We start from the raw sequence: 112,469 nt of genomic DNA on the forward strand, positions 1-112,469 counted from the left end.
GCTTAAAAAAAGGAGAATGAGCTCCCTTTTGTGTAAATTTCACCTTTCTTTCCACCCGGTTCTTCCTGTCCGAAGGGAAGAGAAAAAATATACACGTATCAAAACCATTACAACTCTACCGCCACTTCTTTATACAACAAAAAACCGGACATCGACGTCCGGTTCAGTGGTTGCTATTCAGTTTTTCACAGCTTTACTCGAAGGACTGGAACACATAGGAGTCCTGCACCGGGTACACCTCTTTACCAAGCAGCTGGTTGACGATCACTTTACTGCGGAAGACGGCGAGACCGAGGTTGGTGGACCCGACGCCGTGAGTATGGGCAATACAGCTGTTGGCAAAAATATTATAAGCATTTTCTCCTTTGTTCACCAGTCTGTAGTCCTTCGTTACTTTGTAACGGCCGTAATCATCAAATTCAATTACGTCCGAAAGCTCTTTTATAAAAGAAGGGACGTTAGGCTGGTATCCTGTCGCGACGATCACTTTATCAGTCCGGTGTGAATAACCTTCTTCTTTCTGATAATGATGGCAGCTCAGTTCATACCGGCCTTCCTTCCGCTCTATACCTGTCACCTTCGTCAAAGGCAGCAGGGAAACATCGATCTTTTCCCTGCCTACTGTATATTCATACATAAGGTTATATATATCCGTAATAGTATGTTCGCTGATCCCTTTGTAGTACAGTCCCTGCGAGGCAAAAATCTCATCTTTCTTCTCCTGCGGAAGGGGATAGAAATAGTCAATATAGTCGGGCGAAAAGTGCTCAAGATTCAGCTTCGATTCTTCCATAGAGGCAAAACCCGGAGAACGGGTGATCCAGTCCAGGCGGAAACCGCACGTCCTCTGTTCTTTCAGCAGCTCCCGGAAAGCCTCCGCGGCGCTTTGTCCCGATCCGACGACCGTCACACTTTCCGCTTCCCGGCACGTCTGCCGCTGCATTTCGAAGTCGGCTGTATGGAATACATCCTCCCGTGGCATGTTCTGGAACGCCTCCGGGAGAGCGGGCGTACTTCCGGTTCCGAGCACTACGTGTTTCGTATAAAAAGTTTCAACTTCCCCGGTGCTTTCATCCTGCACATCCACCTGGTGGCGCCCGTCCTGCAGACGATGGACAGCCGTAACCTGTTTCCCGAACCGGCAACTTCCAATCCGTTCGGAGGCCCATTTACAATAATCGTTATATTCTCTCCGCGGAATATCAAGACGCTGTAAAATATAGAACTGATACATCCGTCCCTGCTGGCTGATATAATTCAAAAAACTGTGCGGGTTCGTCGGATCCGCCATCGTTACAAGGTCCGCAAGAAAAGGAACCTGAAGTTTCGTCCCTTCGATCAGCATACCCGGATGCCAGGCAAACTCAGGTTTTTGCTCAAAAAACAGCGCCTTCGTCTCCTGTGTATCAAGGAGAGCGGCTAGACTTAAATTGAAAGGACCGATTCCGACCCCTATGACGTCATAAACTTCCCTATTTTGTTTCAATTAACTTCGACCCCTTTTTTCAGAAAAGACAAGTATTTCTGAAGTTTTCCTTTGTTAATGGTATCACATCGCAAGGAGAACAGGACGAAAATTCCGAAAACTATTCAGGAAGTGGCCTGTTTAGTTACAAGATCCGCATACTTCCCGCCGAAAGATACCAGTTCATCGTGACTGCCTCGTTCAGCAATACGTCCTTCTTCCATAACGAGAATAAGATCGGCATTACGGATCGTATTGAGCCTGTGAGCGATTACGAAACTGGTGCGCCCTTCCATGAGCGTCTGCAATGCTTCGTTTATTTTCGTTTCCGTCACCGTATCGACACTGCTCGTGGCTTCATCAAGAATAAACAGGGAAGGATTTTTCAGTATAGCGCGGGCAATCGATAACAACTGGCGCTGCCCCTGGCTCACCCCTTTCCCTTCGGAATCGAGCATCGTCTCGTATCCGTCCGGGAAATTGCGGATGAAACCGTCGGCTCTGGCTGCTTTTGCAGCTTCTTCCACTTCCTCGTCCGTCGCTTCCAGTCGCCCGTAACGGATGTTTTCACGGATGGTCGTGTGAAACAGAATCGCATCCTGCAGCACGAGACCCATATGTTCCCTGAGCGTCTCCCTCTTCAGGGAGCGCATGTCCTCTCCGTCCACGAGTACGCGGCCTTCCGTCGCATCATAAAACCTTGACAATAATGAGACTACCGTCGTTTTGCCGGCTCCTGTCGGTCCCACTAATGCTACGGTATCACCCGGTTTCACGTGAAACGATACATCATCCAGTGCTTTTTCATCTTCATCATAATAAAAATGAACGCGTTCAAACTCCACTTCTCCGTTTATGGAATCCACCGTCTTCGCACTCTCTTCATCGACCCTTTCCTCGTCCTCATCGATGATGCTGAACACTCTTTCAGCCCCTGCAACGGCAGAAAGGATCATATTGAACTGGTTGGCGAGGTCGTTCAGAGGCCGGGTGAACTGTCTGGAATACGTCGTAAACGTAACAATCAGACCGACCGTCACGAATCCGTTCAAAGCGAGTACCGCTCCCCCGCCGACAATGATGGCGAAGCTCAGGTTGTTAAGCATATTCATCAGTTTCGGAATAAAACCTGTGTACACCTGAGCCCAGTAGCCCGATTCATAAAGGGCACGGTTCCTTCCGGCAAAATCCTCCTCCACGTCCGCCTCTTTGGAAAACAGAGCAATGACCGGCTGACCGGAAAACATCTCCTCTGCGTAACCGTTGACGTCGCCGAGGTCTCTCTGCTGGGCTTTGAAATACGGGCCTGTACGTTTCGTAATCCACTTCATACCGTAGTACATAAGAGGGACGACTGTCAGTGTCAGCAGCGTGAGCCAGGGGCTGAGCACGAACATAATGATCAGCGTCCCCGAAATAGTGAGAGCACTCGTCACAAGCTGGATGACAGCCGAGTTCAGTGTACGACTCACGTTTTCCATATCATTGGTAAGACGGCTCATCAGCTCTCCCTGCTGATATTTTTGAAAAAAGGAGACAGGCAGATGCTGAAGATGGTTGAATAAGTGTTCCCGCATGCGATAAACCGTATTCTGGGAAAGCTGGATCATTGAGTAGCTCTGTATCCACATGAATACGGACTGAAAAATATAAATGGTGCCGAGCAGCAGCAGAAGCGTAAATACTCTTCCTTTGTCGGAAGCCCCGATTATAGTATCAATGACCACTCCAAGCAGATAAGGCCCGGCAAGAGACAGGGCGGAACTGATGAGAATAGCAAAGAGGACGAAGTAGAACCTTCTTTTTTCCTTCATCATATACGACCAGACCCGCCCGATCGTCGTTTTCATATCATCCACTTTCGGTCGTGCCGAAAAAGAAGCACTATGTGGATGTTTCCTTTCAGCCATCAGCTCCCCTCCTCTCTCTGCGACTCATAGACGCTCCTGTAATAATCGTTATCTTTCAGCAGTCGTTCGTGACTCCCTTCCCCGATCAGCCGTCCTTCCTGCATAACGAAAATACGATCCGCCCGTTTAAGCGAACTGATTTTCTGGGCGGTCATAAGTACCGTACGCTTTTCCGACTGCAGCGTGTCGAGGAGTTCTTCTTCCGTGTTCGCGTCCAGCGCACTTGTACTATCATCCAGAATAAGAATCGCAGGATTCCGGACGAGTGCCCGGGCGATAGAGAGCCGCTGTTTCTGTCCTCCGGAAAAATTCACGCCTTTCTGACCGATTTTCGTATCATACTCATCAGGAAGCGTTTTAATGAATTCATCGATCCGGGCTTTCCGTGCCGCTTTCTCAATTTCCTCTTCCGCAGCCTCCGGTTTCCCGAAGCGGATATTCTCCCCGATCGTTCCGGAGAAGAGGTGGGCCTCCTGCGGTACCATGCTGACTCGGTGTCTGAGATGGTGGATATCGATGTTTTCCACTTCTTCATTTTCAAAAAGAATGGTTCCTTCCTCTTTTTCAAGCAGCCGGGGTATCAGCTGCAAAAGCGTCGATTTTCCCGACCCCGTTTCCCCGAGAATCCCTATTATTTCCCCGGCATCGATATGAAAGGATATGTTATGGAGCACCGGATCTCCGGCGCGCCGGACGGAAACGTTACGGAAGTCTATGTTTCCTTCGAGTTCCGTTTTGAAATTCGCCGTTTCCTCCAGGTAAGCGGGCGTCCCCTCTGAGAGAACCCGGGCTATACGGCCGGAAGACGCCTGACTTCTCGAGAAAACCATGATCAGAAACGTGAACATAGAGAAGTTCACTAGCATTCTGGTAGCATAATTGACGATAGCGACCAGTTCTCCCGGTTCCGCAGTACCGGCTAAGATGGCCTCGCCCCCGAACCACAATACGATAAGTATGACTATGTTCATCATAAGCATAAGGGCCGGCATCGCGAACTCCATCAGCCACAGCGCCTGTTTATTCGTGTGCCGGAGTGACGTGTTGATATCGTGGAAACGGCTTTCTTCATAGGAGGTGCGGTTGAACCCTTTGATCAGCCGGATCGCCGTCAGGTTCTCCCTGATAATTCTGTTCACCCCGTCCAGCTTGTTCTGAACGAAGCGAAACAACTTCACCCCTTTCAGACTGATGATCACCATAAACACAACGAGCACCGGAGCAGCGAACAGAAGAATGAGAGCCATCCCTCTATGTACCGTAAAAGCCATCACTAATGAAAAAATGATGAATAATGGAGCTCTTAACCCGATTCTCGTAAACAGAAAAAGAAAATTCTGTATCTGTACGACGTCCGTCGTGATTCTCGTCACAAGATCGGGAGTCGAATACCGATCGAAGTTCTTTCCGGTGAATTTCTGGACCTTGTTGAAAATATCTCTGCGAAGATCATACCCCGTCCCCTGACTCGCTTTTCCGGCAAAAAAGGAGTTGATGATCCCTGCCGAGAAAGCCAGGAGAGAAAGAACGATCAGTACCGTCCCCCAAACAAGTACGGTCCGATAATCTTCCTGCAAAATCCCTTCATCTATAATCTTACCCATGATCAACGGCTGAAACAGCTCGACTGTCAATTCTACGAACATAAGGGCAATCGCAATCAGAGCCGCCCGTTTATAGACAGATACATACTGCAGTAATAATCTCATATATCCCTCTCATTTCTGTCACGCATCAGCCGGGAATACGACTCCTATCTGTTTTCTCACCTCTTCCATCAGGCGTGCCGTTTCCAGGGAGTGCGCCGGCGCAGCTGCGGAAAATTCAGACGATTTCCCTTTCCGGACCATATTCGTAAAAGCTTTCAGTTCTCCATACATTGAAGGTTCCGATAAAGCACCCGGCAGTTCTTCAACGGATCCGTCTCTGTACCTGATCGTCATCCCCTCGGGTGTGGAAATGTCGGGTATCACTATAGAACCTTCCTCCCCCTGAATCTCCGAGGGGGCGTAAGAATTGTGGATTTTAGAGAAAGAGACGACCCCTTCCATATCATCGTATTGAAAAAGTGCCGTGCCTTCACCGTCTACGCCTGTCTCGAGAAGCACGCCTGTCGCCCTGGCGGAAGAAGGTGTTCCGAATAGCGTAATCATTGGATAAATTCCATATACACCAAGGTCCATCAGCGCTCCGTTTGATAATTCTCTCTTGAAAGCATTCAGTACCTCCCCGTTTCTGTAGGCTTCATAACGGGAGGAGAATTTGCAGTAATTCCCAACATAACGTCGTACTTTCCCGATTTTATGAAGATTTTCCCTGATTTCTTCAAATCCCGGCATGAACAGCGATTTTATCGCCTCCAGAAGAACAACACCTTCTTCCTCGGCTATACGGAACATTTCTGCAGCTTCCCGGTAATTGGAAGCCAGAGGCTTCTCGCACAATACGTGTTTCCCGTGTCTCATACAAAGGACCGCCTGGCTGTAATGCAGGGCATTGGGGCTCGCTATGTATACAGCATCAATTTCGTCACTCGCAGCAAAAGCTTCCAGATCAGTATATGTAAGGGAAATTCCGTGTTTCCCGGCAAATTCATCCGCTTTCTCCTTCGTACGTGAATATACGGCCGCCGGCTGCACTTCCTCCAGATGTGCCGCTGCCTCCAGCAGTTGATCAGTTATAAAATTCGTTCCGATGATTCCCAGTCGCATAACAAGAACCTCCTTCATTGATTTCCCCTCATTATAACAAAAAGAAGAGCAGGAGGTGCTCTCCCCGCTCTTCAGGTGGAATGTATAAAGTGATTTTCATGACCTGTCTTTGGTCTGTAATGAAACGGTCTCTCTCTTACTTGAAGTCGTCTGCATATTCTTCATACTCTGTTCCAGGCAGCTCATCGGCCGGTATGAACTTCATAGCCGCCGAATTCATGCAGTATCTGAGGCCGTGTGGCTCAGGACCGTCCTGGAAGACGTGGCCCAGATGGGAATCCGCCTGTTTACTGCGGACTTCCACATTTGTACCGAAAACCCCTGTGTCTTCTTCATAGGTGATATTCGCGAGTTCCAGAGGCTTCGTGAAACTCGGCCATCCTGTTCCGGAATCGTACTGGTCCCTGGAACTGAACAGCGGCTCTCCCGAAACGATGTCCACGTATATACCGTCTCTCTCATTGTCATGATATTTGTTGTCATACGCAGGCTCCGTCCCGTCTTCCTGAGTCACTTCATATTGCACACTGCTAAGTTCGGAAACAGCTGATGCTTTATCTTCCACCGCAAACGGCGAGGTTTTATTTATTTCGTATTTACGGTCTTCTCCCCACGTTTGCTTCAGGTAGTCATCACGCCCTGAGTTATCTCTGTAATGCTCATAACGGCCCGGATTCTTCTTGTAGTAATCCTGATGGTACTCCTCCGCTTTATAAAACGTGTCATATTCTTCGACGGAAGTCACAATCTCACCGTCGAACCTTCCGGAGTCTTCCATTTCCATCAGGGAAGACTCAGCAGCCTGGCGCTGTGCTTCATCGTGATAAAAAATCGCCGATAAATAAGGCTCTCCCCTATCCACGAACTGCCCACCATCATCTGTCGGGTTTATTTGACGCCAGAAAATCTGCAGGAGATCTTCATAACTGATCTGTTCCGGATCGTACGTTATCTGAACGGCTTCCTGATGCCCTGTTTCTTTACCCGAAACTTCTTCATAAGTAGGGTTTTCCGTTTCTCCCCCCGTGTACCCCGACACCGCACGGATCACTCCAGGTCTTGATTCGAAGGGAGGCTCCATGCACCAGAAACAGCCGCCGGCAAACGTCGCCTGCTCCATTCCTTCAAGGTCTCCCTGCAGTTCCGACTGTTCCGTCGCAAGCACTTCTTCATATTCATTAGCTGTGAACGTCTGGTATAAAAACCATCCGCCCGCCAGCAGGGTTAACGTTACTATACTGAGTATCCAGCGTCTTTTATTCATAATCCGCCTCTTTTCCGTCTCTTTTTCTCAATTATAAGGAAAAAGAAGGAAAACAAAAAACATTATGCCTATTCTGACTAGAAAATCTGGTGCAGAAAGAATAATTTCCCCGCACCAGGTTCTGTAGCATCGACTTATTTCGTTTTGACAGCTTCTTCCCGTAATTTGAATTTCTGAAGTTTTCCACTGGCATTTCTCGGCAGCTCTTCAACAAACTCGTACCGTTTCGGCCGCTTGTACCGGGAAAGCCTATTCCACGACAAAAGAAATTCATCGATTTCCTGAGCGGAAACCTCCTCTTTTTTCACGATAAAAGCTACGACCTTTTCTCCCCATTTCGCATCCGGCTCCCCTACTACGGCAGCATCTTCGACAGCCGGGTGTTCGCTCAGAGCATCTTCCACTTCCCGGGAGTAGATATTCTCTCCCCCGGAAATGATCATATCTTTCACCCGGTCCCGGACCCAGAGGTATCCTTCCTCGTCCATCATCCCTACATCTCCGGAGTAATACCATCCGTCCCGTATCGACTGCTCTGTCGCTTCCGGTCGTTTATAATATCCTTTCATCATACTCGGCCCACGCACGATGATTTCACCAAGCTCGCCCGGGGCGCATATATCTTCGGGGGTCCCGCTCTCCTCATCTTCCGATCTGATGATACGGACTTCCTGATTCACCAGGGGTTTACCGGCCGAACCGGCTTTCTTTATCTGTTCATCCTCCATCTGTACCGTAATGGCAGGACCCATTTCCGTCATCCCGTAAGCCTGTACGAGACCGATACCGAGCACGTCATACAACTCCCTCGTAAGGGACGGGGGCATGGGTGCGCCGCCGTAGAGGCCCTGACGCAGCGTAGTTATATCCTCTTTCGTAAATTCCTCCTGAATCATCATGTGCCACATAGTCGGAGCCCCGAACATCGTGGTGATTCCTTCTTCCCTCACCAGCCTTATCGTTTCTTTCGGGTCGTAGTGATGCAGAATCGCATTCCCGGCACCTACAAGAATTCTCGGGAAAATCGCACAGTGAAGTTCGGCACAGTGAAACATAGGACCGATGGACAGGCCTTTATCGGCTGCAGTGAGACGCATGGTCAAAGCCATAGCCATCGCCTGATCCACCATATCCCTGTGCGTATGAAGTACGCCTTTCGGTTTCCCTGTCGTGCCCGATGTGTACATGATTGCATACGTGTCGTCTTCGTCGAGCTCCGTTTCCACATTCGTCACGTCGGAAGAGAGTTTGCTGTAGAGATACTCCCCTTTCCCGTCTTTCTCATCAATGGACCAGAATTGAACATCTGTCATATCTGCCTGAACGGGATCAACCTGAGGACTCGTCGCCCGTTCATACAGAACCACTTTCGGTTCTGCATCCGCCAGAATAAATGCGATCTCCTTTTCTGTCAGTCTGAAGTTAATCGGATTAAACACCGCGCCCAGCCTGGCACAGGCAAATAACACAGTCATAAACTCCGACGTGTTAAAAAGAACAGTGGATACTACATCCCCTTTTGATATACCGTTATCCTGCAGTGTATGGGCAAATCTGTTCACTTCTTCCTTCCATTCTCCATACGTCCACCTTACATTGATACGTTCATCCACCAGTCCTTCTCTTTCGGGAAATTTAGCTGCTGTCTGATCGAACATCGACTTTAGTGTCGGTCCCATCTCTCCACCCCTTATCTAAAAATTCAGATTTCTTTCATATAGTATCTATTCGACAGGTAAGGTACATTTTCCTTCAAAAAAAGCAGGAGTATTAAACTCCCGCTTTTGCATCTACCACACGGTTTATAACGCTGGCCACTCCGTGCTCCACGTTCGTGCCCGTAACCAGATCCGCTTCCTGTTTCACTTCTTCCTGAGCGTTCCCCATCGCTACACCGATCCCCGCTTCTTTAATCATGGCAAGGTCATTCAGACTGTCTCCCACTGCCATCACTTCGTTCAGGGAGAAACCGAGTAATCCGCTGATTTTATGAAGAGCAGCCGCCTTACTCACTCCGGCCGGGTTGATTTCTATATTTACAGGACTCGAATTCGTCACTTCAAGCGCAGGGTTGGCCGTCACTTCTTTAAGAATGACGTTCCGGACGTCTTCATCCGGCACTTCCAGACCGATTTTCAGCCATTCATACTCTTCGATCGGTTTCTCAAATTTATAATCGGAGTCAAAAGCTCCTTCCACCGTGGACGTCCAGAGACGCACGCCATATTCTTTCTGTATTTCCCACAGCCGCTTCACTTCTTCCATGCCGAGTACTTCACGTGTCACCAGATTAAAATCTCCGTCGTATATTTCCCCGCCGTTGACAGTAACGATGTACTCGGAATCCCCGAGCGAACGGACCAGGCTGCGACAGTGACCTATCGGACGCCCGGTACTCACGATAACGTGAATCCCTGCGTCTTTCGCCCGTTCTATAGCTCTTTTATTTTCCTCGGATATTTCGAACTCATTTTTCAAAAGCGTTCCATCCATATCCAGAGCAATCAATCTTATATTATCTTCCATTGTTATTCACGTCCTCTCTACGACTATATTCTAATACATACACACCCCTTCGTCCACCGGAACGGAGTTTCTCCCCGGCGACCCAAAAAAAAGCCCCCGGGCCGGGGACTTTTGGCAGTATTATGCTTCAATCAGTTTATTGACCTGTTTCTTCCATAGACCGAAACCGCCATCCATATTACGGATATCGGTGATGCCGTTCGCCTGGAGAACACTTGCAGCAATAGCCGAGCGCACGCCGGAGCCGCACTGAACAACGAGCGGGCGATCTGCCGGCACTTCGTCGATCTTATCCGGTAATTCTCCGAGATAAATGTGAGCGGCACCTTCAATGTGCGCTTCTTCATATTCTTCCTCGGAACGGACGTCGAGCACTTTCGCTTCTCCGTTCTCGATCATCGATACCGACTCTTCCGGAGTTACGTTGTGGTAGTGCTCCGTACGGTCACTCATAGTGACCGCCTGAGTGGCATCCATATAGTGGGTAACATTGTCGATTCCGATCGAGCGGAGAGCTGTCAGAACTTCGTGGTGATCCTTCTCATCGGTAAGGATATAAAGATCCCGGTCGTAATCCACGAGCCATCCGGCCCAGTTAGCGAAGGATTTGTTGATCGGGATATTAAATGTCCCTTTCACGTGATTCTTCGCAAAACGGGCGGAGTCACGGGTATCGAGAACCTGGACACCGTTATCGATCGCTTCTTCAAGCTCTTTCGGATTATCGATACGTTTCGGATCGTTAAGGTCGCGTACGATTTCCGCTCCGGATTTGTTCACCTTTTTCATTTCGGCGAAATAAACCGGAGGCGCCGGCTGTCCATCCGTCAGTTCTTTAACGAACTCATCGGCGTCCGTATGACTGAACACCCAGTTTTCTTTCTTTTCATAACCGAGGGTGGACTGTGGCACGGCACCGAGAGACTTACCGCAGGCACTGCCTGCTCCGTGACCGGGCCAGATTTGCAGATAATCCGGAAGTTCACTGAACTTCTGAAGAGATTCAAACATCTGCTGTCCGCCTTTTTCTGCAGTACCTTCAGCCCCTGCAGCTTTATCCAGAAGATCCGGACGGCCGACGTCGCCGACAAAGAGGAAATCACCGGTGAAGACGCCCATGGCATTATCCGTTCCTCCGTCTTTCAGAGTGAACGACAGACTCTCCGGTGTGTGGCCCGGAGTATGAAGAACGCCTATCGTGACGTTTCCCACTTTCACTTCGTCTCCGTCTTTCAGAAGCTGATGGGGAAGGTGGTCGATATTTTCGTACTTCCAGTCGTCATCTCCTTCATCGGAGACGTACAGTACAGCTCCGAGACGCTCTGCCATTTCACGGCCTCCGGAAACGAAATCCGCGTGGATGTGAGTTTCAAGGGCACCGTTGATGGTCAAACCGTTTTCGTTCGCTTCTTTGATATAAGGTTCAATCTCGCGTGCAGGGTCGATGACTACTGCCTCACCGGTTGCCTGACAACCGACGAGATAAGACGCCTGCGCCAGATTATCATCATAAAAATGTTTCAGTAACATAGAAATTGACCTCCTATTGTTATTTTTAACTACCGTACGGGGTATATTAGAGGTATATCCGTTCCGGAAAATCATTAAACCTATTTCATTTCTTCGAGCCTCTGTTCCATCAAATCTTTGTTCATACCTCCGAGAATCACAGACTGGACTTTCCCTTCCTTATCTATAAACACGGAAGTCGGTACAGGCCCTACTTCGTATTTAGCCATCACGTCCGAATTGCGATCAAGTAATACAGGAAATGAAAGGTCGAACTCTCCCGCAAACTGGCTTACATCATTTCTTGTCGCTTCTGTTTCCGTAAGGTTCACCGCAAGTATTTCAAAATCATCCCTGGAGCTGTACACTTCTTCCATATCCGGCATTTCTGCACGACACGGCGGGCACCACGTGCCCCAGAAGTTCACAATTACCGGGGTTCCCCGATAGTCGGAGAGACTCACCTCTTTTCCACTTAATGTCGGAAGCGTAAAGTCAGGAGCCGGTTCCCCTTTTTCAAAACTTGAAGAATCGTTCTGGCCATCCGGTCCTTCGGCTGTCATCACTGTATCTCCACTTTCCTGTGTCGCCGTCTCTTCCGGTTCATATAGAAGGTCGTAAAGAGCCCATCCGAACAATACTACAACGACTGCAATTACAATCCATTTCTTCACTACAATATCCCCCTGAATATAATTGTACCCAGGTTAGAAAGCCAGGTGTCCTGCACCATACGGAGAAGCATATTGGATATTCTCGTGAGCTGACCCGTATATAGCATTATCCCCATCACAACCATGAGGCTGCCTCCCACTTTCATGAATATCTGGCTGTAGCGCACTACCGCTCTTGCAGAACCAACGAAGAATGAGAAAATCAGAAACGGCAAAGCGAAACCGAGTACGTAAAATACGCTGTAAACCATCCCCTGCGTGGGGTTACTGGCTGCAAGTACGAGAATCGAACCGAAAATCGGGCCGATACACGGCGTCCATCCGGCTGCAAATCCGAGACCTGTAAAAACAGAACCGGTATACCCCAGGGTTCTCTTAGGCTTTACAGAGAACCGTTTTTCCCGCATCAGCCAGGAGAAATTGATCCATCCTGCTACAAACAGCCCCATCACGATAATGAAAACGCCGGCGATCCGCTGCAGGAAAACTCCGGAATCCCCGGTCAGCACTCCCTGCATCCATTGTCCGGCAAGTGATGCCCCGAACCCGAGGCTCAGGAAAACCGTTGCCACCCCGATCAGGAAGAAAACCGAATGCAGAAGGACTTTTTTTCTTATTTGAGGATTGTTCTGATCCTGTATATCTTTCACACTCATACCTGTAATATATGATAAATAGGCCGGAAAAATCGGCAGCGTGCACGGCGAAAGAAAAGATAAAACGCCTGCCCCGAAAGCCAGCCAAAACGTTACGTCCGCTTCCATTTAAATACCCCCCTGCCCATAATGAACACGCCGGCAGCGATTACAAAATAATACCCGGCGTCCACCGGCACTCCCATAACGTCAAGTACCGGGACGATCAGACTGACAGCACCCGCAGCAAGCATCACACTTCCAAACAGGGCTGACCAGTAATTCTTCCATAAAAGACTTCCCGCATAGATAATAAACCATATAACGAGTTCATGTAATACGTTATCTTCCATAATTATTATACTTCCAATATAGTAGAAGAAAAACGAACCCGAAAGAAGAACAGTCATTCCGTACAGTTCGTCCTTGCTCAACTTCAGCCGGAAAGCATGAATAGCCGCGGCGACCGACGCTATGTAGAACTCAAGCGTACCGCTCGGATAACTCAATACCGTCACCGGGTAATCAAGTACCATAGGAAAGGTGGTAACCAGTTTACTGCTGAAAAACACGAGGAAAAACGTAGTCAGCAGGGTCGTTCCCTTTGAAAAGACCTCTTTTTTTCCCTCCATACCTGTCCGTGCAAACCGGAACACACCTGCGCTTACCAGTAAAGCAGTCAATCTTATAATTAAATATGGAGGCACAAACATAATCTCCCTCCCTCTCCTTTATACCATAATACTCTTTTCCTTTTGTGAATAATGAATGAACTTCACGTGTTTATTTATATACCTGCGAGGGTACACTTATTTGAGAAATACTACAAAAAGGAGTGAAACGACATGTTCCACTATACAGTAGAAACGGATAAAAACCTCGAAGAAGCAGTAGAAAGTCTTCAGGCAAGCCTTCAGGAAGCGCAGTTCGGCGTACTATGGAACTTCGATGTGAAAGAGACGCTTCAGGGAAAAGGTCTCGACTTCGATACGGATTACCGGATACTTGAAGTATGTAACCCGAAAGAAGCCAAACACATCCTCGAAAAAGATCTCCTCGCAGGCTACTTTCTCCCATGTAAAATGGTCGTATACAACGATCAGGGGCAGATTAAAATCGGTATGCCGAAACCTACGTCCCTTATGGAAATGATCGATGATAAAGAAATTAAAGATGTAGCGGCCGATATTGAAGAACGTCTGAAAGTCTGCATCGATAACGCAGCTTAAAACCTCCTTCTGAAGGGGGTTTTTCTTTTTCTCCGGAGATCTCAAATAAAATAAGCATATCTTGTTGACAAAATACCTGTAGGGGTATAAGATGCACTTAGTTGATTAAAAGAAATCACCTCACATTAAACAGCAAATTTTTTTCGTTGACAATATACCCCCATAGGTATATAGTAAGCATCAGTCTCGCTAAGGGAGGGAAGACAGATGGAATACAGCAACAAAGAAATAAACAGAATAAAACGTCTGGAAGGTCAGCTTCGGGGTGTACTGAAGATGATGGAAGAAGGAAAAGATTGCAAGGACGTTATCACCCAGCTCTCAGCCTCCCGCAGTGCTATCGACCGTTCCATCGGCGTACTCGTAAGTTCCAATCTTGTAGCGTGCGTCAGAGAGGAAGAAAACGAGGAAGATCAGGAAGTTGCAATCAACGAAGCAGTGCAGCTTCTGGTGAAAAGCAGATAATTTTTTTCAATAAAATAATACCCCTGTAGGTATAAGGAGGAAATAATCATGTCATCCGAAAACAAAAAAACCAACATTATTCTATTCAGTGGAGATTACGATAAGGCAATGGCTGCCTACATCATCGCAAACGGTGCTGCAGCCTACGATCACGATGTAACCATTTTCCACACGTTCTGGGGACTGAACGCCCTCCGTAAGGACGACAAGATGCTCATTGAGAACAAATCAAGACTTGAAAAAATGTTCGGTCGTATGATGCCGCGCGGCGCCAAACGAATGGGCATCTCCAAAATGAACTTCGGCGGTTTCGGTCAGAAAATGATCAAGGACGTTATGAAGAAGCACAATGCCATGCCCGTCGAAGACTTGATAGAAATGGCTCAGGAACAGGATATCAATTTGATTGCCTGCACCATGACGATGGATCTTTTAGGTCTCAGAAAAGAAGAACTTCTCGACGACATCGAGTACGGCGGCGTTGCTGCTTATATCGGTGAAGGTGAAGACGGAGCTATCAACCTGTTTATCTAAACAATTAAGAGGTATTGTTATGAAAACAATCCAGGCACATGAAGTAGAAACGCAGTATAGCGATTTAAATGTTATAGATGTCCGGGAAGCGGACGAAGTAGCCGAAGGAAAAATACCCGGAGCTATTCACATCCCTCTCGGGGTATTGGAATACCGGATGAATGAACTGAATAAAAAAGAAGCTTACGTTACCGTATGCCGTTCCGGAGGGAGAAGTTCCCAGGCCGCGCGTTTCCTTGAAAACCAGGGGTACGACGTCACCAATATGGAAGGCGGCATGATGAATTACGACGGTAAGACTGAATAAAAACAGGAGGTCATCATTATGAGTATTACAACTGATATGCAATTAGACGCTAAAGGGCTTGCGTGCCCTATGCCGATCGTCAAAACGAAAAAAACGATGAAAGATCTCGAGGCAGGTCAGGTGCTTGAAGTACAGGCTACAGATCAGGGATCTACAACCGACCTTAAAGCCTGGGCAAATAAGTCGGGACACCAGTACCTCGGCACCAACGAAACGGACGGTGTACTTTACCACTACGTCCGCAAAGCGGATGAGGAGAAACCGGAAAAAACCCATCCGAATACAGTAGGAAACGAAGAACTTGAAAATCGTAACGACGATGCAGTGGTTGTGGATGTGAGAGAATCAGCAGAATATGCTTTCGGCCACATCCCGGGAGCTGTCTCCATTCCTCTCGGGGAGCTTGACGAGCGTATGAACGAGATCGATTCCTCTAAAGAAATATATGTCGTGTGCCGTACAGGTAACCGCAGTGATATGGCGGCGCAGAAGCTCACGGAAAACGGCTATGACAAAGTATACAACGTAGTTCCGGGTATGAGTGAATGGTCAAAAGAGACGGAAAAATCCTGAAGATATAATACAGAAATAAACCACAGGGGGTTATGTAATTGTCACTACAACCAATGAAACCATCTGAACTGGCAAGGAAAGCAGTAAATAAAGAAGAATTGTTTATTCTGGACGTACGGAACGAAGATGCGTTCGAAGACTGGAAAGTAGAAGGGGTAAACTTCGAATATATGAACGTTCCCTACTTCGACCTGATCGACGGGGTTGAGGAAATCATGGACGATCTCCCAAAAGATAAGAACATCCTTGTCGTGTGTGCCAAAGAGGGGTCTTCGGTTATGGTAGGAGAAATGCTTGCTGATGAAGGTCTGGAAGTGTCCTATCTTGAAGGCGGTATGAAAGCATGGAGTGAACACCTGGCACCCGTGAAAATAAGCGACCTGGCGAATGGCGGTGAACTGTATCAGTTCGTTCGTCTCGGTAAAGGATGCCTTTCCTATATGGTTCTTTCAGGAGAAGAAGCTGCGGTGATCGATGCCAACCGCATGACTGATATTTATACGGATTTCGCCAAAGAAAAAGGAGTTACCATCAACCATACGATGGACACCCACCTGCACGCTGATCACATTTCCGGAGGTCGTGCTCTTGCCGAAGAGTCAGGCGGTACGTACTGGCTGCCTCCGAAAGACGCAGAAGGTGTAACGTTCGATTATAAACCTCTGGAAGACGGGAAGACCATCAGGGTAGGAGAAACAGACATTGATATCCAGGCGCTATATTCCCCGGGGCACACCATAGGCTCCACTTCTTTCGTCATCGACGGGCAGTATTTACTGACAGGGGATATCCTGTTCATTGCCTCTATCGGACGTCCGGATCTTGCCGGGAAAGCGGAAGACTGGGTACAGGATCTCCGTACCACCCTTTACGAAAGATACAGGGAACTCTCTGACAACCTCATCGTTCTTCCGGCCCACTACACGGCTACAGATGAATTGAACGACGATGGTTCTGTTCAGGAAAAACTCTCGGTTCTTTACAAAGAGAACCACGGGTTGAACATTGAAGATGAAGCCGAGTTCAGAAAGACTGTCACGGAAAATCTGCCACCGCAACCGAATGCCTATCAGGAAATCCGCGAAACGAATATGGGACAGGTTGCACCGGACAGTGAAAGAAAACGCGAAATGGAAATCGGTCCAAACCGCTGCGCCGTCCGTTAAAAGCGGACAGCAGCAGAAGCAAGAACAAACTTTCATTATATTATTCAAGGAGGATGTTTAACATGAACGTAACAAAAACACTCGATGCAACAGGACTGGCCTGCCCAATGCCGATCGTAAAAACGAAAAAAGCCATCAAGGATATCGAAACTGGAGAAATACTTGAGGTACATGCTACGGACCAGGGAGCCAAAAGCGACCTGAGTGCATGGACTAAATCCTCTGGCCACGAGCTTCTGGAAACGGACGAAAGCTCCGAAGTCCTCAAGTTCTGGATTAAAAAAGGGGAGTAACTCTCCTCTGCATCACCTGATTGGGAGGGGGCCTTTATTCAAAGGTCCCCTTCTCCATTTGTAAAGGAGGAAACTTATATGGAAATCGGTTTGATCATTACAATATTCCTGATCGGGTTCGCGGGCTCTTATATTTCCGGCATGCTCGGAATCGGCGGATCGATCATCAAATACCCTATGCTTTTATACATCCCTACCCTTGTAGGATTTACCGCTTTTACCGCTCACGAAGTCTCGGGTATCAGTGCCGTCCAGGTCTTCTTTGCCACTATCGGCGGTGTATGGGCCTACCGGAAAGGGAATTACCTGCACAAAGAGTTGATCCTCTACATGGGAGTTTCCGTACTGATTGGAAGTCTGATCGGAGGTTTCGGCTCCCGCCTTCTTCCGGAAGAAGGCATCAATTTCGTATACGGTATCCTTGCTCTCATTGCAGCCGTAATGATGTTCATTCCGAAAAAAGGTCTGGACGACCAGGATTTCAGTACAGTTACATTTAACAAACCGCTCGCCTCCGTACTCGCTCTTGTCGTCGGAATCGGTGCAGGTATTGTCGGAGCCGCAGGAGCTTTCCTGCTTGTGCCTATCATGCTTACCGTCATGAAGATACCGACAAAAATGACGATCGCTTCGTCGCTCGCGATCACTCTCATATCTTCCATCGGTTCCACTATCGGAAAAATTTCGACGGGTCAGGTGGACTATCTCGCTGCCGGTATTATGATTGTTGCCAGTCTTATTGCTGCTCCACTCGGAGCCAAAGCAGGCAAGAAGATGAACACCACTATCCTCCAGGGAATGCTTGCTGTTCTCATACTTGGCACGGCTATCAAAATATGGCTGGATATTTTCGGAATCTGACAGCTATACGAAAAACCCCCTGCAGCTGGCTGCTGCAGGGGGTTTAACGTTTATTCCGAAGACTGGCCGTTTTCTTCCACCAGTCGACTTTCGTCGAGATAGCGAAGCAAGTCTCCATAAATGACGGAATCCGACATGCTCAGTTCTTCCTGTGCTCTGTCAAAACCTTCTTCACATGCCTGTTCGGCCGTTACTTTCTCGCCGGTCTCCCGGTCGTAACAGACACCTTCAATGCCTACATATTCCTCGTTCGCGAAGTTGCCATCACGGTCTGCCACGAATTCTTTACGATTTTCATTCAACAGATCCGTACCGAACTGGATCGGATTATCTTCTTCCTCTTCCATTCCAAGGAGATTCATAATCGTCGGTCTCATATCAATCTGACCTCCTACTGTTTCCTTGTTCATGGCCGGAATGTCCTTCCCGTAGATCAGGAACGGAACGCGCTGAAGCTGGAATTGTTCGAATGGTCCTATATCTTTATCAAGATACTGACCCATTGCCTTCTGGTGGTTTTCGGAAATACCGAAGTGGTCTCCGTAAATCATCAGTACCGTATTGTCGTAAAGATCCGACTGCTTAAATTCTTCCACGAACTGTTTAAGTGCCTCATCCTGATAACGCATCGTCTGGAAGTAGTTGTTCAATGTTTTGCTGGAAGTGTCTCCCGCTTCAATATACTTAAGTTCTTCAGGAAGCGTAAACGGATAGTGGTTCGTAAGAGTAATCATTTTCGTATAGAATGGTTTGTCCATATCTTTCATCTTATCGAGCGAATCCTGGAAGAAATACTCATCAAGATAACCCCATCCGTGTGATTTCTCTTCCGTTACATTATAGTCTTCCTTCGAATAGTATTTGTCGTATCCAAGAGAGTCATACATCACATTACGGTTCCAGAACGTTTTATCGTTAGCGTGCATCGTCGACGTCGCGTATCCATTTTCACTTAAAATTTCCGGAGTCGCTTCATATTCGTTACCGGAATGAGTGAAGAACACCGCTCCCCTGTTCAACGGATAAAGAGAGTTATCGAGTAAAAACTCGGAGTCCGACGTACGTCCCTGTTTCACCTGATGGTAGAAGTTATTGAAGTAAATCCCCTCTTCTTTCATCTGGTTGAAGTAAGGAGTTATTTCCTGGCCGTTGACAGTATTATCAATAGCAAACGTCTGCGTACTCTCAAGAGAAATTAAAATGACGTTTTTCCCTTCGGCCACCCCTTCAAGCTTATCACTGTCTTCCACGTTCTGTTCGTTCAGATAGTTGATCACAGGAACCAGTTCGTTGCTGTCCGCGAAAGTCCGCTTCATTTCCGTACGCCCCTGCAGCGTTATATCATAAGCATGATAGTTCAGCAGGCCGATGTACTGCACAAGCATGTTCCTGTCAAAAGTACGTTCCAGAAGATCCGTACGCTCTGTTTCTGCCCACGCTAAATTAATCATAAATACAGGAATAGCTACTACTGCAAAAGCGAACCCTTCCCAGCGTTTCGGCATAAAAGAGACGAAACGATCTTTTCTTAGATAGAAAAGAAGGAACGCGGCGATTAATACATCTACAAAGAGGAAAATATCCCCGAAAGAAAGAATTTCCTGAATGCTTCCTCCCATGCCGGCAAGGTTGGCTACCTGCTCAATCATCGGTAGAGTGATAAAATCGTTATATTCTCTGTAAAACAGTACGTTAATGTACAAAAGCGCAGAACCGAGGATGTACGAAATCAGCATCCCTTTTCTTCCTGCAATAAGCAATCCGATCCCAAAGATAAGAAGAATACTGCTCAGCGGGTTAAAGGCGAGAATAAAAGCTTCATTCGTATTCTCCACCGGAAGATTGAACACGAACCGCTGGATCACATACATCTTCAGCCAGAACAGTGCAATCACTGCAGCATACGTGCCGAATTTCGTTTTGTTATTAATAAAAGCATTTTTAATTTTAGTAATCATTGTAAAACCTCCGTTAAGTTTCGCACAACATTATTTTACATCATTTCCTCCCTAAAGTGTATCGAAACATGCTATTTTAAGGAAATCGTCACAATTGAAGGCGCTTTAATATTGAATAAAAGGTTTACACGATAAGAGAAACAGGAAGAATCTCTATGAAAATGACTATAGGAGGAATTACAGTGAGTAACAGAAAAGAAGATTTTCTTGCTACGTTTCGTGCCCATCGTAAGGTGACGAACGATCTGATAGCTTTGATAGACGAGAAGAAACTGGATTTCGCGCCTACGGATACATCCATGCCGGTGGGTAAACTCGCAAACCACATTCTGGAGGCGACTTACACGTTCGCCCGTCTCGCTAACAATCAGTCTCCTGCCAAGCTTTTCGACGACGATGATAATACGGAACTTAAATCGAAAGCTTCCACTTACACACAGGAAACAGAAAAACTGATTGCTTCCATGAGCGAGGAAGATTTTGACAAGACTATTGATGTCAGCGATATGCTGGGAGAGAAACTTCCGGCCGAAAAGGTACTGGAAACCGGCATGCACCATGAAATTCATCACAAAGGGCAGTTATTCGTCTATGTAAGAGCAATGGGACACGATGATCTCCCATATTACGTTTCCTTATAAGCCATAAATGAAGGAACGTGAATAAAACAGGTAATAGATAACATTAAGAGACACAGCAGATCGAACTCTAACCTTCCGATCTGCTGTGTCTCTTCAATTTTATTGCGGTTCCCTTACTGATTTATTTACGACGACTTACAGAAACTGTGCAAAATGTGTCGTCTTACTCTTCCGCCAATTCCACTACTATGCCAAGTACTATCGTCAGCATGATAACCATCGATATCGTAAAAGCAAATGCAAAAGACATATTTTTTCTCCTTTCCTACCAGGTCCTGAAGCCGTCGGAACCAGGGGGTGCATGCTGAATCATATCTGCAACGGGAATAGTATAAGCTACAGCAATCAGAACAAGAGCTACACCTATCCACACTGTCCAGTTCTCAAGGATCCCCGGTGTCTCCCTCGCATCACTTTCTGCTATAGGAAATGTCTCCTGCGTGGCACTTTCAGCCATGGGAGCGAACCAGGCCAGCTGAACAACTATAAAAATGAGCAGGGAGGCTGAAAGAAAGAGGATGGACCCCCCTACCGCCATCGTCACGTGATTGGAAATGATTCCTTCAAACCAGGCAAGTGCATCCTCATGCTGATACCCCGTATAAGCTGTACGACGGGGAGCACCAAACAACCCGAGCACATGCTGAGCCGTACTCATCAAAACCATGCCGATCGACCAGGTAATGATCTGAATCAGCGCAAGACGCTGAAGAGCCTTTGTAAACACGCGTTTCGTCAGAAAAGGAATGAGCCAGAACGTTATTCCGAAAAATGTCATGGCTACAGGGGTACCGACCGTAATGTGGAAATGGCCGACCACCCAGAGAGTATTGTGAATCACTTCATTCATCTGAAAACTTGCGTTAATAATTCCTCCGGCTCCTCCGGGGATAAAAAACAGCATTGCAATAAAAATGGATGTGAATCTTACATCTTTCCACGGGAGTTTACGGAACCATCCGAATAACCCCTTCCCTCCGAGTTCACGCCCTCTCGTTTCAAATACTGCAAACATGGAGAAGGCCGTCATAAGAGAAGGCACTATTACCATGAACGTGAGTACCGTCTGCAGAAACTTCCAAAAGCTGGCGATTCCCGGTTCCGTCAACTGGTGGTGAAATCCTACCGGTATAGAAAACAGTATGAATAAGATAAACGATAGTCTGGCCAGAGAATCACTGAAGACTTTTCCACCAATGATTTTCGGCACAATGACATACCATCCGATGTAAGCCGGAAGAAGCCAGAAATAAACGAGCGGATGGCCAAAATACCAGAATAATGAGCGGCTCAACTCTACGTTAATACCTTCTTTCCAGCCGAACGCCCATGGGATAAACTGGAACAGGACAGTAGCGACTACTCCGAGACAGGCAATGATCCACAGGATAATGGTAGCGACTGTCATATAAGCAAAAAGCGGACTTTTTTCTCCCTTATTCGCTTTGCGCCACACTAAGTAGTGACCCGCTAAAGCAAAGCTTTGCACCCAGGTACCGACGACGAACAGCGCCAGTCCTACATAGAAAAAGCCATTAGCCATCATCGGGGCATAAAAAGTATAAAGAACAGAGGCCTCTCCGCTTACAATCATTACTGTAGCCATCACTGTACCCGTTGTGGTAATAATCAGACCGACCCAGTTCCAAAACACAACTTTCGGCCCGAAAGCCCCTAAGGTTCTGCTCATGCCGGACTGGAAAAAACCAAAGATAAAAAATGTAGTAAATATGAGAGCCAGAAGCACACCATGAGCCGTTAAAATCTGATAGTAATCCAGCCAGGCAGGTAACTGCAGGGCGTCGTTCCGTATGAATACCTGCATCAAACCACACAGGGTACCAATAATAAAAGCTGTATAGGCTATACCTAAATTCGTAAGGGCTAATTTTCTTTCCGGATTCGGAATGGATACTGCTGTCACTGGTCCACCACCTCAATTTCCATGCTCATAAAATGATGGCCTGAGCCACAATACTCGTTACACACAATCAAATATTTGCCCGGGTCACGGAACACGTGAGTCTTCTCATTCACCTGACCGGGTACTACCATCATATTTACATTGGTATCTACAATGGAAAAACTGTGAGTTACGTCTTTACTCGTCACTTTGAACGTCACTTTTTCTCCGGCAGGCACCTGAATTTCTCCAGGAGTGTACCCGAAAGCCTCAGCGACTACTGCTACCTCATAACTTCCGTCTTCCTTTTCATGCACACCGGGCTTATCAAAAGGAGGAGTAGATTCCAGGTTATCCGGATCCACTTTTTGAAGACCACCTGCCGGAGTGTGACCCTGATGAAACGCACTGACCCCCACAACCGAAAGGAAAATGATGAGTGCTGCAAAACCGAATGTAAGCCAAATTTTTTCATACTTATGTAAATGCATAAACACCCTCCTTTATAAACGACCGATATACAGGGTATATACCCCTATCCACATAGCAACGATAATGAATCCGACCACGAACACGCTAACCAGCGTTCCTTTCAGAGGCGGTTCTTTTTTCATGCCTGTCTTCCCCCTTTCTTTTCAATTATAAAAAGAAAGGGTTCGAATAGTTATCGGGGAATCCCCTCATCTTTATGAAGGTAATCCCCTATAAATTAAAAAAACCCGGAGGACAGGGTGTGAATAGTTGTTTCAGCAAAGTTCACCCCCTGCATCCAGGTATAAAAAGCGTTCTGATTCTGAAATTTTTACATATTTTTAGGGAACGTAGCTTTAACAGTCGTGCCCTCTCCCGGTCTGGAGTAAACAGTGAGTTCACCACCTGCCGATCGGGCCCTTTCCTGCATGCTGAAGGTCCCTACCCCTCTTTCTGTCCGGCGTTTATCGAAGCCTTCCCCCTCGTCGCGGATGACCAGGGAAATATAGTCCAGGTTTTCCTCAATTTCAACCTTCACTTCTTCTACTCCTGCATACTTACGTGCATTCGTCATAGACTCCTGCACAATACGGTAAATCGCGGTTTCCGTCTCCGGGTCCAGACGCGTTGTCAGTGTAGTTCTGAAATTCGCTTCCATTCCGTATGCTTCCCGGTGCCTGTTCACAAACGATCGTATCGCCGGAATCAGACCGAGCTCGTCGAGCGTTGAAGGCCTAAGTTCCCAGGAGATATCACGCACCTTTTGAATGATACTGCTCACTTCTTCTTCCATGCTGTCAACGAGAGGGGTTGTACCTTCCTGTTGTAACCGCTGCAGGCCGATGAGAAGACTGTACAGATTCTGGCCGATCCCGTCATGTAATTCCCGGGACAGGCGTCGCTTCTCTTCTTCCTGTACAGAAAGAATCCTCGTCGCCATTTCTTTCAGTTCCTGTTCGAACTGTTTTCTTGCCGTTATTTCATTCCTGATAGCCAAATACTGATACGGCTTTCCATCCTCTTTCAGAAAAGGTACAATAGTTGTTTCCACCCAGTAGAAGCCCCCGTCCTTCGTCCTGTTGCAAATTTCGCCGCGCCATACGTTACCGGTACCGATCGTCTTCCAGAGTTGTTTAAAAAACTCTTTCGAATGGGTACCTGAGTTTAAGACACGGTGATCTTTCCCAATCAGTTCTCCCGGTTCATATTTAGACACTTCACAAAACTTCCGGTTAACGTATTTAATGCGCCCGCGCTGGTCCGTCACTGCCACAATAGAAGATTCGTCAAGAGCGTATTTAATGTCAAGAAGCTCTTTTAGCGGCTGATAAAAATCCGGGGCAATGCGGCTCCGCTCCCGTATGTTGCTAAGCGTTACGATGTACATATCGTCTTTTTCGTATACGACCACCAGCACGGGAATCGTTTGCCCGTCGGCAAGCAGGAGATGTTTATCAAGCAGTACGTTCTTTTCACACTTTTCAAGCTCTTCCTGCGAAAAATCAAGAAACACATCTTCTATATCCGTAACCGAAGAACGAGCCATCTGCCAGGCCTGTTCGTTAGCAAATAACACTTCTCCTGTTTTATCAAATAAAAAAAGACCTTCCTGGATAGATGCGAACGATGTTATCGGACTTTTCATAACGGTTCTCCCCCTTTCAACTTCTCTGTTAACAGGTTTCGCCAAAGAGCCCACTGCTTCTCTCCGGGCAGGTCAACCGGTGTTCGATACCCGACCATCATTACGCTCGGAAGACTGGCGCCTGAAGCGAGAGGAACGAGGAAAAATGATTTCAGGGACTCCGAATATACGAGAGGGTCCTCGTGAGCTTCTGCATCTGAATAGTAGTACATAGGCGTGCCGGACTGCATCACTTTGCCGACGATACCCAGACCGTAAAGGATACGAACGTGCAGATGTTTATTAGTATTCATGCCGATTGTGTGACTCCATTGGATAGAGGCCTCTTTCTTCTTCCATTCTGCTATCGCCACAACGTCGGCCTGAAGGTTCTTTTTAATTTCCCGGAGTAGTACTTCCACACTCATCGCTCCTTATATCGAATAGCCAAACAGCCCTTTTTTCCACGCATACTCTACCAGCTCCGGTCTCGTCTTCAACTGGAGTTTTTCCATCACGTTCGCTTTGTGCGCTTCCACCGTTTTCACACTGATGATCAGTTTTTCCCCGGTTTCTTTATTGGAATAACCTTTAGCCACCAGAGCAAGAACTTCTTTTTCCCGATCCGAAAGTAAAGAAAAACGATCTCCTTCTTTCCCTTTTTCCACCTTCGTCATATACTCTTCCATCAGCCGTTTCGTTGCGGAAGGGTAGAGATAGGCATCCCCTTTTGAAACCTGATGTATCGCTTTGATCAGCTCATCGTGAGGAGCATTTTTCAATATGCATCCGGAAGCACCCAGCTGAATCGCCCTGAACAAATACTCCTCATCGTCGTGCATAGTCAGAACAAGGACGTTCGTTTCAGGAAATTTATTTTTAATCTCGGACGTTGCGGAAAGTCCATCCTTCCCATGAGGCATCGACAAGTCCATAAGTACAAGGTCCGGACGTTGTTCCTCTGTCATGGCGTAGGCTTCGTTACCTTCCGAGGCTTCACCTGCCACTTCCAGATTCTCCTGTGCCTCCAGCAGCATACGCAGCCCTGAACGCACTACAGCATGATCATCCACAATTAGTATTGAAATCATGAGGCCCCTCCTCTCTCTTCACTACCCAGGCGACAGTGCTCTCCTTTTCCTGAACGGAAACCTCGACGCCCGCAAAGACAGCGAATTTTTTTAAAAAATCTTCTTTCATGCTTCTATACAATTCTTTTTCATATAATAATAGCAAACTATTACCCTCAACAAAAACTCTTATTTCTTCCGTGCCGCCTTCGCTGACGACGATCTGTATCAGTTTCTGAAGAAAACGGAATATTATAGGATTGTCTTCATTCCATACATGACAAGCAGTTTCCTCGAATAATATACGGATACCATGCCGTTTCCCAAGTTGGTTTGCGTAAGTCCTCCACGCGCGGTACACCCCCAGCTTCCTGAGAGATACAGGGGAATAATACGAAGACCGCTCACGCATATCTTCAATGATATAGGATATAAGCAAAGCATCTTCTTCGTCCATTTTCCACTTGAGGCCAGTCAGCAATTGACTGTAACGCTCATGTAAATCAAAGGATGCTTCTTCGAGAAGCTGTTCGTAAAAATTATGAATGGATACATCAGGCATCTGCTTCCCCTCCTTCTTCTATTCTATATTTACGTGTAAGTTTCGGGAATCGGGGAAAACCCCTAAATATAGAATACAGAAACCCCTGTAACAGGTGGAAATCATTCAATTATTGAAGAAAGGGGATTGTCCATGTCTGTTGTACTGCAAAGAATTTATGAAGAAGACTCGAAACTCGGCGGCTACCGTGTACTCATTGACGGAATATGGCCGCGTGGAATCTCCAAAGAAGATGCCGGGCTGGATGAGTGGGCAAAAACATTGGCTCCCTCCTCTTCCCTGCGGAAATGGTTCAATCACGATAAGGAAAAATTTGAAGAGTTCCGCTCTTCTTATAAACAGGAACTTCAAAACGGAGATCATCAGGAAGATCTCCAACGACTGAAAGAAAAAAGTGACGGGGGAAGAGTTGTACTTTTATATGGCACAAAGGAAAAAGAATATAATCACGCTGTCGTGATGAAAGAAATCCTTGAAAGTAAAAAATGAAGGCTGCCGGAGATCCGGCAGCCTTCATTTTATTTATCTTTTCCATCAAGAAACTCTTTTATAGTGAAATCTTTTGTAGACGTAATATTCGCCTGCAGGGAACGCTTTATAATTCTTAACGCATTATCGTTATCTTCTTTGTATTCAGAAGCAGAAGCATTTTCCGGCACCCATAAATGATAGCCGCGCATATAGGCGTCGTTTGCGGTGAACAGCGTACAAATATCTCCGGCGATACCGCTGATAATGAGCTGCTCGATTCCAAGCTGCTGAAGCAGAATATCAAGCTGTGTCCCATAAAATCCGGAATGTTTGGGTTTCAGTATGAAGTACTCGTCTCTTGCCGGCTCCAGTTCTTCTATAACAGGGCGTCCGATCCCTTTTTTCACGTCTTTAATCAGGTCCTCCACGTGATCCTGCCACAGGCCGAAGTTATCATTGACATAGATGACCGGCACATCGTTGTCCTTAGCCTCCTGTTTCAACGTCTTCACATCCGGCACGATTTCTTTCGTATTTTGAAGAAGATTCTCTCCCCCATCGAAATCCATGCTGTTGATAAAATCGATCAATAATAAAGCTGTTTTATTGCTCATTTCGTTTACTCTCCTTTTGGAACCTCAGGCGGGACAGCAGGCATGTGACGCTTATGTTTACTTTTCTCGTGAAGCCCCTCGATAATTTGTTCGTCTTTCTCATCAATCGTTTCTCCGCGCAGATAAGCATCTATCGTTTCGTACGTAACTCCGAGTTCATCCTCATCCGTCTGACCTTCCCAGAGCTCAGCACTCGGCGGTCTTTCAATGACGGACTCAGGTACTTCAAGGTATCTTGCCATTTCCCTTACCTGCTGCTTGGTGAGATGAGAGAGAGGTTCAATATCCGCCGCACCGTCCCCGAATTTCGTAAAGTATCCGGTATACGTCTCGGGGGCGTTTCCGGTACCGATCACTAAATAGTTGTAGTTGGCAGCTACAGCGTACAATGTGCTCATTCTTAAACGGGCTTTAAGATTGGCACCGCCCAGCTGTTCATTGTCTTCCACCCACTCCCCGTGACTCTCGATGTTTCCTTTAATATCTTTGAAAAGTTTTTCGTACGACTCGGTCAGGTTTATACCGAGGTAAAAAAGATTCGCTTTCTTAACGGTTTCCACCGCTTCCTTCTGATCTTCCACTTCCTGTCCGACCGGCATAATCACTCCGAGGGAGTTGTCAGGAAAAGCCCGCTTAATGAGGTTCACGACTACAGCCGAATCAAGACCGCCGCTCACTCCCACTGCAGCACCTTTAGCGTTGGCGTCTTTGATTTTACTCTGCAGCCACTCTGTTAAATAATCCACGTACTCCTTCATTAAAAATTCCACCTTCCTCTGTAATATTCTGTTAGAAAGATACCCATTCCAGGGCAGATTGAAACAATCCCTTTTCACTTCCAGCCTTATCAGTAGGTCTCTATATAATAAAACAAAACCCTTCCCGTTAAAAATATCGGAAAGGGCTTATTTATGGGAAGTTCGGTTTAAGGTAACTGTTTCCGGTTCTTCTTCATATTTTTCGGGAGGGGGGTTTACCGGGAACCCGTCTCAAAAACCGGCTGCTGAAGAGGTTCCTGAGAAAGACGATTTCTATCCGCACGGTTCTTCATGCGGGTCATGAACTCATTACCGGCTGCCAGTACTACGAACGTCGAAAATACAGTGAACAAAATTATGAAAAGAGATGTAACCATCGTCTCTTCCTCCTTTACAAACATAATTATTTATCATATCCATGTATATAATATCAAATTACCCCCTGAAGTAAAGTTAAAAAGCTCCATTCTTAAAAAAACTTGTATTTTCTTATATATCCTGTCACATACTCGTGATATTTTCACGGGATAAAGTATTACCTGCATACATTTTCTGCATATAAAAAGACCGGGGGTACCCGGTCTTCTCATCCATGTTTCGACTGTCTGTGTCTGCTTGTGATAACGTTGATCTCCGCACCGACCATAAGAATGATGCCTGTAAGGAAGAACCAAAGCATCAGTATAATTATACCTCCGAGGCTTCCGTACGTAGCAGAGTAGTTTCCGAAGTTACTGATGTAAAAAGAGAAAAGAAGGGAAATGACCTGCCACAGTACTGCAGTAGTCAGCGCTCCCGGTATAATGCTCTTGAACGGAATTTTTTCATTGGGAGCGATGTGGTACAGGGCCATGAGTACTCCAGCCATGACAATAATAGAGACAGCCCATCTGAGTATCTGAAATAAAATAACGGTAGAGTCCGGGAGCCGGAGAAGATCTGTCACAAAAGTGATGATTACATCACCGAAGACAGGGAGCATAATCGCGACAACGATTGCTAAAATCATGCCGAGCGTAAGACCTATGGAAATCAACCTTACTTTAATGAAAGATCTCGTCTCTTCCACATTGTAGGCTATGTTCGCTGCTTTAATGAATGCGTTGACCCCATTCGATGCCGACCAGAGCGTACCGAGAATACCAATTGTGAGCAGGCCCCCACTCGGTTTATCCACCACACTCACGATATTCTCCCTAAGCATTTCCGCCGTGCCCCCCGGTACGTTACTTGAGATAAAGCCCATAATCCGCTCACTGTCTATGGAGAAGTAAGGTAATAAAGACAAAATAAGAATGAGCATAGGAAATATGGCCAGCAGATAATAATAAGCCTGGGAAGAGGCAAGTACGGGAACATCATCTTTCTGAAATTCTTCGACAAGCTCTTTGCCGAACTTTTTTATTTTATCGAACAATGGGAATGCCTCCTTCATAATAGTTTACTGTTTACTTGTTCCCCATTCCCCGTACCGTCGTTCGATTAACCAAATTTTTTAAGAAAAACTTCCCTTTAAATGAGTTTCAAAAGCGATTTTTAGTGGTATCATGGGAAGAGAAGTTGAAGGAGGTGGGACCATTGTCATTTGTTTCCATAAGTTTATTAATTATTGCACTATCTTTTGCGCTGATTGTGATTTTCCTGGTCAAAACCATGAAAGCAGCAACTGACATTCTAAACAATGTTTCCAGTACGCTGGATACGGTGGAGAAACAGGTGGAGGGTATGACTGCCCAAACCGAAGATCTCGTAAGAAAAACGAACGGTCTGGTAGACGATGTTCAGCACAAAAGTGAATCGATCGACCCGGTCTTCGAATCTCTACATAGCGTCAGTTCTTCTGTAGGGAACGTGAATGACTCGATAGAGAATCTGACCCGTCACGTATCACACGCATCTGACCGCAGTTCGGAACAGGTTGCCCAGGCGATGAAATGGGGAGATGCTATTCTCGAGTTGTACTCTAAGTATCGCCGCGTTCGTCCGAAACAAAACACGAAATAAGAAAGGGGTAAACTATGGATTATTTAGGAATTGGTGTATTAATTATAGGAATAGCTTTTGCGATCATAGCTATATTTTTAGTAAGAACTTTGAATAATCTGGCCAGCGTACTGAAAGGGGTGGACCGCACAGTCGATGAACTGCCTTCCCAGTTGGATACAGTAATGAATGAAACGACCGACATACTGAAAAACAGTAACAATGCCCTTGCAGATGTCAACGAGAAACTGCGTGCACTGAGTCCACTGTTTTATATAGTCGGCGATGTGGGAGAATCCTCCCGTAAGCTTACGTCGTCTCTTGTGGACGTCACGTATGCTCTGAAGAAGAATACTTCCGAAGGCGAAGAGAAAGTCGGAGAACAGGGATGGAACGGGCTCTACGGTGCGATGGCTCTTTCTTATTATCTCGTGCAGAAGAGAAAAGCATTGAAAGACAATCTTCCGGAGCAGACAAATGGCGCAGGACAATAACCTCGAAACAGGGCTCACCGGTCTCGGTTTTGCTCTTGGCGCCGTGGGCGGGTTCTTCCTTTACCGGGATACCCGCTTTCAAAAGCAGCAGTCGCACCGCCGCCTGAAAAAAGAACGGAAAAGTATAGAGCGGTATTCGAAAGGTTCAGACGTTCACCACTCCATCGAAGCCGATAAACTTCAGTTGAGACAGGAAGCCGCACGTGCTGCCCGTTACGAAAATAATCTGACACAGAAAGAGGGATAAATAATGGGACAAAATTATGAGGACAGCCAGAATAATAAAAGAAGAGGTAACAAACTTCCTTTCGCTATGGTTTCCGGAGCATTGGTAGGCGCAGTTGTAGTTCTCGCTTCAGATTCCGAAGAGCGTAAACGTGTCAAATCCGGATCTTCCAACGCGAAGAACAAAATCTCAGGCTACGCTAACCGCGTAAAAGAAGACCCACAGGGCGTCAAAGACGACTGGCTCGGCCGTATTCAGCGTGCTGCCTCCATCACGAAAGAAGCTGTGCAAAAGATTCAGGAGATCCTGGATGAACAGGGCAATCAGCTTAAAGAGAGTGCGCAGGACATCCAGAACGAATCCAAAGAAATGATAGAGACAGCCAAAGATGCAGGAGATGAGCTTCAATCTGTCGGGGAAAAAGCCAGCGAAGCAAAAGAAGAACTTTCAAGCAGCGAGAGTTCCGATAATACCAGCACTTCCGGCAGTACGGATGATAACGTAACTGACATCAACGATAAAAAACAATAATGGATGAAGGTACGACCAATGGACGGGTAGCAGGAATCAGAATTCTGATTCCTGCTACCCTTTTTTAGACTTATTCGTCAATCACCGGATCAGGTACAGTATTAGATCGGCCGTCTCCGGAAACTGAAGTTTTTTCCCTCTGTGAGAACAGGGAGAAACAAGCCGGCACCCGGGCGGAAGGCTTGACCCACTGCCTCCCGGTCGCTTATATTTTAATATCCAATCGTTATAAAGGGGGGACGGGAGTGCTTTTATACAAATATCTACTTATTTTCCTTGGTGCTGCTACTCCCTGGCTGGAAGTGCTTGTCGTAGTACCACTCGGCATTATATGGGGGCTCTCTCCCACACTCGTGATGGTCGTCGGCTTTATGGGAAATATGCTTACCGTTATACCGGTAATCCTTTTGTTTGATAAATTAAAGGCATGGTATGTACGACGACGGGAAGAGAAAGGTCGCTCTTCAAGCAGGAGTGTGCGGGCCGTACGCCTATTTCAAAAATACGGGGTGATCGGTTTCGCTCTCCTCGGTCCAATTCTTATCGGCACCCACATTGCAGCCTTTATCGGGATGGCTATGGGAGCTACTAAAAGGCGGATGCTCACCTGGATGGGGATTAGTATCGCTCTCTGGGTACTGATTGTCGGTCTCCTGACCGCGTTCGGATTCGACTTCTTTGTTCAGGATACTAAAGCAGCTCACTATTAATTTCAAGTACCTATTAAAGAGAGGCATGACTTCCTGGCGGATTCATGCCTCTTTTTGTCAGCAGATTCGATTGTGACTTCTTCAGTAGTCCCCGAACATGTACGTACGATGATGAAAAGTGACGGCAAAAGCGAAGCCCATAGCCATCAGAGTCGCCAGCAGAGAACTCCCGCCGTAACTGATGAATGGCAGAGGGATCCCTGTAATTGGCAAGAGCTGAATAGACATGCCGATATTCTGAAAAACGTGGAAAGTGATCATCACTATAATCCCGACAAGTACGTAAGAACTGAAGTTGGAATTCGCACGCTGGGCAATAAAGGTAAGTCTGTAAATAAGCAGAAAGAACAGAAGCAGCACGACACATGAGCCAAGAAAACCGTACTCCTCCCCTATAATACTGAAAATGAAATCCGTCTGACTCTCCGGCATATACACTTCCCGTTCCCCCGTGCCTTTTCCGTACAGCTGTCCTGAGCCGATGGCACGCATTGCTTTAACCAGCTGATAGCCGGAGGAGTCTTCATATTTAAGTGGTTGAAGCCAGGAATAGATACGTCCGAAATGATATTCCTTAACTCCAAGATACTTCTCCAGAAACTGCGGAGCCTGAAGAGCCAGCAAAATAATAGTAGTTCCAAGTACAGCGATGCCCGAGTAAATCGGTACAATCACTCTCCACCGTATTCCCGAAATAAGAATCATACCTGCCATTATTGCGATGAACACGAGAGAAGTCCCGAGATCGGGCTGCTGCATAATCAAAAGAAGAGGCAGCGCGGTGACACCGATGATTTTTAAAAGCAATACGACATCCGAAGTAAAAGCTTTTCCCTGAAAACGGACGTTGTGCCTGGATATAACGTTCGCAAGCATCATTATCGTGAAGATCTTCATGAATTCCGAAGGTTGTATAGACAGTCCCGGCAGGGCAAACCAGCTTTTCTGTCCCTTGATGACCGGCGCAATGGAAGAAGGTGCCAGAATAAGCGCAATAAGCAGAAGCAGGCCGAAAATGTATAAATAAACACTCGCTTTCTGGTAAAGTTCAGGATCGAAATTCATCATTACAGCGATGACGATAAAACCAAGCCCGTAGAACACCAGTTGTCTCGTGACGAAAGGATCGTTATACTGTTCACTCTGCTGGGCACTATATAAAGCGATACAACTGACAACTACAAATGCCAGAATTGAAAAAAACAGCTGCCAGTCAAATCGTTCTTCCCATCTCACACGCTAACTTCCTCTCTGAAACCGTATTTCTTTAATTAATATTATAACGTTAATCCAAAAGTTAGGAAAGCGGAACCTCGAAAACGTGTTTTCCTATCTCATAAAAAAAGTCACAGTGTCCGGCACTGTGACTTTTCATCATACTTATTTAAATTCTCTCGTCGCTTTAACGGCTTTCTTCCAGCCGTTGTAAAGCTCTTCTCTTTCTTCACTTTCCATATCAGGTTCAAAAGTTTCTTCCACGTTCCATTGTTTTCTTATATCATCCTTACTATCCCAGAAACCTACCGCAAGACCCGCGAGGTAAGCGGCACCCAGGGCTGTCGTTTCCTGAACGACCGGACGCTCCACCGGTGCATCGAGTATGTCACTTTGGAACTGCATAAGAAAGTCGTTCTTCACAGCCCCTCCATCCACACGAAGACTTTTCACATCGATGCCGGAATCCGTAACCATTGCGTTAAGGACATCCTTCGTCTGATAAGCAAGAGACTCCAGTGTGGCGCGGATGACGTGATCTTTCTTCGTGCCGCGTGTCAGGCCGAACATCGCCCCTCTGGCTTCACTGTCCCAGTAAGGAGTACCAAGTCCTACAAACGCCGGTACCATATAAACTCCTTCGGTCGAATCTACGTTTTTTGCATATTGTTCACTGGCTGGGCTGTCTTCGATGAGCTTCAGCCCGTCGCGGAGCCACTGGATAGCTGAACCGGCTACGAAGATACTTCCTTCCAGGGCATACTCGACTTTACCGTCCAGCCCCCAGGCGAGAGTAGTCAACAACCCGTTTTCCGACTGTACGCCTTTGTCACCGGTATTCATAAGCATGAAACAGCCGGTACCGTACGTGTTCTTCGCCATTCCTTCGTCGAAACAGGCCTGGCCGAACAGGGCAGCCTGCTGGTCTCCGGCCATACCGGCAATCGGCACCTCTTCCCCGAAGAAGTGATAATCAACCGTGTTCGCATAAACTTCGGAAGAGTCTTTCACTTCCGGCAGCATGCTTTTCGGAACACCCAGAATATCAAGAAGTTCCTCATCCCACTTCAGCTCGTGGATGTTGAACATGAGGGTACGGGATGCGTTGGAGTAATCAGTAACGTGGGCTTTCCCGCCTGAAAGCTTATGAACGAGCCATGTATCCATAGTTCCGAAGAGCAGCTCGCCGTTATCCGCTTTTTCTCTTGCACCTTCCACATTATCAAGAATCCATTTTACTTTCGTACCTGAGAAATAAGGGTCGAGCAGCAGCCCGGTCTTGTCACGGAACGTCTCATTGTACCCCTGTTCCCGGAGATCATTACAGATCTGCTGGGTCTGGCGCGACTGCCATACTACTGCCCGGTAGATAGGTTTACCGGTGTTCTTATCCCAGATGACTGTCGTCTCCCGCTGGTTGGTAATCCCTATTCCGGCAATCTTATTAGGTTCAATATCGGATTTTCTCAGAACCTCGGATATACAAGAAAGAACGGAAGTCCATATTTCATTAGCATCGTGCTCCACCCACCCGGGTTTCTGGAAGAACTGTTCGAATTCTTTCTGGCCGGTTTCGACAATCTCCCCCTTTTGATTAAAAAGAATGGCTCTTGAACTTGTAGTACCCTGATCCAGGGATAGAATATACTTCTCTGACATAATAATTCCCCTTTCTTATAATATATTGATTATAGAAAATAAGTTTGCAAAGCTCTAGCTGAGTTTCTCTTCCAGATTATCTACCTTTGTCGGTTTTTCTTTCAGTTCTGATCGTGCTGCAAGGATAAGAATCGCCAGAATGATGACGGAACTGATCCAGAAAGCTACGGAATATTCACTGAGGAAAATCGCTTTGTAAAAAATCGCTCCATAGATTCCTCCGAGCACCGGTCCGAGAATAGGGACCCAGGAATAGCTCCAATCCGAACCGCCTTTATTCGGAATAGGAAGTAAAGCATGGGCGATACGCGGCCCGAGGTCACGAGCCGGGTTGATTGCATACCCTGTCGTTCCTCCGAGACTCATTCCGATAGCTACGATCAGAAGACCGACAATCGCCGGGTTGAGTCCCTGGGTAAAGTCGTTAGCTCCAATGAACAGTAGCCCCATTACGAGTACAAAAGTACCAAGAATCTCACTGACCAGGTTTGAAAAAGGACTGCGGATTGCCGGATCCGTCGAGAAAACGGCAAGTTTTGCTCCTTTATCTTCCGTGGCACGCCAGTGGGGAAGGTAATTCAGGAAGACGATCACACCGCCGATGAATGCTCCGATGATCTGGGCAGATATGTACATCGGCACCTTGGCCCACGGAAATTCTCCTATTGCAGCAAAACCAAGCGTAACGGCCGGGTTGATGTGTCCCCCGGAGACGTTACCGGAAGCATATACTCCCATCGTAACACCAAGACCCCAGGCGATCGTAATCAGTACCCAGCCTGTCCCTTCGGCTTTCGAACCTTTCAATACCACCCCTGCTACAACACCGCCACCGAATATGATGAGAATCATCGTCCCGATTATTTCAGCTAAAAATTCAGTCATTGTCACCTCTCCTTTTCGTCTGTTTAACGGTCGGGGACAAAAAAAGATTCACATGAGTAAGCACACCACTCCCGATGCGCCTGCTCATGTGAATCTCCGAATCTCCACCACACGTTTTAACTTGTACATACACTATAGCGGATAGTGTAAGCGGTGTCAATAAGTTCCGGAATTTTGCACACGGGCCCTGCGCATCTGTATCATTTTTCCTCATTCCCCGGGATTGTAAACCCTTATTACCATACTATCTATAAATTTTCTGAATTTTAAAACACTCTGCTCCCTTTTCCGATCGTGGAAAGAAAACAGAGTGCTTATTCAGCACTCTCACAGAACAAAACCCTCACGAACAGGGATGGCTGCCTGCTTCAAAAAAAACGATCAATCTTCCTGAAAAGATTTATAGTACGCTTTCACTGTCTGTATTCCCCTTTTGAAATTGGACAGATGAAAGTGTTCATCGGGTGCGTGCATATTTTCGGACTGAAGGCCGAATCCCATCAGTACGGGCTCCGCTCCGAGTTCATTTCGGAACACCTCGACGATCGGTATGGAGCCTCCCTCTTTTGGATAGAGAGTTCTGTTTTTATAAAACTGTTCATAAGCCTTTCCGGCTTTTTGGATGTACTCATTACCGGCATCGACCGTCACTGCTTTCGCTTCTATCTGTTTATCAAGAGTAACCGAAGCGCCTGCAGGAGCTGTCGCTTCCACGTGCTCTCTGATTTTTTCGAACACATGAGAAGGGTCCTGTTCACCCGTCAGGCGGCAGCTTACTTTTGCCGTGGCCACTTTGGGTATTACGGTTTTCACACCCGCACCCTGATAACCGGAAGTAATTCCGTTGAATTCCAGTGTCGGACGGAGACCGATCTGCTCAAGCGGAGTGTACCCCTCTTCCCCGTACAACGAAGTGAGCCCGAGTTCTCCTTTCAAAGCTTCTTCATGGAAAGGAATGCGCGCCATCTCTTCCCGCAGTTCATCCGTTACTTCAGGCACCCCTTCATAAAACCCTTCGACATTCACTCTTCCGCTCTCATCATGGAAAGAGTCCAGCACTTTGACAAGATGATGCGCAGCGTTCGGTACCGCACCTCCATACGCTCCGGAATGGAGATCGGTAGCGGCAGTAGCAACTTCCATTTCAAAAGCCAAAGCGCCCCGGAGACCGGTTACAATCGCAGGAGTCTCTTCGTCTATCATCGGAGTATCGGAAATAAGCACGGCGTCACAGGCAAGCTTATCTTTATGCTCCTTAACGAAAGGGACGAGGCTGGGGCTGGCTATTTCCTCCTCGCCTTCTACACAGAGCTTGATATTGACAGGCAGTTCCCCGTCCTCTTCCATTAATGACGCAATCGCTTTAACGTGGATGAGTACCTGGCCTTTATCATCCGTGGCTCCACGGGCAAAGAGCTTACCGTCCCTGATTTCCGGGTGGAAAGGAGCGGACGTCCACAGTTCCACGGGATCAGCCGGCTGTACGTCATAATGGCCATACACGAGGAAAACAGGTTTGTCAGGCTGATGCAGCCAATCCGCATACACTACCGGATGACCATCCGTTTCCATAATCTCCACATTTTCCATCCCGCTGTTCCTGAGGTCGGAAGCGAGCCATTCTGCCCCTTTCCTCACCTCGGCTTCATAGGCTGCGTCCGTGGAAATGGAAGGAATACTCAAAAAGTCGATTAAATCATTGATATATGTTTCTTCTTTACTCAAAACAGATCCTCCTGACATAAATCATATTTTCCCTCCATTGAACGAGGGAGACGTGCTAAAAGTTTTCCAAAAATAATCGAATGACATCCGCTCCGCCGATGAATGTCCCAAGAGAACTTCCGATATTTGTCAGTGCAATGACGAGCAGCACGCGCGTCGCTTTGTTGTTCCAGAAACCTTTGACGGAAGTCACGTCGTCGGAAAGGGATTCGAAGTCCCCCACATTCGGCCGCTTAATGTAAGCCTGGACGAACCCTGCGAACCAGCCGGCCGCAATAAGCGGATTCAATGAGGTGACAGGAGCCGCTACGAAAGCAGTCAGAATAGCGAGAGGATGCGCAAAGGCCGCAGCCGCTCCGACAGCTGAAACGATGCCGTTCCAGAGGACCCAGCTGAGCGTCTGCTGCATACCGGCTTCCGCATTCATCGTAAAGGTATAGGCGATGAGCGCTATAATGAAAACAGGGATGGCCCAGCCGATGATTTTCGGCCATGGAGATTTTTTCGGACGTTCTCTCAACGCTTCGAGGTCGTGCTCCCTGTGCACTTCCTTCGTAATCCCGGGAACGTGGGCAGCTCCAAGAACGGCTACCACTTTCTTTCCGGGAGCCGTACGGATCTTCTCGGCGAGATACTGATCCCTTTCGTCGATAAGCGGCTGCTTCAGTCTCGGAAAGTTATCGCTGAAGTCTTCAAGCATCGCATCCAGCATATCCTGCTCCTTCATCTTTTCCAGATCTTCCTCCGATATCGATTCTTTGGAGAAAATACCTGCAAACAGGGAAAGCATGAGTTTCGCTTTCCCTTTGAAACCAAGGTTCCCCCATATACGGGCAAACGTCAGCTGAATGTTCCGGTCGGCAAGGACGAGTTCGGCACCCGATGCTTCGGCTGATTCAATCCCCTGGATCATTTCCTGACCTGCTTTAATCCCGAACTGTTCCGCCATTCGTTTCTGGAAAGACGAAATCGCCAGGTTCATGAGCAGCAGCGTCGCTTTCTTCTCCTTAATGATCTGGAAAATGTCCATATTTCTCCACTGGTTTCCCTCGACGACGGAATGATACCGCTGTTCGTCAAGCTCCACACAGACGCTGTCCGGTTCTTCCTGCTCCACTACTTCCTTCACCTGCAGAGCACTCGCCCTGGAGACGTGAGCGGTACCGATGAGCACTATTTCTTTATCCTCAATCTGAATCCGTGTTATATAATCCTCATGTTCTTTCATAATTGAACCTACCTTTTTAACAAGCTACTTATCATTTTATACTAAATGAGTAACTCTGAATACATATAAACATCCGTGACATTTATCACGAATAAATACTGACATTTGTGCCTTATACCTGCTCCTAATTTAAGTTACGATATAGAAACAACGGAACACGGGAGGCTCAACTATGGAAAAAGAAAAACAGAAACAGCTTAAAAAAGACGTTTCGGAATTCGCAAAGCCCGATACTAAAGCCGGAATAATCCAGCTGCTCAATACTATGGTACCTTTTGTCACACTTTGGATCCTGGCCTATCTCTCCCTGGAGATATCTGCATGGCTTGCCGTACCGGTAGCCATCCTTGCCGGGGCTTTCGTCGTAAGGATTTTCATCATCTTTCACGACTGTACGCACTCTTCTTTTCTGCCAAGCCAGAAAGCCAATCGTACCATCGGCATTATCAGCGGTATTTTGACTCTTTTCCCTTTCGATAAATGGAAACGGAGCCACTCTATCCACCATGCGACAAGCGGGAACCTGGATAAGCGCGGTACCGGTGATATATGGGTGATGACGGTGGAAGAATATCTTCAGGCTTCAAAACGCGAACGTTTCATTTACCGTATGTACCGGAATCCTATCGTCATGTTCGGATTCGGTCCCATTTATCTTTTCCTTATCTCCAACCGTTTCAACCGTAAAGGTGCGAAGAAAAAGGAACGCGTGAATACCTACGTAACTAATATATCTGCCGTACTCATTTACGGAACGATCATTGCAACACTCGGATGGGAAGCTTTCCTTCTCGTGCAGCTGCCGATCCTTTACGTGTCCGGCATGCTCGGAATATGGCTTTTTTACGTTCAGCATCAGTTCGAAGATTCTTACTTCGAGGACGAATCGGAGTGGGATTTCGTTAAAGCGGCTGTCGACGGAAGTTCCTACTACCGTCTCCCGAAAGTCTTCCAGTGGATTTCCGGAAATATCGGCTTCCACCACGTGCACCATCTGAGTCCAAGAGTACCCAACTATAAACTTGAGGAAGCTCACGAATCTACGCCTCCTCTCCAGTACGCGACGACTATTACGTTGCTTACCAGTCTGGAATCGGTCCGGTTCCGGCTTTATGATACCGCCAACAAAACTTTCGTTTCTTTCAAGGAAGTGAAGCCCCTGTTAAAAAGCAATGCAGGGACTTCCGGTTAAAAACCGTTATTCATCATAAAAGTGAGACCGCCCCGTGTTTGCCGGGACGGTCTCTTTCGTGTGTGATATGCTAAAAGAAAAGGAGTAACTTCTATGCAGCAATGGTACCATATACTTCCAAAACATACGGGGCTCGGCGCATATATATGGATCGTTTTCTGCGTCCTTCCCTTTTTCTTCATATTCAGATCATCTTCCGTGCTGGAAATTGTGTTCGGTATTCTGATGACCTTCATTTTCTTCCTCTGTTATCGGTGGTCCTTTTCGTCAAATAGTCGTATGATTTACCTCTTCGTCAGTATAGAAATAGCTATAAGCCTCCTTATGACTTTCCTTTTCGGATACGTCTATTTCGCCTTGTTTCTTGCCTACTTTATCGGAAGCATCCGTCACCGCGGAGGGTTTATAGCTCTGTATACGGTCCATTTGATGACTACCTTTATAGCGACGGTGATGACTTTCATTATGCAGATGGATTCTCTGTTTCCCTACCTTCCCTTCGTAACGATTGCTCTTATAGGGGTAGTGCTTCTCCCTTTTACCGTCCGGTACCGGAGAAATCAGGAAATTCTCGAAGACGCCCTTGAAGATGCTAATGAACGTATTTCCCAGCTTGTAGTGACAGAAGAAAGAGAAAGAATAGCAAGAGACCTTCATGATACACTTGGTCAGAAACTGTCTATGATCGGTCTGAAAAGCGAACTGGCCGGAAAGCTCATAGAACAGAAACCGGCCCAGGCGAAAGATGAAATGAGGGACATACACGACACCGCCCGCACAGCATTGAAAGAAGTAAGGGAAATGGTTTCTGACATGAGAGCAGCATCTCTTGAAGATGAATGGATACGTGCCCGGCAAATGATAGAGACAGCCGGAATGACTTTCGAAGAGTCCGGAGCTCCGGGTTCGGTACACCTGCCTCCCCTGATTGAGCACGTACTCAGCATGTGCCTGAAAGAAGCGGTGACGAATGTAACAAGACACAGCAACGCTTCCGTATGTCAAATCGCTATCGACCAGGGAGAAGAAGATACTCTGCTTACCGTTACAGATGACGGAGACGGCTTCAGCAAAGACGAGTATAGTGATGGGAGCGGTCTGAAAGGAATGAAGGAGCGGCTGGAATTTGTCAACGGAACGCTTAAGATTGAACAGAACGCAAAAACTGCCCTGAACTTTTACGTACCGACCATCATTAAGCAGAAGGAGGAACTTTCATGATTCGTATGGTAATCGCAGAGGATCAGCAGATGCTGCTCGGGGCGCTCGCCACGCTTCTTGATCTCGAAGAAGGGATAGAAGTCGTCGGCAAGGCGGGAGACGGGGAAGAACTGCTTCGCCTTGCGCGGGAGCTGAAACCGGATATATGTATGCTCGATATCGAAATGCCGAAAAAGGACGGACTGGACGCTGCCGGAGAATTGAAGGACTTTCCGTGCAGGGTTATTATCCTTACTACGTATGCACGCTCCGGATACTTTCAAAGAGCCAAAAATGCAGGGGTACACGGCTATTTGCTGAAAGACAGTCCAAGTGACGATCTTGCCGCTTCCATCCGCAAAATCCATGAAGGAGCTAAAATTTACGACCCGGAACTGGTCGATCTCGCCTTCACGGATCCGAGCCCCCTCACCGAAAGGGAAAAACAGGTGGTCGCACTTATGTCCGAAGGCAAGAATACGAAAGCTATCGCCGAGTCGCTGTTTATAGCTCCGGCAACCGTAAGGAACTATGTGTCCATCATTCTGGACAAACTGGGCGTAACTAACCGTATCGAAGCTATACAGTACTGCCAGGAGAAAGGATGGATATAAGTCAGTTTCAGTTCCCCCGGAAAGGGAAAGGTAGAGAAAAAGGAGTGAGAAACGATGAGTAAAAGACCAGTCGTCGCCCTGACCGGGGCCAGTGGATACATCGGCCAGAATCTGCTGAAAAAAATCGAGGATAAAGCTGATATTATAGCTCTTTCCCGGAATGGAGATAACTACGAGGACAGTGAGCACATCCAGTGGAGATCCTGTGATCTGTATTCAATGAATGACGCCGAGAAAGCCCTGAAGGGGGCTGATGTAGCCGTTTACCTGGTACACTCCATGATGCCATCGGCAAAGCTTAACCAGGGGTCTTTTGAAGACATGGACGTCATTTTAGCCGATAACTTCGCTCAGGCTGCCAAAAAGAACAATGTAAAAAGAATCGTCTATCTGACCGGTATTGTGCCGAGAGACGGGGAGCCTCTTTCCAGACACTTGCGCAGCCGTCTGGAAGTCGAAAATATACTTCGTGCCTACGGTACTCCCGTCACTGCAATCAGAGCCGGGCTGATTGTAGGTCCGAAAGGCTCTTCTTTTCCGATTCTCGCAAAGCTTGTGAAGCGCCTTCCGATCATGGTGCTGCCAAAATGGACGCGTATGGATACCCAGCCTATTGCACTGCCGGATGTTCTTAACGCCCTCGATGAAGGATTGGAGAACGAAGAGATTTCCAACCGGTCCATCGATGTCGGCGGTCCGGAGGTAATGACTTACTGGGATATGATGTTGAAAACTGCAGCCATAATGGGACGAAAGCCGAAGGCCATACCGGTACCGTTCATCACCGTGAAACTGTCCAGACTGTGGGTAAGTATGGTGACCGGAGCATCGAAAGAAATCGTCTATCCGCTTATCGAAAGCCTTAAACATCCGATGGTCGTACAGAAAGAGAACTATGTGGAGGGTATCAGCGACGGCGAAATTACTTTTGAAGAATCCGCAAAACACGCTCTGGAAAGCGAACGTCAGGAAGGAATACGGCTGAAACTCCCCCAACTCCCATCTTTCAAGCAGGATGTCCGTTCCGTACAGAGAATCATTCTGCCGGAAGGAGAAACGGCGGACAGTACTGCCCTTTACTACGTGGAATGGCTGGAATCGTTATTGAACCCCTGGATCCGCACCACCGTGGACGAAGAACATTGCTGTAAAGTAGGTACCTCATTCAGTTCAAAATCGCTGCTGGAACTTTCCTACTCCAGAGAACGAAGCACGGCGGATCGTGCCCTTTACTATATTACCGGGGGGCTGCTTACAGATTCCGAAAAGAATTCCCGCGGAAGACTCGAATTCAGGAAGATTCCCGAAAAAAATGAGCTTATAGTCGCTATTCATGAATATATGCCTTCGCTTCCGTGGTTCGCCTATAAGTACACCCAGGCTTTTTCGCATCTTATCGTTATGCGTCTGTTCAGCAACCACATGAAAAAGAAAAGCACCGAAACGGTATACAGCGAAAGTACCGACCCTGCAAATGGATAAAAAAAGAACGTGAGAGGTCCTACAGTTGACCTTTCACGTTCTTTCATTTGTGCTCTTTTTCCAGCCATGCGGCCACTTCCTGCAGCCACTCTCTGTCTGTTCGCATCCTTTGCTGAAAATGCTTATGAATATAGTACCCCGCTCCCCTCTCCTGACGGGTCTCCCCCTCCTTCATTTCAATCGATTCTATCCATTTCCTTACAGCTTCTGCCACTGAATTCCGGTCGGAATATCGGACGAATAAAAGAGCCGGGTATACGGTGGTTATCTCCATCTTCTGATCAAGGAACGCATACAGAATCCGATTGGAAAGCTCTTCTTTTCCCTGGTCCGTAATTTCATATACGGTACGGCTCGGGCGTTTCTCCACCTGCTCCTGTTTTATAGCCTTTATATGTCCTCTTTCCGCCGCCCTTTTTATGTTGTGATAAAGATTACCTTCGGTTACGGGGAAGAGTTGATTCCAGTGCTGTTGTTTCATGATCATCTTCATTTCATAAGGGTGCCTCGGGGTCTCCCTCAACAGTCCCAGTATCAGTATCTGCATCGACATATCGGGATTCGCCTCTCTTTGCATTTATCGTTATCAAAAAATAAGCTGCCCTGATTAAGGGCAGCCTGCACTATTACTGTGCTGAAAATCCTCCATCAATAACGAGCTCGGCACCTGTTATATAGTCGGCATCGTCAGAAGCCAGAAACAGGACGGCTCTCGCTATATCTTCCGGTTTTCCGAGTCGTCCGAGCGGAGTAGCCTTCTCAAGCTGTTCGAGCATACCCCCGGATTCTTTCAGATTTTTCGTCATAGGCGTTTCTATAACACCCGGGAATACCGCGTTCACGCGAACCCCCTGTTTCCCATACGTAGTACTGGCAGATTTGGAAATGGCCCGGACCGCTCCTTTAGAAGCGGAATAGCTGTTGAAGCCGAGTCCAATCTGAGCCGTGAAACTTGATATGTTCACAATCGAACCTTTTCCGTTCTCTGCCATGTAAGGAGCCACATGCTTGATCCCTGCGAACGGACCGTAGCTGTTGATACGCATCATCAGTTCCCAATCCTCGACCGTTGTATCATCTGCGGACTTCTCTGTAGTGATACCAGCGTTGTTTACGAGGATATCTATTTTTCCATGCTGGTCTTTGATTTTCTGAACAGCATTCTTCCAGTCCTCATCGGAAGATATATCAAGCTTGACTCCTTCGACGTTCGTTTCCTGACCGACGGCTTTCAAACCTTCCTCATTCACGTCGGCAGCAATGACGAAAGCCCCTTCGTTTTTAAACAAATCCACCATTTCTTTACCCATACCGGATGCTCCCCCGGTAATAATCGCAACTTTACCATCTAATTTACCCATGTTCATTCCTCCTTTATCTATTCTCAATTATAACTCATTTATATACTTTGCGCAGACTATTTGGATTTTCCATGCATATCAATTAACTTCCAGACTCCTGTCTGCTATAATTGTTAACTTATTCGACTCATTATTAAATAGGAAGAAAGAAGGAATTGATATGGCTGACGGTCAAGGACGCCCCGATGTAAACAAAGTCCCGCTGATGATTGTTCTGATTTCAGGAGCGTTCGTAGCGATTCTGAATCAGACACTTTTATCTACTGCTATCCCCCCGATCATGAATGACCTCGGAGTAAGTGCCAACACGGCTCAATGGTTACAGTCGGTTTTCATGCTTGTGAACGGAATTATGATTCCCATCACCGCATTTCTCATTGAACGGTTCACTACCCGCGGTCTGTTTCTTACAGCTGTCGGCACATTCGCGCTCGGAACTCTGGTATGTGCGTTAGCTCCGAACTTTTCGTTTCTGATGGCCGGCCGTGTACTTCAGGCCGGCGGTGCAGGTATTATTATGCCGCTGATGCAGACGATTCTTTTTCTCGTTTTTCCGATTGAAAAACGGGGGACGGCCATGGGGCTGTTCGGTCTCGTCATAGCTTTCGCTCCGGCTATAGGACCTACGCTTTCCGGATACCTCGTGGGGCAGTTCCCGTGGAGAAGCGTATTTTACGTTGTCCTTCCTATCGCAATTATTGATATAATTGTCGCTTACTTTATCCTGAAAAACGTCACAACGCGGACATTCCCTAAAATTGATGCTCTCTCCATCGCCCTGTCCACACTCGGGTTCGGGGGACTTCTCTACGGTTTCAGTACAGCAGGAAACGTCGGTGGCTGGCTCGTTCCGCAGGTATATATTCCAATCATTGTCGGTGCCATCACCCTTACATTGTTCATTCAACGTCAGATGAAACTCGAACAGCCGATTTTGGAGTTCAGGATTTTCAAATATGGGGTCTTCACTCTTACAACCGCTCTCGGCATGGTAGTATTCATGTCCATGATAGGCGGGGCCGTCATTTTGCCTATTCTGATGCAGAATATGCTTGGATTCTCCCCGCTCGAGTCCGGGCTAATGCTGCTTCCCGGCGCGGTTCTGATGGGGATAATGAACCCGGTGACCGGACGCCTTTTCGACAAGTTCGGGGCCAGATGGCTTGCGATCATCGGGCTCGGGATTTTAACCGTCACGAATTTTCTTTTCACTTCGCTTACAACTGAAACGACATTCGCCTATTTGGCAATCGTCAACTCAGCCCGTATGTTCGGTATTGCTATGGTAATGATGCCCGTAACGACTGCCGGACTTAACCAGCTCCCCGATAAACTGATGCCACACGGTACAGCCATGAATAATACGATGCGGCAGATCTCCGGAGCTGTCGGTACGGGGCTGCTGGTGTCCGTCATGTCCAGTGGTGCGATTCCCCGGGAAGGCGCTGCCGGCATGGTGAACGGGGTCAATAGTGCCTTCATCGTTGCAGGAGCACTTTCCTTATTCGGTTTCATTCTCGCTTTCTTTATCAGGAGCAGAAAAAGAACTGCAGCTGCAGCCTGAGTAATTTAAAAAGAATAACTAGCAAAAAGCCCCTTGGGACCCGGTCACTTCCGGTTTTCAAGGGGCTTTTCATGCCGGAATAAGCACAAAAGAATCCAGTCAGTTTTCCAGTTTGCGGGATAACGGATATACCCCGAGACTCTGAATAATCAGTGATAGTACTACAACCGAGAAACTGATGGATAACAGCATCTCGCTCCCGTCCGGGCTTTTCGCATGGAGACTCAAAATCAGAAATACGGACATCGTCCCCCTGATTCCTGCCCAGGACACGAGAAAAGCCTGTCTGTTTTTATCAAGCGACCGATGATTATGGAATATCGCCAGCACACTCGTCACTATTAAGTAACGGATGACGATAGAGGCGAGAAAAATGATGATTGCCATAGCCCAGTTTGCGGAAGTGAGATACGGCGTCGCCGTAATTCCGATGAGCAGAAAAACGAGAGCAAGCAGGGACGGTTCCACGACATTCCAGAAACCGGACAGTGCTTCTCTATAATGTTCCTCCCGGTTCATATGCTCGAATTCATAACTCAGCATAATACCGGCAGCCACTGTTCCGAGTACTCCGGAGAATCCGATATGTTCAGCCGTCTGGAATGACCCATAAGCGATAATGATGCTGAGCATCACCTGATAATCGTGATGATGGGTTATATGTACGGCTTTTGAACAGAGCCACCCGAATGCTATTCCCACGGCCACTCCACCGAGCGATACGTATAAAAATTCTCCGATAAAACCGGTGAGCTGAAAGGAATTTTCACCCAGGTACATACCGCTCAAAACTGTGAACAGCACGATGCTCGTTCCATCGTTGATCATCGATTCCCCGTCCACCACTTCGGCAATCTGCTCGTCGGCCGCTTCTTCCAGAACGGAGACAGCGGAAACAGGATCAGTCGGGGTCAGAATCGAAGCGATAACCATGGCGCCGAGAAAAGAAATGCTGCCGAACCATCCTCCGATCATGTACGTCAGCAGACCCAGCAGAAGCGCCGTGGCCATCAGGCCGAGGGTACTTAGCGTAGCCAGCACAGCTCCATGCCTTTTTATAGCTTTGGCTGAATATTTATAGGCGGAAACGAACAGTATCCCCGGAAGGAAGATTTCATAAATCATCTTCTCCGTAACTTCCACCGTAGAAAAATATGGCACAAATGATAGTCCTATGCCAACTACGAGAAGCACTACCGGGATCGGCAGACTCTTTTTTTTCTTATCGATGGTAAAAACGACATATCCTATTAACAAAAGAAGCACTACTTGAGTAACGCTCATCTTCCCTCCCCCTTTCATCTACAATAGTGAATACCTCTTTTTCCTTTTCAAAAAACAAAATCGTCTGTTTTGACACAAAAACTTTTTTCCGCTATTGTAATGCAGAGTAAATAAATCAGAATTAAGTTGAAGGAGGAACAGCGTGAAAAAACTCTGGAATTTATATATACATGCTTCGCTCATTAAAAAAATCACGGTGGCTCTGGTAATCGGCATCATTCTGGGACTGCTTCTCGGTGATAAAGCAAGTGCCCTCGCCCCTTTCGGCGACCTTATGCTGCGTCTGTTGCAATTCATCATTATCCCCCTTATTCTTTTCACACTGATCGTAGGGGTGAATCAGACGAATATCGGAAACCTCGGCCGCATGGGCGGGAAAGTGTTTCTATACTATCTCGGGACTTCGGCTCTCGCCATCATCATCGGGACTTCTGTCGCCAGTCTTTTCGACCCCGGCACAGGTCTTTCTTTAAGCGGAAACGAGTCCTTTGAAGTGCCTGAGGATCCGGGGGTCACGGAGGTAATCCTCAGTATTGTGCCGGATAATATAGTGAAAGCATTCGTCGAAATGAACCTGCTCGGCATCATTTTCACTGCTTTCGCTTTCGGAATTGCCATAACTTATATGCGAAGCACAGAAAAATTCGGCGAGAAAGCCGAAAAACTGTATGATCTTATCGATACGTTGAACGAACTGACTTTGACAGTGATGAAAGGGATCCTTCAGTATATCCCGGTCGGTATTGCAGCTATAATCGCAGGGATCGTTGGAGAACAGGGCGCTGATACCCTTCAGGAACTCGGTGGTTTCATCGGAGTCCTTTACATCGCCCTGCTCGTCCAGCTCGTTATTTATGTCGGTATTCTCCTGCTCACTAAAACGAAACTCGGCCACTTCTTCGGGGAGGCGAGGACGCCCATGGTTACCGCTTTCGTCACTCAGAGTTCTTCCGGAACACTGCCGGTTACCCTTCATGCTGCGAACCGGCTGAAGCTGAACAAAAGCCTTTACGGTTTCAGCCTTCCGCTCGGCGCGACCATCAACATGGACGGGGCGGCTATACGGATAGCCGTTTCGGCAGTATTTGCAGCAAACGTCATCGGTGATCCGCTTAGCTTTGTCAGCGTGCTGCAAGTAGTGATCGTCGGCACGCTCGCTTCGGTGGGGACTGCCGGGGTGCCCGGTGCCGGTATCATCATGATCGCTACCGTCTTCTCCCAGGTGGGACTTCCGATGGAAGCTGTAGCTCTTCTTACTGCAGTAGACGTCTTCGTAGGCATGGGAGCTACTGCCCTTAACGTGACAGGAGACCTCGTCGGTACAAACGTCATCAGCAAAACAGAGAAACGGGCCTCCTGAATGTGTTAAAATGAACGCGGGAAAACTAATCCCCTTTTTAATACAGACATAAAGGAGGGTTTGCATGGCTTTTGTCATTACTGCCCCGTGTGAACAGGAGAAATCCGGAGAATGCGTAGACGTATGTCCGGTGGATTGTATAGAAGAAGGTAAAGACATGTTTTATATCGATCCGGAGATTTGTATCGACTGCGGCGCCTGCGAAGCAGTCTGCCCGGTAGAGGCGATTTATTACGAAGAGGACCTTATCGACGAAGACATGCCTTATGTGGAAAAAGCGAAAGAATTCTTCAATCAGAAATAGAAAAGCGGACCGCAAATCAAAACTTAGTTTGCGGTCCGCTTTTTTTATTATTCATCCAGCTGTCTGTCTTTCCTGAAAAAAATGAGATACATTATTTCCACGAGACCGACAGTGTTCACAATCAGCAAGCTGAGAAACCATGGCAGCTGTCTGTTACGGGCTGCGTGCCAGAGTGCTATTCCCTTCCAGATAATCGACCACACGATTACGAAGAACAGCAGCGGGCTTTTAAAATTGAAACTGCCATTTTCCTTTTCCATTCTTCCTCCTCCTTTTTCCACGCACTTCAAACCTTTGGAAGATTGTTTATGAAAAGCAGTTCCATCGAAATAAATCAGGACGGAACTGCTCTTCTCACTGATGTTATTGTAACCCATCGATCACTTCGTCACGGGAATTCTTCCAAAGTTCCCCGTGCTCTTCTTTCAGGTAGTCGACGAGGATCCGCTTCGACTTTTCATCCATGTGTTCGACCAGAACTTTCCCTTTCAGCGACTTATCCAGGTTATTGACGTGCTCCGGCATCGACTTATACCCGGGCTTGATCCGTCTTTCCTCCGTCGATACCTGCACTTCGCAGGCACCGATGCCGTAAATATAAGGGCCTTCCTGCGCTACCTGGGTCGCTACCCAGACGATCCAGTACAGATTCGGTTCCACAAGCGGTTCCTTATCCGGTTTAAAACGGACCTTTTTCTCTATTTTACTCCGGGCATGCAGGGCATCCATATCAATGTACGCTTCTTCTTTCTGAGGGTCGACAATAACCGGAGAAATGTTATCGAGGTTGATTGTTCCCACCCCGTAACTGCCATCTCCACCTGTAGAATCACCGCTCAGTATATTAAACTGGTTTTTTTTCTCATCAGCCATAATATAACCTCCCTCATCTCGCTATGTTTCTTCCATTATATCGCAGACAGAGAGGGAACAAAAGGGAAGCTGTCTTCTGGAAAAGAAAAACAGGCGGACCCTTCGGGGAAAGGGCCGCCTGTTTTTTTATTAGTTAAAAGGAGAGGGGGGGATGATGGTCTGTCTTTATGAGTATGATTATATCTCCTCTTCCGCTTTCCTGCAAAAGCTCCTGCAACGCTTATACAACTGTATGCCCGGAGTACACTCCCCGCACCCCTTTTTTTATACGTAAGCACATAAAATTATGAATATATGCATAATTTTATTTTATTATTCCCGTCGCCCGGTAATTCTCTATCTCACTTTCGATGAATTTAAGCAGGTTTTTCTTCTGCTGGAGTTCTATAATCGTTCTCGTTTTTTCCCAGTAACGCAAGCCTTCTTCTTCGTTCCCGAGCAACAATAGATTACGGCCGAGCTGATAGTGGAATTCTGCAAACAGAAACATATCCTCCTCGGATAAGCAGAGAGCCAGTCCTTTCTCGCAATAACCTGCCGAAAGTTTGTATTCCCCGAGATCCGAGTGAACTTTGGAGAGGTTGTAATACACTTTCCTTACAATCCTCTCTTTTTTCAGTGAAGCCATCCGCTTAAGGATACGCAGGGCTTTCTCCAGGTAATAGACGGCTTCCTTAAGCTCCCCTTCATTTCTTTTTATGATACCGATACTATTCAGGACGTTCATATCAAGTTCAGTAATCAATAAATCGAGGTCTCCATTCGACAGACAATCCATGAAGAGAGACACTGCCCCTGCAGCGTCTTTGTGAAGATGGTAAACAGTCATCGCTTTATGCCATTTCAGGTATTTGTGGCGGTGCCCTTTCTGGAGGAGCGGGTTTTTCGATTCCTGGTCCACGATCTCCTCAATAAGACTGTAGTCGCGGTCACGTCTCGCTTCCTCCAGCAATTCTTTTACTTCCTGAAAATAATCTTCTCTTTCCTTCGAATGTTCATCAAGAAAATAATTGATATCTACGTCAAACTTTTTAGAAATCGCCCACAGCATCTGGTAGGAAGGCTCATTCAATCCCCGTTCTATTCTACTTATTTCCGATTGGGAACAGACTTTATTAGCCAGAAAAGCCTGGGACATTCCGGTCTGTTTTCTCAGTTCACGTATCTTTTCTCCTGTATTTTCATACATACTGCCACCCCTCCTTTCTTATGCAAAAATGCATAATTTCATTAAAAAAATAAGATTGTTCCTCTAAGTACATTTATTCACGGCAGAAGACCCCATTTTTCCCTTCGGAACGAGTTTTATATTATCTACTATACCGTATTATAATTACTTTCAAAAGAGGTGGTGAATACGTGTCCAGGAAGCTTTCAGTTTTCATCGTGACGATGCTGCTGGTTTTAGGTTCTGCAAGTGCAGTGACTGCTAAAGAGACTACGTATGAAATATCAGCCAAACCTGTAATACAAGCTGATTTCCCCGATCAGCATTAACATTGATTCACCAGTAGATTTCAGCCGCTGGCTTCTCCCCGGAAGCCGGCGGTTTTTTTGCCTTCTTTCGGATATAACACTCAAAAGAACCGATTATTTCCCGGGTAATACCAGGGAACTTATTTTCACAAACAAAAAACCGCCTGAAAATCAGACGGATTCTTTTACTGCAATCAATTGTATAACATGGCCAAGACCCGTATGCCTTGCACCTTCTACGCGATTCGCTTCCCCATAATAAAAATGAAGGATTTTATCGTCGCGGAACCATTCGAGCATATCTTCAGGCCGGTACATCGCTTCTCTCGTCGGCGGCCCTCCGGTTTTGTAGTTTATTTGTTCTTCCGAGTACACTTCAATGAGGATAGCGCCACCGGTTTTTACCGAGTCACGGACGTTTGCCATCAGGAAAGACTGATCTTCTTTCGGCACGTGACCGAATACCATAACGGCTCCGTCGTAAATATTTTCACCTGTCTTTTCCTGCGTAAGGTCTTTATGGAGACCCTCCACGTAGACTTCCCGTTCGTCAGCGAGGCGCTTCATCTTCTCAATACCGACTTCGGAATTATCGTAAGCCGTTACCGGATGTCCCTCTTCGGCTAAGAACACGGCATTCCTGCCTTCTCCCTCTGCAAAACAGCCGATGTGACCGCCTTCTTCGATATAATCATAGTGGTTTTTAATGAATTCATTCACCTCTGTACCGTAAATAAACTCACTTTCATTAAAACGTTGATCCCAATCTGTCATTTTTCATCCCTCCTGGTCCACCGTACCACTTCTCAAAACGGGAAAACGAACAATTTGATCGTCAGACTGCATTTTCCATTTTTTCGTGAAGATCCGGACGTTTATGAAACAGTTGAAAAACAGCTGCCCAGAGGATCGTCAGTACGAGGGACAGGATGCCCAGTATGAAAAGTATTTCCCCCGGAGCAACGCTTCCCGTAAAATCGAACATCGCTTCTCTCATCCCTTTGATACTGTACGTCATCGGTGAAAATTCATGAAGTTTCTGGAATATAGCGGACGAAACTTTGATCGGGAAAGTGCCTGCGCTCGTACCGATCTGAAATACGAGGAATAACACCGCAAGGAACCGGCCTATATTTCCGAGTGAAGAAACGAGAAGAGTAATTCCCATCATGAACGTAAGAGAAGTGAGAACTGTCATATTATAAAACAGAAGTCTATCCCCTATTTCTACATGCATAAAGAAGTCAAGGACCAGCGCGGCGATCAGCGCCTGCATGATAGCCTGCATCGTTACTACACTCAGTTTCCCGGTCCATCCTCTCATACCTTCACGAAGTGTATCATTCATGCTGTAAAATACGTGAAAGGCGATAGCGCCGATGAAAAGACTGATACTCAAAATATAAGGAGTAAATCCTGAACCGTAGTTCTCCACTTCCGTCATCGATTCTTCGTTAATAGAGATCGGGTTTAAGAACTGAGAGGTGTTTCCCTCTTTCAGGTTCAGTGATCCTGCCTCCTCGAGTGCCGAACTTTGCGCTTCTTTCAGTTGACCTATCCCTTTTTCCAGTTCAGCGATGGCTTTATTCAGCTCCCCCGCCTGCGCACCGGCAGCCGGTGCCTGAGCCTGCAGATTATCGGCGAGTCCGGCACTTGCTTCTTTTAGCTGAGCCAGCTTCTCCTCCATCGCTGCGAGTTTCTCCTCATTTTGTGAATAACCCTCTTTCATATCATTGATAGCCGTCGTCCAGGCCTCCGTGTAGGAAGACTGCAGCTGACCGGATACTTCTTCTGTCACTTTTTCACTGCCGCGCCCGGCGATGATTTCACCGGTCATGCTGTAGCCCGGATTCGTTTCGTACGTAATTTCCGGTTTCTCGGGTTTCTCATCGAAAACTGTGACCGCCTTCTGTGAAAAGGATTCGGGTATCGTTACCACGAGAAAATAGTCTCCGTTCTTCAATCCCTCGGCCGCTTCTTTTTGCGATGGAAAATGCCAGTCGAACTTCTCGTTGTCACGTAAGTTTTCAACTGTATCCGCACCTACTGCTACTTCTTCCCCTTCAAAATCGGCCGCCTCGTCCTCATTCACTACAGCAACCGGCAGTTGTTCCGTATTACCGTAAGGGTCCCACATAGAACCTACGAATACGGAAGTATAAATGATGGGTATACACTGGATAATGAAAAGTACCACCAGTATCTTTGGACTCGCTAAAATTTTCTTCCATTCTTTCTTCATTTTTCATCCTCTTCTTTCTTAAAACGTTTACTGATACGGAATAGTTTCCCGTAAAGGTCTTCCAATTCTTCCTCGGTAAATTCACCCGCAAAGAGGGTTCTCCACCGGGTTACGTTAATAGCTTCAATCCGTTCTACAATTTCGTGGCCCTTTTCTGTCACAGCCACGTATTTACTTTTATGATCCGGCCCCTTTCTGTATTCGAGATACCCCCCTTCCACCAGCTTTTTCACTTTGTTCGATACCCCGGTTTTATGCACGCCCAGGATTTCTGCTATCTCTTTCATCGTAGTTTCCGGATAGCTGTCGATCACTTTGATAAGCTGCGTCTGTTCCCTCGAGAAATGTTTCAATTCTTCGTCTTCTTTCAGGGAGTGGGTCACCTGCTCCGAACCGTGCAAATAAATATCATAGATAGATTCGTATACCTGTCTGATAAGTTCTTCTCTCATACTTTCACCTCAATAGTATATGGGCTAAACCAATAGTCAGTTTACCCCTTAAACTATGATAAGTCAAGAAAGAAAAGCGGAAACTTCCGGGTAGAAGCGCTGGCGTAAGCAGGAGGCTTACTTTTCGGGCGTCTTTACCCGAAAATAAGGGTACTGCTTAGGACACGAGCTTCTGGAAGTTGCAGCTAGACAAGAAAAGCGGACCCATTCGTCCAGAAGTTCTAAGATAAGCAGGCGCTCCGGACTTCGGGTGCCTTATCCCGAAACAGGAGGGACAGCTTATCTTACGGACTTCTGAATGGCGGAGCTGGATAAGAAAAGTGAAAGCGTCCGATTAGAAATGAGGGCACAAGCAGACCGGTCATGTGAAAGGTGACCTTTGCTTTCACTGATCCGAGTTGCTTGTGACGTGAATTTCTGGACGCTGCAGCTGGACAAAGAAAAGCGGAGCCGCCCGGGTAGAAGTTCCGGGATAAGCAAGAGTTTCGCTTTTCAGGGGCTTTATCCTGAAAAAGAAGCCATTGCTTAGACCGCGGACTTCTGGGTGGTGGAGCTGGACAAGAAAAGCGGAAGCGTCCGATTTAGAAGTAACAAAAAAATGCAAAAAAACAACGACGACCGAACTTCAAATGGTTCGATCGCCGTCGTCTTTACTACCAATAGATAAATCACTCGATTCCTTCAATTTCCCTTATATCTTCTTCAGGCTTTTGCGATACGTCTTCCCCTCCGAAGAATTCTTTGGAAAGTTCGGTCAGCGTTCCGTCTTTCCTCATTTCATCCAGCGCACCATCGATTTTATCCCGGAAAGTATGTGCGCCTTCCTCGATAACCGCGCGCTGATTGTTCGTGTGGAATTTCAAATCCGGGTGCATGGTCACATCCAGTTGTGGCAAAGATTCTAGTGCCAGCCGTTGTAAATAATAGTCATTGATGATCACATCCGTCCGCCCTACGTCCACATCCCGCAAATAAACATCATTCGTCACGTTTCCATACGTTTTCAGTTCAGCACCGAATTTTTCAGCAATGTCACTGTAGACGGTAGTAGCTGCTCCTCCGGCCACTTTCCCTTCAAGGTCCTCCAGGGAGTCATAGGACTCCACATCTTCCTCCCGGACAATCATAGTTGCATAGGAATATTTATAAGGCTCACTATAGGAGTACTTATCTTTGATTTCTTCCCTCATACCGGCAGGCGCCACGTCCACTCTTCCTGAGGTAAGAGAGGCGAACATACTGTCGAAATCCATCTCTTCAAATACAATTTCAAGATCAAGCCGTTTTCCGATCTCCCTCATCACTTCGACGTCGTAACCGGTAAGTTTATCCGAATCCTCCGGATAATAAGAAGCCGGATACAGTGTTCCGGGGGTAGCTACTACGATTTCCCCCTCTTCCTGGATCTCTCTCCACGTCTCTCCTTTTTCTTCCGACTTCGTTTCGGAAGACCCGCACGCTGCGAGAACTGTCGCAGTGATTGCCGCAATCAAGCCTGCTTTTACCTTTTTCACTATGTACCCTCTCCCGTCCCGGATCTCTTTTCATCCGTTTCTCTCGAATAGTACAATAAAGTAAGTTGACTTATTTGTCAAAATGAGTAAAATATTCCTTATATTTTAAATGATCCAGTACAAAAAAAGCCGCAGATACCTGCGGCCTTCCTCTTCCTATTTATTACGATGATGCTCAAACTCGTCCATGAAGCGAACGAGAGCCTGAACTCCTTCCTGCGGCATAGCGTTGTAGATGCTCGCCCGCATTCCGCCGACAGACCGATGTCCTTTTAACGTTTCAAGGCCACGTTCTTGCGCTTCCTCCAGAAATTCAGCATCCGTTTGTGCAGAAGGACTGACAAAAGGGATATTCATGAGAGAACGACTGTCCTTCTTAACGGGAGAGGTGAAAAGATCGGAGTTTTCTATCGTTTCATATAGAAGCTCCGCTTTCTCCCGGTTTATCTTTTCCATAGTTTTCAACCCGCCGAGATTTTCAATATACTCAAACACAAGTTTCGCCATGTAGATGGCAAACGTCGGGGGCGTATTATAAAGCGACCCGGCATCGCTGTGCGTTTTATAATCGAGCATCGCCGGTACGTTCGCGTCTGCATGACCGATCAGATCGTCACGGATAATGACTACAGTAAGACCCGCCGGTCCTATATTTTTCTGGGCACCGGCATAGATAAGCCCGAATTTTGATACGTCCACCTCTTCAGACAGAATGTTCGAAGACATATCGGCAACGAGCGGTACGTCCCCCGTGTCAGGGATGTTCCGGAAAGCCGTTCCTTCAATCGTGTTGTTCGTAGTAATATGAACATAGGAGGCTTCTTCATCAATCATATTTTTCGTTACTTCCGGAATGTACGTAAAGTTTCCATCTTCACTGGAGGCGATCACATTTACTTCCGCAAATTTCTCCGCTTCCTTCATCGCTTTTTTCGACCACGACCCAGTGTGTACATAATCCACTTTTTCCGAAGGACCGAGCAGGTTCATCGGCACCATGGAAAACTGCTGACTCGCGCCTCCCTGAAGAAAAAGCACACGATAATTATCCGGGATCTTCATCAGATTACGCAGTCCCTGTTCCGCCCCTTCAATGATTTCCTTGAACCAGCCGGAACGGTGGCTCAGCTCCATGACGGACATTCCTGAGTTTTTGTAGTTCGTAAGTTCTTTCTGCGCCTGTTCGAGAACAGGAAGCGGAAGCATGGAAGGCCCCGCCGAAAAGTTGTAAATTCTCTCCATAACTTTCTACCTTCTCTCTAAAAAGTCTGACGATAATTGGTATGAATGCATTATAAGGGATACACTTATTCATAGCAACACAAATTGACCAGGGAGGCGTTTGGCATGAGCAGAACGGAAGAAATCAAAAAAAGGTACGATCGTGTGTCCGGCGTTTTCGACATGATGGACCATATGATCAAAGATAAATGGAGAAAAGATTTACTGAAAGACCTGGACGGCTCCGTCCTCGAAATAGGAGTCGGGACCGGTGCAAACCTGCCTTTTTATCCGGAAACGGCAGAAGTGACAGGGGTAGACTTCAGCAGGAAAATGCTTAAAAAAGCAGAAGAGAAAGCCATTTCCCTTCCCGGTTCTATCACGCTCCGGGAGATGGATGCGGAACATCTGGACTTTCCTGATGATTCCTTCGACTACGTCGTTTCCACCTGCGTCTTCTGTTCCGTCCCTGATCCCGTCCGCGGTCTCCGGGAGATCAACCGTGTCGTGAAACCGGAGGGTAAAGTACTGATGCTTGAGCACATGCGGAGCGATACCGAATGGGTAGGAAAAATGATGGACGTGCTGAATCCGGTCGGCCTCCATATCGTCGGAGCTAATATAAACAGGGAAACGATGGTTAATATCCAAAAAGCCGGACTGCGTGTGGAGGAACAGGAACTCCTTTTTTCTACCATAATGAGAAAACTCGTCCTTACATCCGGGGACGGAGAGTCATAACTACAAAAACCTCCCCGGCGCTTCATACGACTGACGGATGTTCTTCCTGCATGGTAAAATACAAGTAAGAAATCAGAAGGAGCAATGCTATGTCACTCAACCGAGAAATCGATCAGATTCCGAATTCCCCTGAAGGCCTGGCAGACTATGTTGCCGGAAAACTCGGCTGTCCGGTCACAATTGAAGATGCCAATCACCGTATCATCTCCTACAGCAGCCATGAAACGAACGTAGATGATGCAAGAAGTGCAACGATTATGCAGAGAAAAGTGCCGGAGCACGTAGTGAACGGCCTGTGGCAGGCAGGGGTCATGGGAAACCTGTTCGAAAGCGCGACCCCGGTCTTCGTCTCCCCTCTCCCGTCCATCGGTCTCGGTGACCGCATTGCCATATCCGTTTGGAAAAACAAAGAAGTCCTCGGCTTCATCTGGGCTCAGACGGAACAGGCAAAGATGGGCGACGACGAGATAAGGCAATTAAAGGAAGCAGCCTCACTTGCTTCGAGACACCTTCAGAAACAGCGTGACAGAAAACGGGAAAAAGAAGAAAATATCCGAAGCTTTATGCACCATCTCTTCCAAGGAACTGCGGGAAGCCATGCAGAAATTGAAAAGCAGGCACGAAAGCTTCATCTTTCTTTGGAAGGCAGCCTGTCAGTAGCCGTACTGGAGTTCACGGAATCCATCACTCCCTCTGTAGAAAGACATGCTTCGTACCTGACTGAAACGTTCCGCCGGAAGAATATCATTTCTCATATGTTCGAAAACGATTTGCTTCTCCTCCTTATCCACACACACGAGGACGAGGCCGAGAACGTGACGCAGGAGCTGTTGCGGGGCTTCAGAGACAAATTGGAAGAAAGAACCGGCATCTCTGGTATCCGCAGTACTTACGGAAAAGTATGTACAAGGCCGGAGGATATTCACGTCAGCTATCGTCAGGCTCAAAAAACGCTAGAACTAAAGAACCGCTATCCCGAAGCTCTGTCCGGTGTGACAACCTATCGGGAACTTGGAGTCTATCAGTTTATTCAGGAAATCTCCGCGCTTTATGAACAAGAGAACTATAAGAACAGCGTAATAGAAGCTATCAAAGCATACGACCGGAGTCACAACACCAGCCTTTCGGATACACTCCGCTCGTTCCTTCATCACAACAGCACGCACCAGGCGGCCCGGCAGCTGCACATTCATACAAACACGCTGCTGTACCGGCTGAAAAGAATCAGGGAAATTACCGGTGTCGATCTTGAGGATACCAATCAGAAAACGAAACTGTTTATCGACCTGATCATTCAGGGGTAACGGGTGCCGTTTGTGTAATTACACAAATGAAAAGCTTCATTTTTTATTCTTTATCTAAATATTTATGCGCTTACATCAGTTATAATGAGAGATAAGAATTAAGATGGAAAGGTGGTCATTTTCTGTGATTGTCGGTATACCTAAAGAAATTAAAAATAATGAAAATCGCGTAGCTATTACACCTGCAGGAGTTCTGCATCTGAAAAAAGCAGGACACACCGTGCTCGTAGAGAAAGAGGCAGGTCTCGGTTCAAACTTCGCTGATAATGAGTACGAAGAGGCAGGGGCTGAAATGATCGACAGTGCTGCTGACGTATGGGCTAAATCCGAGATGGTTATGAAAGTGAAAGAACCTTTGGAGTCCGAATATAAACACTTCAGGGAAGGACTTATTCTATTCACCTTCCTTCATTTGGCTGCTGAACCGGAACTTACAAAAGCCCTGACTGACAGCAAAGTTACAGCCATCGCTTACGAAACGGTAGCCTCGAACGGTAAACTCCCGCTGCTTACTCCCATGAGTGAGGTAGCCGGCCGGATGGCTACGCAGATCGGTTCCCAGTATTTAGAGAAATCCGATGGAGGAAAAGGTATTCTCCTTGGAGGCATTCCCGGCGTCTCCAGAGGAAACGTTGTCGTCATTGGTGGCGGGGTCGTTGGTACGAACGCCGCCAAAATCGCTATCGGTCTAGGAGCGAACGTTACGATTCTCGACCTTAACCCGGATCGTCTGCGCGAACTCGATGATCAGTTCGGCGGAGATATCCAGACGCTGATGTCGAATCCTATGAACATTTCGGAAGCCGTCAAACAGGCAGATCTGGTCATTGGCGCTGTCCTTATCCCGGGTGCTAAAGCGCCGAAACTGGTATCGGAAGATATGGTCAAATCCATGACCAAAGGCTCTGTCATCGTTGATGTAGCAATCGACCAGGGCGGTAATTTTGAAACAGTGGATCACATTACCACTCACGATGATCCTATTTATGAAAAACATGACGTCCTGCATTACGCAGTTGCAAACATCCCGGGCGCCGTTCCACGAACAGCCACTATCGGCCTTACAAACGTGACCATGCCTTATGCAGTCACTATAGCCGACAAAGGCGTCCAAAAGGCTGCCCAAGGTAATAAAGCTATCGAAGAAGGAATCAACACCATGAATGGACACCTGACTTACGAAGCAGTAGCTAAAGCCCTCGGGTATGAGTTCACTCCTGTATCTGAAGCATTTTCGTCTTAACTTCGAACAAAAGCCCCCTGAGTTTCCGGGAAACCGGAGAGTCAGGGGGCTTTTCGAGTCGGCATCTGTTCACTTAAGCCGTGTCATAATGTCCTGGATCTGTTCAAAATATCCGGAAGCTTCTTCGAAATGAGAAGTGACTACCTTGGTAAATAAAAGATCGATCATATGAAGCTGACCCATCCTTGAGGAGGTGGCCCCGCTCCGGAATGGAGCAGGAATTTCCCGGGACGCCGATATATACAAAGGAATATCGGCGAAAGACGCGACGGTATTGGAACCGTAACGGGTAATGCTGATCGTCACCGCACCTCTTCGTTTCGCTTCTTCCATGACGAGTGCCGTTTCTCTCGTTTCTCCGGAGAAAGATATGCCGATCAGCACATCTGTTTCTTTAATATTTGCGATATCCATCACTGCATTATGAACATCGGTAAATGCCGAGGTCGCGATATTCATGCGGAGAAATTTCTGCTGGGCGTCCTGAGCGATGATACCTGAGGCCCCCACACCGAAGAAATGCAGCCGGCGGGCCTTCACGACAGCATCTCCCGCTTTTTCCAGCCCGGCAAAATCCACCAATTCCGTCGTCTCACGAATAGCCTGCATATTATTATTCGTCACTTTATCTACGATAGCATCCATCTCTTCCCCCGGCTGAATGTTGCGGTACGATGATGCCACTTCTTTCTGCAAATCGCCGGAAATCCTGAGCTTCAGTTCCTGTAGACCTTTCAAATCCAGCGATTTGCACAAACGCATCACTGCCGCTCCGCTCGTACCACTGAGTTCCCCGAGCTGAGCTGCTGTACAGTGGATCGCTTCGTGCGGATGGTCAAGAATGAATGCGGCAATCTTTTTCTCGGAAGGGGCGAGGTTTTCTTTCATTTCCGAAAGCATAACCAGCCCGCCTTTCAACGGCTGCTTCATGTTTACACCTACCCTTTGATGGCTCCTTCTGTCATTCCTTTAACAATACGGCGCTGGAAAATCGCGTACAGAATAATCACCGGCACGATGGCGATAACCAGACTCGCAAACAGCGTCCCCCAGGAATTCGTATACTGGGTTTCATTACTGATATAGTCGATTGCGAGAGCCAGCGTATAGTTGTTTTCCGACTGTAAAAAGATGAGAGCCATAAAATACTCATTCCAGAACTGTATCATATTCATAATCGTAACTGTAATGATACCGGTCATGGAAAGAGGGGTGATAATTTTCCATAAGATTTTGTAAGGGCTCATGCCGTCTATGGCAGCAGCCTCTTCCAGAGATTTCGGAATCGTAGCCATAAAGCTCGTCAGTACGAAAATGCTGAAAGGAAGCTGACTGACAGCGTAAACGATAGCAAGACCGAAAATATTATCGAGCAGGTTCAGCTGCATAAGCAGGAAAAACAAAGGAATCCAGCCGAGCACCATCGGAATCATCATGGCGGAAATATATAGAGTGAACAGCAAACGGTTCCCGCGGAACCTGAGCCGTTCCAGTGCATAAGCGGTAGGTATTGCCATAACCAGCGTCAATAAAGCACCCAGTCCCGTAACGATAAGACTGTTGAATACACTGATGTCGATGTTGTAATTGGACCAGGCGTCGATAAAGTTTCCGAAACTGAATGAATCCGGCAGTCCCCAAGGATTTGCGTAGATTTCCGCGTTCGATTTGAAAGCACCGAGAATCATCCAGAGGATCGGATACAGAACAGCCAGAGACCATAGAACAAGAGGAATTCTGACACCGATTTTCGTCCAAAATCCCTGTTTCCGTTTCACTTCGCCATCCCTCCTCTTAATATTCCACTTTCTCACGTCTCATGAAATACTGCATGATGAGTACGGTAATCAGAGAAAGTACTAAAATCATGACGCCTATCGTCGCGCCGTAGCCGAAATTATATTTTACGAAAGCTTCTTCATACAGATACGATCCCATGACGTGTGTAGCGTTGTTGGGGCCACCCTTGGTCATAACCTGTACGATGATGAAGGAACCGTTCAGCGTCGTAATGATGATATAAAGGATGGATATTTTGATCTGCGGCCAGACGAGCGGAAGCGTAATCTTCCAAAACTGCTGCCATCCGTTGGCCCCGTCTATTTCGGCGGCTTCATAGTAACTTTTCGAGATGTTTGAAATACCTCCCATCAGCATGAGCATGAACAACCCGATCCCTGCCCACACAGACGGAAGCACGAGACTCGGCAAAGCCCACTTTTCGTTTCCAAGCCACGCTTTCGTCCACTCCCCGAGACCTAAAAACTCCAGTCCGGAGTTCACGAGTCCGAGACTCGGGTTATAAATAAACATCCACAGTATCCCGATAACAACGACGGACATAATATTCGGAAAAAAGAACACGATCCGGTAGAACGGTGCTTCCTTTATCCTCATCTGCGTCAGAGCTACAGCAAAAAACGTCGCAAGAATCATAATGCCGATGATTTTTGTAATGACGAGAAAATAGTCATGCCAGATCGTCGCCGGAATAATTTCGTCATTGAAAAGTTTCCGGTAATTGTCGAAGCCCGTAAATTCCGCCACCGAGGAAGATCCTGACCACTGAAAGAAAGAGTAGTAAAGACCGTTGACCAGAGGATACAGGGTGAATAAGGCAAACATGAGAAACGTAGGTACGAGGCAAAAAGCCAGAAACAGGTACCGTTGTTTTTTTGACTGGACCATACTTTCCCCCTCTTTTCATATAATCCGGGCAGACCGGTGAATTTGTTAAAAGAAAATACAGAGGTGCAGGTTCACACCTCCGTATCCACTCTTATTCCAGAGATTTGCGGTATTCTTTGGAAGCCTGTTCTGCTTCTTCCACGAATTCTTCTGCCGTAATATTCCCAAGCATGAGGGAGACCAGGGAGTTACTGATCGGCGTTTCGAGATCGGCACTCATCGGATGAGGTTTCTGATAGATTTGTACCTTATCCGGATCGTTGATCATTTCGTTCGCCTGGATGAGGAATTCCGGCACATCGTCGGATTCCGTCAGATCGACACCCTGCAGGTTCATCAGTGCTCCGGTATGTTCGGAGAAAGAAGTGGCATACTCTTTCGTATAAACGAACTCCACAAACGCTTTCGCCGCTTCAGGATTCTCGGCCTCTTCCGCAATAGCCAAAGGACGAAGGTCCGGCACAATCGCGTAAGGTTCGCCTTCTTTCTGCATCGGAGACGGGATGAATCCATATTCCACGTCCTCCGGCTTATCTTTCGCCATTTCGTTCGGCAGCCAGAAGCCTACCGGGATAAAAGCATTGTCATGATTCAGGAAATTCATCTGGGACTGGGTGTGGTTCAGGGCTCCAAAGTCCGGGTCGATGTATCCTTCCTTCTGCATTTCTTCAATGTTTTTGATGACTTCCATCACTTCATCACTGCTCCAGGCCCCTTCCTGACCCTGTATCGTCTGCGTCAGCAGTTCGTCACCGCCCCGGGCTCCAAAAGCCGGGTACATCATACCTCTCAGGAAGTAATAAGGATGCTGTCCTGTAGTAACAAATGGCGCGATACCTTCTTCGTCTTTAATCGTTCCCATCGTCTCCATGAAATCCGGGAAGTTTTCAGGCGCTTCCCATCCTTTTTCTTCAAACCAGGCGCTGTCATACCAGGTACCCCACGTATCAAAAACCAGCGGCAGACTGTAAACTTCTCCGTCGTACTTCGCAGGTTCCACGATGAAACTGTCTTTCAGCGGCGTGCCGTCTTCAAGCTCCATCCCATCCAGAAAACTGCTCAGATTCATCAGCTGACCGTCTTCCACCATCTGAGTTTCACTCGATCCCGCGCCATCAATGTAAACGACATCGGGCGGATCTTCCGAAACCCAGCGCGATCTCATCTCTTCGTTGATGTTAGGGCCTGCGTGTTCCTTGATGGAAACGTCCGGATATTCTTCCTGGAAGTCGGCGATTACTTCCTTCCACCAGGAATCTCCGTATCCCCCGACAAAATACTGGATTTCAAGTTCCCCGGAAACCTCTCCGTCTCCGCCGCTTTCGGAGCTGTCCCCGCTGCCGGATGAATCTTTTTCGGAACTGTTTTCTTCCCCGCCGGACCCCGGTGCACAACCGGCGACAACCATTAAGACGAGAAGCAGTAACGCAGCAAATGTGTACTTCCAGCTTTTTTTCAACACAAATCCCCCTTGAATAATATTTATTTGAAGCCCTGAGGCTTACAAATCAATGTGAAATAGAACTCTCGGCTTTTCTGAGGTAGCCGTCACAGGCATCGAGAATTTCTTTCGCTTTTTCATAGGAGATATCCGCCTTCTTCATCATAATCGCTGTTTTCACTTCGTAGTTGGCATTCTTAAGCAGAAGGGAGGCTTCCTCCTCACCTGTATCAGTAACCGTTTTCAAAATACTTTCCGCTCTTCTGCGGAGCTTGTAGTTACTTGCGTGAACATCCACCATAAGGTTCTCGTAAACTTTCCCGAGCTGTATCATAACGGAAGTACTGATCATATTCAGGATCATCTTATGAGAAGTGGCTGCTTTCAGTCTCGTAGACCCTGTAAGAACTTCCGGACCGACGATGACTTCGATGGCTGTATCGGCATATGTGCTTATAAGAGCCTCCGGATTGCAGGAAAGAGCCACCGTGTACGCCCCCGCTTCTCCCGCTCTTTTCAGCGTCCCTACCGGATATGGAGTCCTTCCACTGGCCGTAATTCCGATTACGACATCCCGGTCATCGGGTGAGGCTGCGTCCAGATCCCGGTACCCTGCCTCTTCCTCATCCTCCGCATTCTCTTTCGCCTGTTCGAAAGCTTCTCCTCCTCCGGCCATAATGGCCTGTATCTGCTCCGGAGGGGTCATAAACGTAGGAGGACATTCGGAAGCATCCATAAAACCGACGCGTCCGCTCGTGCCTGCCCCTGCATAGAACAGCCTTCCGCCTTTTTTCAAGCTCTCCACCGTCTTCTCCACTACTTCCGCAACTTCGGGGAGCACGCGCGCCACCGCTTCTGCCACCCTGGCATCTTCCCGGTTCATTATTTCAAGCATGCCCATAGTCGATTCCATATCAATGGACATACTGTCCGGGTTCCTGCTTTCTGTGACCAGGGACTGAAGTTTCTCTTCTCCCATCAGCACCCTCTCCTCTCTGTAAGTTTCGCCGCGCCGGAAGACGGGGACGAATATATTTGCCGGATAACGCCCAGCCCTCTGGTTTCAATATAGTTCCCGAATGCTTCCTGCATAAAAGAAGAATTGTTGAAAATTGCTCCTGCAGTAAAGACAGGAAGCTCCCCGTCCTCCCTTCTCATCTTATAATGCAGACTTTCGATATGGAGCACCAGCTCCTGTACGGCCTCTTCCAGAATAGCCTGTACCTCCGGTAAATGCTCATGTTCAATCAGCGGCCGGGCGAGAGCAGCTATCTCCTTCTTCTGATCTTCCGACTGGTAGAAGTGTCCGATCAATTGCTCCGCATGCATAAGGCCGAGCTCCCTGAGAATAATCCCCGGTATGGAGGAGGGAGCTGCACGTCCGTCTCTTTCTTTAGTGGTGCGACGCAGTGCCTTCTTGCCAATATCGAAACCGCTGCCCTCGTCTCCGAAAAGATGGCCCCAGCCGCCGCTTTTGAAAAACCCCCCATCCTCCACAGCTACAGCATTGGACCCCGTGCCCGAGATGATCAGCATGCCGCTCGTCATATCGGGATGCAGAGCCCCCTGAAGTGCAGCTTTACTGTCCGAAAACACATCGATTTTTAAATTTTCTGACATATTAAGTTTTAAAAAAAGCGACCGCAACCGTGTCGTCAATTCTTCCTGTTCCTGAAAGCGTCCCGCTCCTGCTATTCCGGCTCCCACTGCTGTGACAGAGTCCGGAGGTATGTGGAATTTCTTCATACCCTCTTCAATGAGTGCAGCGATTCTTTCGGCACTCATGTCGTACCCGGAAGCTCTCGGATTCGAACCGGGGCCGAACAGCACATCATCTGTTTCATGAAGACTGTCTCTCCGGTAAAAAGCGACTTCCGTCTTAGTACCTCCTCCGTCAACACCAACGATGTAGTCCATTCAACCCCCACCTTTTTTATTACTTAAGATTATAATACTATTAAAATTTTATGTCAAACTAATTAATTAATTTTTGAAATATCGTTTCACAAACTGTAAAAACCTGCTGGCTTATGTATAATCGGAGAAAAAGAGGAGGCGTTTTCATGAAACATGAAGTGCTGTCGCATCTGAAGGAAATTTTGAGCGAAGAACAAATCAGTACGAACGAAACGATACGTAGTCACCATAGTAAAGACGAGTCCTACCACACGCCTGCTTTACCTGAAGTCGTCCTCTTCCCGCGCTCGAGCCGGGAGATCAGTCATATTCTGAAGCTGGCAAATGAAAATGGAGTCCCGGTCACACCGTTCGGACTCGGCTCCGGTCTCGAAGGGCACGTCGTACCTGTACAGGGAGGGTTCTCCATCGATTTTTCGGAGATGGATAATATTCTTGAAATCCGGGAACAGGACCTTCTCGTCCGCGTCCAGCCGGGCGTCACCCGCTCGACGCTTGATAAAGCACTGAAGAAACATGGCCTTTTCTTTCCGGTGGATCCGGGTGCGGACGCCACGATCGGCGGAATGACGGCTACCAATGCGAGCGGCACTACGTCCGTCAAGTACGGGGTGATGAAAGACCAGATCCGCAACCTGGAAGTCGTGACTCCGGACGGGCAGATCATCCATACCGGGAGCCTGGCCCAGAAATCCTCCTCCGGTTATAACCTCAACGATCTTTACACAGGATCCGAAGGCACCCTCGGATGCATCAGTGAAATTACGCTGAAAGTATACGGAATCCCCGAACATATCACGGCCGCCCGCGCCACTTTCAAAGAGATGACGGAAGCGGTGGATGCTGTAACTTCCATTGTTCAGACCGGTGTTCCCGTGGCCCGTATGGAAATCGTGGATGAGAGTTCCATCCGTCAGGTGAACGACTGGATAGAAACGGATTATGAAGTGAACCCCACTCTCTTCCTTGAGTTTCATGGAAATGAAGCGGGACTGAATCAGGACGTGGCATTTGCGAAGGAGATTCTTTCGGACCACGGCTGCACGTCCGTGACGTTCGAGAAAGACACCCGGGGACGCATGAAACTTTGGGAAGGCCGGCACAACCTTGCTTACACCTACACCCACGCCTATCCGGGACGTTCCATGATGGTAACAGATGTTTGCGTTCCTATTTCTTCTCTTGCCGAAGCTATCGTATTCGGCCGGGAAGAGCTCGACAGACAGGGGCTTCCGGGAGGACTTGTGGGACATGCCGGAGATGGCAATTACCACGCATTCGTCATGATCGACAAAAATGATGAGAACGAGATGCACAAAGCGGAACAGTTCAATGAAGCTATCGTTGAACACGCTCTGGCCCGGGGCGGCACCTGTACGGGCGAGCACGGCGTCGGAATCGGGAAGAAGAAGTACCTGGAAGCGGAGCACGGAGCGTCTCTTTCCATTATGAAGTCGATCAAAAAAGCCCTTGATCCGAACAACATCATGAACCCCGGCAAATTCATCGATATCGGATAAAAACGTTTATTTTTTAATGACGATAAGTAGAAAGGTAGTATTCCAATTGACGAAAACCATAAACTTTCTTACGGTACTGATTGTTGCGGAAGTGATTATGGCCCTTATTGTGGAAAGAACGATGGAATCTGTTACAATCCCACCCGGGTTTTACATTTTCAGTTCGTTCTTCGCATTATTCACTGCAGGGTACAGGTACTACTTTGAAATGGATAAAAAATCCTGGGGAGCTTCTCTTATGGTGCTCACAACTGCCGGAATACTATTCTCTATTGTCTTAATGTTTATCTAAAAAAAGCCCTGTCCGGGGCTTTTTTTCTGCCTGAAATCTATTAAAGTGATTTCATTCTTACAATGTAAAAAATTGTGCTACGATGAATGCTGGGAGGAATGAACAATGAGTATCCACTGGTTTAAAGTAATCATAGCCGGCCTGTTTGAAATAGGATGGGTCATCGGGCTGAAACATGCCGACAGCGTCCTCGAATGGACAGGTACCGTTATCGCTATAGTTGTCAGCTTCTATTATCTGATCATGGCCGGACAGAAACTTCCTGCCGGAACAGCATATGCCGTTTTCGTAGGAATCGGTACGGTAGGAACCGTACTCTCGGGAATGTTGTTTTTCGGAGAGGCGGCAAGTGTGGGGAAAGTGCTGATGATCTCCCTTCTTCTCACAGGTATAATCGGTCTTAAAATGGTGACACCGGAGGAGGATGCATAATGGCATGGGTCTACTTAATCATCGCAGGACTCGGAGAAATGTTCGGGGTTCTGATGATCAATAAATTCCACTCTGAACGCTCGGTCACATCCATCCTTCTGCTCGCTGCAGGGTTTTCCGCGAGTTTCCTTTTTCTTGCGCTGTCCATGGAAACACTGCCGATGGGGCTTGCCTACGCCGTATGGACAGGCATAGGAGCAGCAGGTGGCGCACTGTTCGGAATGATTTTATATGGGGAACCGAAAGACGGCAAACGCATCTTTTTTCTATCACTCATCATCGCTGCCGTCATCGGACTGAAGTTGGTCTCCCCCTGATATTATCCGGAATGAACGTACGTGCCGGCCATATAATCGTGTATGGCCCGGCGCTGCTTCGTTGCGATGACCATCACAAAACTCACCAGAGTGGACACTCCGAAAGTGATGACACTGAGCAGCACCTTCCCGACAAAATCCCGGATGAACATATCAAGAAGCGTCACGTCATTCCCGTTAAGTTTTTTAACACGTATACCCATCAGACGCTTTGCAAGGGTGTAACCGGCCCAGACAGCGGGCAGGATCGTCAGGTACAAAGCATCCAGCAGTACATAGGCATAGCTGCTCGAAACTTCTGATGTAAGTTCCCCAGTGATCAGAAAGTATAAAAAGACAGCTACCATATTAATAATGAAGCTATCTGCGAGAAAGGCTGCCAGTCTTTTTCCAAAACCGGCTTTAGGTGTGTCCGTCCGCATAACAAATCCCTCTTCTTTAAAATATTCGTTCCTCTTTGAAAACTGTTTTCTTTCGGGCAGGGACTCAAATTTCCAGAGTCATGTGCTGTTCGTCGTAATATTCCCCATGCATCTTCAAAGCGTTCTTCTCCACGCCCCACGTCTCAAACCCGGCATTTGCATAAAGTCGGATGGCGGAATCGTTGTTCGTCACCACGGACAGGTTAATCTTTTCAATATACCCTTCTTCTTTCGCTTTTTCGATCGTCTTCTGAAGCAGTTGACCCCCTACTCCTTTATTGCGGACGACGGGGGAGACGTACACTCCTATAAGGTGAGCAACATGTCTCAACTTGCTCGTGTCCTGCACGACGAGCGTCATCATTCCTACAATTTCCTCGTCCCAGATTGCTCCGAATGTGAAACTGTCCGCATCGGCAAGACGCTTGGACACTTCGCGGACCGGATCTTCCTTCGACATTGCCTCTTCATAACTCGTAGCGAATGCTTCCGGATTATTCCTTAACGCCTCGAGCCTCAAATCCCAATACATGTTCGCATCATCCGGTTGCAACATTCGTATCTCCATTACCTATCCCTCACATCTATAAGTTCAAATTCTTCACAGACGACGGCTGTGTCTTCCGTAAAATTTTTTCCCATTTCCTTCATAAGCGAGCGGAAAAACTTCTCGTGCGCGTTCCACCAGTATGTATAGGAGCGGTCTCCTTCCCCTTCCTTAAAGGCGAACGATTCCGGCACCTCATTCATCGGCATGACTGTCACCTTATTCGTACGGATGATCGCCGCCGGTTCCTCATTTGAATCAAGCACAATACTATATTCCCCCTCCTCCGGGAGAGGATCGTTTTCTGCGACATATTCCTCATAGAGAGAACATGTGGCTGTCTTGATTCCGCGGACTACGAGTCCGGCTAATTCGTCCTCATCTATACCGAATGCCCAGGCCGAAACGTTCTCCGGTGCCTGCACACCGTTCCAGTAACCTTTCCAGTAGCGCCATGCTTTTTCATTCATTTCCTTCTCCTCCTCTGTCTAATCACCGGGCCCTCCCGGACCGTGGATGTCACTCCCGGATTTACGATAAGCATCATCCTGTGCTTCTTGTGCTGCTTTTGAACGGCTCTGACGTTCCACGTTTTCTTTATTCCTGTGCATACGTTTATGTTTTCCGGTAAGGCGATCGACCAGTCTTGCCACGAAAAAAGGCAGGGATAAAAAAGCGACAATGATAAGAACACCGAAGAGTGTAGACATGAACGTGGCCTCCCTATGATAAACTCCTTCTTACCCTGTACGAATAAAAAGAAATAATGTTTCATCATCTTCCCTCTTTCCTTATAATGAAAAGAAAAAAGGAGAGACAGAAAACATGATCGATCTCATTAATATAGAAGCATTTATTCTGGCTGCCGTCCTTTTGAACCTTACTCCGGGCACCGACACTATGTACATTGTATCACGAAGCGCTTCCCAGGGGCTCGGCGCGGGCTCATACTCCGCCCTCGGCATTTCCGCCGGAATCCTTGTACATACGATTCTGGCGGCACTCGGTCTATCCGTACTTCTTATGCAGTCGGCCTTCCTGTTCACCGTCGTCAAAATCATCGGTGCCTGCTATCTCGGTTATCTCGGTCTGCAGATCCTTCTCACCAAAAAGAAGGCGGAGGGAGATAAGAAAGAAATACCGAAACAGTCGAACCGTAAGATTTTCGTCCAGGGAATGATCACCAACGTAACAAATCCGAAAGTAGCCGTATTTTTTCTCGCTTTTCTCCCTCAGTTCGTCCAGGCAGACAGCGGAATGAGCGCTTCCCTTTCTTTTCTGACGCTCGGGCTCATCTTTACGACCACCGGGACGATATGGTTCTTCATCACCGCTCTGCTCGCTTCGTTCACAACAGCGAAACTGCGCGGAGAGAGCCGAAGCGGCATGATTTTAAACAAAGTGACGGGGCTCGTCTTTATAGCTATGGGCATCCAGCTTCTCTATACGGAAAGCTGAAAATTTTCCATACAAAAACCAGGGGGAACTGATGCATCCCTCCTGGTTCTATCCACCGATATAAGACATGTTTATTTTTTTCTTTCCGGATTTCCTCTGTTCCCATCTCTCATCCGAATAGCGGTCGTCCCGATCTCTCCAGTTCCCTGTAATGAAGTCTCTGAGCTCCTGATCCGATGCTCCTCCACGGAGCAGCTGTTTCAGATCACGTCCTTCCGAAGCGAAAAGACAGTTGAATAACTTCCCGTCAGAAGACAGACGGATTCTCGTACAGCTTGAACAGAAAGACTCCGAGACGGAAGTTATGAAGCCTACCTGCTCTTGACTGTCTCCATATTTATATCTCCTGGCTACCTCCCCGAAATAATCCCTCTCGACCGGAGCGAGTTCATACTTTTCGGAAAGTATGTTCAATATCTCCGTTTTTGGAATCACACGCTCATAACTCCAGGCGTTATCATTGCCTACATCCATGAATTCAATGAAACGAAGAGTTATACCTTTCTCCTTACAGTAGCGGGCAAGTGGCAGTATCTCCTGTTCATTCACCCCCCGTTGCACTACCATATTCACTTTTACCTGAAATCCGAAAGCAAGAGCAGTTTCGATTCCTCTAAAGACCTTCTCCGGGGGCACCCCCTGACCATTCATTTTCCGGAACAACTCTTCATCTATAGCATCCAGACTCACATTTACCCGGGTCAACCCCGCTTCAAAAAGTTCCTTGGCATAATGACCGAGCAGCACTCCGTTCGTCGTAAGACCTATGTCTCCGATACCGTCTATGGCGTAAATACGGCGCACCAGTTCCGGGAGTCCCGGTCGCATCAGCGGTTCCCCTCCTGTAATCCGGACTTTTTTCACTCCTTTTTCAGCGAATATTTTCACCACTTTCTCCAATTCATCGAAAGATAAAAGTTCCTGTTTAGGAAGGAACGCATAATCCGTTCCAAAAATCTCTTTCGGCATACAGTAGGAACAACGGAACTGACACCGGTCGGTCACCGATATGCGCAAATCTCGCATAGGTCTTCCGAATCGGTCAGTGACTGCTTCTTTCATAGTAAACTCCCCTTTTTGTATTCGTCTTCAGTATTAACGTTACACAGGTGTTTCCCGGTTACTCCTTTTAAAGCAGCAGCCTCCACGGATACTCCTCCGAGATTCAAGAAAACCCGGTGTGCCGATCGCTCCCCTTGTTCGAGCAGATGATTGATTTTCTCTGTGTCCTTCGCCTCCCAGATGCTGATGAGAGGGTGAAGTCGTCCGCTTCCTTTTAAAGCACAGGGAACAGTAATGCCGTTCTCCTTTTTCCAGACAATCATTTCACCTATCACCTCGGGGGTAAGGAAGGGAACGTCACATGGCAGTAAGATGAAATGTTCTGATTCTTCCCTTTTCATCGCCGTATACAGACCTGCCATAGGCCCTTCCCCTCTCCACTTTTCCATGTCAGTATATACTTTCCCCTCCGGAAAAAAAGGCTGCAGTTCCAAAGAAGTCTGAATAACGACCTGGTCTGTCCAGGGCAGGAGCGCATGTTCAGATCTTTCATAAAAATAACTTCCTTCATGGGTTTCGAACGCTTTCGGTCTGCCAAACCTTCTCGATTTACCTCCGGCAAGTACCACGCCCGTCCGGCTGCTCATCCCCCGCTCACCGGTGGAATGAAAGCGACGATATCTCCAGATTCCACTTCTTGTGTACCTGAACAGAACTCCTCATTCAGCGCAACACGCACCCCATCCCAGCTGATTGAAGGATGAAGGTCAGTAACTTTCTCCATGACTTCCCCGAGCGTCCCGCCCTGCCATTTTATCCGTTCACTCGCTAAACCTGATGCTTCTTTCATAGAAGCGAAATATAACACCTGTATCATTGTACTTCCTCCCCTTTCCACCATTCGCCGTCTTCCTGGATTTCTTTTTTCCAAATAGGCACGTCTTCTTTGATACGTTCCATAATGAAACGGTTCGCTTCATAGGAGGCGTGCCGATGAGGAGTAGAAACGGCTACTACGACTGCTATGTCGGAGATAGCAAGCGGCCCGATCCGATGCCCTACAGCCACTTCCGCTTCCGGCCATTTCACCTTCACTTCCTCTGCAATGGTTTCCAGTATACGCTCGGCCATCGGAACGTAGGCTTCGTAGGCAAGGGATAATGTACGTCTCCCCTTTGTCCACTCTCTCACATGACCGGTAAATGTAGCGACAGCTCCTGCTTCCGGTCTCGTAACCATTGCAATATACTTGCCGGGGTCGAGAGGAGAATCCGTCACTTCATATCTCTTATCCATTCTTCCCACCACCTTTTCACTTCTTCTTTTTCATGCACCAGTCCCGCTTCTTTCATCATATAAATCTGCGGAAGAGCCATAAGCTTTTGTTTATCTTCTTCCTGTCTCCACAGTACAATTTTCGGAAAAGACGCCTGCTTGAACCCTTCTATTAAAATATAATCCGGGTTCCTTTTTACTGCTTCTTCATACATATGAGAAAGCGCCCCGTCTTCTTCGCACCTCTCATGCATCTGCATAACACCGTTTCCGTAAACGATTGAGGCATCCGCTCCAGCCCGGAAGTGCTGCATACTGTCCGTATCCTTATCCGGGAGGATCAAAGGGGAGGGATGACCGTGATGTTTTATCGTAACTACTTTCGCCCCTTCTTCTGTGGCCAGTCTGACGAGGGAATTCATTAATGTTGTCTTGCCGCACTTCCGAAAGCCGACTACCTGGAGTGTCCGGGGATTTCCCATCGGTCCACCCCTTCCGTATCACGGAGCATCATCATAGCTACCTTCTCCCCTTTTTCTATGTGTGACGTACCGCCCCGGAGAATGACCAGAACGTTCGCTTTTGCAAGAGCAGCTACTGCATTGGATTTATTAAACCCTGCCGGATTCACTTCTCCGGTGGAGCGGTCATATTCCGCGCGTACGAACCTGGTGAATGGATTCTTTTTCGGGAAGGACTCCTTTAACCGTCCGTATTCAAAAGCACGATAAGGGAAACGATCACCCATGCTTTCACGGAGTACCGGTCTGGCGAACAGTTCGAAACCCGTGAAACAGGCTGAGGGGTTTCCGGAAAGACCGAATAAAAAGGTGCCTTTTTCCGTTACAGCCACCGTCGTGACGCTCCCGGGTCTCATACCGACCTTGTTGAAAAGGACTTCCGCTCCCACCCATTCATAAATAGCAGGCATGAAGTCGAAATCACCTACTGATACACCTCCCGTAGTAATGAGGGCATCTGTTTCTTCAAGAGCCTGCACGACAGCTTTGCGGAGACTTTCTTCTTCATCTTTAACACCGGCAAACACGACCGGTTCTGCTCCGGCTTCTTTTACGGAGGCTGCAATCATCGGGGTGTTCGAATCCCTGATCTTTCCAGGAGGGGGGAAGACTCCTGCGTCTACCAGTTCAGAACCGGTAGCTATAATTCCTATTTTCATCTTTCTATACACAGGAACCTCCACCACTCCGGCCCCGGCCAGCAAAGCGATCACTCCGGCTGTAATCGTCCTTCCCGGTTCGAGAAGGAGTTCTCCTTCCTGTACATCTTCACCTGCGAACGAAACGTTTTCCCCCGGGACGAAGGTTTTTCTGAGCGAGAACCCTTCTTTTTCCTCTCTGGCCTGTTCGAACATAGCTACAGCATCCGTAGCTTCCGGAAGCTTTGCCCCTGTCATGATACGTACCGCTTCTTTCTCACCGGGAATACATTCCGAAACATCTCCCGCTCCTATATGATCGATCACTTTTAAATACACCCGGTTTTCTCCGCTTGCTCCTTTCGTATCCCCGGCACGTAATGCGTATCCGTCATAAGGGGAGCGGTCGAAAGGAGGCAGCGACTGATCGGCGTAAACGGGAGAAGCGAGCACTCTTCCTTCCGCTTCGTAAAGAGAGATCTTTTGTATATCCTGGAGTTTCACTCTCGCCCGGCATCGTTCAATAGCTTCCTCGACAGATATTGGTTTACGTACAGTAAGCACTGGTATCATCTCCTGACAGTTGTGATATAATCGACGGGAGAAGGAAGAAGTTTTTTCCTCAGTCCCGATAGTTACTAAAGGGGGGATTAATCGTGAGAGAACTTTCTCATTTTGATGAAAACAATAACGCAATTATGGTCGATGTTTCCGGTAAGCAGGCGACTTCAAGAAGTGCCGTAGCGAAAAGTTCGATAACTCTCGCTACAGACGCCTACGAACAGGTGAAAGAAGGCACGAACAAAAAAGGTGATGTCCTTGGAACCGCCCGTCTTGCAGGTATTATGGCTTCCAAACAGACATCTTCGCTCATTCCCCTCTGTCACCCGCTCCCTCTCCAAAAAGCTGCCGTTGATTTTGAGTGGGAGGAAGGCGAATTCAGACACACCCTGCATATTTCCGCGTTCGTAAAGACGTCGGGACAGACAGGTGTGGAGATGGAGGCTTTGACCGCAGCTTCCGTGACAGCCCTGACTGTATATGATATGTGCAAAGCTGCCGACAAATACATGGTCATCGGCCCGACATTTCTTGAAGAGAAAATCGGCGGTTCGTCCGGATATTTCAAAAGAGATGCCGAATAATCGATGTCCCGGTCTCTTATTTGAAGAGGCCGGTTATTTATGCAGTTCCGAATAAAAGTGGTCCAGTTCCGGAAGAATCAGCTCTTCCATTGCAAGCGATACCGCTTTGACGGACCCGGGCATGAGAAATACGAGCACGTTTCCGATTACACCGGCGGATGCTCTGCTGAACATAGCTTTCGTCCCAGCGTCTTGTTGGTAACTGAGGAGACGAAACAATTCCCCGAACCCGTCGATTTTCTTCTCATACAGCGGCTCTACAGCTTCGGGAGTTACGTCTCTTTTAGCGATCCCGCTGCCGCCGGTCAAAAAGAGAACATCCATCTCTTTTTCCATTTCTTCTCTTACACAGGCTCTGATTTCTTCTATTTCATCCCGGACCATTGTCACCGGCCCTGCTTTCCTTCCGGACTCCTCGAGCTGGCGCATCACTTCTTTGCCGCCACGGTCCGTTTTCTCGGTACGCGTGTCACTTACTACTATGATTGAAGATTGCACTTCGCCCACCTCCTCTCAGCCAAAAATCGAAGCATACAGTCTTTTTCCTTCCTCAGGCTCGGAAACCCCGTGAATCAGCATCCGCCCCTGTTCGAACAACAACATCCTGTGACCATTCAGCTCTCCCTGGATAAATAATCCGGTTCTTTTGTAAGGTATGGACATTCTCCGCATCATTTCTTCCCCTTCCTGAAGAGAAATCTTCCGGTGAGCAGGAGGGTGGATATGTACCGCTCCTCTGCCACACAGTACGGACACTCCTCCGGTTTCATGAAAGGAGGGATATGCAGGAGAACTTCCGCATGTAGGACATGTGGCATTTTTCATGCCGTGTGTCCGAATCTTCTGATGTTCTCCGCTCCATATATCTTCCAGTTTAAAAATACCGCCGCATGCCCCGGACCCCGTAATCAGCTGAAAAATATCCACTGTCTGTCTGGCTGCAGTAATCTGGACAGCCGGAGCCAGTGCTCCAGCAGTTTCGCACGTCTCCTTCGCTCCGGTGAGCGTTTCATAGAGACAGCGAAAACAGGCATTGTGGCCCGGAACTACGGTCATCTGGATACTCGTACTTCCCGAAAGACTGCCATACACCCAGGGGACGCCGAGCATGTGAGCGACATCATTGATTACGTAAGCTGTATCGAAATTGTCTGAAGCGTCGACGATTACGTCCGATGAAGAAGCCACTTTATGGAGAAACGGTCCGTCTGTGTAGTGAGGCCATATTTTGATATCCACCTCTTTGTTAATGTGTTCCAGTCTGACCTGGGCAGCTTCCACCTTCAGCCGACTCTTTTCCGCGTCTTCTTCGGTGAACAGCTGCTGGCGCTGGAGGTTGGACCACTCCACTTCATCAAAGTCGATAAGATGAATCCGTCCCGCACCGGCTCTGGTCAGCGTTTCGGCAACAGTCGTTCCCAACGCCCCGCAACCGACGATAGTGATTTCCGCTTCCCTGATTTTTTTCTGACCGCTTTTCCCGATTGCCCCAAATCTCACCTGCTTATCATAACGATCTGTGCTCATGCTTCCCCTTCTTTCTTCTCCTCCGTAATATCCGAAAATGTAGCTACGTACTTAATGACATTGCCAGCTTCATCCGTCACAGGGTTGATAGTGAGCCATTCCACATACAGCTCTCCACTTTTTCTTCTGTTCCATATTTCTCCCTGCCAGTGTCCGGTTCTTCTTATCGACTCCCACATCCGGTCGTAAAAATTTTTCGGCTGTTTGCCTGATTTAAGTAAAGCCGGGGTGTTACCAAGCGCTTCTTCCCGCGAATAACCGGTGAGTTTTTCGAAGGAAGGGTTCACCTCCACAATTTTTCCTTTCGTATCCGTCACCATCATTCCCTGACCGGAAGAATGGAAAATGGAAATCTGGTTATTCAGACTGTCCTGATACATCAGCCACATAACAAGAATCAGACTGGCAAGCGATACCTGCGACAAAAGCATGAACCCGATTGCATAGTGCCCGGTGATCGCAAACACTCCAGTAAGTATCAGTGGAGGAAAAAATCCGCCGAGACCTCCCATCATTGAGATAATCCCGTTCGCGATACCAGCCTGGGAGTGGAAATAGGTAGGAACCAGTTTAAAGACGACCCCGTTCCCTACCCCTGCCGAAACAGCTATAGCTATCGCACCCACTGTGTAAAGAGCAAGAGAGGGTGAAAAAGCCAGAAGGATGGCAGCGACAGTATAGGCTATGAATACCCCGATCAGCATCTTCAACGGGGAGAACTTATCGGCCACCGCTCCTCCGACAGGTCTCATCAGTGTTGCCACAACAATGAATCCGGCTGTACGAAGCCCCGCATCGATTTCCTCGAGAGCGAAATTCGTAACGAGAGAGTTGGGGAGGTAAACGGTGAATGCTACAAAAGATCCGAACGTTATAAAATAAAACAGAGAGAAGATCCACAGTTTTTCATTTTTATAAACTGCCCGGATCTGCTGCATAATCGGCTGTTTCACCTTTTTCTCATTCCGGTCCCCGACAAATATATTCAGAACTGCGAAGGCCAGAAGCAGAATAAGGTAAACTTTAATGGTCGCCTGCCACCCTATGGATGTAGCGATAACAGGTGCTGCAAAGGTAGTGACCGCCGTCCCTATATTCCCTGCCCCGTATACCCCGTTGACGAACCCGTGCTTTTCTTTCGGATAATACTTAGGAAGAGAGGTGACTCCTACTGAGAAAATGGCCCCTCCGACTCCGAGAAACAAACCTCCGATCAAAAGGTCTGTGAACGTTGATGCTTCACTTATGTAAAATACAGGGAACATCAACAGTATAAAACTAATGATAAAGACGAGACGGGCCCCGTACACATTCGCAAAATACCCGAGCGGGATTCTTAATATGGAACCGAGAATCACAGGTACTGCTGTAACCAGAGCCACCCGTTCAGGAGCGATAGTCACATCTTCCTGGATAAACGGAAGAAGAGATGAAATGATGACCCATACCATAAATCCGACGACAAGGTTCATCGTCTGCAGAGGAAGTTGTATTTTCCTGATCACTTTTCCTCCACCTCCTTTTTCGACTTATTTGCTGTTGTTATTTTTTGTTTACTGCGTAATCAGGGAACGAAGATCTTCGACGAGCGGTTCAAGATCTTTTGTCAACATGACTCTGTCCACCATCGGAAAGAGAACCGTTTCCTCTTTGACGAAGTGGAGGATTAATACTTCGAATGCTTCCCCGGCATCCTCCGTCATTTTCCGAAGCTGTTCGTAAGAATACTCCTCAAGATCACCCCTCGAATGAAAAAAGAAATGACCGATGTATCCCTCGATTTCCTTATGTTCTTCTTCTATAGACATGATTGGCCCCTGTTCTTTCCCTATATACAGAGCCAGAGCCGGGAAGAAGTGTTTTTCCTCTTTATCCGTGTGGTTTTTTAAAGGTTCAAGAAAAGATTTAAGACGGTCCCTGAGTTCTTTAAAAGCTGCACGCGCTTCTTTCATGTCTTTATGACGGTTGTTTGCGAAATCAAGTACGATAGCATGCCACTCTTCCATCAGGTACTGTAAATACTTGTGTTCATTTTCGAGAATACGCGTCGCTTTATTCTTCGTTTGAAATTTCTGTTCTTCCCACATCGTAACCCCTCCTTCTGCCTATGCTCTTCGTTTATGACGACGATATAGAATGTGACTTCTGCCAACGTAATGAACCGGTACACTCCACACGTGCACGAGACGGGTGTAAGGCCATAAACCGAAAATGAGAAAACCTGTAATGGCATGCACTTTAAAAGTAAAAGGCACATTTGCCATGTAAGAAGCATCAGGCCGGAGAATAAGGAGATCACGGAACCAGACGGAAATCGTGTCCCTGTAATCAAAACCGGGCTGTACATTATTCGTTACCAAAGTAGCGTAAACACCGAGAAAAACAATGAACAAAAGTAACGCGTTTACGATAATATCCGAACTCGTACTCAATTTCCTTACGGCACTTATGGAGACGCGCCGGTAAGTCAAAAGCAACATCCCGACAAGCGTCACGACTCCAAACAGACCACCCACATATAAAGCTCCCAAATGATATAAATGATCGTTCACACCTACAGCTCTCATCCATTCTTTTGGGATGCCGAGTCCTGCCACATGTCCGAAAATAACGGGAATAATTCCTATATGAAACAGAAGACTTCCAATCATAAGCTGTTTCTTTTCTATGAACTCACTCGATTTCGCCGTCCAGCTGAACTGATCATGACGATAGCGGAATATGTGACCGATGACGAATGAGACGATACACATATAGGGAAGGATTACCCACAAAAACTGCGAACTCACTGGACACTCACCTCTTCTTCCTTCACACAGGAACGCAGGGTTCTGCGCAAACTTTTGACCAGCGGAAGGTAAGGGTGGTCGTGCTTTTCCAAAGCTTCACGCAAATGGAAAGTTCCGTCTTCCAGCACTGCAAACAACAGGGCGAAACTCTGCCGGGAACGCTCATCCTCCAGCCAGTCGCCGATGTGAACAAATTCACACATAAGAGGAAGGAAATCCGACAGTTCGCCTTTCGGCATATTCAATCCATACATCTCATACATCACCTTTAACCTGGCAAGCATCTGACCGCGTTCCTTGCTGTCCTCAAATTTTGCAAAAGTCATGTAGAGAGTCAGACTTTTTTCGAAATCGAACGTTGCCGTATAGTATTCCTGAACTTCTGCATGAGACCATTTTTTCATGTTTTTCCAGTAAGTCTCCGCACCCCTGTACCCCGGGTCTTCCGGGGTAAAAGAAGCGCGGAAAAATTCTTCATCAAAAATTCCCGGTTCGGGGTAGGCAAGATGATGACTGTAGTAAGCAAAGGCGGAGCGTTGTTTATCAAGCTTGTTCAAATCAATCACGCCAGATCCCTCCATAGAAATTATCCTCATAAATTTCTTTACCTGATTTGGCACCCGCCGGCATCATCGGTCCACATCCGTCACAATCCGAGCCGAAACCTTCGGAGCCCTGGGCACGATAAGGGTTGCTGTAACTTTCACGGTGAGAGGTAGGAATGACGAAACGATCTTCATATTTAGCGATGGAAAGCAGACGATACATCTTTTGTGTCTGTTTCGCCGTCAGTCCCACCCGCTCCAGACGAGTCTCGTCAAACTCTTTTCCGCTCGACAACGCTCTCATGTAGGAACGCATCATAGCCATTCTCTGCAAAGAGCTCTTCACTGATTCCGTATCCCCTGCGGTAAGCATATTCGCCAGATACTGGATAGGGTTTCTCATCTCTTCAATAGCCGGGAAAATCATGTCCGGATTTTTGATGGAATCTTTTCCTTCGAAATAGCTCATGATCGGGCTGAGCGGAGGTACGTACCATACCATCGGAAGGGTACGGTATTCCGGGTGAAGCGGAAAAGCAAGCTTATACTCAATTGCGAGTTTATATACCGGAGAATCCTGCGCAGCTTCCAGCCAATCCTCCGTAATGCCGTCACGTCGAGCCTGTTCCTGGACTTCAGGGTCATGAGGATCAAGAAAAAGGTCGCACTGTGCTTCATAAAGGTCTTTCTCATCAGGTGTTGCGGCAACTTCCTGGACACGGTCTGCATCATAAAGCAGAACTCCGAGGTACCGGATGCGGCCTGTACATGTTTCAGAACAAACGGTCGGAAGTCCGCTTTCGATTCTCGGATAGCAGAACGTACATTTTTCTGCTTTGTTCGTCTGCCAGTTGAAATATACTTTTTTATACGGGCACCCCGTCATACAGTATCTCCATCCGCGGCATGCTTCCTGGTCGACAAGAACGATGCCGTCTTCGTCACGTTTATACATCGCACCGGACGGGCAGGAGGCGACACAACTCGGGTTCAGACAGTGTTCACAAAGTCGTGGCAGGTACATCATGAAAGATTTTTCGAAATTGAATTTGATCTCTTCTTCGATTTTTTCGATATTCGGGTCCTGTGGTCCCGTAATATGACCGCCGGCCAGATCGTCTTCCCAGTTCGGTCCCCATTCAGGATCCATTTTTTCACCCGTTATTGCCGAATGAGCACGAGCCACGGGTGTGTGCTTTCCGTCTTCTTTATTTGTCAGATTTTCATAGTTGTAAGTCCACGGCTCGTAATAGTCTTTCATTTCCGGCATATCCGGGTTATTGAAAATTTTCCCCAGGGCTATTTTTGATAATTTGGTGCCGGATTTCAGTTGGAGCTTGCCGTTCTTGACTTCCCAGCCGCCCTTATACTGTTCCTGGTCCTCCCAGCGCTTAGGGTAACCGATGCCGGGCTTTGTCTCTACGTTGTTGAACCACATGTATTCCGCACCCGGACGATTCGTCCAGGTGCTTTTACAGGTAACACTGCATGTGTGACAGCCGATACATTTATCCAGATTCATTACCATTGCTACTTGAGCTTTAATCTTCAAGCCAGTCAACCTCCTTCATTTTTCTTACTGCTACGTATACGTCTCTCTGGTTACCGATAGGGCCGTAATAATTGAAGCCGTAACTGAGTTGAGCGTATCCTCCAACCATCTGTGTCGGTTTCACGTGAATTTTTGTAGGAGCGTTGTGACTGCCGCCCCGCTGTCCGGTAATTTTTGAACCCGGAACCTGAATGTGTTTATCCTGGGCGTGATACATAAACATCGTTCCCTGGGGGATCCGGTGACTGACGACTGCTCTTGCTGTTACCACACCGTTACGATTGTATACTTCAAGCCACTCGTTATCGCTTATATCATGAGCTTCGGCGTCAATATAACTGATCCAGACCGTAGGCCCTCCGCGGAAAAGCGTAAGCATGTGCAGATTGTCCTGGTACGTGCTGTGGATATTCCACTTTCCGTGCGGAGTGAGATAACGGAGGACGAGTGAGTCCTTGCCACCTACTATCTTCTTATCTCTCGAACCGAACACCATTGGTGGCAGGGTCGGTTTAAAAACCGGAAGAGACTCACCGAACTGCAGGAATATTTCATGATCGATGTAAAAATGCTGCCGGCCTGTCAGAGTACGGAACGGTACTTTGCGTTCAATATTCGTAGTAAACGGAGAATACCTTTTCTTCCCTTTGTTTGAACCGGTGAACACGGCGGTCGGTATCACTTCCCTCGGCTGGGCGGTGATTTGATCGAAAGTGATCTTTTCCGCGGCACGGTCGGAAGATATATCTTTCAGTTCCACTCCCGTATCCTTTTCCAATGCTTCATAGGAGCGCTGGGAGACGGCGCCGTTCGTGGCGGAAGAAACATGCAGCATTGCGTTCGCAACCTGCCGGCCCGTTTTCAGCATAGGGAGTCCTTCCCCTGCGTGACCTTCTTCATCCTGAACGCCGTTGATCAGCTTTAGTTCCTCATATTCTTCACTTACCGGGAACGAGACCCCGTGAGCGCCGACCTTTCCGTTGATCAGATTCGGACCGAGCGTCGTATACTTTTCGTGAATCTTCGTGTAGTCGCGCTCTACAATGGAAATGTTCGGCATAGTCTTCCCGGGGATCGCTTCGATTTCCCCTTTCTTCCAATCTTTCACTTCTCCGTTGGGTTGTGCTATTTCCTGTGGCGAGTCGTGACCGAGAGGACTTGTAACTACGTCTTCGTAAACTCCCGGAAGATGGTCTTCGGCCATTCTGGAAAAGACACGGGCCAGGGAACGATAGATATCCCAGTCCGAGCGGGCTTCCCATAAAGGATCGATAGCCGGATTGAACGGATGCACGAACGGATGCATATCCGTGGAGGACAAATCTGTTTTTTCATACCATGTGGCTGCCGGAAGAACAACATCCGCATACAGCGGGGTGGAAGTCATCCGGAAATCGAGAGCTACAAGCAAATCAAGCTTTCCGTTCTTCTCCTCACTCCATTCGACTTCCTCGGGCTTATCGTCTTCGTTCACTTCGGACATAAGTCCGTCGGAAGCTCCAAGCAGGTGTTTCAGAAAATATTCCTGACCTTTGGCAGAACTTGAAATCAGATTCGAACGCCAGACGAAAAGAGTGCTCGGGAAGTTCTCTTTCGCCCCTGGCTCTTCTACGGCAAAACGCATTTTCTTCTCTTTCAGCTGATCCACAATATCCTGTACGATATCTGCGGATGTTTTGCTGCCCCGGTCTCTTGCTTCTTTCGTCAGATGCAGACTGTTTTTATTGAACTGTGGATAAGACGGAAGCCAACCGAGACGAGCTGCCAGCACGTTGTAATCAGCCGGATGTTTATATCGGAGTTTCCCTCCGAGCGGCGATTTCAGAGCTTCGGTGCCCATTTCTTCGTATTTCCACTGATCGGTCGCAAAGTAGAAGTAAGATGTTGCATTCTGAAGACGTGGCGGACCCTGCCAGTCTTTCGCAAACGCAATCGTCGACCATCCTTCGATCGGACGGCATTTTTCCTGACCTACGTAGTGCGCCCAGCCGCCTCCGTTTTTACCCTGGGAAGCTGTAAGCGTTACAAGATTCAAAATCGAGCGGTAGATTGTATCACTATTGAACCAGTGATTAATGCCGGCTCCCATGATGATCATCGAACGGCCGTCGGTATCAATAGCGTTCTGCGCGAACTCTCTCGCTACCTGTGTCACTACCGACGCTTTCACTCCTGTGATTTTTTCCTGCCAGGCAGGCGTATAAAAGGAAGAGGCATCCTCATAACTTTCTGCATGATGAGTGCTGTTACTTCTCTTCACCCCGTACTGGCTCAGCATAAGATCGTAAACTGTCGTGATTTTCTTTTCCGTGCCGTCAGCGAGAGTGATTGTCCTCACAGGAATCGAACGGGTAAAGAGATCATTTCCATTCGCATCAAACGATGGAAAGACGATCTCTTTCCATTCCGTTCCTTCCGACTCTGTCGTCAATGCGGGCTGTATGTACGACCCGTCTTCTTTTTCAAGGGATAGGTTCCACTTCACGTCCTCTTCCCAGCGCTGTCCCATCGTGCCATTCGGCACCGTGATTTCTCCATTCGTCTCATCGATAAGAACCGGCTTCCATTCCGCGTTTTCGGAAGCCCCTCCGAGATCCGCTTCCCTCAGAAAACGCCCCGCTTTCCATGCATCTTCATGTTCTTCCAGCATGATCAGAAAAGGAAGGTCGGTAAATTGCCTGGAGTAATCAAGAAAAAGCTTTTCCTGTCTCTGTTCGTAAAATTCATCGAGGATAACGTGGGTCATCGCTTGAGCGAGGGCAGCATCCGTACCGGGATGAGGAGCCAGCCAATTGTCGGCGAATTTTACGTTTTCTGCGTGATCCGGAGCTACGGAAACCACTTTTGCTCCTTTGTAGCGCACTTCCGTCATGAAGTGGGCATCCGGTGTCCTTGTAAGAGGAACGTTCGACCCCCACATAATGATGTAGCCCGAGTTGTACCAGTCGGAAGATTCAGGGACGTCCGTCTGTTCTCCCCATATTTGCGGGGAGGAAGGAGGAAGGTCCGCATACCAGTCATAGAAACTGAGCATTTCTCCGCCGATAAGATTAATGAAACGGGCACCTGAAGCGTAACTCACCATAGACATGGCAGGGATTGGAGTAAACCCGGCAATCCGGTCCGGACCGGTGTTTTTAATAGTGTAAATGAGCTGAGCGGAGATGAGTTCGAGCGTATCATTCCAATGCACGCGAACGTGTCCGCCCTTTCCTCTGGCCTTTTTGTAAATACTGGCCTTTTCTTCATCTTCCACAATGCTGGCCCAGGCTGCTACAGGATCTTCATGTTCTTCGCGGGCTTCTTTCCAGAGACGCCACAGTTTCCCCCGCATATACGGGTATTTCACGCGGAGCGGGCTGTATTCGTACCATGAAAATGATGCTCCCCTCGGGCAGCCTCTCGGTTCGAATTCCGGCATATCAGGACCACACGATGGATAATCGATCTGCTGGTTTTCCCATGTGATAATGCCGTTTTTCACAAAAACTTTCCAACTGCAGGAACCCGTGCAGTTGACACCGTGGGTCGTTCTAACCACTTTGTCGTGCGACCAGCGGTTCCGGTACATGTTTTCCCAGTCTCTGCTTTTTTCTTCCAGAAGGGACCAGTCTCCCGAATACCGCTCTACCGGTTTGAAAAATTTAGGTTTCCACTTTTTCATCTTCATTAATATCTCCCCTTCGCAAGCGCTGAACAACTTTGTCTATATATCCAATTATGTAAGAGGGATAAAAAAAAAGATATCAGGCATCTCCCTGATATCTTGTGGGGAATACCCCTATTTTGTCCGGGGCGTTCCTCAGTGTTCCAAACTCCATAAAAAAGCGGTCAGTACCCATTCTGGAAGCCTCTTCCCTGTCGTGCGTTACGAGTACGGAGGGAATTCCCCTACGCGGGTCCAATAAGATATCCTGACAAACCTTTCTCGTTTTCGCATCAAGTGAAGAAAACGGTTCATCCAGCAGAAGAGCTTCGGGTTCCGAAGCCAGCGTCCGGAGAAGATTCACCCTCTGCTTCTCCCCGCCCGATAGGTTACCCGGGTATGCGGAAAGCAACCTGTCCACCCCGGTTTCCAGCAGAAGATCTTTCATCCACGGCTCCTTCAGAACGTCTGCATTCGAGAATGATATATTCGAAGCGGTCGTCATGTGCGGAAAAAGATAAGGCTGTTGAAACACATGGCCGATCCGTCTGGACCTGGGCGGGACATCAATTCCTTTATCAGAATCAAAAAGAACCTTTTCTCCCAGATAGAGTACACCCTCATCCGGCGCCCCGACTCCGGAGAGCATATTCAGAAACGTCGTTTTCCCCGCTCCCGAGTGGCCTGTCACTACAGTGATGCTACTCTTGAATTCAAAAGAAATATCGAGAATCATTGTGCCCTGCCTTTTCACGAATCTTCCTGATAACCTATTCATTCACCTCTCTCCTTCCCCTGGAGTGATACGATTCAATGTAAAAATAACGGTAACGCCAAGAACCAGCAGGAGGGCAGTCCAGCCGAAAGCCTTTTCCCACTCTCCGGTCTCCACAGCAAAATAGATAGCTATGGGCAGAGTGTCCGTTCTCCCAGGAATGTATCCAGCTATCATCAGGGTCGCCCCGAACTCCCCGATTCCCCTGGCGAAGCTTAACAGCCCTCCAGCTGCCAGGCCGGGCCAGGCCAACGGCAGGATGACGGAAAAAAAGATCTTTTTCTCCGAAGTTCCAAGGGTACGTGCGGCATGTATGTAGCCGTCATCCACTTTCTGGAAAGCGGCTTTTGCGCTTTGGTACATAAGAGGGAAGGATACGACAGCAGAAGCCAGGACGGCTCCGCTCAATGAAAAATATATGTGCATGTCGACAAGACCAAGCACCTGTCCGAGCGGTCCATTCCTGCCGAATAGATAGACGAGTCCAAAACCGAGAACCGTAGGAGGAAGAACCATCGGCAGCATAAAAAACGGTTCCACCCAACTTCTCCTTTTCCAGGCTGTCTTCTTCATCCGGAAAGCGGCCCACGTTCCCGTTATAATAACGAGCAGGGTCGACAGAATCGACACTCTTAACGAAAGCCCTACCGGCGACCACCATTCCTCCATACTACCTTCTCCTCCCCGGCCGGAAGAAAGCCACCTTCCCGGAACATGTCCATCGCTTCCGGCGACATCATCCAATCCGCTGTGTCACGTGCCTCCTCTCCCGCCCCGTGACTGACACCGAGCTGATAATGAATATCGACCCCGGATTCAAGAGGCGTGTGAGGATAGCTTGTCCTTCTTGCGTCCGAACCATAAACAATACCCGCGTCCGCCTGCTTCACCCGTACGTAGCGAAAGACCTGAAATGCATCCTTCCCGTACACCCGGGTCGTATCTGCGGCCGTCTTAACATCTTCGCTCTCCAAATATTTCTTCGTATAAACTCCAAGAGGAACCCTGTTCAACTCCCCTAGCGCAAGAAAACCGATACCCTTTTGTTTCAAAAAAATTTCCGGGTGTTCCGGTGTTTCTCTATCACCCGTCACCAGGACAAGATCATTTTTTATAAATGTACGGACAGACGAAGCGTCTGTATAGCCTCCGTCTGTCATCTCTTCCATATCATAGGGGGAAGCTGATAAAAACACGTCGAACTGTGCTCCCTGTTTCACCTGATGAAGAAGCTGGGTACTTGAACCATAGTGAACAGTAACGGCCTTACCTGTATACTGTTCAATGCTTCCCCTCATATTTTCGAGAGTTTCATATAAGCTTGAGGCAGCGAATATTACAGTTCCTTCCTCTTCTGATTGCGAACATCCTCCGAGTAGCGATGCCGAAAACAAAAGTAACAGGAGAAACATTTTCATATGAGTCAGAACCGCTCTCTTACTTTACTGAATAATACGTTATTCTCCAGGTGAATATGTTCAAAAGTGTTTTTTTCAAGCTCGCCGAGGCGCGTGAAAACGAGTCGGAATGTATTACAGGCTCCTTCCGGCGGTTGAAAATCATTAGTCAGCATGCGGATTTCTTTCAGCAGTGTACCGGTTTTCTCATGTTCTTCTTCCAGACCTTCAACATGAGGAGCAAGAAGCTCTTTTCTCTCTTCACCAGGATTCTTTTTGTACTGACGAATTTGTGGAAATACCACCTCTTCTTCTTCCTCGGTATGGCGAAGCAACTCCCTGTGCAGGCCGTCGTAGATTTCTCTGATACGGTTAAGCTCGGGGTGCTTCCCTCCGTGCACTCTCGAAACTTTAAGCACATATGGAGCCAGTGATGGAAGTTCCTGCCTCAAAAAGTTATGGTATCTGCCTTCTATAAGTCCCATCAGTTCTTCTTCCGTCATATTCTGGGGTTCGACCGGACCTGAGATCTCTCTGTCTCTCGCCAGCTGGTTGATGGTATGAAGAATATCTTCTGCATTTTCCCCGCGTTTATCGGAAGCTTCTTTCAGCGACACGCGTCCGCCGCAGCAGAAGTCTATCCGTTTCTCCCGGAAAAGATCAGCCGCCTGGGGAACATCCGTTACTATATCTGCCACCAGCATATCTTCAGTCATCGTCCTCACTATTATCCACTCCCTTTGGATTCTTATCTTAATTATAGAAGATGGCAATGATTAAACCTATTAGGGAACTCCCTGTTTTTTTACGGAAACTTCCCCTAGCTGATAAATTAAGGGAATCCCCCGATGCCGGACAGACCCCCGGGTATGCTATGATAAATAACAAGAAAGGGGACGATGCAAAGTGTCAGGACCATCTCTACGAAAAAAACAGCCCCACCATGCCATCCACGAAGGAGGCTTGAGCGGAGCTGTCCAGAAAACCGACCAGTTGAAACAGTCTATGCAAATAAAGGACAATCAAAAAATTGAAGCGTGTATCCAGGATCTTGTCGACTACTGGGAGACGAGAATACTCAGTCATGCTGATGCCGAGGAGGAGGAGGGGGGCCTCTATTACGAAATAGCTCACAATCAGCCGGACAAAAAAGAGGACATCATGCAGCTCACAAGAGACCATGATATCCTCCGTATACTTGTGCGTCAGATTAAGGAAGAAGCAGAGACGACGAACGACTACGGGCACATTCTCAATAAATTCAACGCTTTAATGATTGTTAATGAGATTCACAGCAGGGACGAAGAACGCCTGCTCGAAGAATAACGTTACGGATGGGCTCCTCCCGGGGCGCCTTCCGTTTTTTGTTTCATGAAAATGATCACTTCCGCTGCCAGCAGAAGTATGACGACCCACCCCCACACGTTGAGCAGCAGTCCTGTATGAACGTGGGATGTAAAAGCGAAAAACATACCGAATGTGAAGTTCCGCGACCACTGGGAGATGTGATATGTAAACACACCTTCCCTCCATCCGTACTTCCGGATACGCCGGCGGGCCCGTACCAGTTCTATACTTTCAATGAAAAGGAGGACTGCGAAAGTCCCCCACCAGAACATCGCAATCGTCTCTTCCGTAAAAGATCCGGAGATGACCATGGCGAACCCGCTGATGGAGAGCGCTCCGTGAAAAATGCAGTTCGTATTACTCCAGTCGTCCGCGAGCGTCCCTTTTGAATTCCAGAAGTAATGACGGATGATGACTATCGCTCCTGCTGTATACATTAAAAGTCCGAACAGAACACCGAGAGGCGGGATGTCCGGCTGTACGAGTACGTTCCACACGATAACGAGCGACTGCGTGGCGACAGCGGCAAGCAAAATCACTCCGTGCGGGGCATGAGCCTCCGGAGTTCTCCACAAGTTATAGAAATGCCTCAGGCAGTGGTAGATGTAATAGCCATATAAAAGCGTGTTCAGTGCGATAACGACTGTTACGACGGGTGCAAAATCCGGATAATAAAGAAGGATCACTTTAGCAGAAACCGAAATGCCGGCCACCCACGTCCCCATCGAGAAGAAATTCACGGGGTTGTTCAAAAACCCTTTCCGGAACTCTCTGCTTGAAAACTGCAGCCCCAGAGCTATGAGGATACCGGCTGCTCCTGTCAGGAACAAAGAAATAAAGACCGGTCTCATAATCGGCGGGAATGGGAGAAGATTCATACTCGTGTGCAAAAAAATCCCGAACGCCATCACAATCGCTCCGGCGGCAGGATTAATGATTTTCCTGTTCGTTACCATACTCTATGTTCCTCTCTACTATGCTCTCCTTATTCTATCAAAGAATGCCCCTAAGTACGAAGGAACAGAGTGAAAACTCACAGCTGCCCCTGATACCAGGAGAAATAATCGAACCGGAGGCTGAGCAGAATCAGCAGCAGGAAGATCGCCCCCATACCGGCCGGGAACAGCCAGTCTTTCTTCCGCACACGAATATTCCGGTAGAACGTCCGCTCCCGGGTGCCGGTAAATCCTTTCGATTCCATAGCTACAGCCGTCCTTTCCGCTTTGCGGATCGCCCCGGCCAGTAAAGGTACGGCAAAACGCCGGTAACGTTTCCACCTGCTTTCCCGACCCATGCCGCGCACCCTGTGAGCGGCACGGATCTGCCGGAATTCTGTCGTGAGCATCGGCAGGAACCGGTACCCCGCCATGATGCCGTAAGCCAGCTTCGGGGGAAGCCGGAGCTGCTGCATCAGACTTAGCAGGAATTCCACCATGTTTGTTGTGAAAATGAATAAAAGAGACATCGTTGCAAAGGCGAGGACACGGAAACTGAGAGATAACGCCACAAGCACATCCTCCCGCGGCACTTCCCACCAGATGAGACCGATCGTTTCAGCAGGGTTTTTCGGCGCGTCCGCAAAAGCGATCGTCGTCCACAGCATACCGATAGCGAATATAGTAAAAGGTATCAGATAGAACAGGTAGTATTTCCGGCGGAAATCACCGAACAGAAAAGTTACGGCAATCGTGCACAAGGTGAACAGCGCGGGAGTCACCGGATCAAACAGCAAAGCCAGTGCTACCACAAGTCCCAAAATAGTAAGAGCTTTCACACTCGGATTCAGATTATTGAGGTACATACATATCCCCCTTTATCAGCCTGTTCGTCCTTACACGAAAAGGTTCCTTAAGCTGAAAGGCGGCCAGATCTTCATTCCATAATTCATCCGGATCCCCCGTGAAGCCTATCTTTCTGTCCTTCATAACCACGACCCTGGTAGCATAGCGATCGACGAGATCCATATCGTGAGTAATCATTACGATCGTCGTACCCGCCCGGTGTTTTTCTTCGAGAAGATTCATAAGACGGCTGGTGGACTTTGCATCCTGTCCGAACGTAGGCTCATCCAGAAAAAGTATTTCCTGATTCTTCACGAGCATAGTCGCCACACTCAGCCGCCGCTTCTCCCCCTGACTCAGCGTGAAAGGATGAAACTCTTTTCGGTCCGTAAGTCCACACCACTCCAGCAGTTCCTCTATTTTCTCATCCTCCGCCCCGCTGTACGCCAGTTCCTCCCATACACTGTCCGTGAGAAACTGGTGTTCAGGGTTCTGGAAGACGTATCCTGCATGCTGAAACCAGTCTTTGTCCGGGAAGGGGCGGGTGATTCTTCCGGAGGAGACCGGATCGATGCCCGCAAGAAGCCGACACAGGGTGGTTTTTCCGCTTCCATTAGGTCCCGTAATCGCCGTAAAAGAACCTTCGGAAATCGTTACATTCACGTTGGAGAAGATAGATTTGTAACTGATTCCCGATGCCTGCATGAGGGAGGGACCGTTCTCCCTGTGGGGTGGTGCTTTCAAAGGAGCGGAAAGTCCGGGAGCAAGTCCGCGGGCCGTAAGCGGGTACGGCGGAGCGGTTCTTCCGGATTCCATCGCCACTCTTACAGCTCCAGGCACAGCTATCCCTTCTTCGTAAAGAGAACGGGCATAACGATCGACCCCCTGCTGCAGAGGGCCGTCGTAAAACAGACTGCCGTTTCTTCCAAGCATCAGCACCCGGTCTGTTATATCAATCCAAGGGTCAAGGTCGTGCTCAATAACGAAAATCGTTATATTTTTCAACTCTTTCAAAGAACGGAGCAGAGAAACAAATTCATCGGTAGCTACGGGGTCGAGATTCGCTGTCGGTTCATCCAGAACGATCACCGGAGGCTCCATAGCAAGTATGCAGGCGAGGGCCAGCTTCTGTTTCTCTCCCCCGGAAAGAGAAATGACCGCCGCTTCCTTCTTGTGGAGGAGTCCCACCTCCTCAAGAGCAGTCTCCACTCTCTTTTCCATCTTTTCAGAAGGAACACATATATTTTCAAGCCCGAACGCCACTTCATCCTCCACCGTAAGCATGCAGAACTGCGTTTCCGGGTCCTGAAATACAGTCCCTACTCTCCGGCTCATCGTCCCGGTGGCAGCATCTTTGACCGGCTTACCTTCAAACGTCACTTCTCCTTCCATTGTACCCTCGAGCTCTTTCGGATAAATTCCCGTCAGGCACCGGCTGAGCGTGCTTTTTCCCGAACCGCTTGCCCCGAGCAGAAGTACACATTCCTTTTCCCCGAGCGAGAACGTTACGTTCTGGAGAATCGGGGCATCCATATCATCGTACTGCAGGGACAAATTTTGTACATTCATCATGCAGCATGCTTCTTCCGTTTTTCTTTGCCGAGAGCAAATCCCGAAAGAACGCCGGTTTTCGCCAGAGCGTCACTCAGAGCTTTTCCGGCCACTCCCGCAAGAATCACTCCGCTGACAAGGCGCGTCACAAACATCAGCAGTACATACCCGCCGGCAAGTGCTGCGTACCCGGACTGGAAGTATCCCCAGACGAAGCTGAAGACGGCGGCCATCATTCCGGAGAACATAAGTGTCCCGAGGTTGTAGCGGCGATACCCGGTCATGGCGAACGCCGATTCCGCACCGAGACCCTGGATCATTCCGCTGATCAGAAGCATGGGACCTGCTGCGTTCCCGAGCAGTACTTCGACAGTAGCCGCAATGGTTTCGGAAAGAAAAGCGGCGCCGGGTTTCCGGATAATATAAGCAGCGATAATGGAAACGATAAACCAGATGCCGAAGATCAAGTCATAACCGATCGGGCCGAAGAAACCTGTCAGCACTTTTCCCACCGGGAGAAAAGCGAGGTAAACGACTGCGAATACGACGGAAAGTACCGACATGACAACGATTTCCTTCAGTTTCCAATTTTTCATTTATTTCCTCTTTCCTGGGATGGGCTGTTTGCAGACATCGCTACAGTCATTACGGTGTGGGAAGAACCACTTTTCTCTGTGTCGCTGAACACTTCTTCAAGACCTTTGAACATCGTATTCGTATCCCCTGACAGCTTAGTGGCATAGTGAGCTCCGGAGACCTCAATCCCACTTTCTTTCATACGTTCAATCCCCTTGTATATAACGTCCATATAATTTCCGCCACCCATCGGGTAAAGGGAGAATTTTGCGCCGGTGTACTGATCCAGATCCCACAGCCCGTTTTCCGGCTTTTCTTTATGCCCGGTATATTGGTCACCCTCGGAATCTCCCGGGCACCCGACAGAAAACGTTGCATTCAGGGCTGTGTGTACCCCTGTTTCGGCTACACGCAGGAACACTGCCCGCGTCACGTCAAATACGTGCTCGATATCCCCGCGTACCGTCGTCGTCACTTCATCCGTATTCATCCATACTTTTGAAGTATCGATTTTTTCCAGAGCTCCCTTGATCTTTTCCTTGAAGTCATCACTCATCGGGTGAACCGAAAAAGAGCATCCTGCAATTTTCACATTTTCCTGCTGCTGACTCATAAATAATTCCTCCTTTTAATAAAACAAAAAAGACTGCATCCGATTCGCGGGACGCAGTCTGTATCATTAAAAGAGTTTGCTGTTTTTATTCAGACTGCACTTCCCCACGCTGGTACTAACCAGATCGGGTCCAAAGGGTCAGAATTCAATTCTTCTCAGCCGTGAGCCGGCTCCCCCAGTGCATGAAACGATATGCAGTTTTTTGTTGTTTGAATTTATCATAAAGCATGCAGAAAATTTTGTAAACCGTCGTTTTCCGCTCGATATTTACGTTTACACCCTTTTCAGAGCTTCCATTACGGGAGATTCGCCCTTCGTAACCTGAAACTCCTTGTTAACAAGATGAGGGCTGTTCAACGTCTCCACTATAACTTTCGCGACATCTTCCCGCGGGACTTCGTCGCGCGGAATTTCTCCGCCTGCGTTCACTTTCCCCGTACCTTCGTCATTGGTAAGGCGGCCCGGGTGGATGATGGTATACTCCAGACCGGAAGAGCGGAGCCATTCGTCCGCGTAAAACTTACAGGCCGCATACGGACGGAAGTCTTCGCTTCCCCAGCTGCCGCGTCTCGTATCGAAAGAGCTGATAAGAGCAAAACGGCTTACGCCTTTCTGTTTCGCTGCTTCCATCATTTTCACGGCTCCGTCCAGATCTATCATGATGGTTTTATCCTTCCCGGTATGAGGTCCGGACCCGGCAGCAAACACGACGGCATCCACGTCATCCATCAATGCGGCAAGCACATCGATTTCATCTTCCAGATCCGCAACAGCCACTCCTGCACCCAGGTTTTCAAAAAAGGATGCCTGTGTTTTATCGCGGATCATCGCTTTAGCTTCGAACTGTTCACTTTCTTGAAGCAGACGGACGAGATGTTTTCCTATCTGACCGTTCGCTCCGGCAACAAGAACTTTTTTCATATAATCCCGCCTTTCTAGTTACTTACAACAGGTGACTCCCTTACATAGTCGTTTGTTTCTGCCAAGTCTGCGAGAAATTGGGCTACGCTCGCACGCGACACACTCATTCCTACTTCATGTTTTCCTAAATAACCGATTTTAAGCGGCTTCTCCGCTTTGTCCGTAAGGAAGCCGGCACGTACCAGTGTCCAGCCCAGATCCGTACTCCGGATAGCTGTGGCCATACGTTCAATTTCACGCTGATTGTTGGCAAAGCCGAGGCGCAGTGCGGAAGCGACCGCATTTCGGCGGTAGTCTTTCTCGTCATTCGGGTCCTTGACGATGCCCGTCGTAATACCGACAAACCGTTTTGTTCCTGTTTCTCCCATCGTTTCTACGATGTTGATGACTCCTTCACTGAGCCTCTGCCTTTTAACGCGCCCGGAAGGACCTAGAAGGCTGATGACGGCGTCCATTCCGTCTACCGTTTCTTTGATTTTCTCCCGTTCATCCAGTGTACCTTCGATTATCGCTAGCCGGTCGTGCTCCATCGGATACAACTTTTCCGGACTTCTGGCATAGGCGTACACTTCGTGACCGCGACCGAGCAGCTTATCTATCAGCCGGAGACCGGTGGAGCCCGTACCTCCAAATACCGCTATTTTCACTGATACCTCTCCTTTCTCCTTACATACTGTACCTCTTTCATTTTCCCAAATTACCATCTCCGAAACAACTAATAGCTTATGTGGGATAAAGCCTTTACATTTGGGGTATTATCCCTGTAACATTAAAAAGTGAATAACCACTCATCACTACGTCTTATACCTACCAAGGAGGAAATCACGTGGCAACTAAGAAGAAAAAGTATAAGTTTATGAACACGACCTTCTGGTCTTCTTTCCTCATCATTTTAGCCTTTACTATCTGGGGAGGATTGGCACCGGATACGTTAGCAACCCAGGCAGACACAGTGTACAGCTTTATAGCTAACACGTTTGGCTGGTTCTACCTTATCTTCGTATTTGCTCTCATCATTTTCAACTTCTACCTTGCTTTCAGTAAGTATGGAAGCATCCGTCTCGGCGGTGACGAGACACGGCCGAAATACCCTTTCTACACCTGGATTGCCATGCTGTTCAGTGCCGGGTTCGGTGTCAGTATCGTTTTCTGGGGGGTGGCCGAACCGATGACGCACTTCGGCACTCCCCCGCCGTTTGAACCCGGAGTGGAAGCGGGCACAGCGGAGGCTGCCCGTATCGCCATGTGGAACGCTTTCTTCAACAACGGTATCCACCAGTGGGCTTCATTTACCTTCGTCGGTCTTGCCATCTCCTATTTCATTTACCGTCAGGAAGAGCGGAGCCTTATAAGTGATACTCTGAATCCCGTCATAGGAGAAACCGGCAAGAAACCTCTGCGACGCAGTATCGATACCATTGCGGTCATCGCTACCGTTATGGGGGTTGCTACCACTCTCGGTCTCAGTGTCCTGCAGATAAACAGCGGACTCGGAGCAACGTTCGGTGTCGAGTCCGGACAGACGACGCAGATTTTGATCGTACTTGCCATGTTCATATTTTTCATGGTCTCCACGTTCTCCGGTCTTGACCGGGGTATCAAATACTTAAGTAACATCAACCTCGGCCTCGCCCTTTTACTCATGGTCGTCGTTTTGTTCATAGGTCCGACAGGCTTCATACTTAACACTATTACTACAGGGTTAGGAGATTACCTGCAAAACTTCTTTCAGGCGAGTCTTCGCCTCGGACATTATAGTGAAAGTACGTGGGTGCAGGAGTGGCCCGTCTACTACTGGGCATGGACCATCGCCTGGGCACCGTTTGTCGGAATGTTCGTAGCCCGTATTTCCAAAGGGCGTACTGTCCGTGAGTTCGTACTTGGAGTTATGGTCACGCCGCCATTTCTCGGAATCATATGGATTGGAATATTCGGCGGGACAGCCATCCACTCCGATCTGTTCAACGGCACACAGATTGCCGCAGCCGTGGCGGAGAACGAAGCGACCGCTCTCTTCTCCCTGTTTGAGCAGCTGCCGCTCGGAAGTATTCTTTCGTTCCTTTCCATCTGTTTACTGTTCACCTTCCTGGTCACCTCTGCCGACTCGGCTACCTTCGTACTCGGTATGATGACGACACAGGGGGACAGAGACCCTTCTGTAGTAATCAAAGGAATATGGGGGACGATGATAGCTCTGTTAGCTATCGTACTGATCATCAGTGCCGGTCTGAATGGATTGCAGACAGCTTCTCTGATTGGAGCGCTGCCATTCTCGATTGTCCTCTTCGTAGTCGCCGTCTCGCTGCTGATGACTATCAGAAGTGACTACAGGGAGACCAGCGAACGCAAGGATATAGCGAAACACCGTAAAATCGCCGAACATATTGAAGAAGAAGAGAATGGCGATTCATGAACAGCTGACACGTAATATAATTAAAGCTCTGCCAATCATTGCGAAATTGGCAGAGCTCTTTTTCTTCGTTCATGGAGACCATCTTTCTTCAAAACCGTTCTGTTCCGAATACTCGTACAGTAACTTCAATTTCTCCGGCCGATAGTTGTATAGACTGCGGTCTTCATAAAGGAGCACGGGTTCCGCTTTTAAGTATTCATTCCGTTCTAAAATACGCTCTAAATAATTATAATCGGGCAATTTATCACTTTTATTCAGGTTGCAGCTCTTGCATGATAACACGAGATTCCATATATTATCCGACTGGATGAAAGACCAGGGGATAAAGTGATCAACGTGAGTCTGTTTTTGGGAAAGGTGTAAAGATTTCCCGCAATAAAAGCAGCTATTTTCAAATCGTGACAACAGAATCTCTCTATAAGGATGGAGCGACTCCCGCTGCGCCACACTTTCCACTTTTTCCAACAGAAACTCACGGATTACAGGATTATACTGCTCTATCATTTTTGCCAGATGATAATTTAAGAGATCAGTGACAAGCCGCTGATATTTCAACAGAAACAAATGCGAATCCGGATGGAACTGAAAGTATTGAGATTGTTTTCGTCTGTCGAAACCGTACAACTTTCCTTCAAAATCACTGTATAAAGCTCCAAAGACATATTTCTTCATAATTGGCTTCGCACACTCCAGGACGTAAACCTGATCTCCTGCCTGCAGCTGGTCAAAACTCAAATCTATCGGTAACTGCCGTTCTTCACGGGCCCTCAGAACAGCAGCCGCCACCCCTGAATTTTGCGACCCCTGTTTCAGTCCGTGCCTGACCACCAGGTTCCAGTACGTTTTTACAAAAGAATACCCGATCTGTTCATACGTCAACTGCAGCCGGGAATCAGCGTTATATAAATTCTCAATCAATGCTTTCAGAAGACCGAACTTATACGTCTGGGTCTTTTTACTTTTGTAAAAAAACATTGTGAACTGATACCAAATTTCGTCTTCCTCGAGAGAATGACTGTTTACTCTCCCGTGACCCGACTTCCAGCTCATTCCAGCTCACTCTCCTTTTCTGAAGCACCGGAATCTTTTCCTTTCATTTCATGAAGCATCGCTATCAGGCGCTCCACATCCTGGTCACTCAAATCATTGAAATGATCGAGCTGCTTCTGGATAAACTCCACTTTCTCGTCTTTTTTTACTCCGTCTGTCAGAAAGAAAGTGGTGATGGAACTGGTGATCATCCCGATGAGACCGATTCCGACAAGCATGAGGACGATGGCGACCATTCGCCCTATCCCCGTCTCCGGAGAGATGTCGCCGTACCCTACTGTGGTGGTAGTGACGACCGACCACCATACGCCGTCCATGTAAGTGGTGATTGTGGGTTCGAATTCCTTGACCACGATTGCCGCTCCAAAAACAAGGATAAATGAGACACTCAGCACGAGATCCAGTCCGTTCGTTTTAATGATAGAGAACAGAGTGCCGAGGTATTTCCGTGAGACGGCGAAAAAGCGCAGAACGCGGAACAATCGTACAATCCTTGCTGTCTGGAAAATAGCGTCGAGAGGAAGGGCCGCAATGATATCAATAGGGTTCTTTTTTATGTATTGCCACTTTTTTTCTGCTGCTATAAATCTTATGAGGACGTCCGTGAAGAAGATGATCCAGACGTACCGGTTGATAGCCAGAAGTACCGGATTCTCCGTCCATATGAATAATACGGAAGCCAAAGCGAGGAATACGAGCGTAATTTCATACCCGATAATCCAGTTCTTTTTCGTTTTTGCTTTCATATTATCCCTCACCACCTATCGTAGAAGTCCTGTTCAGTCTACCCATTGCAGCAGTTCAATCCTGTTGCCGAACGGATCCTGTATATAACAGCGCTCTGCTCCCGGGAGCCTGTCATCCTTCTTCACTGCCACACCCCGGTCCTCAAGTGTGTCCACTGCTTCCTGCAGGTCATCCACTTCAAACGCCGGGTGGGCTTTCCGGGCGGGAGTGAACGGTTCTTCTATACCGATGTGCAGCTGCTGGACGCCGAGACTGAACCAGACGCCCCCGTTTTTCCGAAGACTATCCGGTTTCCCCACCTCTTCCATGCCGAGTATATCTCCGAAGAATTCCCGCGCTTTCTCTTCCCCGCCTTCCGGTGCTGCAAGTTGGATGTGATCGATTCGTTTCAACATATCTTTTCCTCCCTTTCGGCTCAGTTACTCTCATTTATTTTTAATATTATCATACATACGGATAACGTTTTGTATGGTAAAACGATTTTCTTCCGTCCGACGTCCCCGGCCCCCGGATAAGTACAGACCAACGGATCATCCCTCTTTTTTGGCCAAACAGATTACGTGCGTTTGCTCTTCTGTTCTTATAAACTATGGTACATTCCTGGCTGATCGGCCTATATGTTTTGAAATCGAGAAAAACGGATATTGCCATTTAAGTATGGTGACACTAATCTTTCACCTAAGGAGTGAATAACGATATGCTATTCAGAGAATATGACTTTTTGAACCAGAACGTTAAGAACCGGTTTGTCGTCGCACCGATGACACGCGTCAGTGCAGAAGAGGACGGAAAGCCGAATGATACGATGAAAGACTATTACACCCGATTCGCCAAAGGCGGGTTCGGCACGATTGTGACGGAAGGGATCTATCCCGATCAAAGCTTCAGTCAGGGGTACAGCCACCAGCCCGGTCTGGCCACAGCTATCCATGCCGACGGCTGGAAGCCGATTGTGGATGCTGTTCATGAAGAAGGTACGGCTATTATTGCGCAGTTAATGCATGCCGGAGCGCAGATGCAGGCGAACAGATACTCCGATGAATCTATCGCACCTTCTGCCGTGCAGCCTAAGGGAGAACAGCTCAGCTTTTACGGTGGTTCCGGCCCTTTCCCGGTACCGCGCGCTATGGATGATCACGATTTCAGAGAAGTGAAAGAAAGTTTTGTTCACAGTGCCCTTCGCGCTAAAGAAGCGGGATTCGACGGTGTGGAACTGCACGGAGCGAACGGTTATCTTCTCGACCAGTTCCTCACGGATTACTTTAACCTCCGTAACGATGAATACGGCGGCTCGCCCGAAAACAGAGTTAAATTCGTTCTTGAAGTGATTGAAGAAGTCCGTGCTGCCGTCGGTGAAGACTACCCTGTAGGTATCCGTATTTCGCAGGCGAAAGCAGCCGACGGAGAACACAAGTGGGCAGGGGGTGAAGAAGAGGCACGCACAATTTTCGAAGCTCTCGGTAATGCGCCTCTCGACTTTGTTCACACTACAGACCCTGATGCTGCAGCGTCTTCTTTCGGAGAAAATACGAAAACGCTGGCTGAAGCAGCAAAACTGTTCAGCGGCCTGCCGGTCATCGCCAACGGTAAACTTACCGATCCGGTGAAAGCGGCCCAGCTTCTGAAAGAAGGACAGGCGGACCTTATTGCAGTAGGAACCGGAGCTCTCGCCAACCCGGATCTTCCAAATCTGATAGACAAAGGGGAAGATTTAAGAGAGTTCGATTTCAAAGAAATCATGCTTCCTCAGGCGAACATTAAAGACCATGAGCTGAACCAGAATATCTTCAACGGATAATTTTCATGAAAACGGCCCCGGTGCGGGTCGTTTTCTTTTTTCTGCCGTATGTTTTTTCTGGTAGGATAAATGTAGAAAGGAAGAGATCAATGCCAGGTATATTCGTAACAGGAACCCATTCAAATGTAGGAAAAACTTCATTCATCACTGCACTCGTAGCGTCCCTCAGGGAAAAGGGGATCGATGCTGTTCCGTACAAACCCGTACAGTGCGGAGCGACAGAGGCCGGAACCTCCCCGGACGCTGACAGATACCGGGAGGTCTATGAACCCGGGCTCGGGGATGTATTGTGTACATATCTGTTCAAGTCGAAAGTGTCCCCCCATCTCGCCGCTTCCCTTGAAGGTACGCTCATCGAACCCGACCGTATCCTTCGCGACTTCTCCTACCTGGAGAAAATGCATGAGCTCGTCATCGTGGAAGGCTCCGGGGGAATTGCCGTTCCGTTGATTGACGAACAGTACGGGACGCCTGAACTGATGAACGACCTAGGGCTGCCGGGGCTTCTGATTGCGGATGCCGATATCGGGACTCTTAACCAGACGACGATAACAGCTTCTTACGCCCGCGGGAAGAACGTGGATCTCCGGGGGATCGTGCTTAACCGCTACCCCGAATTTCCGTCCATCGGCATTCGTCATAACCCCGAGATGCTTGAACGAACAACCGGACTCCCGGTACTCGGAAAAGTTCCGGAAACCGAAGAGCCGGACCTGTCCCTGTACCGCACCATCTATTCGGATTTCCTTGAAACACTCAAATACTGAACCCGAAGGAGAGAGCTATCATGAAAGAAGAATTGCTGCAGCGCTTTATCAGTTACGTAAAGATAGATACCCAATCGGATGAAGCATCGGAAACTACACCTTCCACAGACAAGCAGTGGGAGCTTGCGAACAAATTGGCGGAAGAACTGGAAACAATCGGTATGAGTGAAGTTTCCATCGATGAGAAAGCCTACGTCATGGCCACCCTGCCTTCAAATACTGATAAAGATCTGCCTGTCATCGGCTTCCTTGCGCACATCGATACAGCAACGGACTTTACCGGGAGCGGTGTCTCCCCAAAGGTTTGGAAGAATTATGACGGAGGAGAGCTGAGTCTGAATGACGATACCGTCCTCTCCCCCGATGATTTTCCTTCCCTGCACAAATACGCAGGACATACGCTTGTCACGACAGATGGTACCACACTGCTCGGAGCCGACAACAAAGCAGGGGTGACCGAGATCATGACGGCGATGAACTTTTTGCTCCATAACCCGGAAGTCCCTCATGGAAAAATACGGGTCGCCTTTACGCCCGATGAAGAAATAGGAAAGGGCCCTCACCACTTCGACGTCGAACGCTTCGGTGCCGACTTCGCCTATACGATAGACGGAGGGGAACTCGGGGAACTTGAATACGAAAGCTTCAACGCAGCTTCTGCCACTATCCAGTTCCAGGGGCGCAACGTCCATCCGGGATCGGCGAAAAACAAAATGATTCATGCTTCAAAAATGGCGATGACGTTCGCGTCCTCCCTGCCCGCTTTCGAAGCACCGGAATATACGGAAGAGAAGGAAGGTTTCTTTCACCTGCTCGGCATGGAAGGCGATGTGGAACACGCCGTTCTCTCCTATATTATTCGTGACCACGATAACGAAAAATTTGAAGCGAAAAAGAACTACATGCAAAAAACAGTGGAAGAATTTCGCCGCCTGTATGGCGAGTCCGCCATTTTGCTTTACATGGAAGATCAGTACTACAACATGCGCGAAAAGATTGAACCCGTCTTCGAAATCGTGGACGCGGCGGAACAGGCCATGATAAACAAAGGCATCCGGCCGCTCATACGCCCGGTCCGCGGGGGAACAGACGGGTCTCAGCTCTCTTTCATGGGGCTCCCGACGCCTAATATTTTCACCGGCGGCGAAAATTACCACGGTAAATACGAGTACATTTCACTCGACAACATGGAGAAAGCCACTGAAACGATCATCGAACTCTCCCGTCTGTTCGCCACAGAAAATAAGTTTAACATCCGGAAGAAAAAGGAATCGTGAGAATAGGAATCTTCTTAAAGGTGGTGACATGATGGGTGAAAAAAATAAAGACCACAACGTTGATAACAACAGGAAAATGATAAACGAAGAAGAACGTACGGACCTTGCCGAGAAATTTAAAGAAGAAGAATTGACGGACGATATTCCTATGGAAGCGCTCGAACTCGATGAAAAAGGTAACAGAAAGAAAAAAGAGTTCATGAAAGATTCTCAGAGCGAGAAGAAATATCGGAAAGACCGTGACAATCAGGACTGATAAAAGCTGATGCCCTCCTAAATGATGAAGAAGGGCATCAGCTTTATTTTTTGAAACTTTTCCCTTTCCGTACATTATTTAAAAGGAGGAATAGTTATGCTGACTATTGCAGAAGAACTTCTGCTTCTCGCTTTGCATGATCGGAAAGGCTCGGTAACTATGCGGGCTTCCTCTTCCCTGAAATTCGGGCTGGCGGGAGCGTTCATCAGCGAACTTGCATTAAATGAACGCGTCGCAGCTGAAGGGAAGAAACTCACCGTCATAAATCCCGCCCCGGTTGATGATCCTCTGTTAAACGACGTATTCCAGGAAATTAAAAACTCTAAAAAAGACCGTAAAATCAGAGTCTGGGTCGAGAAGTTCGGGAACCGGATGAGAAAGCGGCAAAAAACCATGTCTTCCCGTCTTGTGGAGAAGGGGATACTTGAAGAGAGTCATCACAGCTTTCTCGGTATCTTCACCTGGATAACCTACCCCGCTTCTGATAACACAAAAGAAGAGGATATCCGCATGAGGGTAACGGAAGCCCTGGAAGAAACCGACCTCCCGGACGAACGTACACTCATTCTGCTCAGCCTGATTAATGCCTGTGATCTCGTGAAGGAAGTTTTCCCTAAGAAAGAAGCGCGCGCGAAGAAAAAACAGATCAAAGCATGGACGAAGCGCAATCCTTACGGAAAAGCTGTAAATGAGGCCGTAGACGCCACAAATGCCGCCGTTTATGCAGCAGCAGGTGCAGCAGCTATCTCTTCCGGCGGTTCTTCCTGATTTTTCCCGGAAAAATAAAAGCAGGAATCCCGGGAGGCTGCTCCCGCAGGGTTCCTGCTTTTATTATATTATGGCAGATCATTACCCGCAGCGCGGTAAAGCTCGTACCACTCTTCCTTCGTAAGTTTCACTTCCGACGCTTTCGCAATATCTTCGAGACGCTGTTTGTTCATCGTACCGACAATCGGCTGGATGCCTGCAGGGTGACGCAGAATCCATGCGATGGCGATAGCCGAATCGGTCACACCATAGCGGGAAGCGACCTGCTGCAGTTTTTCATTGATTTCCGGAAAATCACTGTTTCCGACGAAGGCGCCTTCAATCATACCATGCTGAAAAGGGGACCAGGCCTGAAGTGAAATATTATTCAGACGGCTGTATTCGATGATTTCCCCGTCCCGGTTTACTGCTGAACTATTCTCCATATTCACATTCAGTCCGTGATCGATCATTACCGTCTGCATAAGACTCAACTGCACCTGGTTAACGATCAGCTCCTGATCAACCGTTTCCTGCAGCAGCTCTGTCTGCATAGGATTGTGGTTACTGACACCGAAATGACGGACTTTCCCGTCGTTCTCCAGTTTAGTGAAGGCTTCAGCCACTTCCTCCGGTTCCATAAGAGCATCGGGACGGTGCAACAGTAATACATCCAAGTATTCTGTGTTCAGACGCTTAAGGCTTCCTTCCACCGAAGATATGATATGTTCCTTGGAAAAGTCGAAGAAACCATCGCGGATTCCGCACTTCGATTGCAGAATCATCTTTTCGCGCAGGGATGGTTCAATCGCACTTGCGAACGCTTTCTCGGCTTCACCCTTCCCGTAAATATCAGCATGATCGAAGAAATCGATACCGAGCTCCATCGACTTATCTATCATTGCACGTGCATCATTTTTCGTCATCCCGGCCATACGCATGCAGCCGAGTCCGATTTCCGGCACACTCAGGTCGCTCGTGCCGAGGTTCATTCTTTTCACCATCATTAGCCTCCTATATTGTACATATGTTCAAAACGTGCGTTTCCCCTGAAACTATCTGCAATGATACAAAGGAGGGGTTTCTGAGTCAGCGCTCAAAAAACCCCTCTCGCGACTTTTTTCATATACGGACCTCACACTGTTATTTAACGACCAGCACGGGTTTCGTGCACTTTTGAACTACGTTGTTACTTACACTGCCGAGAAGCAGTTTCTTAACTCCTCCAAGCCCGCGGCTTCCTACAATAACGAGATCCACATCATGCTCTTTGGCATACGCACAAATCTTCTGGCCCGGGTTTCCCTCTTCCTTTCCATAAGATATTTGGGTCACCACTGACGTGTCTTCCTCCTGTTCGAGTTCCACTTTAATTGCTTCCATTTCTTTCTCAAACCGTTCAGCCAGCTCTTTACCTATGTCTTCGGCCATTTTGGCATTTGTCGCGGGCCCCGTCGTATTTATGACTGAAAGTAAGTGGATTTCACGATGATCCGCCTTAACGGCCTGGGTTTTAGCTTCCTCGACAGCGTGTCTACTGAGTTCACTTCCGTCATAAGCTATCAGGATCTTTTTGGTCATGTGGCATCTCCTCCATTTTAAAATTCTCCTTACAGTACTATATTCCTACTAAAGCGCAAGGCTAAACGTTGTAAACGGTTTATTAGTGAACAGTTTTCAAAACTTTTCGAATCGTTGCCCCGCCAGGGCTGAACCGATAAACAAATAAATTGCAGGAGTTCTTTCTTTTCTTTACACTTAATTCTACGTTATTAACCAAAGGGGATTGTACTATCGTGAGACAAGTCTACAGCGACGTATACCAGTTCAGAGGTTCCCATTACGATTTCGGTTTCCGGCAGGGCGAATGGCTCCGGAACTCTCCCATCCTCGCCAATCGGGATAAGCAGTGGGAAGGGAAAAGAGACCGTCATTTCATTATAGATTTCGATGAAATAAAAAGTATGTTCGACCGCTTCTCCCCCGGCATATGGGACGAAATTCGCGGGCTTGCCGATGCGCTGGATCTTTCGATGGAGACAGCCATCCAGAACTTCGGCGGTTACTATCTTGAATTCGGTAAAAGCGGCTGCTCCATTTATACGAATGAGCATGTGCTTGTCAGAAACTATGACAGTGACCCCGTCGCTTACGAAGGCCGTTATATGCTGTACCAGCCGACGGATGGAGGTTACGCGACGATCGGACCTTCCATGCAGATTACGGGACGGACAGACGGGATGAACGAGCACGGACTCTCCATGGGGTACAACTTCATCAACCGTGTCGGCTCGGATACCGGATTTCTCTGTAATATGATTGGACGTATGATCCTTGAGAATAGCCGGACGATCGAAGAAGCGATCGATTTACTGAAGAACATCCCGCATCGCCGGGCTTTCAGCTATGTACTCCTCGACTCTTCCGGCCGTTCCGTCGTCGCAGAGGCTTCGGCCCGTGACGTGAAAGTGAGGGAAGGGAATATAAGCACCAATCACTTTCACAAACTGACAGAGGAAAACCGCTACCGTATGGATGATTCACTCGGCCGCTATCAGACTATGGAAGACGCCGTGCCTGAAGATATTTACAGTTCCTATCAGCTGTTGAACAATACGGATGAACAGGTTTTTTCCTACAAGTACGGAGCCTGGGCAGGCACAATTCATACAGCCGCCTATCTGCCGGAGAAAAAGCAGGCATGGTTCACCCACGGAGCGGACCGGCTGCCGATGCTTTTCAACTTTGAAGACTGGCTGAACGGGGAAGATACGAAGGCCAGGAAAGTTAAAGGATATATCGATTCTCCCCACCCTTTCGTAAACATGGAGTACCAGTGAATACTGATATAAATCTTGAATTCAAGCATCAAGAAATAAAGCGATTCATATCATTACTAATAACCTCGCTTTTTCGGTAAAATATAAGGAAAAGGAGGATCTATGATGAGCGTACATGATATTTCAGTTACGAAAGAGAACGGGGAAACTTACAGTCTGGATGCCTATAAAGGGAAAGTGCTGATGATCGTCAACACTGCCACAAAATGCGGTCTGAAGGGACAGTTTGATGAACTGGAGGAGCTGTATAAGAAATACCAGGACGAGGGATTCGTCGTTCTCGGGTTTCCGAGCAACCAGTTCGCCAATCAGGAACCGGGGTCCGCACAGGATGCAGCGGAACAGTGTCGTCTCAACTACGGGGTGACATTTCCTATGCATGAGAAGATTAAAGTGAACGGAGATGACACGCACGAACTTTTCAGGCACCTGAAAGAACAGTCAGGCGGCATGCTCGGTGATGGCATCAAATGGAACTTCACTAAATTTCTCGTCGACCAGGACGGGAATGTCGTAGAGCGCTATGCTCCTCAGACTTCACCGAAAAAAGCGGAAGAGGATATCAGGAAACTCGTTTCTTGATCGCTTTATAATCCACAGAGCTAAATGAACACCGTAAATAAAAGACACAACAACACCGAAGCCTATTCGGTGCAGTTGTGTCTTTTCAATTTTGGGCCGGTGTATGGAACAGTTAAAAGAGCAGATAAGCGACGACGCCCGTCATCAGTCCATACAGCAGGGCAGGGATAACCGTCTTACGGATGATTTCCCCTTCTTTCCCGGAAAGACCGACGACGGTTCCGGCAGCTACTACGTTATGTACGCAGATCATGTTACCCGCCGCCGCTCCGAGAAGCTGCAGGGCCAGTACCGTGCGCATGCCGAGGCCGGCCTGCTCGGCGATATTGAACTGGACCGGGGAAAACGTAAGTGTGGAGACCGTTGCACTTCCGGTGATGAATGAACCGATTTCCCCAAGGAACGGCGCTACAATCAGCCACATGAAGCCAAGATTTTCGGACAGAAAACCTGCAATGTACTGCGGCATACTGACAAGGTCTGACGTATTCATACCGGAATTGGAGAATACCTGGACGAGTGCGAGCGTCGCAAAAAGAGCAAGAGCGGCATCTTTCATTGAGAATAACGACTCCCGGGAAGCATCCAGAAAGTGACGGAACGGTTTCCTCTGAATAAACACCGAGGCTATAGTAGCCAGCACAAGTACGCTTCCCGGAGAATAGAGAATCTCCCATGCGGACGTAATCCCTTCCACTCCCAGAATATCCGGCCACGTCGCATCAATCCACGTCTTCGCCGCATCTCTCACGACCGGCACAATCCGTGTCAGTAACAATAATACTACGATGAGGACGTACGGGGCCCAGGCAGCAACGAGAGAGATGTCCGAAGACTTCTCTTCTGTCCCTTCCTGCTTGGCATCCATCCACACTCTTTTCGGGACGAGCCACCCTTTCCCGGCGGTAACCGAAGCGGTCAGAAGACCTGTCAGAGCAGCAAGAATAGCTACGAACTCGAAGCCGAACAGCGTAGCGTATAATAATGCGGACGACGTATAAACGAAACCGACGACAAGAGCCCAGGGGGCTATCTCAAGCACATCCTTCCAGTTCCTGTTCTTACCGAAGAACATCGTAAGCAGCACAACGAGAACCAGAGGTACAAAGGATCCGGTGAACATATCGATTTGTGTAATCCTTACAGCCACTTCATTATATAACGTTCCGTCCGCACCGGGCAGGTTGCTGAGGCCCACCTGCAGCGGCGTGCCGACAGCTCCGAACGGTACAGCTGCACTATCCGCCACAAGAGCGAGTGTGGCAGCTGCAAGAGGATTGAACCCGAGAGCCACAAGTAAAGGTCCCGTAACCGCTGCCGGCGTACCGAATCCGGCCGCTCCTTCCAACAAAGAGCCGAACAGAAACGCGACGATAACCGCCTGAACTCTCATGTCAGGTGAAATATTGCGGAATCCCTGATTGATACGGTCGACCGCTCCCGTCCGCCGCAGAGTATTCAAAAGTACAATCGCTCCGAACAGAATGAACAGAATCGTTAAAGCTTTATGACCTCCTTCAAGTACCGAGGCAGCAATCACCTTTCCGTTCATCCCCCATATGGTGTAGGCGAGCAGAAGCACAAGAACCGCACTGTATGCCATTCCTTTTTTTGCAGCCATACGAAATACCACCAAAAATAAAAACGGAAGTATGACTGCTGCCGAAGCAGTTAATAAAAGCATAAAAGCCCCTCCTTTCTCTGTAACTGACACATTTTGTTATATTGCTCAACTTTTATGTTATCCGGCCCCGAAGAGTACACGAACGCGCGCGATATGTAACCGCTATCAAAATAAAACTGAAAAAACAGGAGAGAGGCTGCATGCAAAAACACCTCTTCCCTGTTTACGATTCTCCGATAATGTGATGCGGGGTAATGATACCGAGAAGTTTCTCATTCGGAGTGCCATTCTCGGTAATGAGAATCGCTTCCGGCCGGAAACTGCTCGAAGGGTTCCCTTTCATCATATCCACAGCCTGGTGCACGGTCGTTTTGCGACTTATGAATTTGTAGTGATCTTTACGGACTTCTACAGCCAGCACTTCCCCGATCGTCGTTCCGTTCAGATTCAAATGCTCCTCGTTAATATGGGAGGATAACCATTGAGTAATCCCCCGCGGCGTCAGGAGCCCTTTGAAGCCGCTGTTTCCGTATACGGGAAACTGGGAAAATTCCTTCTCCTTCACGATTGCGAGAAGGGAAGCGAGAGTGTCGTCCAGATGAAAAGTCTGAACATACCTGCTGAAAGCCGGTATAACGAGTTTCGGTCTGGTAAGTTCCGCTTCAATGTTCAAAATATGCTCCACCGTTTTTTCATGCGGTTCCGCAATAATATAATTGGGCATGACCCTGTTATGTACGATTGCATTGCGCAGTTCGGCAAATTCCAGCAGATCATTTTGAAACCGCTTGACCACCGCATTCCGTTTGCTGAAGTAATTGACCAGTGAAGCGAAAGGGATGTAATCCTCTGTTTCTTTCCAGCGATTCAGGTGCTGATCGATCCGGTTATAGGCACTTAAAAAAGTATCCGCATTCTTTCCCATCCTATCTCCCCCTACAGGCGCCGGTGCGCTCGGCTGCATCCAGTTTTCACTATATCACCACCGGACCTTCGGTTACAAAGTATTTCCGGGGAAATAACGGGTGATTATCGTATTTTTTATAAAGGTACTCCGCGTTTATGGCTGCTCGATTACTATTTGACTTTCAATCTGTACCCCATCGAGTGCCTGCGTGGCGAGACGATCGGCTTCGCTGTTTTCCTTCCGGGGGACATGGAGGTAAGTCGCTTCCAGCCCGCTTTCTGCCAGCCTGGCGTCAATACGATCTGCCCAGGTCAGAAAAACCGGATCGTAACACTCCCACTCTTCTTTCATCTGATTAATCACAAGACGTGAATCTCCTTTTATGCAGATTGGCTGGTAACGTATTCCGAGCATGGCCAGTTCCTGGACAGCCAGGTGCAGTGCTGCATACTCAGCCTCGTTGCTTGAGGTCAGCTCGTCCACGAGGGCATTTTTCCGGACGCGGTACATCTCCCCGCTCTTTTCGTAATAGATCGCACAGCCCAGTCCCGCCCGTCCGTACTCTATTTCATAGCCACCGTCAAAATAGACATATACATCGTGCGGCTCGGTCTGTATTTTCTCTATGAATGCCTTAAGTTCCTTACGCAAAAATCTTTCCCCGTTGTTATTCTGAAAGACTATTTCACGGACACGGCCCATTTTCTGAAGATCCGCTTCCAGCTCCAGGGCCGTTTCAATATTCATCTCCTCCGTAAAACAGGTGATAACCGGCCCCTTCGGCACTTTATACAAGTAGCTTATGGTCAATTGCATATGCAACCCCCCTTTTTCTTTCCCGGTATAAAAAAGGCCAGAGACAAGGCCTTCAGGAAGGACTTTTGCCTCTGGTCTTCTGCCATTCGCTGCGCATGATGCCCATCTTCACCGCATCAAAGAATTCTCCGTCCACTTTCCGGGCTTCACGGACACGGGCTTCTTCAAGCATGCCCACTTTTTCCCCGACGTGGATCATACGGGAATTTCCGGACCAGGTGCTTAAACCGAGCCGGTGCAGTCCAGTCGCTTCGAACAGATAATCGATCCAGTGCTGGTACGCTTCCGAGCCGTAACCGCCGTTCCAGTAGTGTTTATCATAAATGACGATCCCCGTTTCCAGCCAGTCCGTGTTCGGATCGACCCAGTACGAACCGACAGCTCCAACAACTGTATCGTCAATTTCAATAACGAGAGAGCTCGGCACGCCTTCCATAATATAATACTGCTGTTCCCAGCTTTGGTAGAATTCCTCTTTCGTTGCATGCTGTTCGGGAATATACGGCCCATTCCATTCTCTTGAGGCCTGTTCCTCCTCTTCAAACTGCCAGTAATAGAGCACATCTATATCTTCTTTGTAAGGTTCCCGCAGAATGGTCTTTTCACCTTTGATTTCTATCATTACTTGCCCCTCCGTCTGTCAAAAACATCTCTTTTGTCTTTGTCGTCTCCATTATCACAAAGATGAGACTTTTACGCAAAAAAGACTTTCCCTGGTAAAAAGAGAAAGCCTTTATTCGTTAAACTTTTTTACACTAAAAGATTGAAAAGCTCCTGATTTTTGTTCAACTCTGTATACGTGAATCCGTGTTCTTCCATCCGCCGGATAAGGCCGTGGTAGTCTTCGTACTGTTTCAGTTCAATACCGACAAGAACCGGTCCTTTTTCACGGTTGTTCTTCTTCGTATACTCAAACCGGGTGATGTCCTCCGTATCACCCAGGACGTTGAACACGAATTCTTTGAGGGCTCCGGTCCGCTGTGGAAAATTGACGATAAAATAGTGCTTCAGTCCTTCGTAGATGAGGGAACGTTCTTTCATTTCCTGCATTCTGGAAATATCGTTATTCCCTCCACTGATGACACAAACGATCGTTTTCCCTTTTATCTCTTCCCGGTAGAAGTCGAGAGCCGTTACCGGCAGGGCTCCGGCCGGTTCCGCGATGATCGCGTTCTCGTTATAAAGGTTCAGAATGGTCGTACACACCTTCCCTTCCGGAACGCATACGACATCTTCCATAACCTGTCGGGCAATCTGGAAAGTAAGTTCACCGACCCGCGCCACAGATGCCCCGTCGACAAATTTATCGATCCAATCGAGCGTTTCCACTTTCCTGCTCTCGAGAGACATCTTCATGGAAGGCGCCCCTTCCGGCTCCACACCGATAATTTTCGTCTCGGGGGAATTCTCTTTTACGTACGTGCCGACTCCCGCAGAAAGACCGCCACCGCCTACACTCATGAACACATGGGAAATCGGCTCATCCATGTCCTCTATGATTTCTTTCCCGACGGTGCCCTGACCTGCTATCGTCCGCTTGTCATCGAAAGGGTGCACGAACGTCATCCCTTCTTCTTCGCACGCTTTATGAGCTTCTTTGTATGCATCATCAAAAGAATCGCCGGTTATAACGATGTCTACCCATTTATCCCCGAAGAAAGAAACCTGGGAAATCTTCTGTTTTGGCGTAGTCGTCGGCATAAACACTTTCCCCCTGATGCCGAGCTTCTGGC

General features: G+C 47.9%; 125 protein-coding genes and 1 riboswitch (1 of these 126 only partly in view). Of the genes, 41 read left to right on the forward strand and 84 right to left on the reverse strand.

The window, feature by feature from the left end:
• Positions 1-193: 193 nt before the first annotated feature.
• The 11 genes from BLU03_RS07210 to BLU03_RS07260 all read right to left on the reverse strand — a co-directional run bounded on the left by BLU03_RS07210 (position 194) and on the right by BLU03_RS07260 (position 13,407).
• Positions 194-1,486, reverse strand: a complete 1,293-nt coding sequence (locus BLU03_RS07210; protein ID WP_093106753.1) for a lysine N(6)-hydroxylase/L-ornithine N(5)-oxygenase family protein — start codon at positions 1,484-1,486, stop codon at positions 194-196.
• Between the two features lie 104 nt (positions 1,487-1,590).
• Entirely contained in the window at positions 1,591-3,375 is a 1,785-nt protein-coding gene (locus BLU03_RS07215) for an ABC transporter ATP-binding protein (RefSeq protein ID WP_093106756.1), read from the reverse strand.
• A complete protein-coding gene (locus BLU03_RS07220) occupies positions 3,375-5,084 on the reverse strand; it encodes an ABC transporter ATP-binding protein (RefSeq protein WP_093106758.1) in 1,710 nt (569 codons plus the stop codon). The genes BLU03_RS07215 and BLU03_RS07220 overlap by 1 nt, the downstream gene beginning before the upstream one ends.
• 18 nt (positions 5,085-5,102) lie before the next feature.
• Complete coding sequence (locus BLU03_RS07225) at positions 5,103-6,086, reverse strand: Gfo/Idh/MocA family protein (RefSeq protein WP_093106761.1); 984 nt, start codon at positions 6,084-6,086, stop codon at positions 5,103-5,105.
• Positions 6,087-6,222: 136 nt separating this feature from the next.
• On the reverse strand, positions 6,223-7,350 hold the full coding sequence (msrA, locus tag BLU03_RS07230; protein WP_093106763.1) for a peptide-methionine (S)-S-oxide reductase MsrA: 1,128 nt from the start codon (positions 7,348-7,350) through the stop codon (positions 6,223-6,225).
• A 134-nt stretch (positions 7,351-7,484) separates the two neighbouring features.
• Positions 7,485-9,029, reverse strand: coding sequence for a fatty acid--CoA ligase (locus tag BLU03_RS07235; protein WP_093106766.1), 1,545 nt, complete (start codon positions 9,027-9,029; stop codon positions 7,485-7,487).
• A gap of 91 nt (positions 9,030-9,120) precedes the next feature.
• Positions 9,121-9,876 carry a Cof-type HAD-IIB family hydrolase gene (locus tag BLU03_RS07240; protein ID WP_093106768.1) on the reverse strand — a complete coding sequence of 252 codons (756 nt, stop codon included), beginning with the start codon at positions 9,874-9,876 and terminating at the stop codon, positions 9,121-9,123.
• A 120-nt stretch (positions 9,877-9,996) separates the two neighbouring features.
• The gene (locus tag BLU03_RS07245; RefSeq protein ID WP_093106771.1) at positions 9,997-11,406 is read right to left on the reverse strand and encodes an MBL fold metallo-hydrolase; all 1,410 of its coding nucleotides are present in this window, start codon (positions 11,404-11,406) and stop codon (positions 9,997-9,999) included.
• Positions 11,407-11,486: 80 nt separating this feature from the next.
• Positions 11,487-12,059: a redoxin domain-containing protein gene (locus BLU03_RS07250; RefSeq protein WP_008589223.1), complete on the reverse strand. Its 573-nt coding sequence runs from the start codon at positions 12,057-12,059 to the stop codon at positions 11,487-11,489.
• Positions 12,059-12,823, reverse strand: a complete 765-nt coding sequence (locus BLU03_RS07255; protein WP_008589221.1) for a cytochrome c biogenesis CcdA family protein — start codon at positions 12,821-12,823, stop codon at positions 12,059-12,061. The genes BLU03_RS07250 and BLU03_RS07255 overlap by 1 nt, the downstream gene beginning before the upstream one ends.
• Positions 12,808-13,407, reverse strand: a complete 600-nt coding sequence (locus BLU03_RS07260; protein ID WP_076571467.1) for a hypothetical protein — start codon at positions 13,405-13,407, stop codon at positions 12,808-12,810. The genes BLU03_RS07255 and BLU03_RS07260 overlap by 16 nt, the downstream gene beginning before the upstream one ends.
• 132 nt (positions 13,408-13,539) lie before the next feature.
• Between BLU03_RS07260 and BLU03_RS07265 the strand changes: the two genes are divergently transcribed.
• The 8 genes from BLU03_RS07265 (at position 13,540) to BLU03_RS07300 (ending at position 18,122) form a co-directional block, all read left to right on the forward strand.
• On the forward strand, positions 13,540-13,923 hold the full coding sequence (locus tag BLU03_RS07265) for a DUF302 domain-containing protein (protein ID WP_076571465.1): 384 nt from the start codon (positions 13,540-13,542) through the stop codon (positions 13,921-13,923).
• Between the two features lie 207 nt (positions 13,924-14,130).
• Positions 14,131-14,388 carry a metal-sensitive transcriptional regulator gene (locus tag BLU03_RS07270; protein ID WP_008589216.1) on the forward strand — a complete coding sequence of 86 codons (258 nt, stop codon included), beginning with the start codon at positions 14,131-14,133 and terminating at the stop codon, positions 14,386-14,388.
• 48 nt (positions 14,389-14,436) lie between these two features.
• The gene (locus BLU03_RS07275) at positions 14,437-14,922 is read left to right on the forward strand and encodes a DsrE/DsrF/DrsH-like family protein (protein ID WP_008589213.1); all 486 of its coding nucleotides are present in this window, start codon (positions 14,437-14,439) and stop codon (positions 14,920-14,922) included.
• Between the two features lie 19 nt (positions 14,923-14,941).
• A complete protein-coding gene (locus BLU03_RS07280) occupies positions 14,942-15,229 on the forward strand; it encodes a rhodanese-like domain-containing protein (protein WP_076571463.1) in 288 nt (95 codons plus the stop codon).
• An 18-nt stretch (positions 15,230-15,247) separates the two neighbouring features.
• Positions 15,248-15,802: a sulfurtransferase TusA family protein gene (locus BLU03_RS07285; RefSeq protein WP_008589209.1), complete on the forward strand. Its 555-nt coding sequence runs from the start codon at positions 15,248-15,250 to the stop codon at positions 15,800-15,802.
• A gap of 53 nt (positions 15,803-15,855) precedes the next feature.
• The gene (locus tag BLU03_RS07290; protein WP_407690270.1) at positions 15,856-16,968 is read left to right on the forward strand and encodes an MBL fold metallo-hydrolase; all 1,113 of its coding nucleotides are present in this window, start codon (positions 15,856-15,858) and stop codon (positions 16,966-16,968) included.
• A gap of 62 nt (positions 16,969-17,030) precedes the next feature.
• On the forward strand, positions 17,031-17,261 hold the full coding sequence (locus tag BLU03_RS07295; protein WP_093106776.1) for a sulfurtransferase TusA family protein: 231 nt from the start codon (positions 17,031-17,033) through the stop codon (positions 17,259-17,261).
• 78 nt (positions 17,262-17,339) lie between these two features.
• A complete protein-coding gene (locus tag BLU03_RS07300; RefSeq protein WP_008589203.1) occupies positions 17,340-18,122 on the forward strand; it encodes a sulfite exporter TauE/SafE family protein in 783 nt (260 codons plus the stop codon).
• 50 nt (positions 18,123-18,172) lie between these two features.
• Here the strand turns inward: BLU03_RS07300 and BLU03_RS07305 are convergent, their stop codons facing one another.
• Positions 18,173-20,080: an LTA synthase family protein gene (locus BLU03_RS07305; protein ID WP_093106779.1), complete on the reverse strand. Its 1,908-nt coding sequence runs from the start codon at positions 20,078-20,080 to the stop codon at positions 18,173-18,175.
• A 182-nt stretch (positions 20,081-20,262) separates the two neighbouring features.
• On the opposite strand from BLU03_RS07305, the gene BLU03_RS07310 reads away from it, so the two are divergent.
• A complete protein-coding gene (locus BLU03_RS07310) occupies positions 20,263-20,721 on the forward strand; it encodes a DinB family protein (protein WP_245698755.1) in 459 nt (152 codons plus the stop codon).
• Between the two features lie 265 nt (positions 20,722-20,986).
• On the opposite strand, the gene BLU03_RS07315 is transcribed toward BLU03_RS07310, so the two are convergent.
• From BLU03_RS07315 to BLU03_RS07345, 7 genes are all read right to left on the reverse strand, one after another.
• Positions 20,987-22,645 (reverse strand): b(o/a)3-type cytochrome-c oxidase subunit 1, encoded by a 1,659-nt coding sequence (locus BLU03_RS07315; protein WP_176765434.1) that lies wholly within the window; start codon positions 22,643-22,645, stop codon positions 20,987-20,989.
• Positions 22,642-23,115, reverse strand: a complete 474-nt coding sequence (locus BLU03_RS07320) for a cytochrome c oxidase subunit II (protein ID WP_008589195.1) — start codon at positions 23,113-23,115, stop codon at positions 22,642-22,644. Before BLU03_RS07320 ends, BLU03_RS07315 begins: the two co-directional genes overlap by 4 nt.
• A gap of 12 nt (positions 23,116-23,127) precedes the next feature.
• On the reverse strand, positions 23,128-23,238 hold the full coding sequence (locus tag BLU03_RS07325) for a cytochrome C oxidase subunit II (RefSeq protein WP_076572038.1): 111 nt from the start codon (positions 23,236-23,238) through the stop codon (positions 23,128-23,130).
• Between the two features lie 188 nt (positions 23,239-23,426).
• Positions 23,427-24,740: a PAS domain-containing sensor histidine kinase gene (locus BLU03_RS07330; protein WP_076572040.1), complete on the reverse strand. Its 1,314-nt coding sequence runs from the start codon at positions 24,738-24,740 to the stop codon at positions 23,427-23,429.
• On the reverse strand, positions 24,737-25,141 hold the full coding sequence (locus BLU03_RS07335) for a GAF domain-containing protein (RefSeq protein ID WP_008589188.1): 405 nt from the start codon (positions 25,139-25,141) through the stop codon (positions 24,737-24,739). The genes BLU03_RS07330 and BLU03_RS07335 overlap by 4 nt, the downstream gene beginning before the upstream one ends.
• 12 nt (positions 25,142-25,153) lie before the next feature.
• The gene (locus BLU03_RS07340; protein ID WP_008589186.1) at positions 25,154-25,810 is read right to left on the reverse strand and encodes a response regulator; all 657 of its coding nucleotides are present in this window, start codon (positions 25,808-25,810) and stop codon (positions 25,154-25,156) included.
• Positions 25,785-26,351 carry a hypothetical protein gene (locus BLU03_RS07345; protein WP_008589185.1) on the reverse strand — a complete coding sequence of 189 codons (567 nt, stop codon included), beginning with the start codon at positions 26,349-26,351 and terminating at the stop codon, positions 25,785-25,787. The genes BLU03_RS07340 and BLU03_RS07345 overlap by 26 nt, the downstream gene beginning before the upstream one ends.
• A 132-nt stretch (positions 26,352-26,483) precedes the next feature.
• On the opposite strand from BLU03_RS07345, the gene BLU03_RS07350 reads away from it, so the two are divergent.
• Positions 26,484-26,840, forward strand: a complete 357-nt coding sequence (locus tag BLU03_RS07350) for a DUF488 domain-containing protein (RefSeq protein WP_093106784.1) — start codon at positions 26,484-26,486, stop codon at positions 26,838-26,840.
• 29 nt (positions 26,841-26,869) lie between these two features.
• Here BLU03_RS07350 and BLU03_RS07355 read toward each other — a convergent pair whose 3' ends face one another.
• From BLU03_RS07355 to BLU03_RS07365, 4 genes are all read right to left on the reverse strand, one after another.
• On the reverse strand, positions 26,870-27,436 hold the full coding sequence (locus BLU03_RS07355; RefSeq protein WP_093106787.1) for a cysteine hydrolase family protein: 567 nt from the start codon (positions 27,434-27,436) through the stop codon (positions 26,870-26,872).
• A 5-nt stretch (positions 27,437-27,441) separates the two neighbouring features.
• Positions 27,442-28,194, reverse strand: coding sequence for an NAD(+) synthase (nadE, locus tag BLU03_RS07360; protein WP_076572045.1), 753 nt, complete (start codon positions 28,192-28,194; stop codon positions 27,442-27,444).
• A 215-nt stretch (positions 28,195-28,409) separates the two neighbouring features.
• Positions 28,410-28,571 carry a hypothetical protein gene (locus BLU03_RS13665; RefSeq protein ID WP_156330860.1) on the reverse strand — a complete coding sequence of 54 codons (162 nt, stop codon included), beginning with the start codon at positions 28,569-28,571 and terminating at the stop codon, positions 28,410-28,412.
• A 209-nt stretch (positions 28,572-28,780) separates the two neighbouring features.
• Entirely contained in the window at positions 28,781-29,611 is an 831-nt protein-coding gene (locus BLU03_RS07365) for a YihY/virulence factor BrkB family protein (protein ID WP_093106789.1), read from the reverse strand.
• A 152-nt stretch (positions 29,612-29,763) separates the two neighbouring features.
• On the opposite strand from BLU03_RS07365, the gene BLU03_RS07370 reads away from it, so the two are divergent.
• From BLU03_RS07370 to BLU03_RS07390, 5 genes are all read left to right on the forward strand, one after another.
• A complete protein-coding gene (locus BLU03_RS07370; protein WP_234972623.1) occupies positions 29,764-30,198 on the forward strand; it encodes a DUF948 domain-containing protein in 435 nt (144 codons plus the stop codon).
• A gap of 14 nt (positions 30,199-30,212) precedes the next feature.
• Entirely contained in the window at positions 30,213-30,671 is a 459-nt protein-coding gene (locus BLU03_RS07375; protein WP_008589172.1) for a DUF948 domain-containing protein, read from the forward strand.
• The gene (locus tag BLU03_RS07380) at positions 30,655-30,918 is read left to right on the forward strand and encodes a hypothetical protein (protein WP_008589169.1); all 264 of its coding nucleotides are present in this window, start codon (positions 30,655-30,657) and stop codon (positions 30,916-30,918) included. The genes BLU03_RS07375 and BLU03_RS07380 overlap by 17 nt, the downstream gene beginning before the upstream one ends.
• A 3-nt stretch (positions 30,919-30,921) precedes the next feature.
• Positions 30,922-31,428 carry a hypothetical protein gene (locus tag BLU03_RS07385; RefSeq protein ID WP_076572050.1) on the forward strand — a complete coding sequence of 169 codons (507 nt, stop codon included), beginning with the start codon at positions 30,922-30,924 and terminating at the stop codon, positions 31,426-31,428.
• 245 nt (positions 31,429-31,673) lie between these two features.
• Positions 31,674-32,138 carry a small multi-drug export protein gene (locus BLU03_RS07390; protein WP_093106792.1) on the forward strand — a complete coding sequence of 155 codons (465 nt, stop codon included), beginning with the start codon at positions 31,674-31,676 and terminating at the stop codon, positions 32,136-32,138.
• Between the two features lie 81 nt (positions 32,139-32,219).
• Here the strand turns inward: BLU03_RS07390 and BLU03_RS07395 are convergent, their stop codons facing one another.
• The 5 genes from BLU03_RS07395 to BLU03_RS07415 all read right to left on the reverse strand — a co-directional run bounded on the left by BLU03_RS07395 (position 32,220) and on the right by BLU03_RS07415 (position 38,850).
• Positions 32,220-33,374, reverse strand: a complete 1,155-nt coding sequence (locus tag BLU03_RS07395; RefSeq protein ID WP_093106795.1) for an FtsW/RodA/SpoVE family cell cycle protein — start codon at positions 33,372-33,374, stop codon at positions 32,220-32,222.
• 144 nt (positions 33,375-33,518) lie between these two features.
• Entirely contained in the window at positions 33,519-35,012 is a 1,494-nt protein-coding gene (gene glpK, locus BLU03_RS07400) for a glycerol kinase GlpK (protein WP_093106797.1), read from the reverse strand.
• Between the two features lie 54 nt (positions 35,013-35,066).
• Positions 35,067-35,897, reverse strand: coding sequence for an MIP/aquaporin family protein (locus BLU03_RS07405; RefSeq protein ID WP_093106800.1), 831 nt, complete (start codon positions 35,895-35,897; stop codon positions 35,067-35,069).
• 381 nt (positions 35,898-36,278) lie between these two features.
• Positions 36,279-37,622 carry a dipeptidase gene (locus BLU03_RS07410; RefSeq protein ID WP_245698756.1) on the reverse strand — a complete coding sequence of 448 codons (1,344 nt, stop codon included), beginning with the start codon at positions 37,620-37,622 and terminating at the stop codon, positions 36,279-36,281.
• Positions 37,623-37,677: 55 nt separating this feature from the next.
• The gene (locus tag BLU03_RS07415) at positions 37,678-38,850 is read right to left on the reverse strand and encodes a TraB/GumN family protein (RefSeq protein WP_093106805.1); all 1,173 of its coding nucleotides are present in this window, start codon (positions 38,848-38,850) and stop codon (positions 37,678-37,680) included.
• A gap of 172 nt (positions 38,851-39,022) precedes the next feature.
• On the opposite strand from BLU03_RS07415, the gene BLU03_RS07420 reads away from it, so the two are divergent.
• From BLU03_RS07420 to BLU03_RS07435, 4 genes are all read left to right on the forward strand, one after another.
• Positions 39,023-40,042 carry a fatty acid desaturase gene (locus BLU03_RS07420; RefSeq protein WP_008589154.1) on the forward strand — a complete coding sequence of 340 codons (1,020 nt, stop codon included), beginning with the start codon at positions 39,023-39,025 and terminating at the stop codon, positions 40,040-40,042.
• Positions 40,043-40,135: 93 nt separating this feature from the next.
• A complete protein-coding gene (locus tag BLU03_RS07425) occupies positions 40,136-41,263 on the forward strand; it encodes a sensor histidine kinase (protein WP_093106808.1) in 1,128 nt (375 codons plus the stop codon).
• Positions 41,260-41,856: a response regulator transcription factor gene (locus BLU03_RS07430; protein WP_076572060.1), complete on the forward strand. Its 597-nt coding sequence runs from the start codon at positions 41,260-41,262 to the stop codon at positions 41,854-41,856. Before BLU03_RS07425 ends, BLU03_RS07430 begins: the two co-directional genes overlap by 4 nt.
• Before the next feature lie 54 nt (positions 41,857-41,910).
• Positions 41,911-43,338: an NAD(P)H-binding protein gene (locus BLU03_RS07435; protein ID WP_093106810.1), complete on the forward strand. Its 1,428-nt coding sequence runs from the start codon at positions 41,911-41,913 to the stop codon at positions 43,336-43,338.
• Positions 43,339-43,381: 43 nt separating this feature from the next.
• Here the strand turns inward: BLU03_RS07435 and BLU03_RS07440 are convergent, their stop codons facing one another.
• Both BLU03_RS07440 and BLU03_RS07445 read right to left on the reverse strand, forming a co-directional pair.
• Positions 43,382-43,891: a PadR family transcriptional regulator gene (locus tag BLU03_RS07440; protein WP_176765436.1), complete on the reverse strand. Its 510-nt coding sequence runs from the start codon at positions 43,889-43,891 to the stop codon at positions 43,382-43,384.
• A 73-nt stretch (positions 43,892-43,964) separates the two neighbouring features.
• Positions 43,965-44,699, reverse strand: coding sequence for an SDR family NAD(P)-dependent oxidoreductase (locus BLU03_RS07445; RefSeq protein WP_093106816.1), 735 nt, complete (start codon positions 44,697-44,699; stop codon positions 43,965-43,967).
• Between the two features lie 160 nt (positions 44,700-44,859).
• Here BLU03_RS07445 and BLU03_RS07450 point away from each other — a divergent pair, with 160 nt between their 5' ends.
• Positions 44,860-46,263 (forward strand): DHA2 family efflux MFS transporter permease subunit, encoded by a 1,404-nt coding sequence (locus tag BLU03_RS07450; protein ID WP_093106818.1) that lies wholly within the window; start codon positions 44,860-44,862, stop codon positions 46,261-46,263.
• A 99-nt stretch (positions 46,264-46,362) separates the two neighbouring features.
• On the opposite strand, the gene BLU03_RS07455 is transcribed toward BLU03_RS07450, so the two are convergent.
• Entirely contained in the window at positions 46,363-47,547 is a 1,185-nt protein-coding gene (locus BLU03_RS07455; RefSeq protein ID WP_093106821.1) for a cation:proton antiporter, read from the reverse strand.
• A 142-nt stretch (positions 47,548-47,689) separates the two neighbouring features.
• On the opposite strand from BLU03_RS07455, the gene BLU03_RS07460 reads away from it, so the two are divergent.
• Positions 47,690-48,907 (forward strand): dicarboxylate/amino acid:cation symporter, encoded by a 1,218-nt coding sequence (locus BLU03_RS07460; RefSeq protein WP_093106824.1) that lies wholly within the window; start codon positions 47,690-47,692, stop codon positions 48,905-48,907.
• Positions 48,908-48,971: 64 nt separating this feature from the next.
• The gene (locus BLU03_RS07465) at positions 48,972-49,211 is read left to right on the forward strand and encodes an indolepyruvate ferredoxin oxidoreductase subunit alpha (protein WP_093106826.1); all 240 of its coding nucleotides are present in this window, start codon (positions 48,972-48,974) and stop codon (positions 49,209-49,211) included.
• A gap of 47 nt (positions 49,212-49,258) precedes the next feature.
• On the opposite strand, the gene BLU03_RS07470 is transcribed toward BLU03_RS07465, so the two are convergent.
• The 3 genes from BLU03_RS07470 to BLU03_RS07480 all read right to left on the reverse strand — a co-directional run bounded on the left by BLU03_RS07470 (position 49,259) and on the right by BLU03_RS07480 (position 51,273).
• The gene (locus BLU03_RS07470; protein WP_093106987.1) at positions 49,259-49,471 is read right to left on the reverse strand and encodes a DUF5652 family protein; all 213 of its coding nucleotides are present in this window, start codon (positions 49,469-49,471) and stop codon (positions 49,259-49,261) included.
• Between the two features lie 103 nt (positions 49,472-49,574).
• Positions 49,575-50,084 (reverse strand): YwhD family protein, encoded by a 510-nt coding sequence (locus BLU03_RS07475; RefSeq protein WP_076572068.1) that lies wholly within the window; start codon positions 50,082-50,084, stop codon positions 49,575-49,577.
• A gap of 304 nt (positions 50,085-50,388) precedes the next feature.
• On the reverse strand, positions 50,389-51,273 hold the full coding sequence (locus tag BLU03_RS07480; protein ID WP_093106829.1) for a helix-turn-helix domain-containing protein: 885 nt from the start codon (positions 51,271-51,273) through the stop codon (positions 50,389-50,391).
• 170 nt (positions 51,274-51,443) lie between these two features.
• Here BLU03_RS07480 and BLU03_RS13670 point away from each other — a divergent pair, with 170 nt between their 5' ends.
• Positions 51,444-51,581, forward strand: a complete 138-nt coding sequence (locus BLU03_RS13670) for a hypothetical protein (RefSeq protein WP_176765437.1) — start codon at positions 51,444-51,446, stop codon at positions 51,579-51,581.
• A gap of 150 nt (positions 51,582-51,731) precedes the next feature.
• On the opposite strand, the gene BLU03_RS07485 is transcribed toward BLU03_RS13670, so the two are convergent.
• From BLU03_RS07485 to serC, 5 genes are all read right to left on the reverse strand, one after another.
• Complete coding sequence (locus BLU03_RS07485) at positions 51,732-52,334, reverse strand: class I SAM-dependent methyltransferase (protein WP_093106832.1); 603 nt, start codon at positions 52,332-52,334, stop codon at positions 51,732-51,734.
• 61 nt (positions 52,335-52,395) lie between these two features.
• Complete coding sequence (locus BLU03_RS07490) at positions 52,396-53,802, reverse strand: YhgE/Pip domain-containing protein (protein WP_093106834.1); 1,407 nt, start codon at positions 53,800-53,802, stop codon at positions 52,396-52,398.
• Entirely contained in the window at positions 53,799-54,254 is a 456-nt protein-coding gene (locus tag BLU03_RS07495) for a MarR family winged helix-turn-helix transcriptional regulator (protein WP_093106837.1), read from the reverse strand. The genes BLU03_RS07490 and BLU03_RS07495 overlap by 4 nt, the downstream gene beginning before the upstream one ends.
• Before the next feature lie 668 nt (positions 54,255-54,922).
• Positions 54,923-55,768, reverse strand: coding sequence for a transporter substrate-binding domain-containing protein (locus BLU03_RS07500; RefSeq protein WP_093106839.1), 846 nt, complete (start codon positions 55,766-55,768; stop codon positions 54,923-54,925).
• 156 nt (positions 55,769-55,924) lie between these two features.
• Positions 55,925-57,010: a 3-phosphoserine/phosphohydroxythreonine transaminase gene (gene serC, locus BLU03_RS07505; RefSeq protein WP_093106842.1), complete on the reverse strand. Its 1,086-nt coding sequence runs from the start codon at positions 57,008-57,010 to the stop codon at positions 55,925-55,927.
• A 105-nt stretch (positions 57,011-57,115) separates the two neighbouring features.
• On the opposite strand from serC, the gene BLU03_RS07510 reads away from it, so the two are divergent.
• The 3 genes from BLU03_RS07510 to ald all read left to right on the forward strand — a co-directional run bounded on the left by BLU03_RS07510 (position 57,116) and on the right by ald (position 60,277).
• The gene (locus BLU03_RS07510; protein WP_093106844.1) at positions 57,116-57,730 is read left to right on the forward strand and encodes a class I SAM-dependent methyltransferase; all 615 of its coding nucleotides are present in this window, start codon (positions 57,116-57,118) and stop codon (positions 57,728-57,730) included.
• 89 nt (positions 57,731-57,819) lie between these two features.
• On the forward strand, positions 57,820-59,034 hold the full coding sequence (locus BLU03_RS07515; RefSeq protein WP_093106847.1) for a PucR family transcriptional regulator: 1,215 nt from the start codon (positions 57,820-57,822) through the stop codon (positions 59,032-59,034).
• Positions 59,035-59,158: 124 nt separating this feature from the next.
• Positions 59,159-60,277: an alanine dehydrogenase gene (gene ald / locus BLU03_RS07520; RefSeq protein ID WP_093106849.1), complete on the forward strand. Its 1,119-nt coding sequence runs from the start codon at positions 59,159-59,161 to the stop codon at positions 60,275-60,277.
• 69 nt (positions 60,278-60,346) lie between these two features.
• Here ald and BLU03_RS07525 read toward each other — a convergent pair whose 3' ends face one another.
• The 6 genes from BLU03_RS07525 to BLU03_RS07550 all read right to left on the reverse strand — a co-directional run bounded on the left by BLU03_RS07525 (position 60,347) and on the right by BLU03_RS07550 (position 66,323).
• A complete protein-coding gene (locus BLU03_RS07525) occupies positions 60,347-61,207 on the reverse strand; it encodes a MurR/RpiR family transcriptional regulator (protein WP_076572087.1) in 861 nt (286 codons plus the stop codon).
• Between the two features lie 8 nt (positions 61,208-61,215).
• A complete protein-coding gene (locus BLU03_RS07530; RefSeq protein WP_008589103.1) occupies positions 61,216-62,055 on the reverse strand; it encodes a carbohydrate ABC transporter permease in 840 nt (279 codons plus the stop codon).
• A gap of 16 nt (positions 62,056-62,071) precedes the next feature.
• Entirely contained in the window at positions 62,072-62,965 is an 894-nt protein-coding gene (locus tag BLU03_RS07535) for a carbohydrate ABC transporter permease (protein ID WP_093106852.1), read from the reverse strand.
• 91 nt (positions 62,966-63,056) lie between these two features.
• A complete protein-coding gene (locus BLU03_RS07540) occupies positions 63,057-64,424 on the reverse strand; it encodes an extracellular solute-binding protein (RefSeq protein WP_407690267.1) in 1,368 nt (455 codons plus the stop codon).
• A gap of 49 nt (positions 64,425-64,473) precedes the next feature.
• Positions 64,474-65,385, reverse strand: coding sequence for an N-acetylmuramic acid 6-phosphate etherase (murQ, locus tag BLU03_RS07545; RefSeq protein WP_093106855.1), 912 nt, complete (start codon positions 65,383-65,385; stop codon positions 64,474-64,476).
• Positions 65,385-66,323, reverse strand: a complete 939-nt coding sequence (locus BLU03_RS07550) for an N-acetylglucosamine kinase (protein WP_093106857.1) — start codon at positions 66,321-66,323, stop codon at positions 65,385-65,387. Before BLU03_RS07550 ends, murQ begins: the two co-directional genes overlap by 1 nt.
• A 146-nt stretch (positions 66,324-66,469) precedes the next feature.
• Here BLU03_RS07550 and BLU03_RS07555 point away from each other — a divergent pair, with 146 nt between their 5' ends.
• From BLU03_RS07555 to BLU03_RS07570, 4 genes are all read left to right on the forward strand, one after another.
• Positions 66,470-67,843 carry an FAD-binding oxidoreductase gene (locus BLU03_RS07555; RefSeq protein WP_093106859.1) on the forward strand — a complete coding sequence of 458 codons (1,374 nt, stop codon included), beginning with the start codon at positions 66,470-66,472 and terminating at the stop codon, positions 67,841-67,843.
• A gap of 46 nt (positions 67,844-67,889) precedes the next feature.
• Entirely contained in the window at positions 67,890-68,135 is a 246-nt protein-coding gene (locus BLU03_RS07560; protein WP_093106862.1) for a hypothetical protein, read from the forward strand.
• 105 nt (positions 68,136-68,240) lie between these two features.
• Positions 68,241-68,567 (forward strand): DMT family transporter, encoded by a 327-nt coding sequence (locus tag BLU03_RS07565; RefSeq protein WP_093106865.1) that lies wholly within the window; start codon positions 68,241-68,243, stop codon positions 68,565-68,567.
• A complete protein-coding gene (locus BLU03_RS07570; protein ID WP_008589068.1) occupies positions 68,567-68,884 on the forward strand; it encodes a DMT family transporter in 318 nt (105 codons plus the stop codon). Before BLU03_RS07565 ends, BLU03_RS07570 begins: the two co-directional genes overlap by 1 nt.
• A 2-nt stretch (positions 68,885-68,886) precedes the next feature.
• Here the strand turns inward: BLU03_RS07570 and BLU03_RS07575 are convergent, their stop codons facing one another.
• The 4 genes from BLU03_RS07575 to BLU03_RS07590 all read right to left on the reverse strand — a co-directional run bounded on the left by BLU03_RS07575 (position 68,887) and on the right by BLU03_RS07590 (position 70,563).
• Entirely contained in the window at positions 68,887-69,306 is a 420-nt protein-coding gene (locus tag BLU03_RS07575; protein WP_008589060.1) for an RDD family protein, read from the reverse strand.
• A gap of 64 nt (positions 69,307-69,370) precedes the next feature.
• On the reverse strand, positions 69,371-69,874 hold the full coding sequence (locus BLU03_RS07580; RefSeq protein WP_245698758.1) for a GNAT family N-acetyltransferase: 504 nt from the start codon (positions 69,872-69,874) through the stop codon (positions 69,371-69,373).
• Positions 69,874-70,323 carry an ASCH domain-containing protein gene (locus BLU03_RS07585; protein WP_093106867.1) on the reverse strand — a complete coding sequence of 150 codons (450 nt, stop codon included), beginning with the start codon at positions 70,321-70,323 and terminating at the stop codon, positions 69,874-69,876. Before BLU03_RS07585 ends, BLU03_RS07580 begins: the two co-directional genes overlap by 1 nt.
• 18 nt (positions 70,324-70,341) lie before the next feature.
• Positions 70,342-70,563: a hypothetical protein gene (locus BLU03_RS07590; RefSeq protein ID WP_093106869.1), complete on the reverse strand. Its 222-nt coding sequence runs from the start codon at positions 70,561-70,563 to the stop codon at positions 70,342-70,344.
• A gap of 115 nt (positions 70,564-70,678) precedes the next feature.
• Here BLU03_RS07590 and BLU03_RS07595 point away from each other — a divergent pair, with 115 nt between their 5' ends.
• On the forward strand, positions 70,679-71,311 hold the full coding sequence (locus tag BLU03_RS07595; protein ID WP_076572116.1) for a LysE family translocator: 633 nt from the start codon (positions 70,679-70,681) through the stop codon (positions 71,309-71,311).
• A gap of 48 nt (positions 71,312-71,359) precedes the next feature.
• On the opposite strand, the gene moaA is transcribed toward BLU03_RS07595, so the two are convergent.
• From moaA to BLU03_RS07625, 6 genes are read right to left on the reverse strand one after another with little or no spacing between them, the layout of a single operon-like run.
• Positions 71,360-72,373 carry a GTP 3',8-cyclase MoaA gene (gene moaA / locus BLU03_RS07600; RefSeq protein WP_076572118.1) on the reverse strand — a complete coding sequence of 338 codons (1,014 nt, stop codon included), beginning with the start codon at positions 72,371-72,373 and terminating at the stop codon, positions 71,360-71,362.
• Positions 72,370-72,960, reverse strand: a complete 591-nt coding sequence (locus tag BLU03_RS07605; RefSeq protein ID WP_093106871.1) for a molybdenum cofactor guanylyltransferase — start codon at positions 72,958-72,960, stop codon at positions 72,370-72,372. Before BLU03_RS07605 ends, moaA begins: the two co-directional genes overlap by 4 nt.
• Positions 72,957-73,190: a MoaD/ThiS family protein gene (locus tag BLU03_RS07610; RefSeq protein WP_076572122.1), complete on the reverse strand. Its 234-nt coding sequence runs from the start codon at positions 73,188-73,190 to the stop codon at positions 72,957-72,959. Before BLU03_RS07610 ends, BLU03_RS07605 begins: the two co-directional genes overlap by 4 nt.
• Entirely contained in the window at positions 73,187-73,609 is a 423-nt protein-coding gene (locus BLU03_RS07615; protein WP_076572124.1) for a molybdenum cofactor biosynthesis protein MoaE, read from the reverse strand. The genes BLU03_RS07610 and BLU03_RS07615 overlap by 4 nt, the downstream gene beginning before the upstream one ends.
• Positions 73,588-74,070 carry a molybdopterin-guanine dinucleotide biosynthesis protein B gene (gene mobB, locus BLU03_RS07620; protein ID WP_076572126.1) on the reverse strand — a complete coding sequence of 161 codons (483 nt, stop codon included), beginning with the start codon at positions 74,068-74,070 and terminating at the stop codon, positions 73,588-73,590. Before mobB ends, BLU03_RS07615 begins: the two co-directional genes overlap by 22 nt.
• Positions 74,043-75,311 (reverse strand): molybdopterin molybdotransferase MoeA, encoded by a 1,269-nt coding sequence (locus BLU03_RS07625; RefSeq protein ID WP_093106873.1) that lies wholly within the window; start codon positions 75,309-75,311, stop codon positions 74,043-74,045. The genes mobB and BLU03_RS07625 overlap by 28 nt, the downstream gene beginning before the upstream one ends.
• 92 nt (positions 75,312-75,403) lie before the next feature.
• Between BLU03_RS07625 and moaC the strand changes: the two genes are divergently transcribed.
• Entirely contained in the window at positions 75,404-75,892 is a 489-nt protein-coding gene (gene moaC, locus BLU03_RS07630) for a cyclic pyranopterin monophosphate synthase MoaC (protein WP_076572130.1), read from the forward strand.
• A gap of 33 nt (positions 75,893-75,925) precedes the next feature.
• On the opposite strand, the gene BLU03_RS07635 is transcribed toward moaC, so the two are convergent.
• From BLU03_RS07635 to ric, 12 genes are all read right to left on the reverse strand, one after another.
• On the reverse strand, positions 75,926-76,390 hold the full coding sequence (locus tag BLU03_RS07635) for a MogA/MoaB family molybdenum cofactor biosynthesis protein (RefSeq protein WP_245698761.1): 465 nt from the start codon (positions 76,388-76,390) through the stop codon (positions 75,926-75,928).
• A gap of 15 nt (positions 76,391-76,405) precedes the next feature.
• Positions 76,406-77,419 carry a ThiF family adenylyltransferase gene (locus BLU03_RS07640; RefSeq protein WP_093106878.1) on the reverse strand — a complete coding sequence of 338 codons (1,014 nt, stop codon included), beginning with the start codon at positions 77,417-77,419 and terminating at the stop codon, positions 76,406-76,408.
• Positions 77,416-78,924, reverse strand: a complete 1,509-nt coding sequence (locus BLU03_RS07645) for a nitrate/nitrite transporter (RefSeq protein WP_076572136.1) — start codon at positions 78,922-78,924, stop codon at positions 77,416-77,418. The genes BLU03_RS07640 and BLU03_RS07645 overlap by 4 nt, the downstream gene beginning before the upstream one ends.
• A gap of 48 nt (positions 78,925-78,972) precedes the next feature.
• A complete protein-coding gene (locus BLU03_RS07650; RefSeq protein WP_076572138.1) occupies positions 78,973-79,506 on the reverse strand; it encodes a hemerythrin domain-containing protein in 534 nt (177 codons plus the stop codon).
• Between the two features lie 18 nt (positions 79,507-79,524).
• Positions 79,525-80,208, reverse strand: a complete 684-nt coding sequence (narI, locus tag BLU03_RS07655) for a respiratory nitrate reductase subunit gamma (RefSeq protein ID WP_076572140.1) — start codon at positions 80,206-80,208, stop codon at positions 79,525-79,527.
• Entirely contained in the window at positions 80,205-80,774 is a 570-nt protein-coding gene (locus tag BLU03_RS07660) for a nitrate reductase molybdenum cofactor assembly chaperone (protein WP_076572142.1), read from the reverse strand. Before BLU03_RS07660 ends, narI begins: the two co-directional genes overlap by 4 nt.
• Positions 80,767-82,305: a nitrate reductase subunit beta gene (gene narH, locus BLU03_RS07665; protein WP_076572144.1), complete on the reverse strand. Its 1,539-nt coding sequence runs from the start codon at positions 82,303-82,305 to the stop codon at positions 80,767-80,769. Before narH ends, BLU03_RS07660 begins: the two co-directional genes overlap by 8 nt.
• Positions 82,295-85,969 carry a nitrate reductase subunit alpha gene (locus BLU03_RS07670; protein ID WP_407690271.1) on the reverse strand — a complete coding sequence of 1,225 codons (3,675 nt, stop codon included), beginning with the start codon at positions 85,967-85,969 and terminating at the stop codon, positions 82,295-82,297. The genes narH and BLU03_RS07670 overlap by 11 nt, the downstream gene beginning before the upstream one ends.
• A gap of 82 nt (positions 85,970-86,051) precedes the next feature.
• A complete protein-coding gene (locus BLU03_RS07675) occupies positions 86,052-86,729 on the reverse strand; it encodes an ATP-binding cassette domain-containing protein (protein WP_084193917.1) in 678 nt (225 codons plus the stop codon).
• Entirely contained in the window at positions 86,730-87,395 is a 666-nt protein-coding gene (gene modB, locus BLU03_RS07680) for a molybdate ABC transporter permease subunit (RefSeq protein ID WP_076572147.1), read from the reverse strand.
• Entirely contained in the window at positions 87,371-88,144 is a 774-nt protein-coding gene (modA, locus tag BLU03_RS07685) for a molybdate ABC transporter substrate-binding protein (RefSeq protein ID WP_076572149.1), read from the reverse strand. Before modA ends, modB begins: the two co-directional genes overlap by 25 nt.
• 5 nt (positions 88,145-88,149) lie before the next feature.
• Entirely contained in the window at positions 88,150-88,839 is a 690-nt protein-coding gene (gene ric, locus BLU03_RS07690; RefSeq protein WP_084193925.1) for an iron-sulfur cluster repair di-iron protein, read from the reverse strand.
• A gap of 190 nt (positions 88,840-89,029) precedes the next feature.
• Here ric and BLU03_RS07695 point away from each other — a divergent pair, with 190 nt between their 5' ends.
• The gene (locus BLU03_RS07695; RefSeq protein ID WP_076572151.1) at positions 89,030-89,449 is read left to right on the forward strand and encodes a hypothetical protein; all 420 of its coding nucleotides are present in this window, start codon (positions 89,030-89,032) and stop codon (positions 89,447-89,449) included.
• A 2-nt stretch (positions 89,450-89,451) separates the two neighbouring features.
• Here the strand turns inward: BLU03_RS07695 and BLU03_RS07700 are convergent, their stop codons facing one another.
• The 7 genes from BLU03_RS07700 to BLU03_RS07730 all read right to left on the reverse strand — a co-directional run bounded on the left by BLU03_RS07700 (position 89,452) and on the right by BLU03_RS07730 (position 95,559).
• Positions 89,452-90,426, reverse strand: coding sequence for a TDT family transporter (locus tag BLU03_RS07700; protein ID WP_076572152.1), 975 nt, complete (start codon positions 90,424-90,426; stop codon positions 89,452-89,454).
• A 77-nt stretch (positions 90,427-90,503) separates the two neighbouring features.
• On the reverse strand, positions 90,504-91,271 hold the full coding sequence (locus BLU03_RS07705; RefSeq protein ID WP_084193918.1) for an energy-coupling factor transporter transmembrane component T family protein: 768 nt from the start codon (positions 91,269-91,271) through the stop codon (positions 90,504-90,506).
• Entirely contained in the window at positions 91,258-92,823 is a 1,566-nt protein-coding gene (locus BLU03_RS07710) for an ABC transporter ATP-binding protein (protein WP_093106883.1), read from the reverse strand. Before BLU03_RS07710 ends, BLU03_RS07705 begins: the two co-directional genes overlap by 14 nt.
• Positions 92,820-93,398 (reverse strand): ECF transporter S component, encoded by a 579-nt coding sequence (locus BLU03_RS07715; protein ID WP_093106886.1) that lies wholly within the window; start codon positions 93,396-93,398, stop codon positions 92,820-92,822. Before BLU03_RS07715 ends, BLU03_RS07710 begins: the two co-directional genes overlap by 4 nt.
• Positions 93,395-93,991, reverse strand: a complete 597-nt coding sequence (locus tag BLU03_RS07720) for a YkoF family thiamine/hydroxymethylpyrimidine-binding protein (RefSeq protein ID WP_093106888.1) — start codon at positions 93,989-93,991, stop codon at positions 93,395-93,397. Before BLU03_RS07720 ends, BLU03_RS07715 begins: the two co-directional genes overlap by 4 nt.
• A gap of 84 nt (positions 93,992-94,075) precedes the next feature.
• Positions 94,076-94,178: riboswitch (TPP riboswitch) on the reverse strand.
• Between the two features lie 86 nt (positions 94,179-94,264).
• Complete coding sequence (locus BLU03_RS07725) at positions 94,265-94,912, reverse strand: SDR family oxidoreductase (protein ID WP_093106891.1); 648 nt, start codon at positions 94,910-94,912, stop codon at positions 94,265-94,267.
• 14 nt (positions 94,913-94,926) lie between these two features.
• Entirely contained in the window at positions 94,927-95,559 is a 633-nt protein-coding gene (locus BLU03_RS07730) for an NAD(P)-dependent oxidoreductase (protein WP_076572160.1), read from the reverse strand.
• A 179-nt stretch (positions 95,560-95,738) separates the two neighbouring features.
• On the opposite strand from BLU03_RS07730, the gene BLU03_RS07735 reads away from it, so the two are divergent.
• Positions 95,739-97,325, forward strand: a complete 1,587-nt coding sequence (locus BLU03_RS07735) for a BCCT family transporter (protein WP_093106893.1) — start codon at positions 95,739-95,741, stop codon at positions 97,323-97,325.
• Positions 97,326-97,394: 69 nt separating this feature from the next.
• Here the strand turns inward: BLU03_RS07735 and BLU03_RS07740 are convergent, their stop codons facing one another.
• The 3 genes from BLU03_RS07740 to BLU03_RS07750 are packed head-to-tail and all read right to left on the reverse strand — an operon-like array spanning position 97,395 to position 99,517.
• Entirely contained in the window at positions 97,395-98,375 is a 981-nt protein-coding gene (locus tag BLU03_RS07740) for an HNH endonuclease signature motif containing protein (RefSeq protein ID WP_093106896.1), read from the reverse strand.
• Positions 98,372-99,121 (reverse strand): potassium channel family protein, encoded by a 750-nt coding sequence (locus BLU03_RS07745; RefSeq protein ID WP_093106899.1) that lies wholly within the window; start codon positions 99,119-99,121, stop codon positions 98,372-98,374. Before BLU03_RS07745 ends, BLU03_RS07740 begins: the two co-directional genes overlap by 4 nt.
• A 33-nt stretch (positions 99,122-99,154) precedes the next feature.
• Complete coding sequence (locus tag BLU03_RS07750) at positions 99,155-99,517, reverse strand: VOC family protein (protein ID WP_093106901.1); 363 nt, start codon at positions 99,515-99,517, stop codon at positions 99,155-99,157.
• Positions 99,518-99,819: 302 nt separating this feature from the next.
• Here BLU03_RS07750 and BLU03_RS07755 point away from each other — a divergent pair, with 302 nt between their 5' ends.
• The 5 genes from BLU03_RS07755 (at position 99,820) to BLU03_RS07775 (ending at position 103,988) form a co-directional block, all read left to right on the forward strand.
• Entirely contained in the window at positions 99,820-100,920 is a 1,101-nt protein-coding gene (locus tag BLU03_RS07755; protein ID WP_093106904.1) for an oxidoreductase, read from the forward strand.
• 89 nt (positions 100,921-101,009) lie between these two features.
• Complete coding sequence (gene bioD / locus BLU03_RS07760; RefSeq protein WP_176765438.1) at positions 101,010-101,687, forward strand: dethiobiotin synthase; 678 nt, start codon at positions 101,010-101,012, stop codon at positions 101,685-101,687.
• 20 nt (positions 101,688-101,707) lie between these two features.
• On the forward strand, positions 101,708-102,964 hold the full coding sequence (gene pepT / locus BLU03_RS07765; RefSeq protein ID WP_093106909.1) for a peptidase T: 1,257 nt from the start codon (positions 101,708-101,710) through the stop codon (positions 102,962-102,964).
• 31 nt (positions 102,965-102,995) lie between these two features.
• Positions 102,996-103,220: a hypothetical protein gene (locus tag BLU03_RS07770; RefSeq protein ID WP_008589030.1), complete on the forward strand. Its 225-nt coding sequence runs from the start codon at positions 102,996-102,998 to the stop codon at positions 103,218-103,220.
• A 96-nt stretch (positions 103,221-103,316) separates the two neighbouring features.
• The gene (locus BLU03_RS07775; protein WP_093106912.1) at positions 103,317-103,988 is read left to right on the forward strand and encodes a GOLPH3/VPS74 family protein; all 672 of its coding nucleotides are present in this window, start codon (positions 103,317-103,319) and stop codon (positions 103,986-103,988) included.
• A gap of 68 nt (positions 103,989-104,056) precedes the next feature.
• Here BLU03_RS07775 and BLU03_RS07780 read toward each other — a convergent pair whose 3' ends face one another.
• Positions 104,057-104,968, reverse strand: coding sequence for an aldo/keto reductase (locus BLU03_RS07780; protein WP_093106994.1), 912 nt, complete (start codon positions 104,966-104,968; stop codon positions 104,057-104,059).
• A gap of 142 nt (positions 104,969-105,110) precedes the next feature.
• Positions 105,111-105,548, reverse strand: coding sequence for a universal stress protein (locus BLU03_RS07785; protein ID WP_093106914.1), 438 nt, complete (start codon positions 105,546-105,548; stop codon positions 105,111-105,113).
• A gap of 215 nt (positions 105,549-105,763) precedes the next feature.
• Between BLU03_RS07785 and BLU03_RS07790 the strand changes: the two genes are divergently transcribed.
• Together BLU03_RS07790 and BLU03_RS07795 are read left to right on the forward strand one after the other, a co-directional pair.
• On the forward strand, positions 105,764-106,807 hold the full coding sequence (locus BLU03_RS07790; RefSeq protein ID WP_093106917.1) for a C45 family autoproteolytic acyltransferase/hydolase: 1,044 nt from the start codon (positions 105,764-105,766) through the stop codon (positions 106,805-106,807).
• A gap of 105 nt (positions 106,808-106,912) precedes the next feature.
• A complete protein-coding gene (locus BLU03_RS07795) occupies positions 106,913-107,389 on the forward strand; it encodes a glutathione peroxidase (RefSeq protein ID WP_084193922.1) in 477 nt (158 codons plus the stop codon).
• Between the two features lie 112 nt (positions 107,390-107,501).
• On the opposite strand, the gene BLU03_RS07800 is transcribed toward BLU03_RS07795, so the two are convergent.
• From BLU03_RS07800 to ilvA, 5 genes are all read right to left on the reverse strand, one after another.
• Positions 107,502-109,073 (reverse strand): L-lactate permease, encoded by a 1,572-nt coding sequence (locus BLU03_RS07800; protein WP_093106919.1) that lies wholly within the window; start codon positions 109,071-109,073, stop codon positions 107,502-107,504.
• Positions 109,074-109,236: 163 nt separating this feature from the next.
• A complete protein-coding gene (locus BLU03_RS07805) occupies positions 109,237-109,938 on the reverse strand; it encodes a CBS domain-containing protein (protein ID WP_076572187.1) in 702 nt (233 codons plus the stop codon).
• Between the two features lie 135 nt (positions 109,939-110,073).
• The gene (locus tag BLU03_RS07810; RefSeq protein WP_008589006.1) at positions 110,074-110,736 is read right to left on the reverse strand and encodes a reverse transcriptase-like protein; all 663 of its coding nucleotides are present in this window, start codon (positions 110,734-110,736) and stop codon (positions 110,074-110,076) included.
• Between the two features lie 52 nt (positions 110,737-110,788).
• Positions 110,789-111,358 (reverse strand): GNAT family N-acetyltransferase, encoded by a 570-nt coding sequence (locus BLU03_RS07815; RefSeq protein ID WP_008589005.1) that lies wholly within the window; start codon positions 111,356-111,358, stop codon positions 110,789-110,791.
• 128 nt (positions 111,359-111,486) lie between these two features.
• A protein-coding gene (gene ilvA, locus BLU03_RS07820) for a threonine ammonia-lyase IlvA (protein ID WP_076572240.1) crosses the window boundary here: on the reverse strand, positions 111,487-112,469 show its 3' portion. 268 nt of this gene lie beyond the right edge of the window; the window shows 983 of its 1,251 coding nt (coding positions 269-1,251); its start codon lies beyond the right edge, outside the window; its stop codon occupies positions 111,487-111,489.

Source organism: Salimicrobium album (assembly GCF_900107115.1).
Classification (GTDB): Bacteria; Bacillota; Bacilli; order Bacillales; family Halobacillaceae; genus Salimicrobium; species Salimicrobium album.

What these genes read in the sequence shown, in the direction of transcription:
- BLU03_RS07215 (WP_093106756.1), bottom strand. Translation starts at nt 3,375, where the DNA reads ATGGCTGAAAGGAAACATCCACATAGTGCTTCTTTTTCGGCACGACCG.
- BLU03_RS07220 (WP_093106758.1), bottom strand. Translation starts at nt 5,084, where the DNA reads ATGAGATTATTACTGCAGTATGTATCTGTCTATAAACGGGCGGCTCTG.
- BLU03_RS07225 (WP_093106761.1), bottom strand. Translation starts at nt 6,086, where the DNA reads ATGCGACTGGGAATCATCGGAACGAATTTTATAACTGATCAACTGCTG.
- msrA (WP_093106763.1), bottom strand. Translation starts at nt 7,350, where the DNA reads ATGAATAAAAGACGCTGGATACTCAGTATAGTAACGTTAACCCTGCTG.
- BLU03_RS07235 (WP_093106766.1), bottom strand. Translation starts at nt 9,029, where the DNA reads ATGGGACCGACACTAAAGTCGATGTTCGATCAGACAGCAGCTAAATTT.
- BLU03_RS07240 (WP_093106768.1), bottom strand. Translation starts at nt 9,876, where the DNA reads ATGGAAGATAATATAAGATTGATTGCTCTGGATATGGATGGAACGCTT.
- BLU03_RS07245 (WP_093106771.1), bottom strand. Translation starts at nt 11,406, where the DNA reads ATGTTACTGAAACATTTTTATGATGATAATCTGGCGCAGGCGTCTTAT.
- BLU03_RS07255 (WP_008589221.1), bottom strand. Translation starts at nt 12,823, where the DNA reads ATGGAAGCGGACGTAACGTTTTGGCTGGCTTTCGGGGCAGGCGTTTTA.
- BLU03_RS07260 (WP_076571467.1), bottom strand. Translation starts at nt 13,407, where the DNA reads ATGTTTGTGCCTCCATATTTAATTATAAGATTGACTGCTTTACTGGTA.
- BLU03_RS07265 (WP_076571465.1), top strand. Translation starts at nt 13,540, where the DNA reads ATGTTCCACTATACAGTAGAAACGGATAAAAACCTCGAAGAAGCAGTA.
- BLU03_RS07270 (WP_008589216.1), top strand. Translation starts at nt 14,131, where the DNA reads ATGGAATACAGCAACAAAGAAATAAACAGAATAAAACGTCTGGAAGGT.
- BLU03_RS07275 (WP_008589213.1), top strand. Translation starts at nt 14,437, where the DNA reads ATGTCATCCGAAAACAAAAAAACCAACATTATTCTATTCAGTGGAGAT.
- BLU03_RS07280 (WP_076571463.1), top strand. Translation starts at nt 14,942, where the DNA reads ATGAAAACAATCCAGGCACATGAAGTAGAAACGCAGTATAGCGATTTA.
- BLU03_RS07285 (WP_008589209.1), top strand. Translation starts at nt 15,248, where the DNA reads ATGAGTATTACAACTGATATGCAATTAGACGCTAAAGGGCTTGCGTGC.
- BLU03_RS07290 (WP_407690270.1), top strand. Translation starts at nt 15,856, where the DNA reads ATGAAACCATCTGAACTGGCAAGGAAAGCAGTAAATAAAGAAGAATTG.
- BLU03_RS07295 (WP_093106776.1), top strand. Translation starts at nt 17,031, where the DNA reads ATGAACGTAACAAAAACACTCGATGCAACAGGACTGGCCTGCCCAATG.
- BLU03_RS07300 (WP_008589203.1), top strand. Translation starts at nt 17,340, where the DNA reads ATGGAAATCGGTTTGATCATTACAATATTCCTGATCGGGTTCGCGGGC.
- BLU03_RS07305 (WP_093106779.1), bottom strand. Translation starts at nt 20,080, where the DNA reads ATGATTACTAAAATTAAAAATGCTTTTATTAATAACAAAACGAAATTC.
- BLU03_RS07320 (WP_008589195.1), bottom strand. Translation starts at nt 23,115, where the DNA reads ATGCATTTACATAAGTATGAAAAAATTTGGCTTACATTCGGTTTTGCA.
- BLU03_RS07325 (WP_076572038.1), bottom strand. Translation starts at nt 23,238, where the DNA reads ATGAAAAAAGAACCGCCTCTGAAAGGAACGCTGGTTAGCGTGTTCGTG.
- BLU03_RS07330 (WP_076572040.1), bottom strand. Translation starts at nt 24,740, where the DNA reads ATGAAAAGTCCGATAACATCGTTCGCATCTATCCAGGAAGGTCTTTTT.
- BLU03_RS07340 (WP_008589186.1), bottom strand. Translation starts at nt 25,810, where the DNA reads ATGATTTCAATACTAATTGTGGATGATCATGCTGTAGTGCGTTCAGGG.
- BLU03_RS07345 (WP_008589185.1), bottom strand. Translation starts at nt 26,351, where the DNA reads ATGCCTGATGTATCCATTCATAATTTTTACGAACAGCTTCTCGAAGAA.
- BLU03_RS07350 (WP_093106784.1), top strand. Translation starts at nt 26,484, where the DNA reads ATGTCTGTTGTACTGCAAAGAATTTATGAAGAAGACTCGAAACTCGGC.
- BLU03_RS07355 (WP_093106787.1), bottom strand. Translation starts at nt 27,436, where the DNA reads ATGAGCAATAAAACAGCTTTATTATTGATCGATTTTATCAACAGCATG.
- nadE (WP_076572045.1), bottom strand. Translation starts at nt 28,194, where the DNA reads ATGAAGGAGTACGTGGATTATTTAACAGAGTGGCTGCAGAGTAAAATC.
- BLU03_RS13665 (WP_156330860.1), bottom strand. Translation starts at nt 28,571, where the DNA reads ATGGTTACATCTCTTTTCATAATTTTGTTCACTGTATTTTCGACGTTC.
- BLU03_RS07375 (WP_008589172.1), top strand. Translation starts at nt 30,213, where the DNA reads ATGGATTATTTAGGAATTGGTGTATTAATTATAGGAATAGCTTTTGCG.
- BLU03_RS07380 (WP_008589169.1), top strand. Translation starts at nt 30,655, where the DNA reads ATGGCGCAGGACAATAACCTCGAAACAGGGCTCACCGGTCTCGGTTTT.
- BLU03_RS07385 (WP_076572050.1), top strand. Translation starts at nt 30,922, where the DNA reads ATGGGACAAAATTATGAGGACAGCCAGAATAATAAAAGAAGAGGTAAC.
- glpK (WP_093106797.1), bottom strand. Translation starts at nt 35,012, where the DNA reads ATGTCAGAGAAGTATATTCTATCCCTGGATCAGGGTACTACAAGTTCA.
- BLU03_RS07405 (WP_093106800.1), bottom strand. Translation starts at nt 35,897, where the DNA reads ATGACTGAATTTTTAGCTGAAATAATCGGGACGATGATTCTCATCATA.
- BLU03_RS07415 (WP_093106805.1), bottom strand. Translation starts at nt 38,850, where the DNA reads ATGAAAGAACATGAGGATTATATAACACGGATTCAGATTGAGGATAAA.
- BLU03_RS07420 (WP_008589154.1), top strand. Translation starts at nt 39,023, where the DNA reads ATGGAAAAAGAAAAACAGAAACAGCTTAAAAAAGACGTTTCGGAATTC.
- BLU03_RS07425 (WP_093106808.1), top strand. Translation starts at nt 40,136, where the DNA reads ATGCAGCAATGGTACCATATACTTCCAAAACATACGGGGCTCGGCGCA.
- BLU03_RS07430 (WP_076572060.1), top strand. Translation starts at nt 41,260, where the DNA reads ATGATTCGTATGGTAATCGCAGAGGATCAGCAGATGCTGCTCGGGGCG.
- BLU03_RS07435 (WP_093106810.1), top strand. Translation starts at nt 41,911, where the DNA reads ATGAGTAAAAGACCAGTCGTCGCCCTGACCGGGGCCAGTGGATACATC.
- BLU03_RS07440 (WP_176765436.1), bottom strand. Translation starts at nt 43,891, where the DNA reads ATGTCGATGCAGATACTGATACTGGGACTGTTGAGGGAGACCCCGAGG.
- BLU03_RS07445 (WP_093106816.1), bottom strand. Translation starts at nt 44,699, where the DNA reads ATGGGTAAATTAGATGGTAAAGTTGCGATTATTACCGGGGGAGCATCC.
- BLU03_RS07450 (WP_093106818.1), top strand. Translation starts at nt 44,860, where the DNA reads ATGGCTGACGGTCAAGGACGCCCCGATGTAAACAAAGTCCCGCTGATG.
- BLU03_RS07455 (WP_093106821.1), bottom strand. Translation starts at nt 47,547, where the DNA reads ATGAGCGTTACTCAAGTAGTGCTTCTTTTGTTAATAGGATATGTCGTT.
- BLU03_RS07465 (WP_093106826.1), top strand. Translation starts at nt 48,972, where the DNA reads ATGGCTTTTGTCATTACTGCCCCGTGTGAACAGGAGAAATCCGGAGAA.
- BLU03_RS07470 (WP_093106987.1), bottom strand. Translation starts at nt 49,471, where the DNA reads ATGGAAAAGGAAAATGGCAGTTTCAATTTTAAAAGCCCGCTGCTGTTC.
- BLU03_RS07475 (WP_076572068.1), bottom strand. Translation starts at nt 50,084, where the DNA reads ATGGCTGATGAGAAAAAAAACCAGTTTAATATACTGAGCGGTGATTCT.
- BLU03_RS07480 (WP_093106829.1), bottom strand. Translation starts at nt 51,273, where the DNA reads ATGTATGAAAATACAGGAGAAAAGATACGTGAACTGAGAAAACAGACC.
- BLU03_RS07485 (WP_093106832.1), bottom strand. Translation starts at nt 52,334, where the DNA reads ATGACAGATTGGGATCAACGTTTTAATGAAAGTGAGTTTATTTACGGT.
- BLU03_RS07490 (WP_093106834.1), bottom strand. Translation starts at nt 53,802, where the DNA reads ATGAAGAAAGAATGGAAGAAAATTTTAGCGAGTCCAAAGATACTGGTG.
- BLU03_RS07495 (WP_093106837.1), bottom strand. Translation starts at nt 54,254, where the DNA reads ATGAGAGAAGAACTTATCAGACAGGTATACGAATCTATCTATGATATT.
- serC (WP_093106842.1), bottom strand. Translation starts at nt 57,010, where the DNA reads ATGGAGAGAATTTACAACTTTTCGGCGGGGCCTTCCATGCTTCCGCTT.
- BLU03_RS07510 (WP_093106844.1), top strand. Translation starts at nt 57,116, where the DNA reads ATGAGCAGAACGGAAGAAATCAAAAAAAGGTACGATCGTGTGTCCGGC.
- BLU03_RS07515 (WP_093106847.1), top strand. Translation starts at nt 57,820, where the DNA reads ATGTCACTCAACCGAGAAATCGATCAGATTCCGAATTCCCCTGAAGGC.
- BLU03_RS07525 (WP_076572087.1), bottom strand. Translation starts at nt 61,207, where the DNA reads ATGAAGCAGCCGTTGAAAGGCGGGCTGGTTATGCTTTCGGAAATGAAA.
- BLU03_RS07535 (WP_093106852.1), bottom strand. Translation starts at nt 62,965, where the DNA reads ATGGTCCAGTCAAAAAAACAACGGTACCTGTTTCTGGCTTTTTGCCTC.
- murQ (WP_093106855.1), bottom strand. Translation starts at nt 65,385, where the DNA reads ATGGGAGAAGAGAAACTTCAGTCCCTGGTCACAGAAAGCAGGAACCCG.
- BLU03_RS07550 (WP_093106857.1), bottom strand. Translation starts at nt 66,323, where the DNA reads ATGGACTACATCGTTGGTGTTGACGGAGGAGGTACTAAGACGGAAGTC.
- BLU03_RS07555 (WP_093106859.1), top strand. Translation starts at nt 66,470, where the DNA reads ATGAAACATGAAGTGCTGTCGCATCTGAAGGAAATTTTGAGCGAAGAA.
- BLU03_RS07565 (WP_093106865.1), top strand. Translation starts at nt 68,241, where the DNA reads ATGAGTATCCACTGGTTTAAAGTAATCATAGCCGGCCTGTTTGAAATA.
- BLU03_RS07570 (WP_008589068.1), top strand. Translation starts at nt 68,567, where the DNA reads ATGGCATGGGTCTACTTAATCATCGCAGGACTCGGAGAAATGTTCGGG.
- BLU03_RS07575 (WP_008589060.1), bottom strand. Translation starts at nt 69,306, where the DNA reads ATGCGGACGGACACACCTAAAGCCGGTTTTGGAAAAAGACTGGCAGCC.
- BLU03_RS07580 (WP_245698758.1), bottom strand. Translation starts at nt 69,874, where the DNA reads ATGGAGATACGAATGTTGCAACCGGATGATGCGAACATGTATTGGGAT.
- BLU03_RS07585 (WP_093106867.1), bottom strand. Translation starts at nt 70,323, where the DNA reads ATGAATGAAAAAGCATGGCGCTACTGGAAAGGTTACTGGAACGGTGTG.
- BLU03_RS07590 (WP_093106869.1), bottom strand. Translation starts at nt 70,563, where the DNA reads ATGTCTACACTCTTCGGTGTTCTTATCATTGTCGCTTTTTTATCCCTG.
- BLU03_RS07595 (WP_076572116.1), top strand. Translation starts at nt 70,679, where the DNA reads ATGATCGATCTCATTAATATAGAAGCATTTATTCTGGCTGCCGTCCTT.
- moaA (WP_076572118.1), bottom strand. Translation starts at nt 72,373, where the DNA reads ATGAAAGAAGCAGTCACTGACCGATTCGGAAGACCTATGCGAGATTTG.
- BLU03_RS07605 (WP_093106871.1), bottom strand. Translation starts at nt 72,960, where the DNA reads ATGAGCAGCCGGACGGGCGTGGTACTTGCCGGAGGTAAATCGAGAAGG.
- BLU03_RS07610 (WP_076572122.1), bottom strand. Translation starts at nt 73,190, where the DNA reads ATGATACAGGTGTTATATTTCGCTTCTATGAAAGAAGCATCAGGTTTA.
- BLU03_RS07615 (WP_076572124.1), bottom strand. Translation starts at nt 73,609, where the DNA reads ATGGATAAGAGATATGAAGTGACGGATTCTCCTCTCGACCCCGGCAAG.
- mobB (WP_076572126.1), bottom strand. Translation starts at nt 74,070, where the DNA reads ATGGGAAATCCCCGGACACTCCAGGTAGTCGGCTTTCGGAAGTGCGGC.
- BLU03_RS07640 (WP_093106878.1), bottom strand. Translation starts at nt 77,419, where the DNA reads ATGAGCACAGATCGTTATGATAAGCAGGTGAGATTTGGGGCAATCGGG.
- BLU03_RS07650 (WP_076572138.1), bottom strand. Translation starts at nt 79,506, where the DNA reads ATGTGGGAAGAACAGAAATTTCAAACGAAGAATAAAGCGACGCGTATT.
- BLU03_RS07670 (WP_407690271.1), bottom strand. Translation starts at nt 85,969, where the DNA reads ATGAAAAAGTGGAAACCTAAATTTTTCAAACCGGTAGAGCGGTATTCG.
- BLU03_RS07675 (WP_084193917.1), bottom strand. Translation starts at nt 86,729, where the DNA reads ATGAATAGGTTATCAGGAAGATTCGTGAAAAGGCAGGGCACAATGATT.
- modB (WP_076572147.1), bottom strand. Translation starts at nt 87,395, where the DNA reads ATGGAGGAATGGTGGTCGCCGGTAGGGCTTTCGTTAAGAGTGTCGATT.
- modA (WP_076572149.1), bottom strand. Translation starts at nt 88,144, where the DNA reads ATGAAAATGTTTCTCCTGTTACTTTTGTTTTCGGCATCGCTACTCGGA.
- ric (WP_084193925.1), bottom strand. Translation starts at nt 88,839, where the DNA reads ATGACTGAAGATATGCTGGTGGCAGATATAGTAACGGATGTTCCCCAG.
- BLU03_RS07700 (WP_076572152.1), bottom strand. Translation starts at nt 90,426, where the DNA reads ATGGTAACGAACAGGAAAATCATTAATCCTGCCGCCGGAGCGATTGTG.
- BLU03_RS07705 (WP_084193918.1), bottom strand. Translation starts at nt 91,271, where the DNA reads ATGTACCTCAATAATCTGAATCCGAGTGTGAAAGCTCTTACTATTTTG.
- BLU03_RS07710 (WP_093106883.1), bottom strand. Translation starts at nt 92,823, where the DNA reads ATGATGAATGTACAAAATTTGTCCCTGCAGTACGATGATATGGATGCC.
- BLU03_RS07715 (WP_093106886.1), bottom strand. Translation starts at nt 93,398, where the DNA reads ATGAAAAATTGGAAACTGAAGGAAATCGTTGTCATGTCGGTACTTTCC.
- BLU03_RS07720 (WP_093106888.1), bottom strand. Translation starts at nt 93,991, where the DNA reads ATGAGTCAGCAGCAGGAAAATGTGAAAATTGCAGGATGCTCTTTTTCG.
- BLU03_RS07725 (WP_093106891.1), bottom strand. Translation starts at nt 94,912, where the DNA reads ATGAAAAAAGTTCTTGTTGCCGGAGCGAACGGTCAGATAGGAAAACAT.
- BLU03_RS07740 (WP_093106896.1), bottom strand. Translation starts at nt 98,375, where the DNA reads ATGAGCTGGAAGTCGGGTCACGGGAGAGTAAACAGTCATTCTCTCGAG.
- BLU03_RS07745 (WP_093106899.1), bottom strand. Translation starts at nt 99,121, where the DNA reads ATGAAAGCAAAAACGAAAAAGAACTGGATTATCGGGTATGAAATTACG.
- BLU03_RS07750 (WP_093106901.1), bottom strand. Translation starts at nt 99,517, where the DNA reads ATGTTGAAACGAATCGATCACATCCAACTTGCAGCACCGGAAGGCGGG.
- BLU03_RS07755 (WP_093106904.1), top strand. Translation starts at nt 99,820, where the DNA reads ATGCTATTCAGAGAATATGACTTTTTGAACCAGAACGTTAAGAACCGG.
- bioD (WP_176765438.1), top strand. Translation starts at nt 101,010, where the DNA reads ATGCCAGGTATATTCGTAACAGGAACCCATTCAAATGTAGGAAAAACT.
- pepT (WP_093106909.1), top strand. Translation starts at nt 101,708, where the DNA reads ATGAAAGAAGAATTGCTGCAGCGCTTTATCAGTTACGTAAAGATAGAT.
- BLU03_RS07770 (WP_008589030.1), top strand. Translation starts at nt 102,996, where the DNA reads ATGGGTGAAAAAAATAAAGACCACAACGTTGATAACAACAGGAAAATG.
- BLU03_RS07775 (WP_093106912.1), top strand. Translation starts at nt 103,317, where the DNA reads ATGCTGACTATTGCAGAAGAACTTCTGCTTCTCGCTTTGCATGATCGG.
- BLU03_RS07785 (WP_093106914.1), bottom strand. Translation starts at nt 105,548, where the DNA reads ATGACCAAAAAGATCCTGATAGCTTATGACGGAAGTGAACTCAGTAGA.
- BLU03_RS07795 (WP_084193922.1), top strand. Translation starts at nt 106,913, where the DNA reads ATGAGCGTACATGATATTTCAGTTACGAAAGAGAACGGGGAAACTTAC.
- BLU03_RS07800 (WP_093106919.1), bottom strand. Translation starts at nt 109,073, where the DNA reads ATGCTTTTATTAACTGCTTCGGCAGCAGTCATACTTCCGTTTTTATTT.
- BLU03_RS07805 (WP_076572187.1), bottom strand. Translation starts at nt 109,938, where the DNA reads ATGGGAAAGAATGCGGATACTTTTTTAAGTGCCTATAACCGGATCGAT.
- BLU03_RS07810 (WP_008589006.1), bottom strand. Translation starts at nt 110,736, where the DNA reads ATGCAATTGACCATAAGCTACTTGTATAAAGTGCCGAAGGGGCCGGTT.
- BLU03_RS07815 (WP_008589005.1), bottom strand. Translation starts at nt 111,358, where the DNA reads ATGATAGAAATCAAAGGTGAAAAGACCATTCTGCGGGAACCTTACAAA.